This window comes from Bacteroides sp. 3_2_5, from assembly GCF_000159855.2.
Classification (GTDB): Bacteria; Bacteroidota; Bacteroidia; order Bacteroidales; family Bacteroidaceae; genus Bacteroides; species Bacteroides fragilis.
Window position 1 is genome coordinate 1797769 of sequence record NZ_JH636044.1, and the last position, 115343, is coordinate 1913111.

A 115343-nucleotide genomic window follows, 5' to 3' on the forward strand; every position below is an offset into this window, starting at 1 on the left:
CAGACAGAAGAATTGACACTGGAACGCACGAAGGGAAAGTTGTTACTGCTCTGTTCAAATTTCCCGTCTGAGATAACACGCATTGAACAGAATGTAAGTCATGTTTATCAGTCGACGGATGCCGGCCTCAACTATTCCGGAAGCACTCAAGTTGACAAAAATGTGCCGTTCACCAGTGTCCTGGAGACATTGCTTGCTCCTACTTCGGCAGAGGGACATTCCAAATTAACTTTGACTTTCTATACCGGTGGTACACGTGCATCAGAAACTCCATATCTGAAATTGCCGGTGATGGAGATGGATATGCGGCGTAATGAAATAACTGCTGTTTCTATAGACTACAATACATCAGAAGGAATCTGGGAAATCAAGATGTTCATCCGTGGAGAATGGATCACGATACATCGCCTGGATATTTTCTGATCACTTTTTCTCTTATCTATTTATTAAACTAAACTTTGCTATTATGAAAAAATTAATGTTTCTGGTGGCAGCAAGCTTGTTTGTGTTTGCTGCTTGTTCCAGCGAAGATGATTCTTCACCCGAAGTGAATCCTGAAAATGCTGCAATTACATTTGAGCTGTCTGCGGTTAATGGTCTGACAGACGGAATTGGAACCCGGATGCCGGTGTATAGCCAGGAGGCCACACAGCATGTCACTCGTGTCAGTGTTTATGCTTTTGTGCAGAACGGCTCGACCTATCTGCATCAAAAGACTTATGATATCACCGGCTGGACCGATGGTACTACCTTTAAACGTTTCGCTGTTCCCGATGCGGATAAACTTCCTGTCGGCGTATATAAGTTTCTGGCCGTAGGACGTGATGCAAGTGACCGCTTCTCTGTGACTACACCCACTTCCGGCAATACCAATTATACGGATATGCTTGCTTCTATTGTGAACTCGGGCGATGAATCGGAAATCTTTGCGGGTTCGGCCGATGCGGAAGTGATGGCCCAGGGAGGAACTCGTGTCAGCATTGAGATGACCCGTAAGGTGGCCGGTGTGCTGGGATACTTCAAGAATGTTCCTCAAGTGCTAAACGGAAGTACCGTGAAGTATCTGCGTCTGAAGGTCAGCAACTCCAACCAACAGGTGAACCTGACTAATGGTGTGGGGATCAATACAGCGCCTACTCCTTATAATATAATAGACATGGATCTTTCCGGGCAGGCTGTTTCCAACGGTGTGTATGTAGGTAACGATCTTTCCGGTCAGGGAGTGGTAAAAGTACCTAATTCGCAATTGGGAGGTTCTTTCTATATACCGGTTAGTGGCGTGAGCATGACTTTGGGACTTTATGACGCAAGTGGTGTAGCTATCAAGGAGTGGACTGTGAGTGATACTAACAGTTCGGGAGCAACACAGTTCAATCTGATGGCCAATCATTTTTATTCATTGGGTGTGAAAGGTGCTACGGGCAGTGTAGATGGTGGAACACCGGGGAATCCGGGTGACGATGACGCTCCGGTAGATTTATTGACCGACCAGAACATTGTAATCACTATCAGTCCGGCATGGGAACTGATTCATAACCTGGTGATCCAGTAAAAGTAACTCAAAAACAGAATCATGGTATGGCTATGAGAAAGACAGGCTATATAACTATCCTTCTGACGGGATTTCTGGCAACGCTCTTGTTGGGTAGCTGCTCAACAGATGATGTTGCCGAACTCCCCTTGGAAGAAGGGGTTCCGGTTCGTTTTGAAATAAAGCGGGATGGGATCATGAGTCGTGCGCCGGGAGATGCAGCTCTTTCTGTCAACAGGATATTGATTCTGCCTTTTCGGAAAACGGATGAGGCATCGTCCAACGATGCAGCTAATTTCATTCCGGAATATAGTGCAGCCCGACAATTGGACGTCAACTCGTTTCCGGCAGTAGTCACGATGCTTACTCTTTCGGCAGCCTCTACCTATCAGTTGTTGGTGATCGGATATAATCGGAGTGATTATGATTTTACCGGTGGCGGGGGTGCGACGAAACGGTTTAATATCGGTTCGACAGATAGTCCGGCTACATTGGCTAATTTGTATTTGCAACCGGTCAATCCGACGGTAGTTCCGGAGTTCTTCTCGTGTTTCGGAAACGGTTACCGGGGTGCAACGTTGGTTGGTCCCATTTTTAAACCTTCACAGATCAACTATGTGACGGGTACGCTGAAAAGGCTGGTTAGCGGTTTTACACTTGAAGTGACCAATGTTCCTGCGTATGTCAACTCTATGACATTGATAGCCGAGCAACTTGTGACGGCTACCCGTGCAACGGATGGGACGGCACTGACATGGCAAACAGCCGGTGACGGCGGTACGAAGACGTTGGCTACTCAGGCACCGGTTTCGGGAAAAGTCAGCTTCAACCAGTTTCTACTGGCTATTCCGGATAGTAGAAAGACTCTGTTCTATCTGGATGTGTCCTATGGAATCTTCACCGAACGTTATACGGTGAAACTGCCGGATACTCCGGGTGTGGTTTCGGGAAACCGGATTATCTTTACTCCTAATCATTGGGTGAAAGTGACCGGAAATTATGCGAATATCAATATAGGTTTCACTTTGGCAGGAAACATCAATCTGGATGACAATGCCTGGGATGGCCTTCAATAGAAACTGAAAGCAAAAAAAACCGGAGATGAAAACGAAAGTGATAATAATGATGAGCCTTTTTATTTCTCTCTTCCTGACGGGATGTGAGAAAGAACTGGTCGAAGTGCCCGGTGAAGTTCCCGGGCAACTTCCTCCGGAAGGTAAGCCTTCGGACTTGCCCGACGGATATTTTGAAGTAACCTTCTCAGCCGGATACGGAGGAGGCGATACCCGTACACCCGTCACAGGGACTGATTCACGGGTTCGCCACCTGCGTTACGTCATTTATAAGTCGACAGGTGAGTTTGTGAAAGAAAAGGTGGTGCTGAATACTACGGATGCCGCTCCTTCCTGGCCGATGGCGGCCTTGAAAGATACGCTTCCGAAAGGACAATATACAGCTGTATTTCTGGCCAATGTAGAGAAAACACAGTTTCCGATTCCCGTTTCGGGCGGAGGAACCAACTATGCGGATGTGCTGACGAACTACCAGACAACGCGTGCGAATGCCCGGATCGTGTTACCCGGTGCCGAGTTTACCGACACTTCGGAATTTTATCTGGCCAATGTATCTTTCTCGGATACCTCTGCTCAACCTTATGTATTGTTGCAGCGTATTATCAGTATGCTGAATTTGCGAAGAGTGTTTGTGGATGCACAAACCGCTTTGAATTCTCTGACCAATAATATTGTGACGCAAGTAGGGTATAAGAATATAATCCGGACGACGGTACAAGGCATTTTGCCCGGGTTACTGAAAACGGCAATGAACTTGGGGCCGGTTGGTAATCTTGTCTATGACGTTGTTGGCGGACTCGATGCCGCAGTCAATCTGGTGGTGGCAGCATTGGTAGAACCGGTCGTGGATGCACTGTATGCACAACTTTTGCAAGGGCTGGTCAATCAGATAGGGCTGACTCTTTCCGGTAATGCCACGCAGAACGGTGCATTGGGAGCGTTGGGCGATTTACTGAATCCCTGGCGGGGCAGTGATGCTGCTTATGCTTTAGTGACTATAAACAACTTCCCGAAGACTATGGACTTAGACCTGAATGTAAAGGATTTCTATACGGGCAATCATCGTTTCCGGTATGGATTCACACCTACACCCGGTACGACAAATAGTGAGAAAGATATTCTGATCAGAGGTTTTCATGGCCTATATGATGTGCGGGAGATTCATGTTGCCAAACCCGGACTGATCTCCGGACTATTGGTGGATGACGTGATTGACGGTCCGTTGTTACTGAACGGAGTGTTTGTGAATATCACAGATCCAATACAAGCAACAGTCAATACGAATTACCGATATCGTTCGAACTATTCGTTTGTCAGCCTGGGGCTGAAATCGTATGCACAGCAGAGCGACGGAAACCATTCGCTGACACTCTCTGTACAGTTGAAGAATATTGCTAACCTGGATGGTATCTTGGGAGGAATTCCTGTGCTCGGTCCTGTGTTGAATGGAACCGTTAGATTATTGATTGGCAATATAACGGTTACCGTTCCGGTGAATCTTCCTTTGCTTGGAACCGATAACCTGACGCTGTCCGGTAGCTGGAGTACACCACCGGTGCAGTATTAAAAAATAAAAGGGGTACGGCCACTTATATAGTACGGCTGCCCCCTTTTTAGTTCAGAGATTATAGCATTAATTCCTCCGTTTTTATGAATATTCAGTTTTTATTTATAATTAATATAATTGAATATCATTGGAGAAAAAAATATTGGTATTGGCTAGAAGTCATTACCATATACATTAGAATAGCCGATATGCCAACAAAAGTTTGGCTCTTTTTCGACTTGTGGCTTTTCGTAAAATTTTAAATCATAAGATGAAAGATACAAGCCTGTACCTATGTTTTTTAGCATAAAGTCGGATGCGTTATTTTCAGGAACGCATACTTGCCATAATTGGCTATTATCGTTTTTGAATACTGAGTAGTTTCCAGATGAGTCTAAATAATATTCATTATTTCTATCTACCATAGATTGGATTCTATAATAACCTTTACTTTTGATGAATTTTATAAGTCCTCTACTAATAGAACCACCCTGTATGGGATATAGTTCGGGGCGTTTCACTTCTTTATTACTCACATCCATAACAGTTAATATTGCTGTGGAGTTAATTACATTATTTTTTCTTGAACTTAGGACAATCTCCTGGGCAGGTAATGATAATAGAGCTGCTTCAATATCAATTCTTGCAATTGGATCCTCAATGAAATCACTTAATAAGTACATTTGTGAATCTGGATTTCCAATTCCAATTAAAGACTCTGAATTTTGGCTTACACTATTTATCCATCCTGTGTAATCTATAGATACGTTATCTAAGACACCATCTGGACTTTGACTAATAATGGCGCTTGAATTAACAGTACCACCTTGTGTCTTTATATATACATTGACTTGTTTGAAACTTTTAAATAGAGTCCTATCATACTTCGTACCAGCTTTAACTGATGAAAGCAAAAAGTTCGATTTTGCTTTAAATTCCTGTTCATTGAATTGGTCAGTACTTTCATATTTGCCTGTGTAGAAAGCTGAGAAATTACCACCTAATAATATATCCGTCATAACATGTGTACCATATTTTTGGATAATTTCTTGTCCCGATAGTTCTTTTAAATCTGCAAGGAACTCATCTGACAGAAAATATTTTAGTCTTGATGGCGAGGTATATGGAAGGGTCAGTCTTCTGGTTGTTTTTAAGGCATCAACTTTATAGAAGGAGTTTAAATTATTGCTAGTACTATTTTGATTAATTGTTGCCTCTAAATCAAGAGAAAAAACTTTTAGTATTTTAGTTCCTATTTTAGTTTTTACATTAACATTGAGCTTCTTTGTTAATTTATCAATTGATGTGCCATATGCAATTCTAGACTGCGCGCGTCCATGTAATATCGCTTCATTTATTTTTGCCGGTGTAAAAGATAGTTCATCTTTAGTTATTTGATCTCGCCCTCTGCCTTCTTCCAGTCTTTCTATATCTATTACTTTACCTTGCACGTATAAAGGGTCACTAAAATCTGCATAAAAACAGTTATAACCATAACCTAATGCATCGTATTTACCATCTCCAACGGCTCTGGTGCTTGGTTGAATGTTTTCTAATTGTTCAGTGTCAATAAGCCCATTGTCAGTACAAGATACAATGAGCAGAGTTGACAAAAGATAAGTGATTTTTTTCATAATGAATATTGTTTAGGTTGAATAATCGAGTGTTTTTAAATAAACACTCGATTATATTTGTATTAATTATTTGAAAACTATGCTTGAAGGGAACCAATATTTACCTGTATAGTCAATTATTTGCTTTTGTGTTCCGGATTGACCATCAGCCACATAAATATTAGTATTTAAATAATGCGCACCATAGCCATCCTCAGTGTAAATAAGATAGACATCTCCATTTTGAGGATTCACTTGTATGCCTGCACCATATATTGATTGTATTTTGGAAGGGGCTTTGAAAAATTCTTGAGCAATCTTGCTTTCCGTGTTGTATTTGTAGATGTTTTTTCCGTAGTAACTATCGCCATAAGCACCTGGCACGACAGTAGTATTAACTATATACAATGCATTTTCAGTTGTAGATGCACATAATCCTGTAGGAGTATATGCCCATTGATTATAAAACACATTTATATTATCAGGTAGCTCAACAGTGGTTTCGTCCAACGTTTTAGGATCGATTTTTATTAACGATTGGCCGTTGGCGGCCCAGATATTTCCATCTTTTGTCTGCGCGAATCCCGTTTTCATTAAAGCGGTTAGTTTTTTTACGAAAGAGAGGTCGGAAGATTTGTAGATCTTTATTGTATCCATATTATTTACGAATACATAATCGCCTGACTTCAAGATGTCTTTACAGCCGTTCCCGTTGGCTGACTCGCTATTGAGTTGTGGGAGCATATTGCCGATAGATAATGGATTTAAATTAATTTTATAGGCACCTCTGCTTGCGGTCAATATACCTGTAGTTTCATTAATTGTACAGAAACTGTTTGCTTGTCCGTAGTCTAATTGTTCTTCTATTTCTGTACTTAATTGTTTGGTGATGTTGAAGTTAGCCAACTCGATTTGGGTTAGATATGGAGCATCTTTAGCTACGATATACATGTATGAATCTTGAATGACTCCAACAGTTCCTGTTTGGCCAAGTGATTCAACAATGTTAAAGTTCCATTTTCCATCTTTATAATAATTGACAGAAGCTGAATGCCCCATAGATCCTTCGTTAATCACATAGAAACCACCGTAATAAGCGAAAACATCTACTGTTATTTGGGCTTTATCCGTGTTCCCTTTAGAGTCTTGTGCTTCGAAAATGATCTCGTGTTTTCCTCCAACCGAAGTGCTGAAAGTGTAGTTAACCTCATTGGATACCTCTTTGCCATCTATTTTCCAAGAATAGATTTTAGGGTTAATTAGGTTTAGGGTAGGCTTTAAAGTTAAATCTTCACCTTTAGCAATGATAGTGTCATTGGGAAGACTCAGATTTTCGAAATTCGTAGGATAATAATATTTATCATCATCGTCATTACATGAAGAGATGATTATTGGTAAAGCACAAAGTGCAATAAAGCACATTTTAGTAATTAAAGCATTTATTTTTTTCATGTTACAAAAATTAAATATATAAATAAGTGAGATAATTATTTCTTGTAGTGTAAATCTTCCACCGCCTGTATCTCCGTAGAGGCTTCACCCAGCCAACCGCAGTTCTGGTTGACCGCTGTATAAATCTTCACGAAGTCGATGCCGTCCAGATGAACCGGCTTTCCGTCTTTATCTACCGCCCAGTCTATCTTGAATTGAGAATATTCCGTATTGTTCGGATGGTTGTCGGCATATCCCCAGGCATAACAGTAGCCTACCCAATGCTCGGGCATGCCCGGACGCGGCTCGTTGATGGAGTTGTCCGCCAGGCGGCTTCCGCGGAATGTGATTTCAGCCGGCATCCATGCCGGATAATAAGAACCCTGGGTGTGATACGTGTTCCGGTAGATGTATCCCTCTTTGCCTTGATTGTCTTTCCACTTCACATCCCCGTCTGCCGGAGTGGGACGGTAGTAAGTGATTTCGTAGTTGCGGATGGTGGCAGGCGAGTTATATTCGCTTCCTGCCAATTCGTACCACTCATCATCCGGCAATCCGTTGCCATTCGTGTCTTTGGATACAAGCACGATTCCCGGTTCGGAGTTTCCTCCGGGTTTATCCAGCAGCGTGCCATACATATCATAATAGGCGTTGCCGTATATCTTGAAGTCATATTCACCGGGGACGTTAAGGATGGTATGGTCGAATCCCACGGTAATGTTGCCCCCGAATCCTCCGAGAGTGAAGAGGCAGGTGGTGCGGTCCTGCAGCAGTTCGGTGGCGCGTGCCAACACTTGAATACCGGTGAATCCCTCTTCGTAAGCAGTATAAGAGGTATTCATATATTGTGATGGCGCCGGATTGTACTCCAATACTTTATTAGCGAAGGCACCTGCTTCCGGGTCTGCGGGATTTTCGTCGGGATTGCCTTGCGAGGCTTTGTTCCGGAACAGGACGGTATTGGAGTTGATTCCCACATTGGGCAACTTAAATATAAGTTGTCCCTGCGGGCTGAAGCAGAGCACATCGCCTTTCACCTTGTAGTCGTAAGCGTCGGTGATGTAGATGTTTCCGCTGTAAGGGTTGACACTGATGCTGTAAGGAGTACGTATCGCGGTGCCGTCCGTGATGAAGTTTTCCCGTTCCGTCTTTCCGGTTTTCAGGTTGAACACTTTGATTTGCGAGTCCTGAGTCCGGTAATCATAATTGTATAAATAGGCCATGTTGTCGTGGATGGTGAAACTCAACACCTTTTCGTCGAAGGTCCGTACCACTTGATCGGTATGACCGTCTATTTGCACGAAGTGATAGTCCCCCGCTTCGATATTCTCGCCGTGCGTGGCTACATAGATGTTTCCGTCCGGTCCGGCCTGTATCTTTCCCGGATTAGGACCTACTTCTATCTTCTTGATTTCGGTAAAAGAAGGGATGTCGATCACAGAGACCGTACGGTCTACCCCGATGCCTTCCCAGTCCAGGCCTCCGGAGTTGGAGACATACAACTTCCCGTTCTGCACACAAATGCCGTCGGGATTCCTGCCTGCCCGGGTCAGTGCATCGATAGAGAGGGAAGCGGTATCTATCCGCGCAACGGTTCCGTCAAAGGAGCATACGTATGCTTTTCCTCCCTCGAAGGCGATGTTACGGGGTTGCCGGGAACTGCCGTTCTCCGATAACATCGGTATCTGTTTGACAGACTTTCCGCTTTGCAGGTCGACTACTTCTATCTGGCTCGATACATTGACTACGATATAGAGTTTGCTGCCATAGATGGCCATATCGTTGGCTGTATCTCCCAGTCCGCGCCGGTTGATGCTGCGGAAGTAGTCGGTATTCAGCTGATTGTTCTTGAAGGAATACAAAGCGAGCGAACTGTTGTTCAGGTTGAAGAGCCCTTCGCTGAGAATGTAGAGTTCGGCTGTTCCGGTTTCGACAGGCATACCGTCGCCACCGCCCGAAGGAGTATCCGTGTCTTCCAGGTCGTCACACGAGGCGAAGAGAAGCAGGAAGAGGAGGAAAAGGAAGCTCCCCCCTCCAACTCCTCTCCGGAAACGAGGAGAAGAATTGCTTCTGCTGTTATTAAATGGGTTCATTTTCATATTGCTGTTTCTTTTGATAATTACTGATTCAATGTCTGGAGTATCTTTAGTATCTTACTTTCATCGTCACTCTCACCGAGCGTCCCGGCATGGGGAAGTTCTTCACTATCTCGTAATTCTTGTCCAGTAAGTTCAGCACTTCCACTGTCAGAGATGTGTTTACGTTACGGATGCGCAGATCGCGGCTGACGGATACACTGTGGTCGCTGTAACTGTCCAGCCGGTTTTCGCGAAGGTTCTGTCCCAGCATATAGCGCTTGCCCGAAAAGAGGAACGAGTAGGAGAGGTTCACCCACGGAGTCTCGATGCCGGCTTGTCCCGATCCGGATACACGGGGAGTATAGGCGATTTGTTGCTTGTAGGTTTTCCCTCCCGGTTCGGTCATATCCAGTGCACGCTGATAAGTGTAGTTCCCCGAAAGGTTCACCCGTAGTTTCTCCCAGGGTTGCAGGCTGATGTTTCCGGCAATGTCTATTCCCTTGATGTCCACCTTGCCGAGGTTCACCATGCTCCATATAAAGAGGTTCTTGGTGGGGATGGCGATGATTTTGTCTTTCACCTTATTATAATAAGCATCTGCCGTGACGGATACGTAGGGGATCAGTTCATTGATCGACCGGCTGTACGTCAGTCCCAGGTTGTATTGTGTGGTGCTTTCCGGTTTCAGGTTCGTGTTGCCCACCTGCCCGTAGTACAGGTCGTTGAAGCTGGGCAACCGGAAGATGTCTTTATAGAACAGGCGGATGCGGAACTCTTCGCCGGCAAAGGGCTTGAACGACGCGCTGACGTACGGAGAGAGTTTCCGCCGGTTGGCTGCGGCGCTGCCTTGGCGCACCTCTTCGTTGATGACCGTTGCCAGTACCGAGGCGGATGCCGTCAATCAGTCGTTAACGTATTTTCCGGCAAAAGCCGTCAGCCACGAATAACGGGTAGGATATGCGAAATCTTTCAGGTTCGCGTTCAGCCGGTTGATGCTCGCGTCTGTCGAAAGCGAAAAAGAGAGGTTGCTGAGCACCCGGTAGAGCGCCGAAGCCGAGAGGTAATACTCTTGCTGGTAATAACTGTTCTCCGTTTTGCCTTCCGAACCTTTATAGTCGGGGTCGAGATAACGTTGGTAGCTCCAGTTCCATTTGGCCGAAGTCTGGAAGACCCATTGGCGGCTGAATTCTTTTTTGTATTGGCTTTGCACGAAGACATTCTTATCCCAGAGGTGCTGTGAAGAGTAGTCGTAATAATAAGTCGTGGCATTGGGCAGTCCGCGGGACGACTGATAGTAATAGGCCTTTAGCCGCCATTGTTCCGTATCCGAGAAGTTGCCGAACAATCCCGCTTCGGCACGGAGGTTTTTCACTTCCGTGTTTTTCCGTTTCTCACGGGAGGTCAGGTCATTGTCCTCGCCATAATGCAATGTGAAAGGATAATGACCATCGGCCGACATCCATTCGCCGTTGGCGGAGAGCACCCATTTACGGCTCAGTTTCTGTTCGAGCAGGAGAGACGGATTGACCAGTCCCCACGAACCCGTTTTGAACGAGGCACTCAGGTTGGTACGCCGGTTGTCTTTGAATTGCGGTGTCAGTGTCTGTATGTTCAGTATCCCGGCGGAAGCGAAAAACCTTGCGGGCTGAAAGATGTTGTCGCTCTGTCCGTTGCTGAGTGACAGGCGGTCTACATTGTCCAGTGAGAAACGTCCGATGTCTATTTGCCCCGTCTGGCAGTCGCTGATCGTTATTCCGTCATATCCCACGGCGGTATGCTCGGCTCCGAGACTCCGCAATGAAACGGTTTTCAGTCCGCCGATGCCGCCGTAGTCTTTCACCGTAACTCCGGCAAAGTGTTTCACGGCATCCGACACTTGCAATACGTTGAGGCTTTTGAGTTCTTCTTTAGAGAACACCTGAGTGGGAGCCATGGCTCTCACTTCGCGGGTGTGGTATGCTTCGGCAACGGTTACTTCGGGGATTGAATAAGTACGGGCGGTATCTGCTTTCTGCTGCTGGGCGGAAAGCGAAACGGTAAGAGCCTGGCAGCAACAGAAAGCAACACAGGAGTATAATAGCTTAGGTAATCTGAGTATATTCATCTTTGTTTTTTGTTGTTAAAATGTCCGGACGAACTCACTTCGGCCGGACACACTAAATAAACTTGGCAGAGTTTATTATCATAACTTACTTTCTCTGAATCAGAGTGATGAATAAAATGACGGATGGAATAGTTCCGGCTCATTAGACTCAACGCTTTTTCCTCGAAAGCAATGAAAAAGATGCACAGGCAGGTCTTCTGACTCGTTTCTGTTGATAAGCGCCTTCCCAGGAAACGTTTCCCAGTGGCAAGTGGTGGTTGCTTACAACAATCTGATGTGAAACTTACAGCAGCGGGACTGTTCAGGATTTGCACCTGATTCCCTTTTAATTGCATCCCCGGAACACGGAGAATACAAACCAATGCACTGCAAAGATAAAAAGAATATTAGAAATAGCATACTAATTTGTGATTATTCTTTGTGCATCGCAGAGCGGACGGAACAGCATCGGGCAGGTGATCGGAATAACGTAAACAGTCGGTGTCATTTGTCTTGCCCCCGGGCGATAATGATGTCAGAATGACGGATAATCGCTCTTTGGGCTGACACACTCTTTCTCTAAAACCGGTGAACCGGAAGAAAAAACGGAGGAAAGCCCGGCTTTTCTGCCCCGAAAGCCGGGTTTTGAGTGGTGAAGAGCCGGGCTTTTGCAGAAAAGAAGCAGGCATTCACTCCAAAAGACGGGTACATTTGCTCCGAAAGAAGTAAGCATTTTCCAAAAAGGTTTACTTCTTTTTCAAATATCTCTATATGTTATGCTCCATTACATATATTGTCATGAAAACCGGGACTTATAGCTCCGGGTTTTGTTCCGGTTGCTTACCGGATATGATCGTTCGGGGAGTGTCGGAAAGAGCGGGTTTGTTTCTAAAAACCTGCTTTATGGACGGAACATTTCCAGACAGCTTTCTTCCGGTGGATAAAAGGAGGTAATTACTGTCGAATGGATGAACGGGCAATCGAATAGGGAGCGTTTTTCAGAACCTTGCCGTGTATCGGTCCGAAAGAACGGAAAATAGAGAGGTCGGATTATCATTCTGTCAAAATGATAACCCGACCTTCCGTATGTCTCCGGAGTGAAATGCCCCGCTTCGGTATGCTTGTTCAGCCGCGTTCTGCCAGATACTGCTCTACCTTTTGCAGGGTGGCGTCTTTCAGCAATACGGTTTTGTTCTTATCCAGTAAATAAAGAGTGGGAATGGCTCTCAGGTCATACAGGTTTTTGTTTTTGATGACCAGTTCTTTATCATATCCGTTGGTCCATTCTTTCGCAAAGTCGTTGCGGTGCTTTTTCCATTCATCCAATTCTTCATCCGGATAGATGGACAGGACTTTCAGTTTCTTGGCGGCTGTGAATCCGTTGATGACCGGAGAAGCCTTTAACCCCTCTATCATCTCCGCGCACGCATGGCAACCCGGATTGTTGATAAACAGCAGTGTGTATTCCGCAGGGAACTGATAAAGCGTACCCTTGACGCCCGAATCCAATGTGTAGGTGAAGTTGAGTGCCTTAGTGCCTAACCGGTTCTTCTGTGCCAGCTCCAACCGTGCCTGCGGACGTATCTTCGCCGTTTCGTCCAGTGCGGGAGAGGCAATCAGGGCTTCCAGTACCGGGATATAGAATTCTTCGTTGCGCATAGGCGAGTTGGGATCGTATAGATATTTATCGGCCAGTTCCTCAAAGAAATGAAGCATCTTCCGGTTCTTCTCCGCCCGGTTGAAAGTTTCTTTCATGGCAGTTTGTGCCACAGGCAAGGGCACATGTTCCAGCAGGTCACAATAGTCTACCCAAGCCTGTTCGGGCACTTCGGCCTGACTGATGTAGGTGGTGTCCGAGAAGTCGAAACGATCCCAATAGTGTTTTACCATATAGTCCGTACGTTGTTCTACGGTATTCAGTACTACAGGTATCTGGGGTAAATTGAAAATTTTAACCGTATCTTGCTTTTCGGAAGGCTCCTGACTAGAGGCGGAACCGCTTTTACAGGCACTGAATGCCAGTATCAAGGCAAATGAAAGGTATTTTACATTGTTCATCATAATCTTTTGTTTTGATATGGGACAAAGATAGTATTTTTATTCTATATTTGTACTTAGTCATGAAAACGTCAGACACACAACAAGCAAATTGAACATGGAGAATAAAAAAGGACAACCTACTACAGAGGCAATCTTTAGGGGAATACAGTCAGGAAAAGTATTAGAGCTTTTTGACAAACTACAATATCAGATCGCCATTCATGGTGATCTGACTTATAGTGATCCTTGGGGGGAAGTACACCGGTTCAGGGATCAATTTGAAAGTGCGAAACACGACTCGGATTCACCAACGGCGATAGGGCGCTATCCGTTTGCCGATGTATGGATACAATTTTACGAGACGGAAGTGAAGGATTATTCGCTTCTACTGGAAATGTGCCTGATGGCATCCCATTCACGGACTAGTGTCTGGCGTAAAGGTTTCGGGACGTTACTCGATAAATTATACGGAAAAATACCTTTGGTGGAGTACGAACAGGCATTGGAACATCTGGAACATCCCTATGCCTTGAGTGAAATTCTCTGGGCTTTGGAATGGGACTATCGGGACCAGGAGGTGTATCTGAAGTTTTCACATTACATCCTGCTCCATCTTTTGCCCTTGCTTACTCCCCGGAATATCACCTTCCTGTATAGCGTGCGCGAGTGGTTTGGTTCCACCAGTGATCATCGTGTCGTGCTTGTTCATTGTTATTGGATAGACTGCTGGCTGAAGCACCCGAAACGTTTACTGACCGATGATGAATTTACGGCCGATTTCAAGATACGTTACGAACTCTATCGTTTGTGTAATTTCTTATCCTATAAGGAAGAGCCCTATCCGCTTGAGTTCCCTATTCGTGCTGTCGACTTCGGGAGAGCCTGTCAGATGGGGCTTCTGTCCGAAGATACACTGATGGTCGAACTGATGGATCGTCCCCTGTCGCCTGTGTTGATAGAAGAGGCTGTGGACTTTTTCTATAAGAAAGACCAAAAGGAGAAACGGCTGTATACCGATTGCCGGGATTATGATTTCAGCCGTTTCAAGAAAGTATTGGAAAAAGTAACGGAACGTATCCTCGACATCGAGCTGGAAAGGGGAGAAGCCTGTACCGATGTCACTTCGTTGGCTCGGAAACTGGACGGGGTGACCGGAGCCGAACTGATGATCCGCTTGTTGAGTCTGATGGGTAAGGAGAAATTCATACGGCTCGATAAATGGTACTACGATACCGGCGAAAGCCGTACAGGTATGTTCTGTCATCTGATGTTACATTGCGCTCCCTCGCCGACAGATACGCCGGACTGGTTGAAGATGCTCGTCGAACGGGCGGGTATCACTCCGAAGCGCCTGGTGGAGATGGCCGTGTATTCTCCCCGTTGGCTGGAGATGGTAGAAGAGGCTATCGGATGGAAAGGCCTGACTTGTGCGGCAAATTTGTTTTATGCTTACACAAGGGAGTGTTATGATGATGTGGATGAGGCAAGAATCACGCCTTATACACTCTTGTCACCTTTGGAGATCTCGGTAGGAGTGGTGGATACGGCATGGTTTTGGAAAGCCTACAATGCACTGGGACGCGAACGTTACGAAAAAGTTTTCGCGGCTTCCAAGGCTGTTACGGAATCTTCCGGTGTATATAGCCGTTTCCGGAAGTATACGGATGCTCTTGTGGGAAAGTATACGATAGCACAGTTGGAAAGCCTGGTGATGGACAACCGGAATAAAGATTGGGTGCGTGCCTATCCGCTTGCCCCGTTTGCCGGAAAAGCCCGGAAGAAAGAGGTAGATGCGCGGCTTCGCTTCCTCAAAGCTTTCTGGCTAAGCAGTGACACCCTGTCCGGACGTCATACTGCTGAAAAGGAGGCCGTACAGGTGGCTCTTGACAACCTTACCGGAAATTCCGGACTGGGGAATCTGGATACCAGGTGGTTTAAAAAGAAGGTCTGGTGATGGCTCTACCTCTCCTTAGCCAGGGTGAATACAAACTCCAGACCGCCTCCCTGGCTGTTTTTGGCCGATATGTTTCCGCCGTGGAGGATAACGGCATTCTTGACAATGGCCAGTCCTAACCCCGTGCCTCCCAGTTTGCGAGAGCGCCCTTTGTCCACTCGGTAAAAGCGCTCGAAAAGACGGTTCAGGTGTTCGGGCGACACTCCGACGCCTGTGTCGGCAAAGCTGAAGTAGTAGAACTTCTCGTCTTCGCGGAAACAGTTGATGTGGATTTGGATATTGTTTCCGGCGTAAGCGATGGCATTGTCCATCAGGTTGCGGAAGATGGAGTAGAGCAGCGAGTAGTTGCCCCGTATCTGAATCTCTTTCTTCAGTGAATTGACCACCGTGATGTGTTTCTCTTCCAGTTCCAGGGATACCTCGTTCACGATGTTGGTCACCAGGACACTGATGTCCATCTTTTCCATGTCGATCATGTTGGCGGCCTCGTCCATACGCGTCAGTACGGAGATGTCACGCAATAATCGGCTCAGGCGGTTACTCTGTGCATAACAGCGTTCAAGGAACACATTCATCTTTTCCTTCGGGAGGTTTTCGTTGTTGACAATGGTCTCCAGGTAACCTTGGATACTGCTGACCGGAGTTTTCAATTCATGCGCGATGTTTTGTGTCAGTTGCCGTTTCAGGCGGATCTGCTCTTCTTCCTGAGTGACGTCATTGATGCTGATCTCAAAGCTCATATCCTGGAAGATGATGCACTCTACGATAAAAGTTTTCCCGTTTTTATTGATAGTGATGGACATTCGTTTCTCCTCCTTGCCGACGGGACGTTTGGGAGCTTTGTTGATGAAGTCCGTTATCTCTTTGAGCTCGCTGATATTGAATACCTCTTCTGCCGTTTCCAGGTTTGAGTCCGATATCAGATTGCTGTATTGGGTAAACAAGTTGTTGACCAGGATCTCTTTTTTGTCTTTATTGAATACTCCCAGCCCTTCATGCGAAATCTGCAGGTGTGTGATCAGCTTCTCCCTCTCGATGTAGAGTGCTTCTTTCGTTTCGTGGAGACGTTTGTATATCTGAATGATGTGTTGCGAAATCTCACCCAGTTCATTGTGGGGGAAGGCCGACTGCATCGCCATTTCGATAGGTTCATTGCGGTCGGCACGCATAGCGAATTCGCGGAGCTGGCTGATGGAAGTGCCCAGCTTGTTGGTAAACTTATAGAAGATGATCATCAGCAACAGAGTGACGATAACGGTGAACCAGATGTAATGCGGGTCCGCTTTCAGGTTATTGATCAGGCTGACACTGTAGGGCAGAGCCGAGCGGATGATGTAGTCCTTATATAAGGTGGCGGAGTAGAAGTAGGGGACTCCGGTTGTTTCGGAGGTGCGGCGTACATCGAAGCCGACCCCATTGTACAAGGCCTTTTGTACCTCTTCCCGGTCGAGATGATTGCCCAACTGCTCCACATTCTGTTCCTGACTGTCGAAAAGCACTTTCCCATCGAGGTTTACTACAGTGATGCGCAAATCTTTCAATACGTTATGTTGCAGGTAATCGGAGATCACCTCAGTCATATCCTGTGGGTGATCGTACAACTTCTCGTACAGCAGATTATTGCAATCCTGTAACTGTATATTCAGTAACTCTACTTTATACTCTTTCTCCCTCTGATACTGATAGGCCATGAAGCAGGCGGCAAACACCAGGAACAGGGAAATGACCGAAAGGAATAACTTCCGGCTGAAAGAGAGAAAGTGCTTTTGGGTGACAGGTAGGTTCATATATGTAATGTTTTTGAGTTTTGATTCACCACAGAGTAACAGGAGTCTCACAGGGTTTTAATCTCTTGTTTATAGGATATTAAGAGAAAATAATCTTTGTGGAACTCTGTGCTACTCTGTGGTGAGGTCCGATTTGCCTCTATTCCGTTTCGAAGCAATAACCGTATCCCAGGCGGGTGACGATACGTTTACCGTAGGTACCGATCTTTTTCCGTAACCGGGTGATGTTGACGTCTATAGTGCGGTCCAGTACATAGACTTCGTCGCTCCAGATCCGGCTCAGAATATCTTCGCGCGAGAAGACACGTCCCTTGTTTTGTAACAGCAGGAAGAGGATTTCGAACTCTTTCTTGGTCAGGGGTACTTCTTCGCCGTCGATGCTTACTTTCTTTTTGGTAATATCGATCACCAGAGACTGGTAGCAAAGTTGTTCGGGTGCTTTTTCCGTATCGGAGGTAGCAGTACGCCGGAGCACGGCCTTTACACGGGCAATGACCTCACGCAAGGAGAAGGGCTTTGAAATATAGTCGTCCGCTCCCAGGTTGAATCCGGTGACGGTGTCATTTTCCGTATCTTTGGCAGTGATGAATATAATGGGAACCTGCGCTGTCTTTTTATCCTTTTTCAGCAGATTGGCCATTTTGAATCCGGAAATTTCCCCCATCATGACATCCAATAACAGCAGGTGATAGCTGCTGATATTCATTTTCAGGGCCTCTTCCGCAGAGTTGGCAGTATCTACTTCATACCCTTCGTTCTCAAGATTGAACTTCAGAATCTCACAGAGGTCTTCTTCATCGTCGACCACTAAAATACGGTAATCGTTCATTGTATTCTTTGTTAATGTAATACTACAAAGTTAAACTTTATTTCTTTTCTTTTGCAAAGATGGAGGCTTTTTGTTACGAGGGGATGAAACACGTATTACGATTCGATTACATTTCCATCCCGTCTGCAACCCTCTGTAGGCATGATTCCGTTGGTTCTAAACCGACCGGACCTACCTTTTAAACCAATGCCCTTTGGGTTTAGAACCAACGGGGCTTTGCTTTCAAACCAACAATCCCGAGGTTCGGGAGACACTTTATCAACAAAAATGTTGTATCTTTGTTATGTCAATAAATTGAAATATCAAAATGATTAAGATAGATTTCAAGCAACGCAAACGTGAGGTGCTTTGGACGGTTGTCGCTTTGTTCTTTATAGCTATAGGAGTGTCTGTGTTCAAGTTCTCTTCCGCAACTTCCGGCTTTGAGATAACTGACGAGCTGGGAGGAAATATTTTTCCTTCTGCCATTCTCTCGGTGGCTACGACCGATGCCCAGGTCATTCAACCGGCCGACTCCATATATCTGGGTAACCCCAAGTCGTGCATTGCCATAAAAGTAAAATCACGTTCGGCTTATAGCCGTGTGCGGATCGATGTTGCGGAAACACCATTCTTTTCACGTTCGGTGTCGGAGTTCGTGCTCAATAAGCCTCGTACGGAATATACCATTTATCCCGATATCATTTGGAACTACGAAGCGTTGAAAAACAATAACCAGGCGGAACCCATCAGTGTGGCCGTTACGGTAGAGATGAATGGGGAAGATCTGGGACAGCGTGTACGCACTTTTTCTGTACGGAGTGTCAACGAGTGTCTGTTGGGGTATGTGACTCATGGCACAAAATTTCACGATACGGGGATTTTCTTTGCCGCATATGTCAACGAAGAGAATCCGATGATCGACCAGTTGCTTCGCGAAGCATTGAACACACGGATAGTCAATCGTTTCCTGGGCTATCAGAATCCGGCTCCCGGAGCTGTGGATAAACAGGTATATGCATTATGGAATGTTTTGCAGAAACGTAAATTCCGTTACAGTTCGGTGTCCAACACCAGTCTGTCCAGCAATGTGGTTTATTCTCAGCGTGTACGTACGTTTGATGACGCATTGGAGTCATCACAGATCAACTGTGTGGATGGCAGTGTCCTGTTTGCTTCCTTGCTCCGTGCCATCAATATCGAACCGATTCTGGTACGTACTCCCGGTCACATGTTTGTGGGGTACTATACCGACAATTCACATAAGGATATGAATTTTCTGGAAACAACGATGATAGGTGATGTCGATCTGGACGACTTCTTCCCTGATGAACAACTGGACTCCACTATGGTAGGCAAGTCACAGAATCAAATGTCCCTGCTCACCTTTGAGAAGTCGAAACAATATGCCAATAAGAAGTATAAGGAAAACGAGAAAGGCATTCATTCCGGCAAGCTGAACTATATGTTCCTGGAGATTTCGAAAGATGTACGCCGGAAGATACAGCCGATAGGAAAGTGATCTGGAGACGCCAAAGTAAAACGAAGGCGGGGACTTACTTAAAAACCGATTTGTACGGCTCGTAGCTAAATAATCCTAATAAAACTCTAATATATAGATTAGTTTCATGTCTTTGTTGTACTTTTGCCGTTCAATATTTGGATGTATTCCAAACACACGTTAGAATGAAACGAAGAAACTATTTCATATTCAGCTGTTTGATGCTGATGGCTCCTGCGGCTGTGCAGGCGCAATTTGACAAAGGCCTAAACTATAAGATTGAAACCAGTGCAACCGTAAGTGGTGGGCACAACACGCCTTTTTGGCTCGTGGCAAATAAGCACGGGCTTTCGTCTATTCGAAAAAACAATGCTTATTTGGATGCGGGTATCTTTCGGGATTTGGAGAAGGATAAAAAGTTCTCTTATGCCTTTGGGTTGGAAATGGTGGGTGCAAGTCGCTTCACTTCTAAATTCTTCATCCAACAGGCTTATGTGGATTTGCGTTATCGGGGGATGGAAATAAGTGTCGGCAGTAAGGAGCGTGGCAACGAAATGAAAAATGATCAGTTGAGCTCCGGTAGTATGACTTTTTCTACCAATGCCCGTCCTATTCCGCAAGTTCGGGTTTCTATACCCGAGTATATTCCTTTTCCGTGGACTAAAAACTGGTTGCATATCAAGGGACACGTGGCTTATGGGATGTTTACGGATGAAAAGTTCCAGGAGCGTTTCACTGCCGGGCGTTCTAAATATACGAAAGAGACTCTGTTTCATTCGAAAGCAGCTTTCCTGAAGGTGGAGAATCTGCAGAAGTCACCTGTTTCGGTGGAATTGGGTATCGAGATGGCAGCTCAGTTTGGAGGCGATTGCTATTATCCGGACGGGACGGTATTGCGTACACCGGACAGTTGGAAAGACTTTTTCCGTATTTTCTTTCCAAGCAACGGAGACAGTGGAGCTTCGGAGAGCGACCAGATCAATATTCTGGGAAATCACGTCGGAAGTTACAGTGCCGCTGTGGGATATCATTTTCCGACCTGGAAAATAAAGGCTTACTGGGAGCACTTTTTTGAGGACCGCTCGGGAATGACACTGACTTATGGTATGTGGAGAGATTGTCTGGCCGGATTGGAGGTGACGTTGCCGGAGAATCCTTTTGTGAAAACGATTGTCGGAGAGTTTTTGTATACGAAGCACCAATCGGGAGCTTTCCATTACTTTGCTACTCCGGCCATTGATCATTCGTTTACCGGAGCTGATAATTATTATAATAATTCGCAGTATGCCGGTTGGGAACATTGGGGACAGGGTATTGGTAATCCGTTGGTTACCTCACCTATATATAATAAGGATGGAAACCTGGCTTTTGAGAGTAACCGTGTGAAAGGATTCCATATCGGTTTGAATGGCAGTCCTACCTCAGAGATAGATTACCGCATTCTGGTAAGTGTTGCTAAGCATTGGGGAACTTACGGTAGTCCGTACCGGAATATCAGAAGAAACCAGAACGGGTTGTTAGAAGTGACTTATAAACCCGAACAGATTCGGGGATGGAGTTTCACGCTGGCCGGTGCGGTAGACGGTGGCAATATGTTAGGAGAAAGTTGGGGAGGTATGCTCACCATTCGTAAAACAGGTTTAATTGGTAAGAAGAAATGAAAAAAGGAATCCTATTGTTGTTTGTCGTCCTGATGGGTTTCACGTCGTGTGGAAAGAAATTCGGGCATCGCTATCTGGATGGAATGTGGCAGATGCAACGTATAGAATATAAAGATGGTAATATCGATACTCCACTGGACACTTATTTCAGTTTTCAGATGGATATCATCCACTTGAGGAAGTTGGGTAATAGTGAGTTCTATGGAAAATATGTCTACGAGAACGACTCCATGCACATACAAGTACTCGACGCTACGGCGGAACAGATGAAAGTTTTCGGCATGGATGGCCGGGTACAGGACTTTGCCGTAGAGAAGCTGAACAGTAACAAATTGGTTCTTCAGTCGGACTATGCCCGGTTGGAATTCAGAAAATATTGAGGACGCTAAAAAGCTGTCTTCATTCATAGATGATGATTGGAACAGCCGGTTCGTGAGAATCGGCTGTTTTTTTATGCTATTTTTTGCATATCAGCGATGGGATTGTTACTTTTGTAAGGTTATCAACATTCAGAAAGCAATATGATACAAGGCAAGAAATTTATCTCCCCGGGGACATGGTTCTCAATGATATATCCGTCAGACTGGAGCGAATTTGAAGACGGCGAAGGCTCCTTCCTTTTTTATAATCCCGAACATTGGACGGGTAATTTCCGTATATCAGCCTATAAAGAAGATGCTGCCGCACCTGGCGGTATGAATTATGGAAAGGATTCCGTCCGTCAGGAACTGAAAGAAAACCCTTCGGCCTCCCTGGTGAAGGTGGGACATCTGGAATGTGCCTACAGCAAGGAGATGTTTGAGGAAGAAGGTACCTATTACACCAGCCATCTCTGGGTGACAGGCATTGACAATGTTGCTTTCGAATGTTCGTTTACCGTACCGAAAGGAGAACATGTGGATGAGGCGGAAAAGATTATATCCAGCCTTGAGATCCGTAAAGACGGGCAAAAGTATCCTGCGGAAATCATTCCTATTCGCCTTTCTGAGATTTATCAGGTGAACGAAGCCTACGAGTGGGTGACAGATACGGTGAAAACGCAATTGAAAAAAGACTTTCAGGGACTGGAAGAAGACCTGCAAAAGATACAGGATGTGATTGACAGTGGCGTTCTCTCTCCTAAGAAAAAAGAACCCTGGCTGGCGTTCGGTATCGCCATCTGTACGATTCTGGCTAATGAAGTGGAGGGTATGGAATGGATGACGCTGGTTGACGGTAACCGTGAAGTGCCGGTGTTGCGGTATGAAGGTTCGGAACAGTTGATTGATCCGATGAAATTGCTGTGGAGCCGGGTGAAAGCCGGAGAAGCTTGCGAAGTGGCAGAGGCATATAAGCAGGCACTGATACACTAACCACCTATTATCACATTCGATTATTATGATCCCTTATTTACAAGTAGATAATCTTACCAAATCTTTTGGCGATTTGGTTCTTTTCGAAAATATTTCCTTCGGTATTGCCGAAGGCCAGCGTATCGGCTTGATCGCTAAAAACGGTACGGGTAAAACCACCTTATTAAATATACTCTCCGGAAAGGAGGGATATGATAGCGGCAATATTGTGTTCCGCCGTGACCTCCGGGTTGATTATTTGGAACAAGATCCGCAATATCCTGAAGAATTGACCGTGTTGGAAGCCTGCTTTCACCATGGTAACAGTACCGTGGAGTTGATAAAGGAGTACGAACGGTGCATGGAAACCGAAGGACATCCGGGACTGGATGACCTGCTGGTACGTATGGACCATGAAAAGGCCTGGGAGTATGAACAGAAGGCTAAACAGATACTTTCGCAACTCAAGATACGGAACTTTGACCAACAGGTGAAGCATCTCTCCGGAGGACAGCTTAAGAGGGTAGCTTTGGCCAATGCTTTGATTACCGAACCGGATTTGCTGATTTTGGACGAGCCTACCAACCATCTGGATCTCGACATGACCGAATGGCTGGAAGAGTATCTTCGCCGTACGAACCTCAGTCTGCTGATGGTGACGCATGACCGTTACTTTCTCGACCGTGTCTGTTCCGAAATCATCGAGATAGACAACCGTCAGGTTTATCAATACAAAGGAAATTACAGTTATTATCTGGAGAAACGCCAGGAACGCATCGAAGCGAAATCGGTCGAGATAGAGCGTGCGAACAATTTATATCGTACCGAGTTGGACTGGATGCGTCGTATGCCTCAGGCACGCGGACACAAAGCCCGGTATCGCGAAGATGCTTTTTATGAACTGGAGAAAGTTGCCAAACAACGATTTAACAATGACAATGTGAAGCTGGAAGTGAAAGCTTCTTATATTGGCAGCAAGATATTCGAGGCTGATCATCTCTATAAGAGCTTTGGTGACCTGAAGATATTGGAAGATTTCTCTTACATCTTCGCCCGTTATGAAAAGATGGGAATTGTGGGGAATAACGGTACGGGGAAGTCTACTTTTATAAAAATATTGATGGGACAGGTGCAGCCTGACAGTGGTACACTGGATATTGGAGAGACCGTACGTTTCGGATACTATTCGCAGGACGGATTACAGTTTGACGAGCAGATGAAAGTCATTGACGTTGTGCAGGATATCGCCGAGGTCATTGAGTTGGGTAACGGCAAGAAGCTAACGGCTTCCCAGTTTCTGCAACACTTCTTATTTACTCCCGAAACTCAACATAGTTATGTATACAAATTGAGTGGGGGAGAACGCCGTCGACTTTATCTCTGTACCGTGCTGATGCGTAACCCGAACTTCCTGGTACTTGACGAGCCGACGAATGATCTCGATATTATTACCTTGAATGTGTTGGAGGAATATTTGCAGAACTTCAAGGGATGTGTCATTGTCGTTTCGCACGACCGCTACTTTATGGATAAAGTGGTCGACCACCTGTTGGTATTCAACGGACAGGGAGATATTCGTGACTTTCCCGGTAATTACAGCGATTATCGTGACTGGAAAGAAGCCAAATCCCAAAAGGAGAAGGAGGCGGAGAAACCACAGGAAGAAAAAACAGCCCGTGTCCGCCTGAACGAGAAGCGCAAGATGAGTTTCAAAGAGAAACGGGAATTCGAACAACTGGAAAAGGAAATAGCCGAGCTGGAAACAGAGAAACTACAGATAGAAGAACTGCTCTGCAGTGGTACGCTTTCGGTGGACGAACTGACGGAGAAATCGAAGCGATTGCCCGAGGTAAACGATCTGATAGACGAGAAAACCATGCGTTGGCTTGAACTTAGCGAAATAGAATCATGAACCTGACCAATTATCATAGTCATACCCTCTATTGTGACGGCCGTGCCGGCATGGAGGATTTTATCCGTTTTGCCATCAGCCGGGGATTTACGTCCTATGGTATTTCTTCGCATGCCCCTCTGCCGTTTCCGACTCATTGGACGATGGAATGGGATCGTATGGACGACTATCTGGATGAATTTACCCGGATGAAAGAGAAATATGCTTCGGAAATCGAACTGGCTGTCGGGCTGGAAATAGATTACCTGAACGAAGACAGTAATCCTTCCGTCCGGCGTTTCCAAGAGTTGCCGCTCGACTACCGTATCGGTTCGGTACATCTGCTTTACAATGACCGGGATGAAGTAGTGGATATCGATGTATGTGCAGAGGTGTTCCGGGATATCGTCGATCAGCATTTCGGCGGTGACCTCGACCGTGTGATTCATCTGTATTATGATCGTCTGCTACGAATGGTCGAACTGGGAGGCTTTGATATTCTGGGACACGCCGATAAGATGCATCACAATGCAGCCTGTTACCGCCCCGGTCTGTTGGACGAGTCTTGGTACGATGCATTGATACACGACTATTTCTCCGCTGTTGCAGCCAAAGGATATATTGTAGAGATCAATACAAAAGCTTTGCATCATTTGAATACTTTCTTCCCGAACGAACGGTATTTCCCGTTGCTGAAGGAGTTGGGAGTTCGTGTACAGGTGAACAGTGATTCGCATTATCCCGAACGGATCAATAGCGGACGTCCCGAGGCATTGGCCGCGTTGCAGAAAGCAGGCTTTGAAACAGTGACCGAATGGCACGGGGGGAAATGGATAGAGATGCCACTTTAAACCAATATATCATGAAACACAAAAACTTATTGTTAGCTTTGCCGTTTGCTTTCTTTGTATTTGCCGGCATATCATTGTCCTCTTGTAAAGACACTCCTGTCCGTAAACTTTATAAAAGTGATATAGACTGGAAACTTACCTGGCAGGACGAGTTCGATAAAGACGGTGTACCCGATCCCGAAAAATGGGTATTCTCTCCCTGGCACCCTTTCTGTCGGGATAATAACTTTGTCACCTTTGTAAAAGACGGCAAGCTCGTCTTGCGTGCTTTGCCCAATAACGATCCGAATGACACGATCCGCTATATGGCCGGCTGTGTGGAGACTTTGGGCAAAAAAGATTTTTTGTACGGGCGCTTTGAAGTATGTGCCAAATTGGGCAGTGCTAAAGGTTCCTGGCCTGCCATCTGGTTAAAACCAACCGATTCGACCACATACGGGGCATGGCCTAAATGTGGAGAGATCGATATTATGGAGCAGCTGAATAAGGATACATTTGTCTACCACACCATGCATACGGAATATATTAAGGTATTAGGGCATAAAACAGATCCGGATTATTACACCACTGCGTCCTATAATCCGCATGAATTTAATGTGTTCGGCATGGAATGGACACCGGATAAAATAGATATGTTTATCAACGATTCCCTGACCTTCAGTTATCCCCGTATTCAAGAAGAAGGTTCTGTGCAATGGCCTTTTGACGTTCCGTTCTTCCTCTTGCTCAACCAGATACTCGGAGGATGGGCAGGCGAGATAGACGACACAGAACTTCCCGTACAGATGGAGGTAGACTGGGTGCGTTATTACGAATTACCTGAAAATAAAAAATAGACTGTAAGAAGGCTTTATTGTATGCCTTTTTTCGGGAAAACAGCTTGGGACACCGGGACTCCGTCTGCACGATACAGATAGGTTCCCGGTGTTTTTATACATATCTCTTTATTGCCGGACAGTCTGATGGTTGCAGTCTGCCAGGCGGCAATGTAATACATTCCACCGGTAAAAGCCACCTGTGCCTCTTCATCATTTCGCAAGATCTGTATCCTCGAAGTATCGAATGTGGCTGTCTTCTCCTGAGTAGAGCCCGGAAGAAGTAGGTACCGATAGCTGGCAGGGGCTCCGGGCGAATGTTTTATGTAAATAGAGAAGATATTACTTTCCAGCATTTTGGGAGCATACATTCCCATAAAGTCATGCCATTGTCCTTTCTTCTTTTCTGTTTGTACCGGACAAAGTTCGTCTTGCAGGAGGATATATCCGGTGTTATCATGAAAATACCGGCGGTTTCCTTCCGACCATACTTCTCCTTTCTTAAAACGCTGGTCGATGGAGGTGATCAGTGTGGCTGTGCTGTCTGTGTGGATATTGCTGCCCAGACACAGGATAAATTCATCGGTAAATATCCATACTTTGTTTGCAGACAGTCCGTTACGGTTCAGGTGCATGGCTGTGATTCCATGTTTCCCATCCGTTGTTCCGCCTACGAGATTGGTTTGATTGCGTGAATCCGCTCCGCTTTCTGTTGGAATAGGAGCGTCACTTTCATAGGTTGTAATACCGGGTATCCGCCGCCAGTCCCAGAAAGGAAAAATATTGTGGTATTCATCACCACGAATGTATGTATAGATAGCTCCGTCTGCCATATAATAGCCTTTCAGGTTATCTTCATTTACCAGCTCCGTCCCGATCACCCTGTCGGATGCCATGCGTACGGATGCCATCCAATGGGGGGTGCGGTGGATGGTGAGGTCCGAATCTCCGAAGAACTTGTTTCCGGTAAACTCATTGTTCGTATCCGGATGGAGGAAGTTGCGTGCAATCAACTCTTTTATCTCCCGCGTTTGTTGATCATTGCTTCCTTTCATCAAAGAATAGGCTGCGAAAAGTAAATTGAATGATTTATGAATGTCAGCACTATGGAAGAGTTGTCGGTTCAGTCCGTTCACATCCCAGTAACCCCTCCATACAATCCATTGGTACCCTTTCAGGAGCAGAGATACGAGAATATCCTGCTGCCGACGGTCGAATGCCAGCGGCGTACCGGCAAATAGTTCGGAGTAAAAACTCATATTACAGAGAAAAGAGAGTCCGTAATTGCCGAACTGTTGCTGGGGACCGTGCTGATGAAAACTCCAGTCCGGTTGAATCCCCTCTTTCTGTCCCAGTACGATTTCCGAGCATATATTTTCCCGTGCTTCCTTTATCAGTTCGGCATCGTTCAGAAGTAATCCCCGGATCAGTACGTTGCCTGCCAGCCATACCTTATTTTGTCCGGTCATGCCAAACTGTGATTGTTCCATCACCCGGATGGCCTCTTGTTTTTCTTTCTCCGTCATTTCGGTTTCGAAAAGGAGGAAGGCCGGACCCAAGGTGCGGGGAATACCTATCTGATTGTACCACCAGTTTTTGCAGACCGGCTTTTGGACAAACCAGTACTTCATAGCCTGATGGATGATGCTGACTACTGCGGAAATCTCCTGTGCAGATACGTTCTCTTGTTCACGGGCATAGTATTTGGTCAGTTTCAGTATTCGTTCGGTATGTTGTTTCGGTTCCCATCCCGAGCGTTTTGTGTCAGCGTAATTAATATCCGGCCATGAACCGTCTCCCCGGATCGTGCTGATCAAGCGATGTATTTCCTCCTGTCGGATGGGATAAAGTTGTTGTAGTTCGATAACGTTCTGGTCGGAAACCTCTTTTTCGGGAGGAATCTTCGACAATAATTGTAAATAGGGTTGTTTCTCTTCATCCATCCCGATTATAGACCGGATGTAGTTCTGCTTGATACGTTCATTCTCTTTGTCGGTTTGTGCAGAAAGGCAGGAAAAGATCGTGCAGATAAATAGCACGAACAGGGAGATTCTTTTCATATATCGAGTGTGTTTTTCATTGTATATATTAATAGGGCCGAACGAATCAGAAAAAGTTTCTGACCCGTTCAGTCTCTGTGTGGCTATTCTGTACGTTTACAAGAGTTTGCCATTAGGAATTCATTCAGGGAGTTTTCATAATTGCCTTGTAACAGGATATGGTGATTACCCAGTGGGTTTTTCAGGAAATAGTCGGCCGGTGTATTCATCTTTACACGTACTTGTGTACGGCACATATTGATGTAATTGGTGTTTTCGGTCAGAGTTCCGGTAGACAGGTAATATTCGTCCAGGCATTCGCCACCACATTTCACAATGGTGACATCTCCTTCCGGTAGCAGTCCTTGAATACCGATGCCGCTTTCTGTTTCAAAGTGATTACGAATGATGTAACGTTCGGTCTGTTTCATTCCGATTGTGCAATGGGCCAATATAATTTCGTTGTTACGGGCGTTTATCATCGAAGGATTTGCCATGAAACCCACTTTCCCGGTCAGTGCTTTAGCCACTAATAATGTAAATACGGATTGTAAGTCGCCTTCACATCCGGCAATGATCCCTTCGTCGTTCAACATGGCAAGGGCAAGACAGCCTGTAGTGCCTGTACGCTCTATCAGTTTGAAGCAGCTCACTGTCACTGCACTTAGTTTTTCTTCTTTACAGATTCGCTTAATGGCCCGATAGAGACGCATGGCTTTAATCATATCTTCGGGAGTGCCTTCGCGGCAAGCCAGTGCCTGTGAAGCCACAGCGGCACACGAAGCGCCGACTTCGTTATCCTTAATCCGGTCATATACATCATAAATCCGTTCCAACGGGATGTCCAGATACTCGATCCCCCAACGTCGTTTTGCGAGCAGGTAGTCCACATTGCTTGCAATCAACCAGGAAGAGGGAGTGCCGATCACCCCGATGCGGAGTCCTACCAACGAACGCTGCGCCTTGAAATTGGTATATAGTACCTGTATTCTCTGGACGATACTCATAAAGTCCCCGTGGAGGATCTCACTCTTCATGCCCCGGCCGCGCAACCAGGAAGAGATTTCAAGCGCCGCCGCCAAGGAGTTTTGCATTCCGTCGGCCAGAATAATGGCAGGGCGGGGGAGCGATTCAAAGCATTGCATGACCAATCTTTCTACCCCTCCGGTAGCTATGAAGATGATGCTGAAATCATCTTTTGTCAACTGGTGGATGTCCCGGTAATCGACAAACTTCACGGTGAAATATTTTTCCAGTTCACTAAGTACGGCTTCGTGCGAACTACGTATAGTTACCTGCTTATGCAGAATCGATGCAAATGTGATTAGGTTTATGGTCATTATGTTATCGTTTTAGGTTTGTAGTTATACAAATGTATCGTTTTCCGTTGAGATTATCATAACGTTTTTAACCTTGATAAGGTTTTTAAAGTTTTTATGTCTTTGTGTCCGATTTATTATGTACATTTGCCGCTCATATTTATTAATTGACCATTATATAATTAAAGATTATGCCAACCATATCGATTCGCGGAACAGAGATGCCTGCATCTCCTATCAGAAAGCTGGCTCCCCTGGCAGATGCTGCCAAACAGCGGGGAATCCATGTATTTCACCTGAATATCGGACAGCCAGACCTGCCCACTCCTCAGGCCGCGATTGACGCGATACGCAACATCGACCGCAAGGTGCTCGAGTACAGCCCCAGTGCCGGTTATCGTAGCTATCGCGAGAAATTAGTAGGATATTACGAGAAGTTCAATATCAACCTGACGGCAGATGATATTATCATTACTACCGGTGGCTCCGAAGCGGTGCTTTTCTCATTCATGTCGTGCCTCAATCCGGGAGATGAAATCATAGTTCCCGAGCCGGCATACGCCAACTATATGGCTTTTGCCATTTCGGCGGGAGCTAAGATACGTACCATTGCCACGACAATCGAAGAAGGGTTTTCACTTCCGAAAGTAGAGAAGTTCGAAGAACTGATTAACGAGCGTACTAAGGGGATCTTGATTTGTAATCCGAACAATCCGACCGGTTACCTGTATACCCGCCGTGAGATGAACCAGATTCGTGATCTGGTGAAGAAATACGATCTTTTCCTTTTCTCCGACGAAGTCTACCGTGAGTTTATCTATACCGGTTCACCTTATATTTCGGCCTGCCATCTGGAAGGAATTGAAAATAATGTAGTGCTGATAGACTCCGTATCCAAGCGTTATTCCGAATGTGGTATCCGTATCGGTGCCCTGATCACGAAGAACAAAGAGGTGCGTGATGCTGTAATGAAGTTCTGTCAGGCACGTCTGAGTCCCCCTTTGATCGGGCAGATTGCTGCTGAGGCTTCGTTAGATGCTCCCGAAGAATACTCGCGTGAAACCTATGATGAATACGTAGAGCGCCGTAAATGCCTGATTGACGGACTGAACCGTATACCGGGTGTGTATTCTCCTATTCCTATGGGTGCTTTCTATACAGTAGCCAAACTACCGGTCGATGATTCGGATAAGTTTTGTGCATGGTGTCTGTCTGAGTTCGAGTACGAAGGGCAGACTGTGTTTATGGCTCCTGCTTCCGGTTTTTATACTACTCCGGGTTCCGGAAAAAATGAAGTCCGCATTGCCTATGTGCTCAAGAAAGAGGACTTGACCCGTGCACTCTTTGTTTTGCAAAAGGCATTGGAGGCTTATCTGGGAAGAACAGAATAATACCTGTACATGTCGTTCACTCATCCACATAATCAAAGCAATTCAGTTTCCTCTTCCGGAGCGAAGGGGAAATTGAGGCTTTCTTATTTTCTTGCCCGTCGGATTTATCGTGATACGGATGGTGGAAAACAAGTTTCCCGTCCTGCCGTTGTGATTGCCATGATTGGTATTGCCATCGGTCTGGCGGTGATGATCATTGCCGTATCCGTTGTGATTGGATTCAAGAGTGAAGTACGCAATAAAGTAATCGGATTCGGTTCGCATATCCAGATCAGTAATTTCGATGCGGTAGGTTCTTACGAGACCCACCCGGTTGTGGTGAATGACAGTATGATGGTCGCACTTTCTGCCCTTCCCGAGGTAAAGCATGTGCAGCGGTACTCCACGAAGCCGGGAATGATTAAGACAGACGATGCTTTTCAGGGGATGGTGCTCAAGGGAGTCGGCCCGGAGTTTGATCCCACCTTTTTCCGTGATCATCTGATAGAAGGAGAGATCCCGGCTTTCAGTGATACGGCCTCTACCAACCAGGTAGTGATATCGAAAGCAATAGCCGACAGGCTGAAATTGAAGTTGGGAGATAAAATCTATACCTACTTCATTCAGAAAGACGTGCGTGCCCGCCGGCTGACGGTGAAAGGCATCTATCAGACAAACTTTTCCGAATATGATAATCTCTTTCTGCTGACCGATCTGTATCTGGTGAACCGTTTGAATAACTGGGCTCCCGGTCAGGTGAGCGGGGCGGAATTGCAGGTGCGTGATTATGATAAGCTGGAAGATATCACCTATCGGATTGCTACCGATACGGATAATAAGCAAGATATCTACGGAGGTACTTATTATGTTCAAAGCATAGAGCAGATGAATCCCCAGATATTTGCCTGGCTCGATCTGCTCGACCTGAATGTATGGGTGATTCTGATTCTGATGGTCGGCGTAGCCGGTTTCACCATGATTTCCGGGTTACTGATCATCATCCTTGAACGTACACAGATGATCGGCATATTGAAGGCATTGGGAGCAAATGATTTCATTATCCGTAAAGTATTCCTGTGGTTTTCTGTCTTCCTGATTGGCAAGGGGATGTTGTGGGGCAATGCAATCGGTATCGTTTTCTGTATTTTGCAGTCACAGTTCGGACTGTTCAAGCTCGACCCCGAAACCTACTATGTAAGTATGGTGCCGGTCTCTATGAATATCTGGCTTTTCCTCCTGATCAATGCCGGCACCTTATTGACTTCTGTACTGATGTTGGTCGGACCTTCTTACCTGATAACCAAAATTAATCCGGCCGACTCCATGCGATACGAGTAATGGGGTTATCTGCGCATGAAATCACCCTTTCCGCGATAGAGGCGGTAAAGCTTCAACTTCAAGGTCTGTAACGGACGGATTATGTCAAAAACCGGCAGCGTAAAGTAGTAAGAACGGTTGTCACCCATCTCACCGGCTGTTTTGTTGATGACGTAGGCTTGTACCGAATAGCGGACGAACCACAGTAACAGGGATAACCCGACAACCAACCAGTGGAAGCTGAGGATACCGAATACAATCCCCGCCAGGCAAGCGGCATAAAACAGCAGTCGCGTACCGGTTTCCAATCCCAGGAGCCAGCGTTGCGAGCCTTTATAGAACCGGGAAGTTGCCATGTAGCTCACCTTTTCTTCTTTCCAGTCCTTATAGCGTTCCACGGGTTGCATCCGTATCACGGCATCCGGTGAGGTCTCTACCCGGGTGTTGTTTTCATTAGCAACCTGGTTGATGAACAGATCGTCTTCTCCGCGCTGCATATTCAGATGGGTAGAGAATCCCTTGACTTTGAAGAACAACTCTTTCCGGTAGGCCAGATTGCGTCCGATGCCCATATACGGTTTACCTGCCAGGGCAAATCCCAGATAGCGGAGCGAGGTGAAAAGCGAGTCGAAAGATGCCCGCTTGTGCAGCCAGCCTTTTCCTCGTTCGTAGCCGCTATATCCCAGTACGATATCTGTACTCGATGTAAAATTACGCGCCATTCGCCGGAGCCATTGGTTGCTGACCGGAGCACAATCGGCTTCTGTGAATACCAGCCAGTCGTGTTTGCTGGCTTTGATTCCCAGTGTCAATGCCAGTTTTTTCCGGCTGATGTACCGGGCACTGTCCGGAGTAAAACTGTGATACAGGTTGGGATATTCTTCCTCCAATGCCGATAGCAAGTCTTCGCTTTCGTCTGTGGAGCCATCATTAATGACGATTACTTCAAAGTCCGGATAATCCTGTTTCAAGATCGTGGGCAGGTTGCGGCGTAGGTTTTCCGATTCGTTTCGTGCACAGATCACCACAGATAGGGGAGGCAGTTCCCGTCCGAAGTGTACTTCGTCTTTTCCGACAGAGAGGTTGTGGGTGTGTATACGGTTGTACAGTCCGAGATAGTAGATAAGTTGAATGATTAAAAGAACACCTGTAGCCGACAGTAGTATCAGTTCAGTTGTATTGAATGTGAATGCTTCCATTTACTCTTACAAGATTTTTATGTCACAAAAGTACATAATTTTTTCAGAGATTCGTCGATTTGTATCCCTCTTATTTCTTATTGTCCAGATATTCTTTTTTAAACATATCGACAAACAACAAGAACAGCGACAGCACAAGCGGTCCGAAGATGACTCCCATGAATCCGAACAAGGATAATCCGATGACTACGCCGAAGATGGTTATTAGCGGATGGGTGTCTGCCATTTTCTTCTGGAGGATAAACCGTATCAGGTTATCACATTGCGAGACGACAATTCCACCGTAAGCCGCCAGTCCGATGGCGTTTGCCCACTCGCCGGTCAGTGCAAGATAGGCGGCTACCGGAAACCATACCAAGGCTGTCCCCACCATCGGGATGATTGTGGCGAAGCAGGTCAGAACTCCTATCAGCCAGGCATTCGGTGCTCCGAAGATGAAATAACCGATCAGGGCTACCCCTCCCTGAATGACTGCAAGCAAGGGAATGCCAATGGCATTGGAACGGACAATCATATTGATTTCATGGGTTACCTCCCGGGTATTCTTTTCGTTGAAAGGCAGGATGTCGTCGATGTAGGCTTCCATTTTAGTTCCTCCTATCAACATGAAGTACAGTACGAAGACCAATACAAACAGGTTGACGGCAAAACTGCTGATGCCTCCCATCACTGCCTGCCCTATCTTGGGAAGCAGGGAGACGATGAATGAAAGTGTGTCGCTGCCCAGCACATCATATCCTGTTTTTGCTTTAATGATTCCCGCTAACTCTTCGACAGGGGTAATGATGGCCTGGGGATCCAGGTTGATATCCTGCAATTTATTGACCAGCATCCATACAATCAGCGAGATGGGAACCAGGAAGCACAGAATGGCTTCTCCTGTGATCAGCAGTGCTGCGAAGCTTCGTTTCATTCGTGCACCGAGATAGATCATCTGTTTGCGTACAAGGATGTAGATAGTGAGTGCCCCCAGTAATCCGCCGAGGAAGGGAGTGATTTGCCGGAACAAGATAATGCCCAGTCCGATAATGATAATAATCAGAGAATATTTCCAATATTTTTCTTTCATAATAAATAAAAAGGAGAATAGAGATTCCTCTCTATTTATAACATTACACCAATTAAAATGTTTCGCTCCTAAGGCAGATCGAGACTGAAAATAGTTTGTCCCGGACGGCTTTCCCGGATGGATAAGTGTCCGTCATGTTGCCGGATGATCTGTTTGCAAAGACTGAGCCCGATTCCGCTTCCTTCCGTTTTCGTTGTGAAGAACGGAATGAAGATCTGTTCCCGTATCTCTTCCGGTATGCCGGGGCCATTATCTTCTATCTCGACCTGCAGACGGTCTGCCCGCCGTACGCGGAGAATGATTCTTCCGTCCGCCTGTCCCTCGAGTGCCTGCATCGCATTTTTCAGCAGATTAAGAAAGACTTGTGACAGTTGATTGGGATCACCATCTGTTTCTATCGGGTCCGGCACGCATTGCAGCATGAACCGGATGCCGCGTTCCCGAAAGTCGCTTTGCAGCAATTCTTCAAGATTGCGGAGCATCTCGGTCAATGCGAAGCGCCTTTTTTCCGGATGGGGGAGATAGGACAGATGCCGGAATGACTCCGTAAACTCCATCAGCCGTTCGCTCTGAGCCTGTATAATCCGTAGTCCGCGGGCCGATTTTTCGTTGATATCCGGACGCTCGGACAAGGTTTGTGAGAGTGAGAGGATCGGTGCGATGGTATTCATGATTTCATGCGTCAGCACATGTGTCAGTTTGCTCCATGATTCGTTCTCCTTATCGCTCAATTCGTCGCCGATGTCTTTGATGGACAAGATGGTGATGGTTTCGCCGTCCAGAATCATCTTTTTCTCCGATATGCTGAGACTCTTGCGGATGCCGGTTACATTCAGCAGTTGTGCCAATTGGGTTTCGGTATAGAGACGGTTGCATTTCAGCAGCGAGAAAGCGGCACTGTTGGCAATAATGATTCTACCCGAGTCGTCCCAGGCAAGCACACCGCTGGGCACCTCCTCGAGCAGTGATTGATAGAAATGTTCTTGTTTGTGACTTTCGCCTTTGGTGCGGGCAAGGAGGTCGTTAAGCCGGTTGAGGGAGCGGTTCAACTGTGCCTGCTCTTTGCCGACATTTGCCTCCGGAAAGTAGAGCATATTATCCTTATCCTGCACGGCGTCGAAGAACAGTCTGATTTTCCGGTTAAACGTATTCAACTGCCGGGTCAATGCACCGATCTGGAACAGCGAACAGAGCAGCAGTATACCGCCGATGATGTATCCCGTATGCGACACGACCAACCATAGTCCGGTGCCTGCTGTGACCAGTATCAGCAATACGTGAAACAGTATGATGAAATAGATGCGTTGACTGAATATCATTGGGGTCAGAGTTTGAATCGTTTGAGTTTATTGTATAATGTTTGCCGGCTCACTCCCAATTGTTCGGCTGCGGCAGTCAGGTTACCGTTGTTTTGCAGGATGGCAGTTTCGATGGCCCTCCGCTCCACCTCTTCCAGATTGGGGACAGTGGCGGTTGCCTGCGGTTGCCAGGTCTGTTTCACCAGGATATCTTTGGGGCGGATTACGCTGCCTTCACACAAGATGACCGCTTTTTCGATGGTGTGCTGCAACTCCCTTATATTGCCCGGCCAATGATAACTGCGTAATTTTTCGACAGTCTGTTCGTGTATCCGTATTTCCTGCCGTTGATATTTAGAGGTGAATTTACGTAAGAAGCAGTCGATAAAGAGTAGGATATCATCTCCCCGTTCACGTAGGGGAGGCAGTTCCAGATGAATGGTGTTGATGCGGTAGAACAGGTCTTCGCGAAACATGCCCTGCTTCACCATTTCCGGTATATCTTTGTTCGTTGCCGAAATCAGGCGGATATCGACCGGAATCACTTTGTTACTGCCCAGACGAGTCACATTCCGGCTTTGCAATACGGTGAGGAGCTTGGTTTGGAGTGGGAGAGGGAGGTTGCCCAGTTCGTCCATGAACAGTGAACTGCCGTTGGCCGCTTCAAACTTTCCGGGACGGCTTTCGTGGGCATCGGTGAAAGCTCCCCGTTCGTGTCCGAACAGTTCACTTTCGAACAGCGACTCGCTGATGGCCCCCATATCTACGTTCAGCATCGGACGTGCGCCACGAGGTGAGAGGCGGTGTATCTCCCGTGCCAGTATTTCTTTGCCTGTTCCGTTTTCTCCCGTTATCAGGATGTTGGCGTCCGTGCGTGCCACTTTCGATACCACTTTCATCAGTTGCAACATGGCAGGCGAACGCCCCACCAGCATTTCGAATCCCTCACCCCTGTCAACTTTTGCAGTACGTTCCGGAGCTTTGTGGCTACGGTAGGCTTCCGTCACCTTGTCGATCAGGGTCTGGTTGTTCCATGGTTTCAGCAGGAAGTCGGCTGCACCGTTTTTAAGTGCTTTAACGGCAAGTTCCACATCTCCGTAAGCGGTCAGCATCACTACGGGTAGGGTGGGAGCCATCTGCCGGATGTGCCCCAACCAGTAAAGTCCCTCGTTGCCATTGTTGATACCCGCCGAGAAGTTCATGTCCAGGATGACTACATCGATGCGGCGCGTTGTCAGCAGGGCGGTGATCTGATTTGGATTCGAAGCTGTCAGTATCTTGCTGAAGTAGTTTTCGAGCAGAAGTTCGAGTGAGGCCAATACTCCTTTGTTATCGTCTACAATCAGAATGGTTCCTGTGTTCATAGCATCTCCTTTTGATTCGCTTCCTTTTTTAAGTTCGTGGTAAAGATATTTGTTTTTGTAACTCCCTGCAAGAGAGTGTCCAATATTTAGACGTTTTCGGATTGAGAATTTATGCCGGAGAAGTATCAGAAAGTATTCCAGTGGGAAACAATCGTCAAGTGTCCAATATCTGTACACGGTGGCGTCCAGATATTGGACACTATTGTATATGGTTGAATTGTATCTATCTGATTATAAGTTGATTGTTACTTTTGGCACAGCGTTTGCATATTAGATTGACATGAAACATTTTATATCATTTTGTACCTTTCTTCTTTTTTCAACTCTCTTGTTTGCACAAGCAGAGAGGTCGCTCGACGAATGTATCCGTATTGCATGGAAACAGAATCCGTCTTTACGGAATAGCGGGATAGATATCAAAGAAGCCCGGATGGATTACATCTCTTCTGTGGCGAGTTTCCTGCCCCGTGTCAGTGTATCGGCCGAAGCCGGACGTAACTTCGGGCGTTCCATCGACCCGAATACCAACGGATATACCAACGATACCTTTGATGAAGGAACCGTCGGGCTGGACATGACCCTTTCGCTCTTTGAGGGTTTCACCCGTATCAACCGGGTACGTTTTGAGAAGATGAACCGCAACCGGAGTGAGTGGGCTTTGAAAGAACGCCGTAACGAACTGGCCTGTCAGGTGACGGATGCCTATTATAAACTTCTGCTTGAAGAGCGGATGCTCGATCTGGCTTTAGAGCAGAGCCGCCTTAGCGAGCGTTATCTCAAACAGACCGAGGCTTTCGTCGAGTTGGGATTGAAGTCGGTTTCTGATTTGCAGGAAGTCAAAGCCCGTCGCGAAGGTGATATTTACCGCTATCAGGCCCGTCAGAATGGTTGTCGTCTGGCATTGCTCCGCTTGAAGCAGCTATTGAATCTTCATGACGAGGATACGCTGGCCGTACAAGATACTATCAACTACGAACTTCTTTCGGCCTATCCGCTGCCACAAACGGAAGAACTCTATACGCAGTCTCTGGTGGCGATGCCTTCGATGCGGATGATGGAACTCAGGCAACGTGCAGCCCGTAAGGAATATGCCATGGCAGGAGGTAAATTTTCGCCAACCGTCTTTGCCCGCTTTTCAATGGCTTCCCGTTACCTCGATGGTTTTTCTACCAAACAGTTGAACGACAATTTAGGCAAGTATATCGGTATCGGTATTTCCATCCCTCTGCTGAGCGGGCTGGAACGACTGACTACCCTGCGCAAACACAAGTTGAATATATTCCGCCTCCGGAACGAGGAAGAACTGCAAAAGCAACAACTCTATACGGAGGTGGAGCAAACGGTTCTTTCTCTCCGTTCCGGTTATGATGAATTCCGGCAAGTGTTGCAGCAGTTCAGAGCCGAAGAGCTGGTACTGAAAGAATCCGAACGGAAATGGGAAGAGGGGCTTATCTCCGTCTTTCAGTTGATGGAGGCCCGCAATCGCTTCATCTCCTCCAAAGCCGAGTTGGCGCGGGTACGCTTGCAGGTAGATATGACTTTGAAGATGGAAACCTATTATCGCACGGGGAGCTTCTGTACGTTGCCCGGTGAAGAGTGATGGACGAGTTGTACAACTCGTCGTATACCAGTTGCTCAACTCGTCATGTACCAGTTGTACAACTCGTACACCGTTTCTCTACGGCCCGATGATATGACCTTATAAACAAACGTGAATTATATATAAAGCAATAATTATCTATGGATACAATGATCGAACGCAAGCCCGGAATGAAGCGGAAGCATTATTATGCCGTCGCCGGAGCCGTGGTATTGGTGGGACTTGTTTTTTACTTTATTTTCAGGGACACTTCCTCTTCTATGAATGTGGAAAAAGACCGGCTGACCATTGCTACAGTTACCCGGGGAGAGTTCAGTGATTACATCCGGGTTATCGGACAAGTGATGCCCAACCGCATCATTTATATGGATGCGATAGAAGGAGGCCGTGTGGAAGAGCGCCTGAAAGAGGAAGGAGCCATCGTCAAGGCAGGCGATGTGATTCTTCGTCTCAGCAATCCGCTCCTGAACATCGGCATCATGCAGAGCGAAGCCGATCTGGCCTATCAGGAGAACGAGTTGCGCAATACCCGCATCAGCATGGAGCAGGAACATCTGCGGCTGAAACAGGAACGCATCGGCCTGAATAAGGAACTGGCAGTGAAACAACGGCGTTACGAGCAATACAGCCGCCTTATCAAAGAGCAGCTGATAGCGGAAGAGGAGTTTCGGCTGGCTGCCGAAGAGTACGAAGCGGCAAGGGCACAACTGGAAGTCATTGACGAACGCATCCGGCAGGACAATTTTTTCAGGGAGAGTCAGGTTCATAGTCTCGATGAAAACATCCGTAATATGAAGCGCAGCCTCGCCCTGGTACGCGAGCGGGTGGAAAACCTGAAGGTAAAAGCTCCCATCGATGGACAGGTGGGCAATCTCGATGCCCAGATCGGCCAGTCCATTGCTGCCGGCGAACATATCGGGCAGATCATCACCCCCGATCTGAAAGTGCAGGCACAGATCGATGAGCATTATGTGGAACGGGTGGTTCCCGGACTTCCGGCTGATTTTACCCGTGACGGAGGCAACTATAAACTTGAAGTGACCAAACCCTATCCGGAAGTAAAAGAGGGACAATTCCGTACCGACCTTCAGTTTACTGCCGGACGTCCCGAAAACATCCGTGCCGGGCAGACGTATCACATCAATCTTCAGTTGGGAGATCCTGCCCAGGCCATTCTTGTACCTCGTGGAGGATTCTTTCAAATAACCGGGGGCCGCTGGATGTATGTTGTCGACGAAAGTGGTAAATTTGCCACGCGCCGTCCCATCCGGATCGGACGGCAGAATCCGCAATATTATGAAGTGACTGAGGGATTGAAACCGGGCGACCGGGTGATTGTATCCGGATATGAATTGTTTGGGGATAACGAGAAACTTATATTGAAATAAGAACCGAATACTATGAACTACATTTCGCAAGTGATACGAAGCCAGCGGGTTAAAAAGTCTCTGACGCTGATAAACATAACAGGGTTGTCGGTCTGCATTGCAGCGGCACTTCTTATTATGCTTTATGTCTGGTCGGAGTTAAGTTATGATTCATTTCATGATACCGACCGTGTGTATCGTGTTGAAAGCAGACTGTATGAGGGCGAGATGCTGACGGATAATTGGGCGACTACGGCTTATGGGCATGCTCCTGCCATGAACAGGGAAATAGCGGGAATTGAGAAGTACGTCCGTGTTACGGCTCAGGATCGCGAGCAGGTGGTGAATTACTTCGACAGGAGATTTGCCGAGGAACATTACTGCTATACCGAGCCTGCCTTTTTCGAAATATTCAACTTCCCTATAGTTAAAGGAGAAAAGACCGGGCAACTGGTACGCCCTAATACGGTGGTACTGACTGAAAGCGCTGCAAGCCGCTATTTTGGTGAAGAAGACCCGATAGGCAAGATACTGACCTTCAGTACCTCTTCATCACAGCAAAACTTTGAAGTAACGGGCATTATTGCCGATATGCCTGTCCGTTCGCACCTGCATTACGATTTCCTGCTTTCCTACAATACGATTCCCAAGGAACGGCAGGACATCTGGTACATTCACGGTGTATATACTTACGTCCGCCTGATGCCCGGAAAGACTCCGGGAGAAATTGAACAGGCTTTCCGTGACATATCCGACAAGTACAAGACTGATGCACTGAAACATAAAACCTGGGCTGTAGAACTGATCTCGTTGAAAGACATTCACCTTACTCCGCAAAAAGCATACGAGAAAGAGGTGAAAGGAAGCCGGACGGCGGTTCTTATTTTGTTCGTAATGTCCGCCATTCTGCTGCTGATAGGTTGGGCAAATGCCTTGAACCTGACCGTAGCCCGCTTTTTGGAGCGTGGACGGGAGTTCGGACTCCGTAAAGCTTTTGGTGCTTCGCGCCGTCAGATTATTATTCAGGGACTTCTTGAGTCCGGTTTCATGAACTTGCTGGCTACGTTGATAGCTTTCGGCTGGCTGGAACTCCTCTTACCCCTTGTCTATCGCTGGGCAGGGCAAAACTTCGGGACAGACATACTTATGCAACCCGCTTTTTGGGGGATTGTAGCCGGAGTGGTTATCATCGGTACGTTGGTTGTAGGGCTTTATCCTTCCTGGCTGATGGTCACTATCCGTCCGTCGGAGATTATGCGCGGTAAACTGTTGCACGGAAAGAGAGGCAACCGGATCAGAAAGGCGTTGATTGTTGTTCAGTTCCTGGCTTCTTTTGTTCTGATTGCAGGTACGTTTACTGTGTTTCAACAGGTCCGTTACATGCAGCGTGAGGCCGAATCGGATCTGAATACCCGCATTCTGGTCATTAAATATCCTTCGTTCACCGAGGGACTGTCGCTGCGCATGGAGAGTTTCACCAAACGTTTGAAGCAACGGGCGGATGTAAGTCACGTGACAGTTTCGGGAGCTGTTCCCGGTGTGGAAGTTGCCAACTATTTTACCAATCGGCCGTATGGAAGCGATCCCTCACAAGTAAAATTGATACAGATGTTTTCTGTAGACTACGACTATTTGTCTGCCTATATGCCTCGTATGATTTGCGGACGAAGTTTTTCCGAAGATTATGGTGGCGATCTTAACCGGGTGGTGCTTAACGAAGAAGCTGTCAGGCTGTTGGGCTACGAATCGGCAGAAGCGGCGTTGGGGCAACAACTTAAAATGGAAGTGGTTAGTGACCCGCTTGAGATAATAGGAGTGGTGGAGAACTACCACCAGCAATCGCTTGCCGTGGCTTACAAGCCTATCATTTTCTTTTTGAAAGAGCGTGTTCCTTTTATTGCAACGCCTTATATTTCTGTCTGTCTGAAAGGAAAGGGGGATGCCGGCGTCTTGACGGAAATTGAACAGATGTATCGTGAATACTTCCCGACTTCTTTATTTTCTTATTTCTTTTTGAATGATTTTAATGAATTCCTATACAAATCCGATCGTAATTTTGGCTGGATATTTGCCAGCGCCTCATTGCTTGCCGTATTTGTTGCTTGCCTTGGATTGTGGATTGTAACCCTGTTTTCCACCTTGTCACGTTTGAAGGAGGTGGGTATCCGCAAAGTGCTCGGCGCAAATAAAACCAGCCTGTTCTTTGTCCTGACCAAAGAACTGTTGTTGCTTACCGTATTGGCATCTGCAATCGGTATTCCTGTATCGGCAGTGCTGATGAATGCTTGGCTGGAAACGTACGCTTTCCACATTTCGCTGTCCTGGTGGATATATGCAGCCACTTTTGTACTGCTGATGCTGATAGCCTTTCTCACTGTGCTCCAACAGGTATGGCGTACCATCCGCCAGAAACCTATGCGCATTTTAAAATATGAATAACTAATATAATATATAACGATTATGATTAAAACAGAAAAACTGTCTATGCTCTTCACCACCGAGGAGGTGCAGACCAAAGCGTTGAATGAAGTGACTATGCAAGTGGAGCGGGGAGAATTTGTAGCTATCATGGGCCCTTCCGGGTGTGGCAAGTCTACTCTGCTGAATATCCTGGGTACACTCGATTCACCCACTTCCGGCTCTTACTTCTTCGAAGGCAAACAGGTGGATAAGATGAACGAGAACCAACTGACGGCTCTGCGTAAGGGAAATCTGGGATTTATTTTCCAGAGTTTCAACCTGATTGACGAACTGACCGTATACGAGAATGTGGAGCTTCCTCTGGTATATCTGGGCATGAAACCTGCCATACGGAAAGAAAAGGTGAAACAGGTACTTGAGAAAGTAAATTTGTTGCACCGTGCCAATCATTTTCCGCAACAGCTTTCCGGTGGACAGCAGCAACGTGTTGCCATAGCTCGCGCCGTGGTGACGGACTGCAAGTTGTTGCTTGCCGATGAACCGACCGGAAACCTCGACTCGGTAAACGGTGTGGAAGTGATGGAGCTACTACGGGAACTGAACCGTCAGGGGACTACCATCATCATCGTTACTCACTCGCAGCGTGATGCGACTTATGCCCACCGGATTATCCGCCTGCTCGATGGGAAGATCGTAGCCGAGAATATCAACCGTCCGCTGGACGAAACTTCCGGGACTAATACAGAGAGCGTATGATAGGGAATTATTGGAATAGTGCCTATCGTAACCTGATGAAACGGAAAGGATTCAGTTTCATCAATGTTTTCGGATTGGCAGTCGGCATGGCATCTGCCTTGCTGATATTGACTTATGTCACTTTTGAGTTCAGTTTCGACAAGATGCACGAGAAGTACGAACGCATTTTCCGTGTGGAAAGCACTTTCTATGAAGGCGAAGTACAGACCGACTATTGGGCCAGCAGTTCGTTTGGTTATGGTTCGGCCATGAAAGAGAATCTGGCCGGAATTGAAGACTATACGCGGGTGGTTTCCTTGTATCAGCCGGAACAGATTGTGAAGTATGGTGAACTTACTTTACGTGAAAACCAGATTGCTTATGCCGATCCCGGCTTCTTCCGTTTGTTCGACTTTGAGCTGGTGAAAGGAGATAAGGCCACTTGCCTTTCCATGCCCCGCCAGGTGGTCATCACCGAACGTATTGCCCGGAAGTATTTTCAGGACGAAGACCCCATCGGAAAGATACTTATCTTTACGGGACCGTATGACAAGGTGGTTTGCGAAGTGACAGGGGTGATGAAAGAGATGCCTTCCAATTCGCATATCCATTATAATTTCCTGATTTCCTATAAGTCACTCGGGCAATATCTGCATGACTATTGGTACAAGCACGAGGTTTATACTTATGTGCTGCTCGATTCGCCCGAAAGGAAGGAAGAGATAGAAAAGGCGTTTCCGGCAATGTCGGAGAAGTATAAGACGGACGAGGCGCTGAAAAATAAAATATGGGGTGTGTCACTGACACCGCTTGCCGATATTCATCTTAAACCGCAAGTTGGTTACGAGGCCGAAATCAAGGGAAACCGTACGGCCATGATCGCCCTGATCTTTGCTGCAATTGCTATTTTGGCTATTGCCTGGATCAATTATATCAACCTGACTGTGGCCCGCTCGATGGAACGTGCCAAGGAGGTAGGAGTGCGCCGGGTAATAGGAGCTTTCCGCAAGCAGCTTGTATCTCAATTCTTGTTTGAGGCCTTGGTCATGAACCTGGTTGCATTGGTACTGGCAGTGGGACTGATCGAGTTGATCTTGCCATACTTCAATCAGTTGGTAAGCCGTACGGTAACTTTCTCCGTTTGGCTGACGGGATACTGGTGGCTTTTGCTTTTAATCGTATTTGTAGGGGGAATTTTCCTCTCCGGTTACTATCCTGCATTGGCGCTTCTCAACCGGAAACCGATTACGTTGCTGAAGGGAAAGTTCCTGAACAGCAAGTCGGGCGAAGGCACTCGCAAAGTATTGGTAGTCGTTCAGTACACGGCATCTATGATTCTGCTCTGCGGCACATTGATTGTGTTTGCGCAGTTGAACTTCATGCGCAATCAGTCGCTGGGAGTGAAGACGGACCAGACTCTGGTTGTCAAATTTCCCGGACGGACCGAAGGCATGAACACGAAACTCGAAGCCATGAAGAAGGCCATTGCCCGCCTGCCTTTGGTAGATAAAGTTACCTTCTCGGGTGCCGTGCCGGGCGAAGAGGTGGCTACCTTCTTGTCTAACAGGCGAAAGAGTGATGCTTTGAAGCAGAATCGCCTTTATGAAATGTTGGTATGCGACCCGGATTATATTGATGCTTATGGACTGCAACTGGTGGCAGGGCGCGGATTCTCCGAAGATTATGGAGACGATGTGAATAAGTTGGTGGTCAACGAGTCTGCTGTCCGTAACCTGGGAATTGCCTCTAACGAAGAGGCTCTCGGCGAAGAGATAGAGGTGGAATGTACCGATGCCCCGATGCAGATTATCGGAGTGGTGAAGGATTACCATCAGCAGGCACTCAACAAGAATTATACCCCGATTATGCTGATCCACAAAGATAAGATCGGTTGGCTGCCGCAACGCTACATCTCCATTGTGATGAAGTCCGGCGACCCGAAGGAATTGGTTTCGCAGGTGGAGGAGATCTGGCATCGCTATTTCGAGGATTCCAGCTATGACTTCTTCTTTCTCGATCAATTCTTCGATCATCAGTATCGTCAGGACGAGGTGTTTGGTGTCATGATCGGTTGTTTCACCGGACTGGCCATCTTCATCTCATGTCTGGGATTGTGGGTATTGGTGATGTTCTCCTGCACTACCCGTACCAAGGAGATGGGTATCCGGAAAGTATTGGGAGCTACCCGTTGGAATCTGTTCTATCAGCTGGGTAAAGGCTTTTTCCAATTGATCCTGATAGCGGTAATCATTGCGTTGCCCGTTGCCTGGTTCAGTATGAATGCCTGGTTGAGTCATTATGCTTTCCGTACCGATCTGAAGATATGGTTCTTTGCAGTTCCGGTGGTGTTGATGCTGTTGATTTCGTTTGTGACGGTAGCCTGCCAGACGGTGAAGATTATCGTAGGCAAACCGGCACGGTCATTGCGGTATGAGTAAGATTCCGGAATAAAATAAGTCGCATTCGGCAAAGAGTGCATGAGGGTGTCATAGTTCACCACAGATTACACGGATTTACAAGATAGATTTTTAATCTACTGATAACCAATAATATTTATCTGTATAATCTGTGGTGAACAATGACACCCTCAGTGCCTTTTGTGGTGAACTTTAGCCTTTGGGTTGTTGCGTCTGGATTTCTTCTCCCCAATGCGTTTTGGCTTCCAGTTCTTCCCGGTCACGCACCTCTTTCGCCTTCTTTGCATAGACAATCATGCGCAGAGACTGGTCGTAAGTAAAGTAATTCCATACCCAGTTCAGTAGGACGTTTGCTTTGTTGCGTACTCCCAGGATCGAACGTAAATGGACGACCAGCCACATCACCCAAGCCAGCCATCCGGCGGTTTTGAAACTACTGAACTCTGCCACGGCACGATTGCGCCCTACGGTTGCCATCGATCCCAGGTTCCGGTAATGGAACGGCTGCATCGGCTTTCCTTTCTGTAGTCTTTGCAGGTTCTTGGCAAGCAGTTCGCCTTGTTGAATGGCCACTTGTGCCAGTTGCGGGTGTCCGTTAGGATAGTTCTTGTCCGTAGTCTGAATACATTGGTCCCCGATGGCAAAAATAGTGTCTGTTCCCTGTACACGGTTGAATTCGTCTACTTTGATTCTTCTTCCGCGTCCCAGTAATTCTCCGTCTATATTGCCGAAAGTGATGGCTGCCACGCCGCTCACCCAGATAAACGTACGTGTCGCTATCTCTGTACCGTCTTCCAACATCACTTTATGATCTTTGTAATCTGTCACCCGCTTGTTCAGCAGGATGTTGACTCCCATTTCACGCAGAAACTGTTCGGCATGGCGGGATGAATCTTCGGACATTCCCGCCAGGAGACGGTCGCCCGCTTCAATCAGGTAGATGTGCATCAGGCTGCTGGGCATATCCGGATAATCGTTGGGCAGTACGAACTTCTTCATTTCCGAAAGCACTCCGGCTATTTCCACTCCGGTGGCCCCTCCGCCTACAACAACGACATTGAGCAACTCCTGCCGTTCACGTTCCGTACTGCAAGTGATCGACCGTTCAAAGTTTGCCAGTAGGGCATTTCTCAGTCCCATGGCTTCCGAAACGGTTTTCATAGGCATGGCCTCTTCTTCAATGTGCTCGTTGCCGAAGAAGTTGGAGGTGGTGCCGGCTGCCAGTACCAGGTAGTCGTATTCTGCTTTACCGATGGAAGTCTGAATCATCTTTTTCTCGGGGAAGATGGCCCGTACTTCTGCCATACGGAAGTAAAAGTCCTTTCGTTTCTGAAAAATCTTCCGGAACGGGAAAGAGATGGAACTGGGTTCAAGTCCGGCTGAAGCGACTTGATAAATAAGGGGAGGAAACTGGTGATAATTGTTCTTATCGACTAAAACAACCTGGAAACCAGACTTTTTTAGCTTGTTGGCCAATTTAAGACCGCCGAAGCCACCACCTACGATGATGACACGCTTCTTGTCGTTTTTTACAATGTTGAAACTCATACTGAAAACTTCTATTTAACCTGATGTGTCTAAAACCTAATGTCATGGTTATAAACGCTTGTCATAGGTAAAAAGTTCAGCTAAAAGAACGGTTTCAGAAGATGTTTCAAGAGGCTTTTTCACCATAGATTATACAGATTACCGCAGGTAGTTTGTGCTGACAATCGGTCGTTCACTCTTTTAGAGCCTGTTTTAATTTTGCTTGAGATTTGTTTTCAGGGATGTTTTCCGGTTTTTGCAAGGAGCATAGCGGGCTATGTGACGGGTAAAAACGGGGAAATAGACCGAGAAAAAACTCAAAACAGGTCAATAAAATTCCTGTAAATTTATTCAAGGAAAATTTAAACAGGGCACTTAATCTGCGCTAATCTGTATCATCTATAGTGGTTTCTGATGTTCCCTGTAGACTTTTTATAATTCCGGTACCATGCAGAATTTAGTCTCCGGAAAATCTTTCTTCAGATACCGTTGGATGAAGAGTTGTGTATCCTCCTGTATCGTCCGGTCCTCTACCGTCGGGTAGAGGTTGTAGAGAACGGTATCCAGTTTGATCCCCCGGTTTTTAATGGCTTCCAGGCTGAGCAATGTGTGGTTGATACTGCCCAGTTTGCCGGAAGTGACAAACAACAGCGGGTATTCCTTCTGCGCAATATAGTCAATCGTGAGCAATTCGTCGGTAAGCGGCACCATCAGGCCTCCGGCTCCCTCGAGCAGGACAACGTCGTAACGGCGGCTCAACTCTTCTGTAGCACGTTCTATTTTGTCAAAGTCGATGGGACGTCCGTCTATGCGTGAAGCGAGGTGTGGAGAACAGGGGTAAGAGAAGATTTCTGGCATGGTCAGTCCTTCCCGGTCGTCATCAGTGGGGGCGATGCCCATGATGCGGCGGTGCAGGTCGATGTCTTCCGAGTGGCCTGTATTGCCTGTCTGGATAAATTTCTGAGTAATGGTGCGTTGCCCTTTCCGGTTCAGTTCGCGTGCCAGGAATCCTGTGGCATAACTCTTGCCTGCATCTGTATCGATGCCGCTGATAAAATACACATTCTTTTTCATACTTCTTTTGTTTGAGACCCGCAGGTCGTTTTTCTTATCTCTTTTTTGCTATTATATAGATGGGGTGGTAGGTCAGTGAAACAGAACCTTTGCCGGGACTGAACAGACGCTCGTATTCCTGACAGAAGAGGTTCAGTTTGCTCCGGGTCCAGCTTTGGTTACAAGTACCTGTCACTCCGGTCTGCTTCAGATGATAAAGCACCTCCATCGGATTGTTGAAATTCAGTGAGATGACTTCTTCCTCCGTGTGCACAATGTCGTATAGTGCCGAGAGCGAGGCAGTCAGCTCTTCTCTCGAACGGTAGGCGAGTCCCTGTCCGGTCAGTTGGCGAATCTCCTTCATGTTTTCTTTTCCGAAAGTACTGAAGGCAATGTATCCCTGCGCATTCAGGATGTTTTCACATTTCCGGAAAAAAGCATCGGGATGTTCGAACCATTGCAGGACGGAACAGGAAGTGATCAGTTCCGTTCCGTGCGGGAAGTCAAGTGCTTCGGCATCTCCGGGCAAGAAGGAGACCCGCTCGTTCAGGATATCTCTGCAGCTATGGCGCATCTCTTCGCAAAGGTCGTTCAGCAGCAAGTGTTCCGGGCGGAACGAACGGAGTAGCAGACGCGAATAAGTACCCGTCCCGCAGCCGAACTCTACAACACGGCGGAGGGAGTGCGCAGGGAGGTGTTGCTGCAACAAACTGCACATTTTCCGGGCGATTTGTTGTTGCACCCGGGCTTCGTGCGGATAGGTGCCGATTGCTTTCGTGAAGCGTTGGGCGATCAGTAGTTTGGAGGAAGCAGCAGCAGGAGCGAGATTTTCTTTCAATATCTTTTCGTCATAATGTGCTCCGTCATATCGCTGAATTTCATTGCAATATTTTTGCCAGGCCTGTTCCTGGTTCTTCGGTGGGAAGATATGATCGGATTCTCCGATGATTGCCTTATTCCAGACAAAGGTGGATGGGGGCAGTTCGCTGTATTGTCTGCCGATGGCCACCAGTTCTTCTTTCAATTCTTCTACCGGTCGTTGGGGAGCTATTTCCAGGAAAGCTTGAAAGGCACTTCCCGATCCGCACATTCGCCGGCGGAACTTCTGTAGGGTCGCTTCATTGAGATTATTGAGTGTACCTTCAAATATGGCGGGAGGAATTCCCCGCATATCATCGATAGGGAAAAGTGTCCCGTTGATGGCAATGCTTTGCTTGAGGGGGAGGTTGCTGTCCGGCAACACTTGGGAAGCTGCCCATACCCCCATGGACCAGGCAACAACATAGATCCCCTCATACGTGGAGAGCAATGTGCTGTCAAAATCGAGAGAACGGTAATCATAGCAGATTATCAGATCTTTATTTGGGGGGAGATTGTGCATGAAGGGAGTTTCATCCATTCCCCATCCGGTAAAGAAGAGGAGAGCCTCTTTTTGGAGGGGAGGGTATCCGGCGGCTTCACATCCGGTTCCTGTCTCAGAGTGAAGGGAGTTTACAGATTTTTGGGGTGGATATAGTCTTTTCAGTTTCATAAGTTTATGACTTTGATGATACAGGCCGTATTGTTGCTATCACTCTTTTCACTTCTTCTTCCGTTACGTCTGCCGTTAATGAAAAACGGATACGGGAAGTTCCTTCCGGTACCGTAGGCGGACGGACAGGCAACGCATAAAACCCTTTGCGTTGCAGCTCTTCTGCCATACGGACGGCGGAAGAACTTTCACCCGCGATCATGGGTACGATTTGGCTGGCCGAGGCAGAAAAGTATCCTTTCTCTTGGAGGCCGGTCCGCAAGTTGCTGCTGATGGCTGCCAGGTGTTCCCTCTTCTCCTGATATTCCGCCAGATGGCGCAGTACAAATGAGGTCCATTGCAGGGTGACAGGCGGGAGTGCAGTGGTGAAGATAAAGGGACGCATTTTATTTATCAGATAGTCCCGTATCACCTGCCTGCACACGATATATGCCCCAGAGGAAGCCAGTGCCTTTCCGAAAGTGCCCACCAAAAAGTCGATATCCGATATGCATCCGTATGCTTCGGCACATCCCAGTCCGCCGGTTCCCCGGACACCGACAGCATGGGCTTCGTCTAAATAAAGCAATACGTTCGGATACTTGCGTTTCAGCTTGACCAAACGGGGTAAGTCTGCTTCGTCACCATCCATACTGAAAATACTTTCGGTAACGATAATAACCTGTTCATATTCTTTGTGGTAAGTCTCTACTAGTCTTTCCAACTGGCTGTATTCGTTGTGCCGGTAGCGGATACATTTGGCATCTGATAGCCGAATGCCGTCTATTAGGCTGGCATGTATCAACTTGTCGGCCAGAATCAGTGTTTTTGTGTCGCATACGGCAGGTAGGATTCCGGTATTGGCATGATATCCGCAATTGAATACCAGTGCCGCTTCTGTTCCAAATAAGGAAGACAAGGTAGCTTCCAGTTCATCGTATGCGGCAAAATTGCCGGTAAGCAGGCGGGAAGAAGAGGAAGAGAACTTAATTTCTTCCGGCTTCACTGTCTGCCAGAAAGCTTTTAACAGTCCACTGTCGTTAGCCAACCCCAGATAATCATTTGACGAAAGGTTTAGCATCCGTTGTCCTCCGATGATTACCTCTTTGCCCTGATGCACCAGGGTAGGAAGGGTACGGAAGTTATCTTTCTTTTTAAGGAGTTGCAGCTCGTCAAGGAAACGGGTGAGTTCACCTCTTTCCGTTTCTTGGTTTTTATTCATATTTGTAATGTTTTTGAGTTTGATTCACCACAGAGTAGCACAGAGTTTCACAGAGATTATTTTCTCTTAATATCTTATAAACAAGAGATTGAAACTCTGTGAGACTCTTGTTACTCTGTGGTGAAGTTTGATTCGCCTCTATTTCGTTTGGGAACCGGGAAGGCCGTTACTTATGATCCTTATCATCCCTTCCGTGAGTTTGGTCAACTGTTCGGGCGTAATGATAAACGGAGGCATTACATAGATCAGTTTGCCAAACGGACGGAGCCAGATGCCTTCCTCCACAAAACGGCGTTGCAGGTATGCCATATTCACCGGTTCTTTCATCTCGATCACTCCGATGGCACCCAGTACACGGACGTCCGCTACTTGAGGGAGCTCACGTGCCGGAGCTAATTCACGGTTCAGTTGAGCTTCTATTCGTTTTACGTTTTCTTGCCAGCCGGAAGTTAGAAGTAACCGTACCGATGCGCAGGCTACGGCACATGCCAACGGGTTTCCCATAAACGTAGGCCCGTGCATGAATGCTCCCGGTGTATGGTTGGAGATGCAGTCTGCCACTTCATTGGTGGTCAGTACTGCCGATAAGGTCATGTATCCACCTGTCAATGCTTTGCCGATGCACATGATGTCCGGCTCTACTCCGGCATGTTCCCAGGCGAAGAGTTTTCCGGTACGTCCGAATCCGGTTGCTATTTCATCGAAGATCAACAGTACCCCATACCGGTGGCAGAGGCGCGCAGCTTCTCTTAAATATTCCGGATGGTAGAAACGCATGCCTCCCGCACCTTGTACAATAGGTTCGAGGATGAAAGCTGCCAGTTCATCGGCATGTTTCTCCAGCAGATGCTCCAACGGACGGATGTCTTCCGGGTTCCATTCATCTCCGAACCGGGAGGAGGGAGCAGGGAGGAAGTGGCGGATGGGAAGTGCCGAACCAAAGATACTGTGCATCCCCGTTACAGGATCGCATACCGACATGGCATTCCAGGTATCTCCGTGATAACCGTTACGGATGGTGACGAAATTATTTTTCTCCGGTTTTCCGGCTGCATACCAGTATTGTACGGCCATCTTCAGTGCAACTTCGACAGCTACGGAGCCGGAATCAGCATAGAATATCTTTTGCATAGAGGGCGGGACCAGAGGAAGCAACAGTTTGCCCAGTTCGATAGCCGGATCGTGCGTCAGTCCGCCGAACATGACATGCGACATCCGGCTGAGTTGATCTTGTACAGCTTGGTTTAATATCGGGTGATTGTATCCGTGCACCGCACACCACCACGATGACATTCCTTCGATCAGTGTCTGTCCGCTTTCCAGGGTGATGGTGGCACCGTCAGCCCGTTTCACCTTATATACCGGGAGCGGATTCGAAGTTGAAGTATACGGATGCCACAAATGTTCGCGGTCAAATTGTGAGTCGGCAAAGTGATATCCTTCCGAGAGAATCATCTCTTTATCATCCGATACCTTGGAGCCGAGTGTTGTCAGCAGATCGCCTACGATGGCGGAGTTGATGCCGATATAGAGGGATTTCCGGACGGCCTCTGGTGTCAGTTGCGAGCGTCCTCCGGCAAAGCGCAGGTAAGCCGCAGGGTTAATGAACCGGAAAAGAGCCACAGTGGTCAGTATCTCTTCTTCACTGAGAGGAGACTGATGCTCGAGCGGAGTGCCGGGTATGGGTTGCAGCAAGTTGATCGGGATGGATTGGATGTTGAGATCGCGGAGTGTGAAGGCAAATTCGATCCGTTGTTCCACAGTTTCACCCATGCCGATGATGCCTCCGCAGCAGAGGTCCATCCCTACTCGTCGTGCGGCATGCAAGGTTTTCAGCTTTTGTTCCTGTGTATGCGTGGTACAGAGCGAGTCGAAGTGGGAAGGAGCCGTTTCGAGGTTACAGTGGTACCGGGTCACTCCGGCATCATACAATGCCTGCAACTCTTCTTCGTCCAACAGTCCGAGCGAAGCGCACAACCGGATAGACGAATGGCGACGCATCCGCCGGGCCGCTACACAGAGCTCTTTCATGTTTTTGGGAGAAGGTTTGCGTCCACTGGTCACCAATGAAAAGCGGTTGACCCCTTGTGCTTCGTTGTATTTTGCTTGTCGCAGGCACTCTTCTGCGCTCACCAGATCGTATACATCGGCCTTGGTCTTGTAGTGAGACGACTGGGCGCACCATTTACAATTTTCCGGACACCGTCCCGAGCGGGCATTGATGATGGAACACATGTCGAACTCCTGCGAAGCGCAGGCGGTGGTGATGTCGTGCGCGGCATCATACAACTCTTCTTTACGGGGATAGAGCGCCAGCCATTCGGCCTGCTCTCGGCTGATAGCCGTTCCTTGTAATACTTGGTTTTTTATTTCTTCGATAGTCATAGGGTGGGGATATTAAAAAAGAGGTTGCCGGTCCCATCGGGATGGGAGGCAACCTCTTTAGGTGTAATGTATGAGGCGGATGTCACAACAGTTGACTGTGCGGCACCGGCATAAGAATATTTGGATGATTGGAGTTGAGTAAGAAGCAAGAGCAATGGTTCGGGAGATAGCGTGAGGTTCTCCCAATCTTCTTCCGGAACGGAATCTTCTGTTTCCCGTTGCGGATCAAGTCCGGTTGTATGTGGAGTTTGCTGCTTGCACAACGCACATTCGGTGATGTTCTTTCTCAACTGTCCGATGGTGACACACAAACCCAGAGTGGCAAATATGGCATAAGCCTTCCGGCTCCACTGGCGGAAGCGGATAAACGAATGTGATATGTACCTTTCTTTTTTCATAAGCCGTATGGTGATATCGGGTCATCGGACGGCGGCAAAGCTACAAAGAATCTACGGAATGACCAAGGGATAGCATCGGTTTGTAAGCAGGGACCTCTCCTCTACCACAAAGACGGTATAAGAATCCCTTATAAAGGGGATTTCAAGAACAATCCCCATACTCTACTTTTGCAGCAGGAAATGATCCGTGAAAATTAATTAAAAAATGTAGGTGGCTTTTGACACACCTTCAAGAATAAGATAACAATTTCAAGGCTTTTAACAACAATCTGCCGGATTGTGTGTTAAACAAAAGATTCTAATTTAAACATAACTAAACTTAAGGTATGAAGACCAATTTACGTCTATTATTTACGTTGCTCTTTGTCGTTTCGGTTGTTGCATTACGTGCCGGAACAATGAATGACATACGTGTTTCGGGCACTGTTGTGTCCGAAGGAGACCCGTTGCCCGGTGTGTCGGTATTAGTGAAAGGAACCGGCGTCGGTACTATTACCGGTATTGACGGCAAGTATTCCATCAATGTTCCGTCCGATGGTACGCTGGTATTCAGTTTTATCGGACTGAAATCTGTGGAACATAAAGTGGGAGGACGCTCAGTGATCAATGTCGAGCTGGTGCCCGACAGTAAGCAATTGGAAGAAGTAATGGTAGTAGCCTATGCCACTGCCAAGAAATATAGTTTCACCGGTGCCGCCTCTACCGTTAAAGGTGACGAGATAGCGAAGTTACAAACCTCGAGCGTATCACGTGCCCTTGAAGGAACCGTAGCCGGTCTGCAGGCAAGTGCCGCAAGCGGTCAGCCGGGTACCGATGCCACAATCCGTATTCGCGGTATCGGATCCATCAATGCATCCAGTGCACCTCTCTATGTAGTGGACGGTGTGCCCTATGACGGTAGTGTGAACTCTATCAACCCCGAAGATATCGCATCGATGACCGTTCTGAAAGATGCGGCCTCAGCTGCTTTGTACGGTTCGCGTGGAGCCAACGGTGTGATTATTATCACCACCAAGCAGGGACAAAGCGATTCGAAGACTACAGTGAACGTGAAAGCCAGCTTCGGTGGTTCCAATCGTGCGGTACGTGATTACGACCGGATCGGCACCGATCAGTATTTCGAACTTTATTGGGAGGCTTTGCGTAACCAATATGCACTGGATACAAAGAACTATACTCCTCAGACAGCAGCTATCAAAGCTTCTAAAGACTTGGTAGGAAAGCTGATGGGGGCCGGCCCCAATCCTTATGGCTCTAAATATCCTCAGCCGGTAGGTACGGATGGAAAATTGGCGGATGGAGCCGTTCCGCTCTGGGACTTCGACTGGCAGGATGCCATGGAGCAGCAGGCACTTCGTACGGAACTGGGACTGAATGTTTCAGGAGGCGGCAAAACCAATCAATACTACTTCTCTGCCGGATACCTGAATGATAAAGGTATTGCGTTGGAGTCCGGTTATGAACGCTTTAATCTCCGATCGAACGTGACAAGCCAGATGACCAAGTGGCTTCGGGGAGGAGTGAACATGAGTTTTGCCCACTCTTTGCAGAATTATCCCGTATCATCGGATACGAAAACAAGTAATGTCATCAATGCCGGCCGTTTGATGAACGGATTCTATCCCATCTATCAGATGAACGAAGATGGAACCTATAAACTGGATTCCGAGGGACAGTGGATATATGATTTCGGTTCTTACCGTCCTTCCGGTTCGATGGCTAACTGGAACCTTCCGGCCACATTGCCCAATGATAAGTCGGAACGTATGAAAGATGAATTTTCAGGACGTACTTTCCTTGAAGTTACCTTTATCGAAGGGCTGAAGTTTAAGACCAGCTTCAACTTTGACCTGATCAACTATAATTCACTCGACTATACCAATCCTAAAATAGGGCCGGCTGTTAACACCGGAGGTTCATCGAGCCGTGAAAACGACCGTACTTTCTCGTGGACCTGGAATAATATCCTGACTTATGACAAAACCCTCGGAGAGCATCATTTCAATCTGCTGGCCGGACAAGAAGCCTATTCCTACCGTTACGATGTGCTGCGAGCATCCCGTTCGAACATGGCATTGCCTGATTTTCCCGAACTGGCTGTCGGTTCGTTGGTAACCGGAGGGACAGGATACCGCGTAGATTACTCGTTGGTGGGATATTTCCTAAATGCCCAATATGACTATCAAAGCAAATATTTCTTCTCGGGTTCGTATCGGCGGGACGGGTCTTCCCGTTTTGCTCCCGAAACCCGTTGGGGTAATTTCTGGTCCGTCGGTGCTTCCTGGCGTATCGACCGTGAAGATTTCATGGTGGCTACGAGCGACTGGCTTTCTGCCCTGACTTTGAAGGTCAGTTATGGTGCGCAGGGTAATGATAACCTGGGAACGTATTATGCCAGCAGCGGACTTTATTCGGTGGTAAGCAATAATGGAGAGAATGCGTTGGTATCCGATCGTCTGGCTACACCAAAACTGAAATGGGAAACCAACCTGAACTTCAATGCCGGCATAGACTTCTCGTTGTTCAACAACCGATTCTCCGGTTCGTTCGATTTCTTCCAGCGGCGTTCGAAAGATTTGCTCTATTCCCGTCCGCTGGCTCCCTCGCTCGGTTATAATTCAGTAGACGAGAATGTAGGCGAACTGAAGAATACCGGTGTGGAAATCGATCTGAAAGGTACCTTAATCCATACCCGGGACTTTATGTGGCGATTGGGGCTTAACCTGACACATTATAAGAATGTCGTGACCGACCTTCCATTGAAAGATATGCCTGTAAGCGGAGTTCATAAACTGGCTGTGGGACGTTCTGTCTATGATTTTTACATGAAGCAATGGGCGGGTGTTGATCCGGAGAACGGCGATCCGTTGTGGTACAAAAATGTGAAAGATGCCAATGACAAGATCACCGGACGTACGACTACCAATGACTATGCCCAAGCGGATTATTACTATACCGGCAAATCATCCTTACCCAAAGTGTACGGAGGATTTAATACCGCTTTCTCGTATAAAGGCTTTGAACTGTCCACCATTTTTGCCTATAGTATCGGTAATTATATTGTGGACCGTGACGTAACTATGCTGTGGCATAACGGAAGTTCTACCGGACGTGCCTGGTCGACAGAGATTCTGAACCGTTGGACACCGGAGAATCGATATACTGATGTGCCGGCTCTGAAAACCGTATCGAACAGTTGGAATGCAAATTCCACCCGTAACCTGTTCAATAACTCGTTCCTGCGGATGAAGAATATCACATTATCGTATAACTTCCCGCAACCGATGATAAAGAAAATCAGCCTGAACAGTCTGCAATTGTTTGTGCAGGCCGATAATCTGCTTACCGTTTCGAAGAATCAGGGACTCGACCCCGAACAGGATATCAGTGGACTGACGTATTACCGTTATCCGGCCATGCGTTCCATTTCCGGAGGAATCAATGTTTCGTTCTAAGGCTTTAATCCCCAGAAAAGGGCTGTTGCAATCATATGCTCCGCCCCGGTTTAATCATGCATAAATCACATATAACAGATATAGTAAAGTATAAAATAACAGATGATATGAGAACAATACGATTTAACAATAACAGACATATCTCTTCTTCTCCTCTTCTTCGGACAGAGGGTGGGAGAGAGGCTTCCGTGAGTGATACCTCCGGAGATAAGATCCCTAAAGGTAAGTTTTCCTTTCTCCTTCTCTTCTTCCTTTTGTTCCTGGGGAGTTGCAGCAGCGACTTCCTCGACAATAAGCCGACAGATGCCGTAGATTCCGGCCTCGTACCTGTACCTTCGAATGCCGAACGCATCTTTAACGGTGCGTGGTACAATCTATTCGAATATGGTACCACTTATGCCAACATCGGCTATCGTGCTTTGATGTGCCTGGACGACATGATGGCTGACGACGTGGTTTCGCGCCCTATGTATGGGTTTAATTCTTCTTATCAGTTCAATGACGTGGTGATGCCTTCCGACGGACGTACCACTTTCGCCTGGTATCTGATGTATAAGACCATTGACAACTGTAATACGGCCATTTCTATTCAAGCTACCGGAGACGATGATACACCTGAGTTCCGGCATGCCCAGGGACAGGCACTTGCCGTACGTGCTTTCTGTTATCTTCATTTGGCACAGCATTATCAGTTCACCTATCTGAAAGATAAGAATGCTCTTTGTGTACCGTTGTATACCGAACCGACCAATCCGAATACCAAACCTAAAGGAAAGGCAACGCTCGAAGAGATCTATACACAGATCATCAATGACCTCAACCGTGCCAAAGGACTTCTTGACGGTTATGTACGTCCGAATGACAAGTCGAAATACAAACCTAACACCGATGTGGTAAACGGACTTCTGGCCCGTACTTATCTGCTCACCGGACAGTGGGACGAAGCCGCCAAAGCCGCATTGGAAGCTGCCAAAGGTTACACTCTGATGACGGATGCCAAAAACTATATGGGCTTCAACGATATATCGAATACCGAGTGGATCTGGGGACATCCGCAATCTGTCAGCCAGTCCGATGCCAGCTATAACTTCTATTATCTGGATGTGGTAGAACCCGATTCATACAATAGTTTTATGGCCGATCCGCATTTCAAGGACGCCTTTACCGAAGGTGATATCCGTCTGGAATTGTTCCAGTGGATGCGTGAAGGTTATCTGGGATACCGCAAGTTCCGCATCCGTTCCGACCAGACGGGCGATATTGTCATCATGCGTTCTGCCGAAATGTATTTGATAGCTGCCGAAGCCTTGGCGCGTAAAGGTCAATTGGGCGAAGCCGTAAAACCGCTCAATACTTTGAGAAACGCCCGCGGACTGGCCGATTATGATCTTACCGGAAAAAATCAGGAGCAGGTGATTGATGAAATTCTGATGGAACGTCGCCGTGAACTTTGGGGTGAAGGATTTGGCATTACTGATGTTCTCCGTACACAACGTCCTGTGGTACGTGTCGCTTTGACCGAAGATGAAGCTGCCAAAGAATATGATTGCTGGCAACAGAACGGTACTTATAAAAAATATCATCCGGAAGGTCATTGGTTTACCAGCTTCCCCGATGGAACGAAGTTTGTGCCCAATAGCATATATTATTTGTATTCTATTCCTGAAAAAGAAACGAATGCGAATCCGAATCTGAAATAAGAAATCATAGTCAACTGATTTTATATGAACTGTTTCTGAAAAATCAGATAGATTAATATAATAGACGAAAGGTGTGTCATAACTCTACGGTGAATAAGAGTTGCGACACACCTTTTTTATCAATATCGTTAATGGTTAACTGAATATATACACAATGATTCCCGTTATGACTACATAAGCCAGTGCATAAGGAATGGCTGCTTTCAGGATCTCTCCCTCCTTACCTTGCTGGTTGCCTGCTGATGTGGCGATAGCAATACTTTGAGGAGAGATGATTTTACCTCCTGTCGCACCTACCGTATTGGCGGCCGATAGCCAGTCGGGACTGACATTGATATGCCCTGCTACGCTGGCTTGCAGCTTTCCGAAGAGGATGTTCGAGGAGGTATCACTTCCGGTGATGAAGGTACCCAAACAACCGATAACCGGAGCAAAGAGAGGGTAGAGGCTTCCGGTAGCTGTGGCGAGTGCAGTGGCAATCACGGAAATCATGCCTGCCGTATCCATAATGGTAGATAAACCCACCAGGCAGATAACGGTAACGAATGTTTTTTTCAACTGCTTTACAGTGTTCCATAATACAATGAACAGTTCTTTCACTTTAGCTCCCTGTATCAGACCGCCTACAAACGTGCCTACAAAAAGCAGAACTCCGGCATGTGTCAGCCAGGCGATGGTATAATTCACGGTGGAGTCATTGATGGGGAGGCTGATGCGTGTCACCCAATTGTTTTCGAGCGTACTTCGGAGGCCCGGAAAAAGCGGACTGGTCAGTATGATCAGTAACAAAATCAGCAGATAGATGCTCCAGGCATTCAGGATATCTTTCCTTTTCAGTGCGTTCTGCTGCGCTTTCTCTTTTTTGGGGGCAGTCAGTTTGCCATAAATGACGATAACGACGATAGACAAGATGCTGCCGATGATAGCCGGTGATTCGGCCCCCATATATCGGGCCGCAACGTACTGGCTACCTAAAGATACAGCGCCTACCAGCAGTGCCAGAAATAGGTTTTTGGGTAATGATTTTATTTTCGGGTCGGTCAGGAAGAGTAGTACCAACGGTATCAGGAACATTAGTACGGAAAGTTGCAGTACGACGTTCGTACTCAGCACCTGTACATCCAGATTGGTTTCTTTGGCAAGTACCAGTACCGGTGTACCTATGGCACCGAAAGCCGTAGCCACACTATTGGCTATCAAGCTGACGGTGGCTGAAAAGATGGGCTTGAATCCCAGGCTGATCAGGATAGCGGCGGGGATGGCAACAGCTGTACCAAAACCTGCCATGGCTTCAAGTAACCCTCCGAAACCCCAGGTAAGGAGCAGTACCTGGATACTTTTATCGGTAGAGATGGAAGAGAATTGTTGTTTGATAATCTCCATCTTCTCTGTTTTCAGCAATACATTGTAGCTGAAGATAGCCATCAGGATGATAATCAGGATGGGAGAAACCGCTTTCAGTGCACCGTATACGAATGAAAATACCAAGTTGTCTACCGCATAATGGAATCCGAAAAGAGCTATCAGTATAGTTACTATCAGGGAGATGACGCTACTTTTGTCACCCGGCATTTTAAAAAATGCCATTAATACAATCAAGAGCAATACCGGAACGATGGCAAGGATCAGTGTCATAATTGTCTGTTTTTAATAGTTGATGTTTAAGTTAAGATATTGATATAACAAAACCGGAACCTGTTTTGACGGATGAAATAATTATTTTTTTGCTGTATAGCGTTAAATAAAAAAAGGTGTAGCCCTCCGCATGGAAAGGCTACACCCTTTGGTCCGGATAGCTACACCCTTTTTATCGGATGGCTACACCCCAATGCCGGGGATTTATTTTTTCTTCATATTCAAGATCTGTTGCAGTTGCTGTAGGTTGGCTTTAGCGGCCTCGTTACCCATCTGGGCAGCTTGGTTGAAGGCAGCGATGGCGCGTTGTACATCTCCATTGAGGAAGTTGTATACACCTACGTTGTTGATGAATTCTGCTGTTTGATGGTTGGCTTTATCCATATATTTGATTGCGTTTTCCAGATCTTTTTTGGTCAGTGATACGGCTGCGGCATTCAGGTTGGCTACTTCATCGTTCGGATACATGCGTACGGCAATGTCGAATACATTCACAAAATCGTTGCTTCCTTTCGGATAACTGTTGGCTACCTGATACATCTCGTTCAGACTCAGATATTTCGGGTTGACTTTTATCACCACCCGTCCTTGTTCTACATCGAAGTTGGCTACGGTGTAGTCTATCTTGCAGTTCACTTTGCGGAGTCCCGGATAAATCTCTTTCAGCATTGTACGATAAGGAGCACCGCCGTCCACGCGCATGATTTCCTGTTTGCGGCGCGCATCGTCAGTCGTATTCTTGATGATACCGATAAATTTATCTTTATCCTTCATGGACGATTTTTCCAATGCTTGTACCAATCCGTCCCAATTTTCACCACCAAAAGTTACTTTGTAAAGTTTGCCGGGAACTTTTTCGTTGGTAGTCAGATAATTCTTCAGAGCTTCGGCACGTTTCTGCGACAGTTGTTCGTTGAATTTCAACGGACCCTCCGGTGAAGCGAATCCTTCGATACTGATTCCTGTTACTGTCAGGTTCTTGTCATTCTGAATCTTGTCGAACATAGCATGAATGTTCATCAGCTCTTTGTGGTTATTCATGAATTCCGGCTGGATCACAGCTTTGCTGACAGGAAAGTCGAGGTGAGCTTCATACTGTTCGCTACGGTTTTTCACCACCTCCACAGTCGGCTGAATATAAGCAACCACCGGTATCATGGTACTCAGGCGTTTCGCTTCGGTAGAAACGTCGTTTGTTATCAGCTCCTGAGCAAGCATCTCTTCGTTGTTGCCGCAGCCGCATAGATTTTCTACCAGATTCAATGAAGCATTTGCCATCCAAGGTTCGTAAGGGATCACCTGGGCATAGTTGAGCACTTCTCTTTTATTATAAGGAATTACGATTCCTGCAGGTAGTTCGCGGCTGATGGCTAATCCGCGCAAATAAGCCTTCTGACGGCGTTTGCCGTTGATGATGATCTCTTCCAGCGCTACGTTGTGCTGTCCGTCTGTCAGGAGCGGAGTAAGTGTGAGCATACGTTCGGGACTGACTGTCAGATTTTTCATATCGATCTTCATGTCTACATAAAGCGAATTGCCCTGTTGCCATAATGAAACATCGGATAGACTGATGGCATCTTTAAAAAATTTCTGGGCACTGGCCGGCATTACTACTGCGAGGGCCAAGAGGAAGTATATGATTTTTCTTTTCATTGTTACTGTTGGTTTAGTTTTTTATAATTGGTTCCGGTGAATGCGGGACGTTTACTTGATGGTATAAATGATGCTGAGTCCGACTTTGGTCGGTCCGAAATAATTCTTGTTGTTGTGCCCCAGCTTTTCACCACACTTGCCACATGCGTATTTGTCATAGTCCAGGCGGGCATATCCTGCACCGATAGTGGCTTCCATACTCCAGCGGTTTTTCAGTATCCAATGGTAGCCGTAAGAGATACCTGCACCATAGATCTTGCCGTCATAGCGGTAGTTGCCCAACCCGAAGATGTCGAGATTGCTCATGTTAATATCGGCATAATGGCCATGGAGACCGAAAAAACTACCGTTGAAACGTTCGCAAAGCCAGTAGCGGAGTTCAGGTTGTACCAGCCAGTGCTTGATCTGTCTGTCTTTGGAAAATTTCCAGGGATTGTAGTTGCCCGATACATCAAGAGTGAGTTTTTTCGCCAAGGCTACTTCGAATCCCAGGTTCGGAGTACTGGTGGCCCAGTAGAGGGCATTGGTTTTGATGGCGAACTTGGGAAGATAAGTTTTTGTTCCCTGCTCTTGTGCATGTATGCTTGTGGCAAATACAAGCAGGAAGCATGCTGCTAAAAAATGTTTGATTGTTCTCATTTTCATTTTGGTCTAGGTTTTTACATAAACTATTTGCGAGATTAAACGTCTGAGAGGGGGACTTTGTTGACTCATACTCAAAATAATGTTATAGGACATGCACGCTAACATTTTTAAGCAAATAATTGTTATCTTAATAAAGTCAGGATTCCAAACTTTTCATTTTCTCCGGTAAAGAGGGTGAAAATAAACAAGCAATTGTAACTTGGATTACATCTATTCTCTTTTTTACATGCTAATTTTACATATACTTTAAAATAATAGCCTATGAAAGAGCTTATCAATCGCCTGGAAGAGTTGAACAGGCAAGCCGAAAAAGGTGGTGGAGACGCCCGTATCGAGAAACAACATTCTGTCGGAAAATTGACGGCACGTGAACGTATCGACCTGCTTCTGGAGAAAGGATCGTTTATTGAACTCGATAAACTGGTGACCCATCGTTGTACGGATTTCGGTATGGAGAAACAGAAAATATCCGGTGATGGAGTTGTAACCGGATATGGTATGATCGGCAAACGGCTTGTGTATGTTTTTGCTCAGGACTTCACCGTTTTTGGCGGTGCATTGTCCGAAACGTATGCCAGGAAGATTTGTAAAGTGATGGATATGGCTATGCAGATGGGAGCACCCATCATCGGGCTGAACGATTCGGGAGGAGCCCGTATTCAGGAGGGAGTCCGTTCGCTGGCCGGTTATGCGGAGATATTCCTGCGTAATTCTTTGGCTTCCGGTGTCATCCCTCAGATCAGTGCCATCATGGGTCCGTGTGCGGGTGGGGCGGTCTATTCGCCTGCATTGACCGATTTTATCCTGATGGTGAAAAATTCCGGTTATATGTTTATCACCGGTCCCGATGTGGTGAAGAGCGTGACACAAGAAGAAGTCAGCAAAGAAGATCTGGGAGGGGCGGATGTCCATACCATGAAGTCGGGGGTGGCACACCTCTCTGCCGAAAATGATATTGAATGCATCAATTACATTCGTGAACTGATTTCTTATCTGCCCGGAAATAATATGGAAGAGCCTCCGTTTGTTGCTACTACCGATTCTCCGACGAGGCTTACGCCCGAACTGTCGGATCTGGTGCCTACCAATCCTAATCAGCCGTATGATATGAAAGAGATGATCCGTGCAGTGGCGGACGATAACAGTTTCTTTGAATTGCAGGAAGAGTTTGCCCGTAACATCGTTATCGGTTATATTCGCCTGAACGGGAAGACGATAGGGGTGGTGGCCAATCAGCCGTTGGCATTGGCCGGAACGCTTGATATCAATGCCTCTGTTAAGGCAGCCCGTTTTGTCCGTTTCTGCGATGCGTTCAATATTCCATTGCTCACACTTGTAGATGTACCGGGATTCCTTCCGGGGGTAGATCAGGAGTATGGCGGCATCATCCGCAACGGTGCCAAGTTGCTTTATGCCTATTGTGAAGCTACGGTGCCGAAGGTTACGGTGATTGCCCGTAAAGCTTATGGCGGAGCTTATGATGTAATGAGTTCCAAGCACATCAGGGGAGATGTGAATCTGGCTTATCCCACTGCCGAAATAGCCGTGATGGGCCCCGATGGAGCGGTGAACATTCTTTTCCGCAAAGAGATTGACAAAGCTGCCGACACTGAAGCCAGGCGTAAAGAGTTGCAGGATGACTATCGCAGCAAGTTTGCCAACCCCTACCGGGCTGCCGAGTTGGGCTACGTGGACGAGGTGATCGATCCGGCCATAACCCGTATGCGCCTGATACGCAGTTTTGAGATGCTTGCCAACAAGCGGCAGTCTAATCCGCCTAAGAAACATTCAAATCTTCCACTTTAAAGCAGAGGAGAACATCGTATGATAAAAAAGATATTAGTTGCGAATCGTGGCGAAATAGCCATGCGTATTTTCCGTACCTGCCGGGTAATGAATATTGCCACAGTGGCTATCTACACCCGGGTAGATCGGGGTGCCTTGCATGTGCGTTATGCCGAAGAGGCTTATTGTATTTCCGATTCTCCGGAAGATACGTCTTATCTGAAACCGGAAAAGATTCTGCAAATAGCCAAAAAGACAGGAGCTGCCATCCATCCGGGATATGGCTTTCTGTCTGAGAATGCGGACTTCGCCCGTCGTTGTGAGGAAGAAGGGGTAATCTTTATTGGTCCGAGTGCCGATATTATTGCCCGAATGGGTATTAAGACTGAGGCCCGCCGGATTATGCGTGAAGCCGGTTTACCGATCGTACCGGGCACGGAAGATCCGGTGAAAGGCATTGCCGAAGCCAAAAAGGTGGCTGCCGAAGTAGGCTATCCCATCATGCTGAAAGCACTGGCCGGGGGTGGTGGAAAAGGTATGCGTCTGGTACGCAGTGAAGAAGAAATGGAGACGGCATTGCGCCTTTCACAGTCTGAAGCCGGAACGTCGTTTGGCAACGATGCTGTTTATATTGAAAAATATATCGAGAATCCCCATCACATTGAAGTGCAGATACTGGGAGATAAATATGGAAATGTAATTCATCTTTATGAACGGGAATGTTCCATTCAGCGACGCAATCAGAAAGTAATTGAAGAATCGCCTTCTCCTTTTGTGAAGCCCGAAACACGTGCCAAGATGCTGAAGGTTGCAGTGGAGGCCTGTAAGCGGATTAATTATTACAGTGCCGGAACGCTGGAGTTCATGATGGATAAAGACCAGAATTTTTATTTTCTGGAAATGAATACCCGCCTGCAGGTGGAACATCCGGTGACGGAAGAGTGTACCGGGGTCGATCTGGTACGCGACATGATACTGGTAGCTGCCGGCAACCGTCTGCCTTACAGGCAAGAAGATGTCGAGTTCCGGGGAGCTGCCATTGAATGTCGCATTTATGCCGAAGATCCCGAGAATAACTTCATGCCTTCGCCCGGGGTGATAACCGTTCGTGAAGCTCCCGAAGGACGTAATGTCCGTTTGGACAGTGCGGCTTATGCGGGATTTGAGGTTTCGCTGCATTATGATCCGATGATTGCAAAGCTCTGTTGTTGGGGACGTAATCGTGATTCGGCTATTTCGAACATGGCCCGTGCGTTGCGCGAATATAAGATTCTGGGTATCAAGACTACGATTCCTTTCCATCAGCGTGTGTTGAAGAATGCGGCTTTCCTGAAAGGAGAGTACGATACTACCTTTATCGATACGCGCTTCGATAAGGAAGACCTGAAACGCAGGCAGAATACCGATCCGACAGTAGCGGTGATTGCTGCTGCGCTGAAACATTACGAAGAAGAGAAAGAGGCTGCTTCACGCGCCACTACGCTTCCGGTAGTAGGAGATTCGCTTTGGAAATATTACGGCAAGTTGCAAATGACTGCCAATAACTATTAAACTCAGAATGCTTATGACAACAATATTAGCAACTTATTATGCCAAAATACAGGATGTGCCCGACAGCGAGTATAAAGTGGAGATTCTGGAAGACGGGCCGGTGAAGAAAGTGGCTGTTAACGGGAAAGTGTATGATGTGGACTACAACGTAGGGGGTGACTCTATCTATTCCATTATCATCAATCATCATTCGCACGGAGTACAGATATCTCCGACCTCCCATTCCTCTTATACCATTATGAATAAGGGGGAACTTTATCAGATCGAGCTGAAAGGAGAACTCGAGAAGATACATAATGCCCGTAGCGGAGCAGATGCCGTAGGGCGTCAGGTAGTTGTAGCTCCCATGCCGGGCGTTATCCTGAAAACTTACGTCAGGAAGGGAGATGAAGTGAAGAAGGGTGATCCGCTGTGCGTACTGGTTGCCATGAAGATGGAAAACGAAATTCGTTCGGTGGCCGATGGGGTGGTGAAAGAGATTTTTGTGGAGGAGAATACGAAAGTGGGGCTGAACGAACGTATCATGGTGGTTGAGTAGTAAGAATAGAAACCGCAAGGGCTCTGGAAGTATGATCTTTCAGGGCCCTTATCGTATGATGTATCAACTGTCTCTATAAAGTGACATTTGCGAAGAGCAGGGTTGTCAGACTCTATTCTTGTATATTTCTCCTCCTTTCATGATCATTATGAAATTCTTTTCCGGATCTCCCAATAGGGTAATGTCTTTCAGTACGTCTCCATCTACCAGAATTAAGTCTGCCCAGGCATCTTCTTCTATAACACCCAATTTCCCGGGATAGGGATTTCGTGCACCGGACAGAGCCAGCAATTCCGCATTATCATGTGTTACCATCTTGAGAATTTCAAAGTTACTGAACCATTGTCTTAATTTAAGGATTCCCTGATTCTGATTCTTCGTGTTGGCAGGATTGAACAGTAAATCTGTTCCCCATGCCAGCTTGACGTTGTATTTCTTTGCCAGTTGATAGGTTTGGTCCGTACCTTGAACTACCAAGGCATGCTTCTCCTGTTGTTCTTTTGTCGGGAATTGATTATCTCCTAAAGTGAAGGGTTGCATACTGAGCCATATCTCTTTTTCTGCGATCAGCTGCATGGTGGGTTCGTCAATCAGATGGCCGTGCTCGATGCTTTTTACACCTGCATGGATAGCTCGTTGAATAGCTCTGGGCACATAGACATGCACCATTACGTATGTTCCTGCATCTTCCGCCGCTTTAACGGCAGCATGAATCTCTTCCTCGAAGAACTGTGTATCTTCCAACCGATCATACAAGGAAGCTACCCCGCCGCCTGTCATCAATTTAATCTGGCTGGCTCCCAGGCGGAGATTATTGCGTGCGGCGACGGTCACGGCGTCTATTCCGTCGGCGATAATGGCAGCTCCCATCTTTTCGGTATGCGTCAGTCCGCAACAGTCAAAGGGACGGGGTTCGTCATATACCGCCCGGAAATCTCCATGCCCTCCTGTCTGGGAGATAAGAGAGCCACTGGGATAAATGCGTGGTCCGGAAAGGATTCCTTCGTCGATGGCCCGTTTAAGCCCGAAGACCGGACCACCTGCATCCCGGATGGTTGTGAAGCCGCGTAGTAGGGTAGCTCGAGCTTCTTGTCCGGCTTTGAACTGCGTATAAGCGGTGTCTGCAGTAAGCAGATCCATCATCGTATTGCATGACATATAAGCATGCCAGTGTGCGTCGATCAGTCCGGGCATCAGGAATTTTCCCTTTCCGTCAAGAATGGTAACATTGGGAATTCCGTCCGTAGGGATCGGACTTTCTGAAACGGTTTTAATCCGGCTGTTTACCACCAGCACATTTCCCCGGCCGGTCTGTTCGCTGCTTCCATCGAAAATTTGAACGTTATTGATTAAAATACTATTGTCCATGATACATTATTAATAGGTGAATACTGTTGGTATAACCCGTCTGAGGATTATTAGTTTAGCTGCAGGACTGATAAACTTCGTTAAGTGAGAGATTTATTCCGGTCTCTTCCTAAAAAACTTTACTCAATATGGGATGACTTTCTGTCTGATGATTTCTATCAATGTATTGGGCGTTTTATTTCGTGTCGTTAATCAACAGAAATCTTCCGTCCGGTCAGGATTATTAAAATGAAATAATTAGAAAGTTCTAATAACTTTCTACATTGCAGTGTTTATAGGGGTTCCGGGCATAGATTGCTTCCATTTGATAGACTGTATTTTAAGCTCGAATGATATCGGGTTGAACCTATTCTTTTTGCTATACGTTCTCTTTTTATAGACGAAGTAACTAAACCCGTCACATTTCAGCCGGTAAATGTGGCATATTGTCTCACTTTTAAACATATATGAATATGAAAACTTTATTCATTTTTCTATTTGTTTTGCTTGCATTTTACTCCTGCGATACGGATGAACCGATCAGCGCAGAAGACTTATCGGCTGCAACCGGTACTAATACGGATGAGGTCGATGTAGCTTCCAGGTCGGGCAGCTATCTGATCTGGCTTAATGGAATGAGTGCGGAAACAAAGAAAGTTGCAGATCAACTGCAAACCGTGAACCACTATGACAAGATGGTGGCTTTTAATGATTTACCGGGGACAGACAAGGTGGAAACCTTGGAAACCATGGCAAAAGATTCTTTGAACGATCTGACAATTGTAGGCAGTGTTGCCGATTTCATAGCAGGTACTTACAGTCCTGAGATGATACAGGACATCCGTCACAATCGTCAGGGAGTCATCTTAATTGCCAAAGACGGTAAGGGAGAAGATTTGAAGGCGCAAATGCTTAAACTTTTCGGGCTTTATGTAGATAAGGGATATTATAAAGTCAGCTTTCCGCGTGAACAGCGCTATGCCTATTATGACGCAAACGATCCGGATGCTTTGAAGAAGCTTTGCGGAACGGGTGGTCTCAATCCTCACACCCGTAGCATGTTGGGCTCTCCCGGACCGACGGATGATCCTTCGGCTCCGGAAGTTACCGAACGGGCTTTGCATGCTATGAAGAAGATCTATATCAGCAATCGGTATTATGTATATACCAGTGATTATAAATATCACATGACCGGATATGAGACGCTATTACCCTATACGGCTGATATCAAAGAGTATCTCCCGAGGGATGATAAAAAGTATGATGGGATGGTCGATCGCGAATGGACCATTGATGCTTATAATCTGCGTATTTACGCACCGACCAATGGAGATAATATGCTTGCTGTTTATAGTTCGGGCGGAAATGGTTTTTCCAACAGGCTCGACCATTCATTGGTATCTTTGAATAATGCACCGATGTATGAACTTTGGGCGTTGATATGGGGATTGCGAAACAATGCTTATACGAAGATTAATATCCGTGACGACCAAAGTTCACAGTTGAATCTCAAACTGATTGACTTTGCGCCGGGTTTGCCGGAGACAGAGAGTACCATTGAGCATGCATACGAAAAGAGCGTGGGATTTGATTTGGGAGCGACTCCGGTTTTAAAGGGTGAGTATCGTTGGGGCAAGTCCATTACATATCAGTTGGCGGAAATGACCCGTGAGGTGACTCGTACCATTACCGATGCCGAGATGAGTTATTGCTGGAAGTGGTATCCTGAAACGCTTTTCCGGGGTAGTAAGGCTATGAATGCAGAGGGGATGATCGATGCTGTTACTATGATTTCGCCTGCATGGTATGATATTCTCTATGATCATGTGGCGGGAACTCCGGGTACGGATAATCCTTTCTGTGACTATGACAACGACTTGCAGTTTAACCAGAATCTGCTCAATTACGAGCAGCAATGCGCCATTACTGCCCGGACAACCGGTGCGTCGGCCGGTGTTGTAGCCATCGAGATAACCGATGGAATGGTCTTACAGCGTGGAGGAGCTTGGTTTACGAGTTGGGGAGCGGCGGTGATTCATTCTTTGCCGAGCAGTGCCGGAACAGCTTACAATACCACTGTGGATGTACACAAAACCACTACAGTGTGGATAGACTATAATAACTGGTAAAACGAACCATTAAAAAAAGATTATGATGAAAACAAAAATGATATATATGATACTTCTGTTCTCAAGTATTCTTTTCGGGGGATGCGTTAGGGATGTCATTGATGATGTTCCGGGGACGGATGAGGACTATGCGGCAGATAAGAAGGACGTGGTCCTGATACGTATGGGAACTAACGATGCGGAAGTGAAAGATATTACATCCCGCTTGTTCAACAACATTCCTTCTTCCTGGGAAATAGGGAAGAAGACCATTGTGGACTATGACAAGATGAAAGATCCTGAGACGGAACTTAATGCCGACATCAAGAATCCGAAGATTTATATGACGGTCATTTTGAATATCGATGATGTTATCTCCGGTAAATATCCGATATCTCTGTTCCGTATGTTGAAGTTCTATAAAAGGGATTTTTATGTGATTGCCACTCAGTCCACTCCGGAACAGAAGGAGGAGATGCTTTCACTGATAGGAGTCTATATGGAAGCAGGTTATTATGCGATCAACTATGATAACGTACAGCATTACCGTATTTTTCCTTCTGCCGATCCGTATGCCAAAGATAATATGATTGGTAAGGGAGTGGCTTCCTTCAATCAAAAACTGTTGACCCGCTCTGCCGATACCTTGCCCGAAGGTAACGATCCGGATCCCGGATATAATGCACAAATGGCGGATAAGGAGGCTTTGAAGAGGATTGAGATTTACAACCGTATCTATGGCTATGCTCAGGGAGACATGAACTACTCCATGCAGGCGGTCCCTTATAAGATGAAACCGGGTGCCGCACCCGATGTGATTATAGATAACTCCTGGGCGATAGATGCCTATAACTTCCAGATATACAGTAAGAACAACAACTGTATATTGAGTATCACGAATAATGCCGGAAATGGCTTCACTGCCAATATCAAAGACTATACCACTCCCAAAGGTGCCAATGTCTATGCTTACATCTGGAATTTGATGCGGGAGGCTTCCAGTGAGATAACCGTTCATTCGGACGGAGGAATTTTCAGGGAGATCAGTTATCAGCCGCAGACGGTGAATCACGGTGCCAGCTATACCGAGAACTCTTTCTGGAAAGTGTCTGTTTCCGTATCGCCCACCAAACTGGAAGACAAACCTTGGGAGGCGTTCAAAGTGTCGTTTGGTAAAGAATCGTCTACCGAAGTGTCTTACAAGACTAAATCGATGGACTATTCCTGCAAGGGGCAGTTTGGTAACGGGCTGTACAGCAAACTTTGGCAGTTTATTCCCGGAGAGTTCTACGACAGGGCGGAAGCCTTTGTTTACGAAACGAGTCAGGGATTGCGTTGGATAGACGCTGCACAAGCGATGACACCCAATTATGTGACATGGGGAGGCTGGACCCTTCGCCAGAATTATTTAAATCACATCAACAACAGTATGAAGTTGCATCAACAGCAGTGCATTTACTCTCTAGAGTCGGACGCACAGCCCGGAGTCGTTTCTGTGGCTATCACAGACGCCATCGATTTACAAAAGACGTATGTACACTATAACTGCGGCATTCGCTATGGGCACGATTCGGCTAGGACGGATCTCAAAATGTCGAAGATGGTGTGGATTGATTTCAGGCAGTGGGACAATTGACCTGCACCCTTAACTCTACGGCTATATGAGGTTTTTATCCATGCCTAAAGCCTGCTTCATTACAGATTGAGAGATTACACAACTATATAGCAAGAGATAAGTGATAATAGTGTTTCTCTGTGTAATCTGTTAATCTGTGGTGAAGTTTTGGCTTATTAGCACAGGATGGTGGCGTATCGCTTAGAATCTTGTCAGTTGTTTGGGCGATCCATGCCAGGAACAGCCCAGACAATATACTTCCGTAAAATCGAATCCTTCGATTGGGATTTCCGGATATTTGGGTACGACTGTTCCATCTTGGGCAATATATACTAACAGACGTTCACCCTGATCGTTTTTTACATACATACCGGCTATTTTACACTGGGGACAAAGCAATTTCTTCATATTACTAAAATAGATTCTTTATACTGTTTTATTTTTATAGTTAGCTCTATCTTGATATTATCCGTTCATATCAGACGGATGATATCCTGAAAGCTTTTTGTATCCCGACTTTCCGTAAATACAGATAGTAGGTTTCAAAAGTGCGCAAATATGCAGGCTTGTCGCTTAATAGACAAATAATTTATCAGAAAAATATCTTCCCTTATCTAAAATTGATTAATAAGCCCTGTTTCCTATACGGGTAAAGGGGGACAGAGTAAAAGGAAACGATCATATTGATAAAGATGAATGAGGTGTGACTGCTTATTCATTCTATAATAGAATTTGCCTGTAGATAATCTTTTTGTTTGGAATGTCATCGATCTTCGTAACCGGCTCTTTGCTCTTTCCCTGTAGCGGTAGGTATTTCTTTATTAGTGAACAGTTTTATTATGATTTATACTTTGTGTAGCAAAAGTAACTGTTTTACCTTATGAGGGCCATTGTAAAAAAACGGTCTTTTAAAACTAAGCTCTATCTTTTTTTGTTGTTAATCATATGAATAACTAAAAAAAATATACGATTATGAGATATGATATAGCTATTATCGGTGGTGGACCTGCCGGGTATACTGCTGCCGAGAGAGCAGGAGCTAACGGTTTGCGTGCTGTTTTGTTTGAGAAAAAAGCAATGGGCGGTGTGTGTCTTAATGAAGGATGTATTCCTACCAAAGCCCTGCTTTATTCCGCTAAGGTGCTGGACGGTATTAAGAGTGCGCCGAAATACGGTGTCTCGGTAGAGGGGGCTCCTGCATTTGATATGGAAAAAATCATCGGCCGGAAAAACAAAACGGTGCAGAAGTTGACGGGCGGAGTGAGAATGACGGTAAACTCTTACGGAGTGACTATTGTAGATAAGGAAGCGGTGATAGAGGGCGAAGGTGAAGAAGGATTCCATATCCGCTGTGATGGAGAGGTATACGAGGCAACCTATCTGTTGGTTTGTACCGGATCGGATACCGTGATCCCTCCGATAAAGGGGCTTTCGGACGTGGATTACTGGACCTCACGAGAGGCGCTGGATAGCACTGTTCTTCCATCATCGCTCGCCATTATTGGAGGCGGAGTGATCGGAATGGAGTTTGCTTCATTCTTTAACAGCATGGGCGTTAGGGTGAAAGTGATCGAGATGATGCCGGAGATTCTTGGAGCAATGGATAAAGAAACCAGTGCGATGTTGCGTGCTGACTATACAAAGAAAGGGGTTAATTTCTATCTGAACACGAAAGTAACCGAGGTGAGTGATAAAGGAGTAACAGTGGAAAAGGATGGAAAGAGTTCGTTTATCGATGCCGACCGGATTTTAGTGAGCGTAGGCCGTAAAGCGAATATCACCCAAGTAGGATTGGATAAACTGAATATTGAGTTGCACCGGAATGGGGTCGTTGTAGATGAACACATGTTGACCTCTCATCCACGTGTATATGCTTGCGGTGATATTACCGGCTTTTCTTTATTGGCACATACGGCTATTCGTGAAGCAGAAGTTGCCATTAATCATATTTTGGGAATAGATGACCGGATGGATTATGATTGTGTTCCGGGCGTAGTCTATACCAATCCCGAACTGGCCGGTGTGGGTAAAACGGAGGAGGAGCTGATAGCTAAGGGTATTTATTATCGGATACAAAAACTACCGATGGTTTATTCGGGGCGTTTTGTTGCCGAAAACGAGTTGGGGAACGGACTGTGTAAACTGATTATCGATCATAATGATCGGATTGTCGGCTGCCACATGTTGGGCAATCCGGCTTCGGAAATTATTGTTGTGGCAGGCATTGCTATCCAGAGAGGATATACGGTCGATGAATTCAGAAAGAGTGTTTTCCCGCACCCGACAGTCGGTGAAATTTATCACGAGACACTGTTTGCCTGATGCGGTTTATAAATAGCTCTTTTACGGATGCCGGTTTCAATCTGGCGGCTGAAGAGTATTTGTTGAAGCAGGGTACAGAAGATGTATTCATGCTTTGGCAAAGTGCTCCGTCCGTAATTATAGGCAAGCATCAGCGGGTGGAAACGGAAGTGAACCGGACGATGGCGGAACAAAACAAGATTCCTGTATTCCGGCGGTTTTCCGGTGGCGGTGCCGTATATCACGATTTGGGTAACATCAATCTTACGTTCATTGAAACTACCTGTCTGGCGCGTTTCGAAACTTATCTGGAGCGAACGGTTGAAATGTTGACTGCCGCCGGAGTTGCAGTGAGAGGCGACGAACGATTGGGTATTTATGTCGACGGGCGAAAAGTCTCGGGCAGTGCGCAATGCGTACATCGCAATCGTGCAATGTATCATTGCACACTGCTGTATGATACAAATCTGGCGTTGTTGAACAAGTTGCTTGAAGTAGAAGGACTTGAGGAAAAGGTTGCCGTACATCCTGCTGTCCGTTCGGTACGTAGCGAAGTGACGAATCTGAAAGAGTATATGCATCCGGCTCTATCTACAGATAAATTCCGGGAGTGGGTTTTTCGTTATTTTGCAGGTCCTTCGGTTGCCGAAGCGTTCAGTAAGGAGGAACTGGCTATTATCGAGGGGTTACGGGAAAATAAATACAACACTATCTGTAACTGACGTGAATATCACCAAGCAGTCTGATTATTCAGTATCCGGTGGAGGAGAACTATTTTCCTTTCAAAATTCAGCCTTCTCATACGAAAAGTGTACTTCCATCTTCCACCCTCGATTGGGCAAGCTCGATTCATCGTTTGTATTTGATATACAGATAGGATGTATCTGTTATCCTATCTGTTTATACCATTTAAAGCAGTTTGTTTTTCTTAGTATCTTTAGTGAAAATGGTTAGGTTCTTATCTCGTCTCGCATACCCGGGTTGAGATAAAGGTACTTTAGAAAGAAGTAAAGTAATTATTGATAATGCGTTATGCTTGCTATGGAATCTGCTTGCTTTCTTGCTAATGCGTGAGAACGGATATTTAAAGGATGCGCGAGATTGATTTATGTTTTTAGCCACTAAACGGCTTTCTTATCCAGGCGATTACTTAAAAAAACATTAACTTAAAACTTTCTTTTTCACAATCTTGTTCTACTTGTACAAGTGAAAGAATAAATAATTGTGTATATGGCAAGATTCGAAATAAAAATGCCCAAGTTGGGCGAAAGTATTACCGAAGGAACCATTTTATCATGGTCGGTGCAGGTAGGTGACGTGGTCAATGAGGACGACGTACTTTTCGAGGTGAATACTGCTAAGGTCAGTGCGGAGATCCCTTCTCCCGTTGCCGGAAAAGTGGTGGAAATATTGTTTAAAGAAGGCGATACGGTACCGGTAGGTACGGTAGTTGCCATTGTAGATATGGATGGAGAAGGTTCCGGAGAAGCATCGGAAACCGCAGGCTCTGTAGAAACGGCGTCTGCTCCAAAGGCTGCCGAGGTGTCGGGCATTGCGTCTGTTCCGAAAGTTCAGGCGGAAGTAACCGCTCCCAAAGTGGAACGTTGGTATTCGCCGGCAGTACTTCAATTGGCACGGGAGGCGAAGATTTCTCAGGAAGAACTGGATTCGATTCCCGGGACAGGTTATGAAGGTCGGCTGAGCAAAAAAGATATCCGTACTTACATCGAGATGAAGAAAGGTGCTCCGGCAGCCGACGTCTCTACTACGGTGGTTTCGACGGTTTCGGCAAATAATTCGGGCTTTTCTCCTGTTCCTTCTGCAGAAGTACAAAAGAAGGCTGCCGCTGCGGCTCCTCAGGCTCAGTATGGACAATCTGCTTCTGCCGTTTCTTCAGATGCATCGGTAGAAGTCAAAGAGATGGATCGAGTACGTCGCATTATCGCCGACCATATGGTGATGTCGAAAAAGGTTTCTCCGCATGTGACTAATGTGGTCGAAGTAGATGTCACCCGGCTGGTGCGTTGGCGCGAAAAGACCAAAGACGCTTTCTTCCGTCGTGAAGGTGTGAAGCTGACTTATATGCCTGCCATTGCTGAGGCCACTGCCCAGGCGTTGGCTGCCTATCCTCAGGTAAATGTCTCGGTGGACGGATACAACATCCTGTATAAGAAACATATCAATGTGGGCATTGCTGTTTCGCAAGATGATGGAAACTTGATTGTTCCCGTAGTGCATGATGCCGATCGTTTGAATCTTAACGGACTTGCCGTAGCTATCGATTCGTTGGCGAAAAAGGCACGGGTTAATAAGCTGATGCCTGATGATATCGACGGAGGAACATTCACAATCACCAATTTCGGTACGTTTAAGATGTTGTTCGGCACTCCGATCATCAATCAGCCACAGGTGGCTATTCTCGGAGTGGGTGTCATTGAGAAAAAGCCGGCTGTGGTGGAGACTCCCGAAGGAGATGTGATAGCCATTCGCCATAAGATGTACTTGTCACTCTCTTATGATCACCGTGTGGTGGATGGTTCGCTGGGAGGTAACTTCCTGCACTTCATTGCCGACTATCTGGAGAACTGGAAAGAATAGTTGCCATATCGGAGATTTACAGAATAATAAATCAGTCTCACCACAGATCTCCCGGATCGTTGCGGAACTTGTTTGGGGATCTTTATCCTTAAACTGTGATCATCTGTGTGATTTGTGGTGAAAATCCTAAACCCACTTTAAATATGAAGAAATACGATATAAAAACCACTGACGAACAGACTCTCCGCAAGTGGTATCATTTAATGACTTTGGGGCGTGCGCTCGACGAGAAGGCACCCGCCTATTTGCTGCAATCTCTTGGCTGGTCCTATCATGCTCCTTATGCCGGGCATGACGGCATCCAGCTTGCTATCGGGCAGGTTTTTACTCTTGGTGAGGACTATCTTTTTCCTTATTACCGGGATATGCTCACTGTGCTTTCTGCCGGAATGACTCCGGAGGAACTGATTCTGAACGGTATCTCAAAAGCTACGGACCCGGGTAGTGCCGGACGTCATATGTCCAATCACTTTGCCAAACCGGAATGGCACATCGAGAATATCTCTTCTGCTACCGGTACGCACGATCTTCATGCGGCAGGCGTAGGGCGTGCCATGGTTTATTATGGGCATAAGGGGGTTGCCATTACTTCACATGGTGAGTCTGCCACATCCGAGGGATTTGTCTATGAAGCTATCAACGGGGCCAGCAACGAACGTCTTCCGGTTATTTTTGTATTCCAGGACAACGGTTATGGCATTTCCGTCCCTAAAAAGGATCAGACTGCCAATCGTAAAGTGGCCGATAACTTCTCCGGTTTTAAGAACCTCCGCATCATTCATTGCAATGGAAAGGATGTATTTGACTCGATGAATGCCATGACCGAAGCCCGTGAATTTGCTATAGCCAACCGTACTCCGGTTATAGTACATGCCAATTGCGTACGTATCGGTTCGCACTCCAACTCTGATAAGCATACTCTCTATCGCGACGAGAATGAGTTGGCATACGTGAAGGAAGCCGATCCGCTAATGAAGTTCCGTCGGATGCTGTTGCGCTACAAGCGCCTGACCGAAGAGGACCTCCAACAGATAGAAGCTGCCGCCAAGAAAGAACTGGCTGCCGCCAATCGTAAAGCGTTGGCTGCACCCGATCCGATTCCGGAGAGCATTTATGACTTTGTCCTTCCCGAACCGTATATTCCTCAAAAGTATAAAGACGGACTTCCGGGGCCTGTCGAAGGTGAGAAGAGTTTCATGGTGAACGCCATTAATGAAACGCTCAAAGAGGAGTTTCGCCGCAATCCTGATACCTTTATCTGGGGACAAGACGTGGCCAATAAAGATAAAGGAGGCGTATTCAATGTCACCAAGGGGATGCAACAGGAGTTTGGTGATGCCCGTGTGTTCAGTGCTCCGATAGCCGAAGATTATATTGTGGGAACGGCCAACGGAATGTGCCGTTTCGATCCTAAAATACATGTGGTTATTGAAGGCGCTGAGTTTGCCGATTACTTCTGGCCTGCTGTCGAACAGTACGTTGAGTGTACACACGAGTATTGGCGTAGCAACGGTAAGTTTACTCCCAATATTACACTTCGCCTTGCTTCGGGTGGATACATTGGCGGTGGATTGTATCATTCGCAGAACCTTGAAGGGGCTCTTACGACTTTACCCGGTGCCCGTATTGTTTGTCCGTCGTTTGCCGACGATGCTGCCGGGCTGCTCCGCACCAGTATGCGTTCCAAGGGATTCACTCTTTATCTGGAGCCCAAAGCGCTTTACAACTCAGTAGAGGCTGCTGCCGTTGTGCCCGAAGAGTTTGAAGTTCCCTTTGGTAAGGCCCGCATCCGCCGCGAAGGAACCGATCTGACTATAATTACTTATGGCAATACTACCCATTTTTGTCTGGATGTTGCCGAACGCCTTGCCCGGGAAGGGGTGGGGAGTGTCGAAGTTATTGATCTCCGTTCGCTGATTCCGTTGGATAAAGAAGCGATTTTTGCTTCCGTACGGAAAACCGGTAAAGTGATGGTGGTGCATGAAGACAAAGTCTTCTCCGGATTCGGTGCCGAAATTGCAGCGCAGATTGCCGGGGAAATGTTCCGTTACCTGGATGCCCCGGTACAACGTGTGGGCTCCACCTTTACTCCGGTAGGTTTCAATCCGATATTGGAACGGGCTATCCTGCCGAATGATGAAAAGATATATAAAGCAGCCAAAGAGTTGCTGGAGTTCTAATTAAAAAAACGATCAATCATGAAAAAGATAGGAATATTCTATGCTGCCAAAGCCGATAAAACCTCTTGGGTGGCTGAAAAGATTCAAAAAGAATTTGGTACTTCTGCCGAGTCTGTAGCTATCGAAAATGCCTGGCAGAATGATTTTGAAGCCTATGATAATTTCATAGTCGGTGCTTCCACCTGGTTCGATGGCGAACTGCCTACTTATTGGGACGAGCTTCTGCCCGAACTCCGCACCTTGCAGTTGAAAGGGAAGAAAGTGGCTATCTTCGGGCTTGGCGATCAGGTGAAGTATCCCGAAAACTTTGCCGATGGTGTCGGACTGCTTGCCGAAGTCTTTGAGAATGATGGAGCTACGCTTGTCGGTTTTACTTCTATAGACGGATATAGTTTCGAGCGTTCCCGGGCTCTGAAAGGTGATAAATGGTGTGGATTGGTCATTGACATCGAAAATCAGTCGGAAATGACTGATAAGCGAATAAAAGACTGGTGTAGGCAGGTGAAAAAGGAATTTGAAGTTTGATCCGGTCATACCGCAGAGTAGCACAGGACTGACTGTTATGTCGTTCGTGTGTTACTCTATGGCAGGCCCGTGTGTGTTAAAGTACGAACTTTACTGCTGCCCATCGGTTTTTCTCTTGATGGTGTACGAAGGTGAGTCCGTGCTTTTCTGCTTCCCGGCGGATAGCCGGAATATCATCGATATAGAATCCGCTCATAAATAACTCCGATCCCGGATGCATGCATGCTACATACTGCTTCATATCGTTCAGTAAGATATTGCGGTTGATATTGGCTATTACTACATCGAATGGCCCTTTCCCTTGCAATGCCGAAGCATCCCCCTGCGAGACGGCAATATCTGTCACTCCGTTCAGTTCGATGTTCTCTATCGAGTTGCGTACACACCATTCGTCGATATCGATGGCTGTGCAAGGCTTAGCTCCCCGCATCCGTGCGAGAATAGCCAGTATTGAAGTTCCGCAGCCCATATCCAGCAGCGACTTGCCGGTCAGTTCGCTATCCAACAATTCTCCGATAATCAGGCTTGTCGTTTCATGGTGTCCTGTTCCGAATGCCATCTGCGGATTGATCAGGATATCATATTCTGCCTTAGGCACGTCCTGATGAAATGTGCTATGAATCACACAACGGTCTCCGATCACAATCGGTTGGAAGAAATTTTTTTCCCATTCTTCGTTCCAGTCCTTGTCTTCGGCCTCGGCAAACGTATAAGAAATTTCCGTATCCGGCACAGGAAAATTTGCCAGCTCTGTTTTCAATGTCTCTTCGTTGTAAAGTGATTGCTGAATATAAGCGGTCAGTCCGCCTTCCCGTTCGACAAAACTCTCGAATCCGGCTTCGCCCAACACGGCAGCAAGCACATCATTCACCGTTTCGGTGCAAGGATGTGTATCAAAAGTGAACTCAAAGTACTTCATAGGTGTTTTTATTTGCAAAAGTACGATTTAAAGGGATAGAAACAAAGTAAACATTGTTTTTATCGGGTTGAGATTTGTTAAGTTAAAGAACGGCAAAATAGGGAAATCCCTATTATTGTTTGGGGAAAATCTATCCGGCAGCGTGAATACCTTGCTTATCTTTGTAACGTGAATAAAAAGATTAAGAAACCAATAAACCACGGAAATATGAAAAAGATTGTGTTATTATCGCTGTTTGCCCTGTGCCTCCCACTGCTTGTGATGGCGCAAAGCAATAATGACGACCTTTATTTCGTACCTTCTAAGGAAAAAAAGCAGGAAGCCAAAAAGACTCCTGTGAAGAAGGAACCGGAAAAAAAAGTTGTCACCACGAACATTTATACGTCTCCGGGTACTACGGTAGTAGTTCAGGACCGTAAAGGAAACAAACGCGATATGCGTGATGTGGATGAGTATAACCGCCGTTACGATGCCAAAGATAACGAGTTCGCAATGGAGGACGATACATTATACGTAAAAGAAAAAGCTGTCTCCGATCCGGATGGTGAATGGGTGAACGGGTTCAATGGCTCACAGGATGACTACGAGTACGCTGAACGCATCATTCGTTTCCGTAATCCCCGTTTTGCGGTAAGCATTAGCAGCCCGCTTTACTGGGACATTGTTTATGGAACCAATTCCTGGGATTGGAATGTTTATACAGACGGTTTCTATGCTTATGCATTCCCGACATTTACCAACCGCTTATGGTGGGATTGGCGTTACAACTCTTATGGTTCCGGATGGGGCTGGGGATGGGGCTGGTCTTCACCTTATTATGCTTGGGGTGGCTATTATCCCGGTTATTGGGGTGGCTATTGGGGTGGTTACTGGGGCGGCTGGTATGGCGGCGGCTACTGGGGACACCATCATCACTATCATCCCGGATGGGGTGGCGGTGGCAGCTGGGCAGGAAGATATAATACCTATACCCGTCGTGGTTCGTCTGCTGTGAGAAGCAGTTATGGCAACTCTTCGACCGTTCGCCGTTACAGTTCAGGTGCGGTACGCTCCAATAGCGGTTCTTCCGTTCGTTCGTCAGCGACATCTTCTTACAATAGAGGAGAGAGCTCTGCCAGACGTGTGATAGGAACGCGTGTAGTCGGTGAACGTCCGGGATCTACTACGCGTACAGATGCTTCTTCTTCACGTCGAAGTACCTATACCCGTCCAAGTAGTACACGCAGTAGTTCTTCTTATGAAGGAACTCGCGGCGGAAGCACTACTACAGGTTCTCCGTCTTACTCGGAAGGAGGCAGAAGGGCAAGTACAAGAAGCAGTTCTACTTATACTCGTGGCAGTTCTACGGCTCCTTCGCGTAGTTACAATGAGAGTACCACTCGTCGTTCATACAACAGTACTCCTTCTCGTAGCAGCAGTTCGTCTACGCGCAGTTATTCTTCACCTTCAGGTAGCAGTTCACGTAGTTATTCTACCGGTGGCGGTGGTGGTTCTTCCCGTTCTTCCGGTGGCGGTGGCGGCTCTTCAAGGGGCAGAAGATGATAATGGAGGTATTAACTTAAAAAAGCATTTGACGATGAAAAAAATAATTACTTTAGCAACTTTGGGGCTGTTGGTAGCAGCAGCCCCGATAAGTGCACAGACTGTGTACGATGCTGCCAAGATAACAGGAAAGGACTTGAACGGAACCGCCCGTTTTGTCGGCATGGGTGGCGCCATGGGAGCTTTAGGAGGTGATATCTCTACAATCGGAACGAATCCTGCCGGTATCGGTATCTATCGCAGCAATGATTTTATGACTTCTTTCGGCTTTTCTTCATACGGGACGGAAAGCAAATATTTGGGAGATAAATTTAAGTCGGATAAAATACAAGGTTCTTTTGATAATCTGGGGTTTGTATTTGCATCTAAGATTGGCAATGAAACTTCTTTGCGTTATGTGAATTTTGGATTTAACTACCATAAAGCCAAGTCTTTCTATAAGAATATGAATATGAAGGGAGGACTCGGTAACAGTTCGCAAACCTATCAGATGGCCCAACAAGCCAGTGGCATAACCAAATGGGGAGATTATCCTTATGACGATCCGGAGATAGGATGGCTTTCCATATTGGGATATGACGGTTGGTTGATTAGTGATATCACAACTGATAAAATGAATGCAGCCGGCAAGCCGAATTCTCCATATGTGGATAAGGATGGAAATCAAAGATACGATGCCAATGGTAAACCTCTGTATACGACACCGGGTAATTACTATGGTATGTATGATGACGGTGTCGCCAATTTCCACTCGCAAGAGCGTGGCGGAATCGACCAGTACGACTTTAATGTTGCTTTCAATTTCAACGACCGGTTCTATCTTGGACTGACTCTCGGGGCATATGCGGTTGATTATAGCAAGTACACTTATTATTCCGAAGCGTATACAGGAGCAAATGCACCGCAGAATTACAATCTGAGGAGTTGGAATAAGGTAAGAGGTTCGGGTTTCGATCTTAAGTTGGGTACGATTATCCGTCCGTTTGAAAATTCGCCCTTCCGTATCGGTCTGGCCATTCACACCCCTACGTTCTATAATCTGGATTATAAGACCAGTGCCCGTGTAGAATCGGATGTGTTGAACGTTGAGACAGGAAAGATAGATCAGTGGTCGGTGGATACGCGTGATAAGTTACCCGGAAATGGAGATATGGTGCGTGAATTCCGGTTACAGACTCCGTGGACTTATAACGTAAGTTTAGGTTATACCATTGGTACAAGTCTGGCATTAGGTGCCGAATACGAATATCAGGATTATTCAACGATGAAATTCCGAGGACCGACCGGTTCAAGCTCTGAGTTTACGTTTGAAAATAGCACGAGACCTATGATGAAAGGTGTGAATACCCTCCGTCTTGGTCTTGAATATAAAGTGATCCCGCAGTTTGCGCTGCGTGCCGGATATAATTATACTTCGGCTATTTTCCATGGAGATGCTTTCAAAGATCTGCCTTATTATTCTATCCAGACAGATACTGACTGGGCAAATACGAAGGCTCTGAGCAACTATACTTTGGGTATCGGGTATCGCGGTTCTGTATTTTATGCAGATCTGGCTTATAAGTTCTCTACTTATAATGAAGATTTTTATCCGTTCGTAAATAAGTATGAGGAAAACAATGCAACTACGGTGCTGACACCGGAAACAACCAAAGTGACTAATACCCGTAGCCAAGTGCTGTTTACTTTAGGTCTCCGTTTCTAATTAGATTCCCAAGCAATTAAATTATAACTTTTGTGTGTATAGAAATCCCCGAAGGACGATGCAGTGTTCTACGGGGATTCTTGTTTATCAGTATTCTATCTTATCTTCTTTTTCCATCCACTCCTCAAAAGCTTTGATTGCTTCGTCGTGGAGTAATACTTCGGATGGCAGCTTGCGGTTCTCCGGTTTCAGTTCCAATTCATCGTAGATAAACGAGTCGTCGAATCCGATGTTTTTGGCATCTGTCTTGTTATTGCCATAGTACATCTTGTCTAATCGGGCCCAATAGATGGCACCCAGGCACATGGGACAGGGTTCGCAAGAGGTGTAAATCTCGTAACCGCTCAGGTTAAAAGTTCCCAGTTTTGAGGCAGCCGCGCGGATAGCGCTTACTTCTGCATGGGCAGTGGGGTCGCATGAGGCTGTTACGCGATTGACGCCTGTGGCCACTATTTCTCCATCTTTTGCAATGACAGCTCCGAAGGGGCCTCCTCCGTTTGCTACATTTTCTCTGGAAAGTTCGATGGCTTTCCTCATTAGTTCTTCTTTGGTCATGTGATATAAAAAATCTATCGTTAATATTGTTATACGTTTTTTGCAAATATAAACAATATGAACGATAGATTGTTTCTTCCGGCAGAGAAATCAGCTTATTCTTTTTGAATAGTCGGACTGTTGATGCCGTCGGGCGGGTATATGGTTGCCATCCGTCGGACTTCCTGTTACCAATACCAGCACAGACCGAAAGAGTAGGGATAAAGTTCGGGACCTTTTTTGTGTTCGAAGAGGCTGTAGGTAGAGTAGCGCAAATACACTCCGATGTCACCGTAACCTGCTTGTGCCAGGAGGTTAATGCCTACCGGGTGGACATTCAGGCCGCTGTCCAGATTCTTTTTATGTCCGTTGACCTTTGCTTTCGACTTGGCTCCATGACGGATTTCCGCTTCAAGTCCGGCTGAAAAGAATAGAGGACCGTGAGCATTGCTGTGGCTGAATCTTTTTTGCCATTCCAGGGCTACCGGAATGCGGAAGTAGAAATAGCGTAACCGGCTTTTGGTATACACTTCCTCGTCGGGAACACCCGGAACAATGCCGGTGACTCCATCTATTTGTCTGAAGGCATAGTTGTTGCCCAGGCGGAAAGAGCGGTATCCCCAGCCTAAACCGGTCGTTATGCCCCATTGGCGATCACGTGAGAGTGTCAGGGAGCCTTGAAACAGATTGAAACCGATTTCCCAGGACTTGTTGGCGTTTATATTCAGTCCGTCTGGAGTATTGAAGTTGATGCCGTCAGAGAGCCGTGTGTATCCCATATAGAATCCGGCAATATGCGGGTCGAACCGATAATGGTTCTTTCTTTTGACGAAGGGGACGGTGAATGCCGTGCGGCGTTCGGTAGTTTGTCCGTCCGTATAGATTCCCTCAAAAATCTGATCGTTCTCTATCGTATCGCCGTGCGAAGACTGTTCGTAAAGTTTTACCTTTATTTTCCCTTCGTTTTCTTTAATCAGGATTTTGCGTCCGTTGACGTAAAGAGTCGTGTCTTGCGAAATGCCTTCTTGAGCCATTCCCGCCATCGGGATCAGCATAAACAGTAATAAATAAATGTGTTTCATATTCTTATAATGTTTAGTTTTTTTTCATAAATAACATGGTTACCAGATCGTCTGCATCCAACTCGCCCTCGATGTAAATCAGGGTAGCCGAGCCTTTTTTACCGGTTTTGAACAGGATGAACCGGTTGACATCTTCTTTTAGCTGGGGCAATTGATAATAGCCGGACTGGATTTGTCCGCCTGCCACCACTTCCTTCACTTTCTTTGCCTTCTTTTTGTCAGCATCCAGACAGTTGAGAATGGTGGGCAGTGCTTCTTCAACGTCTTTAAAGACAAGGCTTTTATAGAGAGTCATCTGGTAGGTTTCCAGCATTTCGTTGGACAGCTCTACCATAGTCACTCCTTTTTGTTTACCGTATTTCTGGAATACGGAAGCTATTTGTAGTCCCTGTTGTGCTCTTGCCATGCCGGAGGCGACAGTAAGTAGCAGGATAATCCATGTGGTGCGAATGACTTTATTCATACTTCGTTTCTTTTATTATTTTCTTTTTTTATTCGGAGAACAGCGTAGCGAATACTTCCTCCTCGCTGATACTGACATCACGAAACGCGATCATGGCTTGTTCGCGTACCAGCTTGGCATCGGTATAGCATTTCCCGTCAATGATTACATAATTAGCGGTTGAGGTGTTGAAATGTCGGTTGAGACCGGCAATACCCAATATAAGCAATATTCCGGCAGCCATTCCGCTGAATATGTAAAGTAGACGGCGGCGCAGAGGGACAGAAGTTTTCGGAACTTCGGAGACGGCAGTCTTGCTCTGCCGGTTCTCTTCGTTGAGGAAAGCAAACATCGGGCGGTACATCTGCAGATGTTCCGGTATGATGCCCCGGGTGAAAAAACGGCGGAGCTCACGTTCTTCTTCGCAGGTGGTTTCCCCTTCAAAATACTTGTTCAATAATTCTTCTATATTCATGCTTCGTTTCTCCTTTTTCTTTGTTGTATGGTTTGCAGGTAAATGTCTCTTACTTTTTTCCGTGCCCTGGATAAATTGCTGCGGATGGCTTCGGAGCTGCATCCTGTTATCTCGGCGATTTCTTCGGTTTCGTACTCTTCTACATCTTTCATCCGGAGGATGGTCTGTTGCAGAGGTGGCAGTGTACTGATGATATGTCGCATCAGGCTGAATTCGTCTTTCTCTTCAAGCAAGCGTTCGGGGGTGGCGACCGGACTGGCAGCCTGTACGCTGTCGAGCGATAGGTTGTCGGGATGTTTCCCTCTGAGGATATCCATGCAGGTATGATGGGTCATAGTCATGGCAAGGGCCTCAATGCTATGGTATTCGTCCAGTTTCGGACGAAGGTTCCATAACTTCAGCATCACTTCCTGCACGGCATCTTCGGCATCCGAGTGGTCATCTGTCAACTTCCGCGCATAACTAAGCAGTTTGTCGCGGAGTGGAAGAACGGCTATTTTGAATTGTTTTAGTTCCATTTACATAAGCAAGACGGAGAAGGAAGGAAAACGTGACATGGAAAAGATAAAAAAATGATGAACGATCAACAATAAGTAGTGTCCTGATAGGTGGAATGTAGTGTGAGGTAAGACGATCTCTATCGTTTATGGTTGATCGTTCATCGTTCATTATCAGATCTTTCCCAATATTTTATCCATCACCCAGTTGGTCGTTGTGGCACTTTCGCCATCACACGAACAGGTGGATTTTCCAAGAAGATGGTCTACTACGGCTTGAATCAAGGGCTGCTGTACGTGTTCAGGGTTTTCTACCACTATTTCTTCACGTCCTCTTTCAGTATGGAGGGCAATCGGGTCATAGGTAAATACGGAGAAGCAGATCATGCCTTTATCGCCGATAATTTCGATACGGTCTTCGCGGGCCGAATCATGGGCTACGAAGCACCACGAACCGCTCCCTACCAATCCGTTGTCGAACTGGAAACATGCGCTCAGTGTATCTTCTGCCGGATAGAGTCCGCCACGGTTGCTTTTATAGCCACTGGCTTCGAGTATGCAGCCGAACATCTCCTGCAGAAGGTCGATCTGGTGTGGTGCGAGGTCATAGAAGTATCCTCCTCCGGCAATATCGGCCTGTACACGCCAGGGCAGATTCTCTCTGTTATAGTCCAGATCGCGAGGGGGCTGTGCAAAACGGATCTGTACGTTGATTACATTGCCGATCGTACCTTTGTCCACCAGTTCCTTCACTTTCATAAAGTAAGGCAGGTAACGCCGGTAGTAGGCTACAAAACAAGGGACTCCCGTCTCTTGTGAGATGCGGTTGATGCGGGCACACTCTTCGTAAGTCTGTGCCATTGGCTTTTCGATATAAACCGGTTTTCCGGCTTTCATGGACATGATGGCATAAGTGGCGTGTGAAGAGGGCGGAGTGGCTATGTATACGGCATTTACTTCCGGATCGTCTATTAACTCTTGTGCGTCGTCATACCACTTCGGTATGTTCCGCTCTTTAGCATAGGCTTTGGCTTTTTTACCGTCACGGCTCATGACTGCCACTACTTTGGAGCCTTCTACTTTCTGAAAAGCAGGTCCGCTTTTGTATTTGGTCACCTCTCCGCAACCAATGAATCCCCATTTTATAATCTTATTGCTCATATCTTTTTATTTATCGTTCCGCAAATATACTCAATTCTGCCGAAAGCAAAGAATGATTTACAGTTATCCTGATAGAGATCGTTCGCGTTCGTTCCTTAGTACGATGGTATCGGTTGCACAACTCGTACACGACCAGTTGCTCAACTCGTACTGTACCAGTTGTACAACTGGTAACTGTTATCTTTAAAAGAGACGGGAGGAGGGAAGAAAGCCGGTTATTGTTTCCCGTAATATTTGCGATAAACGGACTGGTATTCTCCTTTTTTTCGGAAGTCGGATAGCCATGTATTCAGGCTGTCGAGTAGGGCGGGAGATTGCTTGCTGACTCCCCATGAATAGAATTGTGTGAAACTGATGGCGGTATTGATATCGAGCTGGGGTAGCGAGTCCACAGCCATCCGGGCGATGCCCTCGTCACATACGGCATAATCGATGTCTCCGTGAGCAACCATTGCGATCAGTTGCTCGGAACCATATTTCTCTATTTCGTTAACATAGATCGTATCGCCTATTTCATTGCTCAGGTTGCGGATACGCAGGATGGAGGGAGATCCTTTGACGACATTCAATGTTTTGCCTGCCAGGTCGAGTTGGCTTCTGATGGCAAGTGAATCGTTTTCTCCGACTTTGCGTTGCACCAGGACTTGTTTGCTTAAAATGATAGGGGAGGTGAGGAGCAGCGAGTCTTTCAGTTCACTCGTAGCCGGTATGCCATAAGCCACTACATCATACGTTCCGTTGGCCAGCCCTTCCAGCCGTTGATTGAAGCTCATCACCGGAGAGACCTGTACCTGTAAACCTTTGTCGCGCGCAAACGCCTCTATCAGTTCGTAATGGAATCCCGAAACCGTATCTCCATCCACATAGAAGCTGATGGAGTTGTATTCTGTTGCAGCATGAAGAATGCCGCTTTCTTTGATCTCGGCATAATCCCGCGGATGTCCTTTGGGCTTCTCTTTGCGGGGCCAACAGGTGACAACGAGGGCTGATATCAGTCCCAATACGACGTATTTCAGATACTTAGGTCTCAGTAGATTCATGGCGGCAGTTAGTCATAGAAGTTCCAGGAAACACCAATCTTAAACAGGCGCGGGTTGATGGGGTAATGGGGTGACAAGAAATAATTCGAGTTACCCATTCCCTGATTGACGTGGTACATCATCGCGAAAAGGCGCGTACGTTTCAATTGCAGGTTGGCATATACATTGATGATCGGATAACCACCAATCTTTACCTGGTCGTCTTCCGGTTGCAAGTGGAACTGCTGGATGGCGGGAGTATATGCCGGAGCATAATATTTGGTGAAATAGCGTACGTCGGCTCCCAATTGTACGTGAAGCACTTTCTTAGCCAGTGTTGTCTGGATATAGAGGTTATGGTATAGTGAAAGTTCGGGCAGGGGTAACACGGTGTTGTTGCTCGACTTTTGCCAGGTCACTTCATTGTCCAGATGAAGAATGCCCAGGCGGAAGTTTTGTGACAGAGTGGCGGAAAGCACTTGGATATTACCTCCATTCTGTTGGGGCAATGCTTTTTGATTGAAATACGTATAGTTCTTGATGTTTTCCACTCCGGCTTTCAGGTTGGTTTGCCAATGTTCTATGTTCAGCTCACCTTCCAGTCGGGTACGGAATTCTTTTTCCATATTGTCATTGTCCCAATAGAAGTACTTGGAGTGATAATGACGCATATAGAATGCGGGAAGAGTGTTACTGATGGATCCGCGGGCAATAAAGCTGACCGTGTCTTTCCATAGGCGGAAGTTCAGGTCGAGGTCGGCGTTGACACGGAATTGCCCGATCGCTTTATCCAGGATTCCCACTTCACCCATGGCGCGGTAGTGGAGCGTTTTTCCCTGGCGTTTGGCCAGTTCACCTCCGACAAAGACTTCATGTTCGCTGTATTTATCCACGCTTACAGAGTCCCGGTCCATAAGCCGGTAATTGCTTAACTTATGCGAGATGAAAGCTGTCAGCCCGGCTTTGGCATATTTATTGAAACCCTCGAGCAGTGCGATTCCCAATGTGTTTTTGACTCCGATATAACTGGTAGAGTCATTCACCAATTTGTTTCCGGGTTGGATATAAGCCTCCGGATAAATTTTGTACAGTTCGTCCTCCGAAGTAAACTGGTGGCGGCTGCGTTCCACTTTCATCGTGTGGATGAAACTGGTGACCGGAACGAACTCTGTCTTTTGAGTGTTGGTTGTGTCATCTTTGGCTTTCTCCACTTCACGCGTGAATCCCAGTTTATAGCGTTGGGTGAGGAATATGTAAAAGTCTTTGTTACGATTGGCGCTTTTGCTCAACAGGGTAGGGATATTCTGCGATTCGTATTCCTTTTTTCCCTCCGCCATCTCTTCCGGACGGGTGATGTAACGGTCGTCGGTGATACCGCCATTCTCGTTCATCTTCAGATAATTGTTGCTGTACAGTAAAGTGGCTTCATAGCGGTCGCCTATGTAACTTCCGAAAAGTGCGGCATTAAAGTAAGAGGTATTCTGGTTGTTATAATATCCCCGTCCGTACAGGTAATCGAAGTTGAAACCAAATGCCAGCCGTTTATTCACATTAACAGAAAAGTAAGACTTAAACCGTTCTTCTCCATTGATCTTATTACCGGCTTTATAGTAGGTAAGATTGGTGAAGGGCACGTTACTGTTGGTGAAGTTGAATTCGTCGGGACGTATGAAGAAGCTTGAAAAAGGTTCCATAAAGATGGTCGGTTCCGCGTCCCGACGTTCAAAGAAGAGGCGGGACAGACGGGGAGAACCTAAATTGCCCAGATAATTATAATGTCCTGTCAGACCTTCTACCAAGTTGGTGTTCTGAAACATGTGGGTTGCGGTATCAGCCGGGATTCTTTGAATCGTCCCCAGGTTTTCGCTGACGTGCCACATATAAAGTGTCGGAGGAAGTCCCTGTATCTCAACGTCTGTACTATCTTCCTGAACCCGCATGGCCGGGTCTATCTGGTTGCCGTTGGCATCTCTGCCGGTACGGGGATCAACTTGTTGTGTAGGGTTGAACTGTGCCTGTGCGGTCAGCAAACCTACAACAAGGAGTATATATGTAAGTAGGATTCGTCTCATAATTAGCCGCAAAGATACTTATTAAAATGAGAATTGAGAATTGAAATTTAAAAATTATCCGCTATCTCTGCCTGTGGCATAGCTAATAATTTTTAAATTCCGATTCTCAATTCTCAGTCAGTTTAAGCTTCTCTGATCAGTTCCATCCCTTTTTTGATGGCCTCTTCGTTCATCGGGATCAGGTGATGGTGGCGTTCGGGCAAAGTTTTCTTCAAACCTTTCACTACATTTTCTAAAGTGACAATGGGGCGAAGTTTCAGCAATCCTCCCAGCACGATCATGTTGAATGCTTTAGCATTGTTCATTTCATTGGCCGCATCCATTGCATCGATGCGGTACACCTTGATATCCTTGCGGGTAGGCGGGTTGATAATGCCGTATCCGTCGTAGATCAGGATACCTCCGGGTTTCACACGGCTTTCGAACTTTTCCAGTGAAGGCTGATTCAGAATGATAGCTGTATCATATTTGCTCAAGATCGGTGAAGAGATCTTGTCGTCACTTACAATGACTGTAACGTTGGCTGTTCCGCCACGTTGCTCAGGACCATAAGCCGGCATCCAGGTCACTTCTTTGCCCTCCATCAGTCCGGAATAGGCTAAAATCTTTCCCATAGACAGTACACCCTGTCCACCGAATCCTGCTATAATTATTTCTTCTTTCATCTTAATGATATTAACTTATTATTTATCTTTCAAGTCGCCAAGAGGATAGAAGGGGAACATGTGTTCTTCCATCCATTTGTTGGCTTTCTCCGGAGTCATTTTCCAGCCGGAACTACAGGTCGAAACGATTTCTACCAGGTTGGAGCCTTTTCCGTTCATTGAATTTTCAAAAGCTTTACGGATTGCTTTTTTAGCTTTCCGGATAGCCGGAACGGATTGTACCGACTGACGGGTTACGTAAGCTGTACCTTCCAGTTGGGCAGCAATCTCAGTTATCTTCAACGGATATCCGTGGAGTTCCGGATCACGTCCATAAGGACAAGTGGCGGTTTTCATTCCCATCAGGGTAGTAGGAGCCATCTGGCCTCCGGTCATACCGTAAATGGCATTGTTGATAAAGATAATCGTAATATTTTCACCACGATTCAATGCGTGGATAGTCTCTGCCGTACCAATGCAGGCAAGGTCGCCATCTCCCTGATAGGTGAACACCAGGCGATCCGGCCAAAGACGTTTGATGGCAGTGGCAAGTGCCGGCGCACGTCCGTGTGCAGCTTCCTGCCAGTCAATGTCAAGGTAATTGTAGATAAATACAGCGCAACCTACGGGTGAGATACCGACTGCTTTGTCTTCCAGTTCCATCTCCTCGATTACTTCGGCAATCAGTTTATGTACAACGCCGTGGCTGCAACCCGGACAATAGTGCATGCCATTGTCGTTCATCAGAGTCGGTTTCTTATAAACCAGATTCTCGGGCTTGATTATTTCTTCTTTCGTCATAACTTCTTTTTTTTATCTTTAAGTGGCCGGGTTTGCTTGTTCTAAGTTCGGGTGTCTTAAACTACGCAGACTTAAAATGCTTCAAGGCCCGGATACTTATCTGTTGGTGAACCGTATAAAAAACTCCATCAGCTTGACAAAAATTGCCGCGCCGCATACGTAGATAAACACCTTAAAGTCGTCCTTCGCAACGAAGTAGGTGATAATAGCTGCCAGAGCCAATATCATAAACAGTATGTTCAATACGTTTCTTATTTTATCGGGATTCATCGTACTGTAGTTATTTGATTAATTGTTCTTTCAATGCAGTTACTATTTCGTCCGGATCGGGAACAATTCCTCCCAGGCGGCCGAAATGTTCAACTTTCACTCTTCCGTTCACTGCTAAACGAACGTCTTCTACCATCTGTCCGGCATTCAGCTCGGTTACCAGCATACCTTTTACCTTATTGGCATACTCGGCAATCGCTTTCGTCGGGAACGGCCATAGAGTGATGGGGCGAAGCATACCGACTTTAATCCCCTCTTCACGGGCCAGTTCCATTGCTTTCTGGCCGATACGTGCCATTGAACCGAAAGCTACAATCAGATATTCTGCATCTTCGCAGTCAATTTCTTCAAAACGTACTTCGTTTTCTTCAATTACTCTGTACTTTGCCTGGAAGCGGAGGTTGTTTTTCTCCATCTCTTCCGGACGCAGTTCCAACGAAGTGATGATGTTGGGCTTACGGTCTTTTGTCTTTCCGGTAGAAGCCCATGGACATTGTGCTATGACTTCCGCATCCGTACGGCGGGCTTTTGCGGGAGGAAGAACCACTTTCTCCATCATTTGTCCGATAACACCGTCTGCAAGGATGATGGCCGGATTACGGTATTTGAACGCAAGTTCGAAAGCGAGTCCGACAAAGTCTGCCATTTCCTGAACAGAAGCCGGAGCCAATGCGATGAGTTTATAGTCACCGTGTCCTCCACCTTTTACAGTCTGGAAATAGTCGGCCTGGCTTGGTTGGATAGTACCCAAACCGGGGCCGCCGCGCATCACGTTTACGATCAGACATGGAAGCTCGGCACCTGCCAGATAAGAAATACCTTCCTGTTTCAGGCTGACACCGGGACTTGATGATGAGGTCATCACCATTTTGCCGCTTCCGGCACCACCATAAACCATATTGATAGCTGCCACTTCACTTTCCGCCTGGAGGACTACCATGCCGGTAGTTTCCCAAGGTCTCAGTTCGGCAAGAGTTTCCAACACCTCCGATTGCGGAGTAATAGGATATCCGAAGTATCCATCGGCACCACAGCGGATGGCCGCATGGGCGATGGCTTCGTTTCCTTTCATTAATACAACTTCTTCTGCCATATTCTTTTCTTTTATTCTACTTTTACTTTATAAACAGAGATACATCCGTCCGGACATACGGTTGCGCATGAACTGCATCCGTTACAGGTATCTTCAAGAATCTGCTGGGCATAATTATACCCTTTCACATTCACCTCTTTGGCGAGGGATATTACGTTGAGCGGACAAGCTACCACACACAGGTTGCACCCTTTGCAACGCTCTGTGTCGACTACGATTGCTCCTTTGATTTTTGCCATAATCTATTTTTATTACGTTTATTGATTATACATATCTTTATTGTAGAAGTTCAATATATCCATCACCATTTTGCGTGCCTGGAGAGCCGGGCTGTCGGGATTGAGTTCAATGGCGGATTGATAATTATTGAGGGCTTTTTGCCAGTCTCCTAACTTGCGGTAAGCATTTCCCATCAGATAGTAAGCTTCGTCTTTACCGACGGGTTCAGTCTGGAGAAATTCTTCAAGTGCTTGAAGCGCATTTTCTATATCTCCTTGATTGATAAGCTCTTTGATGGTTTTCAGTTGATCCATATCTTTTGATTTTCCGGATTATTGAGTCACAAAGATAGCTTTTTATCTTTTAACCTGTTCATCTCTACTGTGAAAAATAGGAAAACAGAAAAAAATAGAGGGGGGAAATAAAATAGGTATTTGTCAATCTGGTACTGTTCTGAGGATGAATAGAGGCTATTGTATCCTTCCCGAGCATTTGCGAGGGGGCTATAAAAAGGGGAGTGTATCAAAAGTTCGCTAATTTGCAGTGAACCCTTGATACACTCCCATGTTGTTATTAAAGTCAGTCTTCTATCGATGTGATATGGAGGTCGATAGGGGAGACTCTCACTTTACAGGAATTTTATCAATGCGTTTCTGGTGGCGTCCGCCTTCAAACTCTGTCGAGAAAAATTCCGTCATAATCATATCCGCCTCTTCCGTGCTGATATAACGGCCGGGCATAACCAATACGTTGGCATCGTTGTGCAGGCGTGCCATGTGTGCGATTTCTGCTGTCCAGCAGAGTGCGGCACGAATACCCTGATGTTTGTTTAATGTCATGCTGATACCATTACCGCTACCACAGATGGCAATTCCCGGATAGCATTCGCCGGCTTCAACAGCCAGTGCCAATGGATGGGCAAAATCGGGATAGTCACAGCTGTCTGTCGAGTAAGTTCCGAAGTCTTTGTATTCCCAACCTTTTGCTTCCAGCCAGCCCCTTACGTATTCTTTCAATTCGAAACCGGCGTGGTCGCAACAAATTCCAATTTTCTTCATGTCCTTTTTAATGTGCTAATATAATGAATGTGCTAATGCACTGATCCTGCCGGATTAGCGCATTAGCACATTTAATGATTGATCAGAGCATTGCTTTTACCTGATTGTATACGTTTTCTGCGGTGAATCCCAGTTTCTCATCCAGCACTTTGTAGGGTGCCGAGAAACCAAATGATTCAAGACCGAACACTTTACCGTTGGAACCTACCAAACCTTCAAGATTCACCGGAAGTCCGGCTGTCAGACCAAAGATTCTGGCTCCTGCAGGAAGTATGGATTCTTGATACTCTTTGCTTTGATTACGGAATAACCCTTCGGACGGAGCGGAAACAATACGTACTTTCACACCTTCTTTGCGCAGAAGTTCGGCACCGGCCACCAGCGTTGAAACTTCCGAACCCGAAGCTACCAGGATCACATCCGGGTTTTCATCGGCGTCGGCAATGATATAAGCACCTTTTGCAGCTTGTGAATAATCGGTTCCTGCGGGCAGGTTAACGATATTCTGACGTGAAAGGATCAGTGCTGTAGGAGTCGACATGTTTTCCATTGCAAGTTTCCACGCAATGGTTGTCTCTTCCACATCCGCCGGGCGAAGTACCAACATAGAGTTGTGTCCTTTGTGGTTCTTCAGTTTTTCAAGCAGGCGTACTTGTGCTTCTTGTTCTACCGGTTCGTGAGTAGGTCCGTCTTCTCCTACACGGAACGCATCATGAGTCCAGATGAATTTTACCGGTTGCTCCATCAGGGCAGCCATACGCAGGGCCGGTTTCATGTAGTCTGAGAACACAAAGAATGTGCCGCATGCAGCAATGATACCTCCGTGCAGAGACATACCGATACAAATACAAGCCATACTTAACTCTGAAACTCCTGCTTGAAGGAAAGCGCCGCTGAAATCTCCTTTTTTGAATGCGTGCGTCTTTTTCAGGAATCCGTCTGTCTTGTCTGAGTTAGACAGGTCGGCTGATGAAACGATCATATTTTCTACCTGAGTGGCCAATGCTCCTAATACGGTTGCAGATCCGGCACGGGTTGCGCCGCCGGCTTTCTGTTCAATGGCATCCCAGTTTACTTTCGGGGCTTTTCCAGAGAAGAATTCGGCCAGTTTAGCTGCCTTTTCAGGGTTTGCTTTTGCCCATTCTGCTTTTGCTGCATATTTGTCAGCAACAATCTTCTTCAGTTCTTCCGCACGTTTGGCATACAGTTCGGCTACTTCGGGGAAAATGGTGAATGGATTCTCCGGATTTCCACCCAGGTTCTTGATTGTATTCACATATGCGTCTCCGCCCAATGGTGCGCCGTGTGTCGCGCAGTCGGCTTCATAGCTGCTTCCATCGGCCCGGCGTGCTCCTTTACCCATGGTCGTTTTACCGATGATCAGGGTCGGACGGTTCTTTTCAGCTTTGGCTTCAGTCAGAGCTTTGCGTATCTCGTCAGGATCGTTACCGTTGATTGTGATTACTTTCCAGTCCCATGCTTCATATTTCATGGCTACGTTTTCCGTTGTTACATCTTCTGTGTTGGTAGAAAGCTGTACGTCGTTTGAATCGTAGAACATGATCAGGTTGTCCAGTCCGAGTGTACCGGCAATGCGGCCGGCACCCTGAGAGATTTCTTCCTGGATACCTCCATCGGATATATATGCGTAAATAGTCTGGTTCATTACTTCGCCAAAGCGGGCTTTCAGGAATTTGGCTGCAATGGCTGCGCCTACTGCATAAGTGTGTCCCTGTCCCAGCGGGCCGGAAGTATTTTCAACGCCACGGTCTACATTCACTTCAGGGTGTCCCGGAGTAGGGCTGCCCCACTGACGGAATTGCTTTAATTCGTCCAATGTATATTTTCCGGTGAAAGCCAATACGGAATAAAGCATCGGTGACATGTGTCCCGGGTCGAGGAAAAAGCGGTCGCGACCTTCCCAGCGTGGGTTTTGCGGATCGTATACCAAAAACTCAGAGAAGAGTACGTTCACAAAATCAGCACCGCCCATGGCGCCTCCGGGGTGTCCCGAATTGGCTTTTTCCACCATCGACGCAGCTAATATGCGGATATTATCAGCCGCACGATTCATAAGTTTACTATCGTTCATATCTATTGATTAATTTAGTTTTTTCAGATTTTTCGCAAAGATAACCTTTTAGTGGGACTTATCTACCATAAAAAGATAGCTTTTTTACATAACAAAAAGAAAGGCACATCTGTTTAGGATGTGCCTTGTCTTCTGAATATTAGTTTTTGAATCTTTATACCAGTCTTCTTGAACCGTCACTGATAACTACATCATATACTTTCGGGCTTCTGCCGAATTTAGCTTTGAATGATTCTTTAGCTTTCTCGATGAAGTTGTCATACAATTCGTCTTTCACCAGGTTGATAGTACAACCGCCGAAGCCGCCGCCCATAACGCGTGAACCGGTTACGCCACACTCTTTAGCGCAGTCGTTCAGGAAGTCGAGTTCTTCGCAGCTTACTTCGTAAAGTTTGCTCATGCCATGATGAGTTTCGTACATTTTCTGACCTACCGTTTCGTAATCTCCTCTTTCCAGGGCATCACATACATCGAGTACACGCTGAATTTCTTCGATTACGTATTCGGCACGCATGTAATCTTCTTCACTGATATCAGCTTTTGCCTCTGCCAGCATATCCATTGTACAGTCACGCAGGAATTCTACATGTGGATGTTTTTTCTGGATGGCAGCCACAGCAGCCTCGCAGCTCTGACGACGTTTGTTGTATGCCGATGAAGCCAATTCGTGTTTAACGACCGAATCCAGCAATACCAGACGATAACCTTCCGGTTTGAACGGGAAGTACTGGTATTCCAAAGAGCGGCAATCCAAACGAATCAGGCTACCTTCTTTACCGAATACAGAAGCGAACTGGTCCATAATACCACAGTTCACACCGCAATAGTTGTGTTCTGTAGCCTGACCGATTTTAGCTAATTCGAATTTGTCTATTTTGTTTTCACCAAACAGGTCATTCAGCGCAAAGGCATAAGTACTTTCCAAAGCAGCCGATGAAGACATTCCGGCACCCAATGGCACATCTCCGGAGAAAGCGGTATTGAATCCTTTCACGTCAACGCCACGTTTGATCATTTCGCGGCACACACCGAATATATATCTTGCCCAGCTGGCGCGTGGAGCATCTTCTTCGTTCAATCCGAAAGTTACATAATCTTTCAGGTCGATAGAGTAAGCGTTTACTTTATCTGTGCCGTTAGGCTTGATTTCGGCGATCATACCTTTATCGATAGCTCCCGGGAAAACAAATCCCCCATTGTAGTCGGTGTGCTCACCAATTAGGTTGATACGGCCCGGAGAGGCATATACAAATCCTGTAGTTCCATCAAAATGTTTGATGAAGCGACTTCTTACGTGTTCTATATCCATGATCGTTTTGGTATTAAAAAGTTATTATTTAAGTTTTATTCAACAGGAATATCCTTATTTACATTCTTGCAACCTACAAGTGCATAGTACAGCATGTATGCTACGGCAGCGAAGATTACCCAGTAACTTGCAATGTAGCTGCTGGTCACGTCGGCTACTGCACCCTGAATCAACGGCAGGATACCACCACCGCAAACCATTACCATGAAGATACCGGAAGCCATTGCCGTATATTTACCCAGTCCTTCTACTGCAAGGTTGAAGATACCACCCCACATGATAGATGTACAGAGTCCGCAAAGTGCGAAGAACATGATTCCTACAGGTACTGTTTCCATACCGAAACCGATGCTGGCACCTCCTTTAAATACAGGCATAGCTACTGTTGTTGCGCTGGGGGCAAACATACCGATCAGCAAGAAGATCAAAGCCAGTGAAGAAACGACTGTCAACTGAGTTTTACTTGAGAATTTAGCTCCCAAAGCACCACCGCACAGACGACCGATCATCATCAGGAACCAGTAAGTACCTACGATTGAACCTGCCATAGCTGTATCCATACCGAAACCTTTGGCACCGGCTGCATCAGGTGAAGTAGTCAGGAACAGGTTGATAAAGTTAGGAATACCTACTTCCACACCTACGTATACGAAAATGGCAACTGTTCCCAAAACGAAGTGACGGAATGAAAGCGGACTGTGAGTGTCTTTTACTTTATGATCACTGGCGCTTTCTTTGTGAGGTTCGGGGATGTCCATGATAGCCAACACGATGAATACGACAGCAAAGATACCCATAGCAATGAACAATGCCGGATTAGCGTCACTGATACGTGTGTCCTGGCTGATAGTACCGATCAGGTAACCACCCAATACCGGAACGATTGTAGCTGAAATAGAGTTCAGAGAACCACCGAACTGAATTAATTGATTACCTTTCTTACCGCCACCTGCAAGTGTATTCAGCAATGGGTTTACTACTGCATTCAACATACACATAGAGAAACCTGAAACAAAAGCACCTGTCAGATAGATCCAAAATACAGTCAGTTCACCGGGCTGGTAGTCCATCTGTCCCGAAAGCACCTGAATGCCGACTCCGATAAATCCTACTGCTACGGCAGTAAGGGCTGTCTTTTTGTAACCGATTCTTTTGAGCATCATACCTGCCGGGAGTCCCATAAAGGCATAAGCTATGAAGTTGGCTGCATTACCCAGCTGCGTCATCCAGTTGGCAGCCTGGAATTGCTCTTTTACAATAAGTCCGAGCGGGTTAGTAAGTCCTGTTACGAATGAAATCATTGCAAAAAGCGCAAACATCATTGCAATAGGCAACACATAATTCTTTTTTTGTTGTGTCATGGTTTTTAAAAAGTTGTTAGTTATAAAAATGAGGTTAGTTATTTCCTTATTTATTTTTCAACTCCGAATTTATAGATGGTTACCTGCTGGTATTCATCGCCCGGCAGTAATGTAGCCGACGGGAAGTGTGCTTTATTCGGTGTGTCGGGGAAGCATTGAGCTTCGAAGCAGATAGCGCTTCGTGCGGGGAAAGTAGCTCCGTTTGTTCCTTCGAAGCCGCCCAGCCAGTTGCCTGTGTATAATTGTACGCCGGCTTCTGTGGTATATACCTCCATGGTGCGTCCGCTGTTGGGCTCTTTACAGGTAGCTGCCAGGTCGAGAGAACCTGTTTCTGCCTTGTTCAATACATAGCAATGGTCATAGCCGGCACCGTATATAAGTTGCTGGAATTTGTCATTGATTCGTTCGCCAACAGTATGTGGGGTACGGAAATCCATCGGAGTTCCTTCCACTTTGGCTATTTCTCCTGTCGGGATGGATACTTCATCGATCGGAGTATAAAAATCTGCGTTGATTGTGACGATGTTATTTTCTACAGTCGGAGTAGGATTGGCTGTTCCTGCCAGGTTGAAGAAACCGTGATTGGTCAGGTTTACGACTGTTGCTTTGTCTGTAGTGGCACGGTATTCGATGACAATCGCATTCTCTTCTTCTTCAAGGCGATAAGTCATTTCAACTTCCAGATTACCGGGGAAGCCCTCTTCTCCGTCAGCGGAAGTATAGTTGAATCGGATCACCCCTTCTTCAAGTTGCTCGGCATCCCATACTCTGGCGTGAAATCCGGTGGGGCCACCATGAAGTGAGTTGGGACCGTTGTTGATCGTGAGACTATGTTCTTCGCCATACAGGGTGAATTTACCTTTGGCGATGCGATTGCCATAACGTCCGATAGTGGTACTTAAGAAAGGTTCCGGTCCGTGCATCAGTGCATCCAGTGTACCATAGCTGAGTACGACATTGGCATATTTTCCGTCTTTATCCGGAACCATGATAGATAGAATGGCGCATCCGTAGTTTGTTACGGCAACTTCCATTCCTTTCTTGTTTTTGAGGATAAACAAATCGGTTTTCTTATCGTTTATATCCTTTTGAAAATCTTTCCGGCTGAGCCCTGACAGATTTCCTTCAGTTGGGAATGTGTTAATCATGTCTGGTATTATTAAAATTTCTTGCAAATAAAGGGAAATTCTTTCGTTCTCCCAAATTATTCTTTGTAAATCTGTTCGGCGATTTAGGAAAGTTTAGCGTTTTCCGTGAAAGCATCCTAAGTTGTAATGCGAAGATAAAAAATTCATGTTAGTTTTAATTAAAAGCCCGGATTTTGTGTATTATTTGATATTTTTCGTATGTTTGTCCCTTGATTGTTAAAATCATGAGTTTTTAATCTAAGTTTATAACAAGAAAAACAAAAATGTATCCGTTAAAATTCGAACCCATTCTGAAGCAGACGCTTTGGGGGGGCGACAAAATTATCCCGTTCAAGCATTTGAATGATGATTTGAAGGGAGTTGGGGAAAGCTGGGAAATATCCGGCGTAGAGAACAACGAATCTGTCGTAGCTAACGGCCCGGATAAAGGCCTTACACTGACCGATATGGTGAAAAAATACCGTGAGGAACTGGTAGGCGAAGCAAACTATGCCCGTTTTGGCAATGAGTTTCCTTTGCTGATAAAGTTCATTGATGCGAAGCAAGACTTGTCTATACAGGTGCATCCCACTGATGAACTGGCTAAAAAACGCCACAACTCAAAAGGTAAAACTGAAATGTGGTATGTAGTGGGTGCTGACGAAGGAGCCAAACTGCGTTCGGGATTTTCTGAACAGATTACACCGAAAGAATATAAAGACCGCGTGCATAATAATACAATTACAGATGTTCTTCAGGAATATGAAATTCATCCGGGAGATGTTTTCTTCCTGCCTGCAGGGCGTATTCACAGTATTGGTGCCGGGGCATTTATTGCCGAAATTCAGCAGACGTCGGATATCACTTACCGTATTTATGATTTTAATCGTAAAGACGCTAATGGAAAAACACGTGAATTGCATACCAGCCAGGCACTTGATGCGATCAATTATGAAGTGCTCGATGACTATCGTACCAAATATGAACCTTTGAAAGATGAACCGGTTGAGTTGGTGGCATGTCCTTATTTCACGACTTCGGTTTATGATATGAGTGAACAGATCAGCTGTGATTATTCGGAGCTGGATTCATTCGTAATCTTTATTTGTATAGAAGGCTCTTGCCTGATGACAGATAATGAAGGCAACGAAGTGCGACTGGGTGCAGGAGAAACTGTTTTGCTTCCTGCCACTACTCAGGAATTGACCATTGTGCCTCAAGAAGGGAATGTGAAGTTATTGGAAACATACGTGTAAGGACATTCTTCAACGTATTTATATTAGACGCCCGGATATGCAATGATGTATGTCCGGGTGTTTTTTTAATATCTTTTTCGGAAGAGTCCGCGAACTTTACGGATCATTTTCATACCCAGCATGACACCGTCAAAAATGGCCATACCGGTACTGAAAGAGCGCATTAACGCATTACCACCGGAGGCGGCAGGTGCAAGGGGGGCGAAAATTCGGCGGGTGGTATCCGCCATGGCTTGTTTCTGGTCACAGATTTCCTGCAACACTTCTTTTTTACGCTGAGCAATGTCTTCCAGCGTAATTTTCTTTGGAGTAGGTGTGCTGTTGTTCATTGCTTCATTTTTTATTGGAGTCGTTGAGAAATAGGTTTGCAAGGAAATTTACCATCGGCGAAATGATAAGTTGCCTGCGGAAAAAATAAATGATGGCAATCAATAAAACATTGATGCCTGCTATGATGCCGAAACTTACCATCAAACCGCCTACTAACGGTTCAAGAATATAAGCCAGGGCAAAAAGCAGATAAAACAGGGCTACCATACCTAAGATAGTGAGCACTAAAATCATTATTAACGTGGATAAGAGTATAGTTAACTTTTCCGTTAATTCCAGTTTGGTATATTCTTTCTGGAGTACAAGGAACTTCTTGAACTCAGCAAACAGCTGCTGGATATTTTCAATGCTTTTATCGTCTGTAAACATGATAGCTCTGTTTTGATCTTGTTCATTTAGTCAATTACTTCGCCTTTGATTTCAGCTGCAATTTCATCAACGAGGTTTTCCATTTCGTTACGATTCAGCTTGATACCTTTTTTGCGAAGAATCTCTGCGATTTTGTGACGAGTATCTTCTCCTTTTTCAGGAGCGAATAAAATACCCAAGGCTGCACCAACGGCTGCACCACCCAGAAAAGCTGCTAATACATTAAGTCCTTTCATAATCTTTTGTTTTTAAATGATCATATTACAAAGCTAACATTTTTATTGAAAACTTGTTCTGTTTGCCTTAATTTTTTTAGAAAAAAAATAACTCAGCTTAAAATCAGAAGTAATCTTAATGTAAATGCCGGGCGGCGTTTGGGAGGATGTGCTGAAACTCTCATTCACCACAGATTATACAGGCCTATGCAGATAAATATTATTAGTTATCAATAGATTAAGCTTGATCTGTACTACTCTGTGGTGAATGATGGCATACCCTTCGGGCAGGATTGTTTTTGTCTGAATCCGAGAGTATCTATTTCCTTTTTTCCTGTTTGGTGGAAGACGGTTGATTTGTTTTTTGCTTTTTCCGTCTCCAGAAGTCGCCATTGGCCCGGCTCCCGCGGTATGTTTTGTTGGCTTTGGCTTTAACCTTGATTTCTTCCTGCTTTTCTTCCTGGGCCTTGATACCTTCGGTCGTGACAAACGGGTGGTCTTTTACCACCGGGATGTTTTTCCCTATCAACTTTTGGATATCTTTTAAGTAGGGCAGTTCTTCTGATTCGCAGAAAGAGATGGCCACTCCTTCATGTCCGGCACGTCCGGTACGACCGATGCGGTGCACGTAAGTTTCCGGAACATTGGGCAACTCGTAATTGATTACGTGTGATAATTGGTCTACATCGATGCCGCGTGCAGCAATGTCGGTTGCTATCAAGGCGCGAAGGGTATGGTTCTTAAAATTGGTCAAAGCACGCTGGCGTGCATTTTGAGTTTTGTTACCATGTATCGCTTCAGCTCCGATACCGGCTTTAGTCAGTACACGTGCCAATTTGTCGGCTCCGTATTTTGTACGCGTAAAGATAAGTACCGACTCGATTGATGTATCTTTCAACAGATGGATCAGCAAGTCCTTTTTTTCTTTTTTCTCGACGAAATAGACCTGCTGTGAGATGATGTCCACAGTCGAAGAGGCCGGGGTCACTTCCACTTTCTCCGGTTTAGTCAACATCGAATTTGCCAACGTTTCTATTTCCGGTGGCATGGTCGCCGAAAAAAACAAAGTTTGTCTTCGGGCCGGTAGCAGTTTCAGGATGCGTTTGATGTCATGGATAAATCCCATGTCCAGCATACGGTCTGCTTCGTCCAATACAAAAAAATCAAGTGAACTCAGGGAGATAAATCCCTGTGATATCAAATCCAATAATCTGCCGGGAGTGGCAACCAGTATCTGAATACCGCTCCGTAGAGCGTCAGTCTGTGGTTTCTGTCCTACTCCTCCAAAGATTACGGCATGTTTCAGACCGGTATACCGTCCGTATGCTTCGAAACTTTCACCTATCTGAATTGCAAGTTCCCGGGTTGGCGTCAGCACAAGTGCCTTGATACCTTTACGATGGTCGGTTTTATACAATTTTTGCAAGATAGGGATAGAAAAAGCAGCTGTTTTACCGGTACCTGTTTGAGCACAACCTAATAAATCTTTTCCTTGAAGTAAAATGGGGATTGACTGTTCTTGTATTGGGGTGGGAGAGGTGTAACCCTCTTGTCTTAAAGCCTTTAAGATAGGCTCTATCAAATTCAAATTTTCAAATGTCATGTACAATAATTGAATGAGCCTCTCGGCTCTGTTATGTTATATAGCACAAAGATAGGGTAATCGTAAGACGTAAATCCTTTTTTCTGTAATGCTTTAATCTTATTTAACTAAGGTGAAGGGCATATCATCGGAGGTTTAAGCGTACTTTTGCCTTTCATTATATAAGTAATCTAAATTTGTATAAGAAGAAATGAAAGGTAAAATCGTTTTTATAACGGGAGCAAGCAGTGGCATTGGTGAAGGATGTGCGCGTAAGTTTGCTTCGCAAGGTTCGGATTTGATTCTGAATGCCCGTAACGTGGCAAAACTTGAAGAGTTGAAAGTAGAACTGGAAGCTAAATACGGAGTACGTATCTGCCTGTTGCCGTTTGATGTACGTGATCGGAATGCAGCGACCATGGCACTGGCTTCTTTACCGGAAGAGTGGAAACGTATTGATGTATTGGTGAACAATGCCGGTCTTGTGATTGGTGTGGATAAAGAATTTGAGGGAAACCTGGACGAATGGGATATTGTGATTGATACTAATATAAAAGCCTTGTTGGCTATGACGCGTATAGTGGTTCCCGGAATGGTGGAACGCGGACACGGGCATATCATCAATATCGGTTCGATAGCTGGTGATGCGGCTTATCCCGGCGGAAGCGTATATTGCGCCACTAAAGCCGCTGTCAAAGCACTTTCGGACGGTTTGCGTATTGATTTGGTAGATACTCCGCTTCGTGTGACAAACATAAAACCGGGAATGGTGGAAACTAATTTTACGGTTGTCCGTTATCGTGGAGATAAGGATGCTGCCGATGCTTTTTATAAGGGTATTCGTCCGTTGACTGGAGACGACATAGCTGAAACAGTTTATTATGCTGCCTCTGCTCCCGAACATATACAGATAGCAGAAGTGCTGGTGATGCCCACTTATCAGGCAACCGGTACGATTTCTTATAAGAAAAAAGACTGCTGAGGTATCTAAAAAAGTGTTTTTTAGGAAGATTGTTTTGTGGGGTGATAAAAATTCTATTATTTTGTCCCCTTCAAAAGAATGGATACAAGATTATTAACTAAATGTGTATAGATTATGAAAAAATTAGTAGTATTAGGGATGGGCGTATGCGTTGCCTTGGCATTTGCTTCATGTAAATCCAGCGAAAGCGCTTATAAAAAGGCATACGAGAAAGCTAAACAACAGGAATTGGCTGAGCCTCAGGTAGAAGCTCCCGTAGAAGTTACTCCGGTAGTTGCTGCTCCGGTAGAAACTAAAAAGGCTGTTGATAATGCTGCAGGCGTTCGTCAGGAAAAGGTAACAGTTGTTTCAGGTGCTGATGGATTGAAAGATTATAGCGTAGTATGCGGTAGCTTCGGTTTGAAAGCAAATGCAGAAGGTCTGAAAGATTTTCTGGACAAAGAAGGTTATAATGCAACCATTGCTTTTAATGCTGAGACAGCTATGTATCGTGTGATTGTAAATACATTTGCCGATAGGGCTTCTGCTGCGCAGGCACGTGATGCTTTCAAGGCTAAATATCCTAGTAGAAAAGACTTCCAGGGCGCCTGGTTGTTATATAGAATCTATTAATAAAAAAATCTTTTTGGTAATTTCGGGAGTGACGGATGTTGTCTCCCGGTAAAGAAGGTATCCTGTGAAGGATGCCTTCTTTTTTGTTTCACCACTTGGGTAGATACACTTTTTATTGATAACATTAAAACAGGTTTTCAAAATATTATGTATCTTTGCGGCATGACAAATACTCTTAGATCGGATTTGGTTTTGTAAACAATCTGTTTTTTGCAACAGATTGTCCTTTCGTCTTCTCTCGGAAAACTCTTTTCGGGAGCAATTCTTTATTATTATAATTCAAGTTTAATCTGCATGCAATGCTGAAAGTATTACTATGCTTTTCGTGTATGCGAAATATATTAAGATAATGAGTAACGAAAATAAAACAATTCACGATTTCGAACTTAATTTAATCTGCGATTTTTTTTCCAATATGGAACGACAGGGTCCCGGAAGTCCTGAGGTAACATTGAAAGCATTGAGTTTTATAGATAATCTCACTGAAAAATCCCTTATCGCCGATATCGGCTGTGGAACCGGAGGTCAGACCATGGTATTGGCCGGTCATGTGACGGGGCAGGTTACAGGACTCGATTTTCTTTCCGGCTTTATTGATATTTTCAATCGTAATGCAAGACAGTCGGGCTTGCAAAACAGGGTGACAGGCATTGTCGGTTCCATGGATGATCTTCCTTTCCGAAATGAAGAGTTAGACCTGATTTGGTCGGAAGGGGCTATCTATAATATTGGTTTTGAACGGGGATTGAATGAATGGCGTAAGTATTTGAAGAAAGGAGGGTATCTTGCAGTTTCTGAATGTTCATGGTTTACGGACGAACGTCCGGCGGAAATCAATGACTTCTGGATGGATGCATATCCCGAAATCGATACGATTCCTAATCAAGTAGCCAAAATTCACAAGGCAGGCTATCTTCCTGTCGCTACATTTATTCTGCCTGAAAATTGTTGGACAGATCATTACTTTACCCCCAAAGTTGCAGCTCAGAAGATTTTTTTAACTAAATATGCCGGAAATAAAATTGCTGAGGAATTTAGTATGCTTCAATCCATTGAAGAAGAACTGTACCATAAGTATAAAGAGTATTATGGCTATACATTTTTTATTGCAAAAAAGATAAGGCTGTAATTCTTTTCATGCCTATATAAACAGTTGTTTTAAGTAGGGTAGGGGAATCTGATCTAAAGGATATCGCCCTATAAGGCATCAAGCATATCTGTCGGTGCAAAGGTAAAGTCATAACTCTTTTCACCACGGAGTAACACAGAGTATCACAGAGTCTTTTTATTAATAATCAATAACTTAAAATCGGCTCTGTGTTACTCTGTGTCTCCTGTGGTGAGTTTTGACACATTTCTCCTTTAGTAAATAGGAATATGATTACTTTTTCTCACCGAACTCTTCCTGCTGTTGCTCTACTTCTTTTAGCTTGGCAGCATTTTCAGCTTTCTGTAGTCTTTCTTTTTCCAATGCCGCCTCTGATTTTGGGGCCAGGGCGTTTACTGCCTCTTGTCCGGTGAAGTTCGGAATAAGTGCTGACTCTTCCCGGTCGTATATCTGGGGGAAGTCTCCCGGTTTACTTTCCAATTCCAGCACGGCACTGCTTGGCATCTGCGAGCCTTCGAACAAGACACTGGCTGTGATTTTTATTTTTCCGGGTTTCAAAGTAGACTGAACTAATATCGGGGCTGTTCCCCAACGGACAGGGGCCGGGTTAGCCAAATTGCCTGCTCCGCCTAAAATACGTCCTTCACCTTCTATTTGAAATTTGATGGTATAGTTGTTTAAGCGTTTGATATTTCCATCTTTGTCGGCAACGGCAGCTATGACTGTGACGAAGTCAGAACCGTCGGCTTTCAGGTCTGTTCCTTCATTGTCTACCCAAAGGAGCAGCTTTTCGGGACGTCGTGCCGGAGCCACTTTGTGGGTAGCGACTACTTTACCGTCAATCAATCCTTCTGCCAATAAGTAAACGTCAGCTTGTTTACCTTGGCGTGAAAGTGCTTTATCTTTCATGAAGTCGTATACATTCTCGAATGTGATGACGGGGTGGGGCATTCCTTCTTTTTCCTGTTTATGTACATAGGTTTGCGTTTGTCCGCCTTTGAGATAAGTGAGTCTTACTTCGTCACAGTTCGAATAGACGGTGACATCTTTGCCGGAGAACGGTGTCATTTCATGGGCGATATAAACCATTGGACCGGTTTGGAAAAGGCGCTCTTCTTTTATGGGCGACCGTTGTGCCATAAACATGTAATAAGAATACTTCGGTTGGCGGAATACGTCCATGACACCTCCGTAGAAGGGATCGGGATGATAGCCGCGCTGATGATCGAACGAGTGCCAGAGGCAGCCTCCTACATGTTGCCGCGGAGTGCGGTAAAGAGCATCATAGCTGGTGTATTTGTAGGATGGACGGGCATAGTGCTGTGCTTGTATAAGCATGGCCTGCTCTCCCCAGTTGCGTGCTACGCGACTGGGAGAATTGTGCGAGTTCCAGTCATCCACATTGTCACCCCATTCACGTGTGAAGTAAGTCAGCTGTTTCTTGATATCGTTAGTCGAATAGGCTCCTCCGTCTCCATTGAGCGGATGGGTAAAAAGTATCTGGAAATGTTCTTTCCCTTTGGCTTCGCTATCGCATCCGCTATAACAATAGGGATATGGATATTCTGCCTCTACAATGTCATGTGCGTTCCGGGCGAAATCTGCCGGATACCATGTCTCGTTCAAGATCGGTTCCCACATCCATACGCAAGGATGATTGCGGTCTCGACGAACCAGGTTACGGATATCGCTGTATACCCGCTGTGCAAAGACCGGGGCATCATTCCAGAATTGCCAGCCCGGGGTATTGACGATTACAAATAATCCCAATTCATCACAAGCATCCATGAAGGCCGGGTCTTGCGGGCAGTGAGCATTACGAATTACTTTCATTCCGGCATCTCTCAGTTTTTTGGCATCCCGCCAGTGAATGCTGTTAGGTACCGCATTGCCCACAATTGCGAAATCCTGGTGCCGATTGGCTCCGATTAACGGAGCTTCATAAGGTTTACCGTTCAGCCAGAATCCATCTTCTCCTTTGAATTCGATACTGCGTATTCCGATCCGGCGCCGGTAACCATCTATCGGATTGCCCTTTTCGTCACGGATACGAACGATCAGGTTATATAATGCCGGATTTTCCGGACTCCATAGCATCGGACTTTTTACGGTCAGCTTATCTGATGAATAGGTTGATTTTCCGGGCTTGATCCGGATGACAGAGTTTAGAGAAGCCACTTGTTGTCCGTCCGGTTGCTGAAGTTCGTATTCGACTACACCTTTGAAAGCTTTTCTCCCGGAGTTGCGAATCTGTATTTTCAGTAATACTTCGGCAGAGTGGTCCGATACATTGTTATAAGCGACAAATAGTCCTCCGCCTGCTTCTTCGTTCTCATAATTCGGATCGGTGATGAATACCTGATTGTGTGCTATCAACCAGCAATCCCGATATATTCCTCCGAAATAAGTGAAGTCCAGCACTTCCTGTTGTTTTCCGGGAGGATAGTTGGGGTCATTGCTATTGTCAGCCCATACGGCGATCAGGTTTTCCTTTCCAAATTCCAATGCATCAGTTACATCGACGACCACCGGCAGATAACCACCGAAATGTTCGGCTAGCAATTTACCGTTTACGTATATTTTGCTTTTGCCCATAATTGCCTCAAAATGTAAAAAAAGTTTTTTACCTTTCAATGCCGCATCCGGTGTAAAGTGTTTGCGATACCAGACTTCGCCTTGGTAATTGATACAGCCGCTTGCTTCTGTAGGCAGGTATTCGATACCATGAGGCAGAGAAACTACTGTCCATGACCGGTCGTCGAAATTTCCGGTTTCAGCTCCGGGGCAATTTCCTTTATAAAAACGCCATGCAGGATTCATGGAATAGACGTCTCGTCCGGAGTCTGCCAGCCGGAAAAATCCGGCAGTGGAGAATTCGGGTTGATGTGCCTTTATGCATAGCGGGGATAAAAGTAAACTGATGAATAACAGAATAATACTTTTCTTCATTGTGGTAGGGATTATGATTAGTTATTATTGATGTTTTTGAATTTTATAGTCCTTTTTGATAGAATGATGTAAAGTTATGAAAAAAAATATATTCGCAAGGATATGTGAATGCTTTGTATGCATAATCTGAAAGATTAATATAAAAACGGCATGACTTGAGATAATTTTATACTATTGGAAAAATATTGAAAGAGTATATGGTTACTTAAATAACAACTGTCTCTTTGGGAACCTGAGGAAGAAAAAACTCGAACGGAGAATGATTTGATATTCTATTTGTCTTGGAACCAGATATTTAAAATTGTTTGTTTGAAGCTTTGGAAAGCTTAGGTTTAACATTGTGTTAAATCTGCTTCTTTACATTCAAAAGACTTGTTGTTTGAATGTAAAAGAGGTGTTGTTTGTGTATGGAGAACCAATAATAGGGAGCAAAGACTTAACAATGTTAATTAGTGATGTACTCAATCGCCATCAGCGATGAAAGGTTTTTTAGAGTTTTGCCCTTTTCTACTAAAAGAAGTTATAATTAGCTGTTTAAAAACTTTTTAAAGAGATAAAGTTTTTACTTTTGTACCTCTATTAAATGGGGGATATTATGCCTTGTAGGAAACAAGGTCGTTAAAGCGTAATAAAATGGAACATAAATACTTATTTGTCGCTGTTGATGCAGCCCTGAAGGCGGGGGAGGAGATATTGTCTATTTATACCGATCCGGCTTCGGACTTCGAAATAGAGCGGAAAGCGGATCACTCTCCTTTGACTATTGCTGACCGGAAAGCACACGTAACAATTGCCACCATTCTGAACGAAACTCCTTTTCCCGTACTGAGCGAAGAGGGGAAACATTTAGAGTATAATACCCGTCGCAATTGGGATGTGATGTGGATTGTCGATCCATTGGATGGTACGAAAGAGTTTATCAAGAGAAACGGTGAGTTTACGGTAAATATTGCGTTAGTGAAAGCCGGAGTTCCCATTATCGGAGTGATTTATTTACCGGTCAAAAAAGAACTTTACTTTGCCGGTCAGGAAATCGGTGCCTACAAGCTGTCGGGCATTACGACTTTAGAAGACGATGCAACACTCGATAAGCTGGTAGCTGCTTCCGTACGGTTGCCACAAGACCTGCAGCGGGACCGATTTGTAGTAGTGGCTTCCCGTTCACACCTGACTCCGGAGACCGAAGCGTACATTGATGCGGTGAAGCAAAAACACAAACATGTCGAGTTGATTTCCAGCGGCAGTTCTATTAAAATATGTTTGGTTGCCGAAGGTAAAGCGGATGTTTATCCCCGTTTTGCTCCTACGATGGAGTGGGATACTGCTGCCGGGCATGCCATTGCGCGCGCTACGGGAATGGAAATTTATCAGGCGGATAAAAAAGATGTTCCTTTGCAGTATAATAAAGAAGATTTGCTGAATCCCTGGTTTATTGTTGAGAAGAGAAGGTAAACCACTAATTGTTTGCGTTTATGACATTTGAAATTGCATTTGTGCTGTTATCCTTATTAGGGATGGTAATTGCTTTGATCTTGGACAAAATGCGTCCCGGCATGATACTTTTCTCTGTAGTGGTGTTGTTTCTCTGTGCGGGTATTTTGACTCCGAAGGAAATGCTCGAAGGATTCAGTAATAAAGGGATGATAACCGTGGCCCTGCTTTTTTTGGTCAGTGAAGGTATCAGGCAGTCGGGAGCGTTGGGGCAGGTTGTCAAGAAGTTGCTTCCTCAGAAACGGACGACGGTCTTCCGGGCACAATTACGCTTATTGCCTGCGGTCGCTTTTATTTCCGCTTTTCTGAACAATACTCCGGTAGTTGTCATTTTTGCCCCGATTATTAAACGATGGGCACGGACAGTCCGTTTACCTGCCACTAAATTTCTAATTCCTCTTTCGTACGTAACTATATTGGGAGGTATCTGCACTTTGATCGGTACATCTACCAACCTGGTTGTGCATGGAATGATATTGGAATCCGGTCATGAAGGATTTACCATGTTCGAATTGGGCAAAGTGGGTATCTTTATTGCAATAGCCGGTATTATTTATCTGTTTGCTTTTTCTAAGAAACTGCTTCCGGATGCACGCCCCGATACAGCTGTGCCCGATGAAGAAGTAGAAGAAGGCGATAAGCTTCACCGCGTGGAGGCAGTACTTGGTGCCCGTTTCCCGGGTATCAACAAAACTTTGGGAGAGTTTAATTTTAAACGTCACTATGGTGCCGAAGTTAAAGAAATAAAGAAACGTAACGGACAGCGGTTCATCAACAACCTTGAAGAAGTGATCTTGCGTGAAGGAGATACGTTGGTGGTAATGGCGGATGACACGTTCATACCCACTTGGGGAGAATCTTCCGTGTTTGTGCTGTTGGCTAACGGAAATGATAATGAACCGATACCGGGAAAAGGAAAACGTTGGTTTGCATTGATTCTGCTGATCCTGATGATTGCCGGTGCTACTATCGGTGAGCTTCCGGTAGTGAAAGAAATGTTTCCGGACATGAAGTTGGATATGTTCTTTTTTGTTTCTGTCACTACCATTATCATGGCTTGGACTAAAATTTTTCCGGCACGTAAATACACTAAATATATTTCCTGGGATATCTTGATTACGATCGCTTGTGCTTTTGCTATCAGTAAAGCAATGGTAAATTCGGGTGTGGCCGATAAGGTTGCAGGATTTATAATCGGCATGAGCCATGACTATGGCCCGCATGTATTACTGGCAGTTTTATTTATTATCACCAATTTGTTTACGGAGCTGATAACAAACAATGCCGCTGCTGCATTGGCTTTTCCGTTGGCTCTGTCGCTTTCGGTCCAGTTGGGTGTCGACCCTACACCGTTCTTTGTGGTCATTTGTATGGCTGCATCTGCCAGTTTTTCTACACCGATCGGTTATCAGACAAATTTAATAGTACAGGGTATCGGCAACTATAAGTTTATGGATTTTGTCAGGATCGGATTGCCATTAAATCTTATAACATTCCTGATTTCCATATTTCTGATCCCTTTAATCTGGCCGTTTTAGTAATTGAAACAACATCTAACATATTATAATGGAAGAAAATAATAATATATATCCGATATTCGACCGGATGCTGACCCGGCAGGATAAAGAAGAACTCTTGAAACAGCGTGGTGTGATGATCTGGTTTACCGGGTTGAGCGGATCGGGTAAGAGTACCATTGCCATCGCTTTGGAACGCGAACTGCATAAACGCGGATTGTTGTGTCGTATCTTGGATGGAGATAACATCCGTACAGGCATCAACAATAATCTGGGCTTTTCCGAAACTGACCGGGTAGAAAACATACGCCGTATAGCCGAGGTTTCGAAACTTTTTATTGATACAGGCATTATTACAATTGCTGCTTTCATCAGCCCTAACAACGATATCCGTGAGATGGCTGCCCGCATTGTCGGACCGGATGACTTTCTGGAAATATTTGTCAGCACTCCGCTCGCCGAATGTGAAAAGCGGGACGTAAAGGGATTGTATGCCAAAGCTCGTCGGGGAGAAATAAAAAACTTTACTGGAATATCCGCCCCTTTCGAAGCTCCCGAACATCCGGCTTTGTCACTTGACACTTCCGTATTGTCACTTGAGGAGTCTGTCAATCGATTACTGGAAATTGTGTTGCCTCGGGTAAGCAGACATGAATAAAATATAGATGAAGAAATAATCATAAAAATGAAAGAAGAATATAAGTTAAGCCACTTGAAAGAACTCGAAGCCGAGTCCATCCATATTATCCGCGAAGTGGCGGCGGAGTTTGAGAATCCGGTCATGCTGTATAGCATCGGGAAGGATTCTTCGGTTATGGTACGCCTTGCCGAAAAAGCTTTTTATCCGGGCAAAGTACCGTTTCCTTTGATGCATATCGATTCAAAGTGGAAATTTAAGGAAATGATTCAGTTCCGTGACGAATATGCCAAAAAGTATGGCTGGAATCTGATTGTGGAAAGCAATATGGAAGCTTTTCATGCAGGGGTAGGGCCTTTTACGCATGGCAGTAAGGTGCATACAGACTTGATGAAAACACAGGCTTTGCTGCGTGCGTTGGATAAATATAAATTTGATGCTGCCTTCGGAGGTGCTCGCCGCGATGAAGAGAAATCGCGTGCTAAAGAGCGTATATTCTCTTTCCGTGATAAGTTCCATCAATGGGATCCCAAAAACCAGCGTCCCGAATTGTGGGATATCTACAATGCCCGTGTACATAAGGGTGAAAGTATACGTGTATTCCCGTTGAGTAACTGGACCGAACTGGATATCTGGCAGTACATTCGTTTGGAGAATATTCCGATTGTACCGTTGTATTATGCCAAAGAGCGTCCTGTGGTGCAGATGGACGGTAACTTGATTATGGCTGATGATGAACGTCTGCCGGAAAAATATCGTGATCAGATCGAAATGAAAATGGTACGTTTCCGTACATTGGGATGTTGGCCGTTGACCGGTGCTGTCGAAAGCGAGGCCGACACCATTGAGAAGATTGTTGAAGAGATGATGACTACCACTAAGAGCGAACGTACGACCCGTGTTATCGACTTCGACCAGGAAGGTAGCATGGAACAGAAGAAACGCGAAGGATATTTTTAAACATTACAACTATGGCAGATAAATTAGATATAAAAGCATTTCTGGATAAGGACGAACAGAAGGATTTGCTTCGTCTGTTGACAGCAGGTTCGGTAGATGACGGAAAGTCTACATTGATCGGACGTTTGCTGTTCGATAGCAAAAAATTGTATGAGGATCAGCTTGATGCATTGGAGCGTGATAGCAAGCGGTTGGGCAATGCCGGCGAACACATTGATTATGCCTTGTTGCTGGATGGCTTGAAAGCAGAGCGTGAACAGGGCATTACGATTGATGTGGCTTATCGCTACTTTTCTACCAATAACCGTAAATTTATCATTGCTGATACTCCGGGGCACGAACAGTATACCCGTAATATGATAACCGGCGGTTCGACCGCCAATCTGGCTATTATTCTGGTAGATGCCCGTATGGGAGTAATTACTCAGACAAGACGTCATACATTTCTGGTATCTCTGTTGGGAATCAAGCATGTAGTGTTGGCTGTCAACAAGATGGACCTGGTAGATTTTTCGGAAGAGCGTTTCAATGAGATTGTAGCAGAGTATAAGAAGTTTGTAGCTCCCTTGGGGATTCCCGATGTGACTTGTATTCCACTGTCCGCACTCGATGGAGACAATGTGGTGGATAAGTCGGAAAGAACTCCGTGGTATGAAGGACTTTCCTTGCTCGA

At 46.0% G+C, this 115343-nt stretch carries 89 protein-coding genes, 3 pseudogenes and 1 riboswitch (2 of these 93 only partly in view); of the genes and pseudogenes, 43 read left to right on the forward strand and 49 right to left on the reverse strand.

Translation table 11 applies throughout. From position 1 onward, the window contains the following. The 4 genes in view from BSHG_RS10635 to BSHG_RS10620 are tightly spaced (at most 43 nt apart) and all read left to right on the forward strand, a layout consistent with a single transcriptional unit that may run on beyond the window. Nucleotides 1–423 carry the 3' portion of a FimB/Mfa2 family fimbrial subunit gene (locus BSHG_RS10635; protein ID WP_008659291.1) on the forward strand. It extends 441 nt beyond the left edge of the window, so the window shows 423 of its 864 coding nt (coding positions 442–864); the start codon falls outside the window, past its left edge; the stop codon is at nucleotides 421–423. A 43-nt stretch (nucleotides 424–466) separates the two neighbouring features. Further along, nucleotides 467–1552, forward strand: coding sequence for a FimB/Mfa2 family fimbrial subunit (locus BSHG_RS10630; RefSeq protein ID WP_005786372.1), 1086 nt, complete (start codon nucleotides 467–469; stop codon nucleotides 1550–1552). Nucleotides 1553–1578: 26 nt separating this feature from the next. After that, nucleotides 1579–2607, forward strand: coding sequence for a hypothetical protein (locus tag BSHG_RS10625; RefSeq protein WP_008659292.1), 1029 nt, complete (start codon nucleotides 1579–1581; stop codon nucleotides 2605–2607). A gap of 25 nt (nucleotides 2608–2632) precedes the next feature. Then, nucleotides 2633–4171, forward strand: a complete 1539-nt coding sequence (locus BSHG_RS10620) for a FimB/Mfa2 family fimbrial subunit (RefSeq protein ID WP_008659293.1) — start codon at nucleotides 2633–2635, stop codon at nucleotides 4169–4171. Nucleotides 4172–4323: 152 nt separating this feature from the next. Here the strand turns inward: BSHG_RS10620 and BSHG_RS10615 are convergent, their stop codons facing one another. The 5 genes and pseudogenes from BSHG_RS10615 to BSHG_RS10600 all read right to left on the reverse strand — a co-directional run bounded on the left by BSHG_RS10615 (nucleotide 4324) and on the right by BSHG_RS10600 (nucleotide 13416). Next, complete coding sequence (locus tag BSHG_RS10615) at nucleotides 4324–5784, reverse strand: MAC/perforin domain-containing protein (protein ID WP_005816746.1); 1461 nt, start codon at nucleotides 5782–5784, stop codon at nucleotides 4324–4326. Between the two features lie 66 nt (nucleotides 5785–5850). Next, on the reverse strand, nucleotides 5851–7215 hold the full coding sequence (locus BSHG_RS10610) for a DUF5074 domain-containing protein (RefSeq protein WP_005786378.1): 1365 nt from the start codon (nucleotides 7213–7215) through the stop codon (nucleotides 5851–5853). A 35-nt stretch (nucleotides 7216–7250) separates the two neighbouring features. Then, on the reverse strand, nucleotides 7251–9293 hold the full coding sequence (locus BSHG_RS10605; RefSeq protein ID WP_008659296.1) for a DUF5074 domain-containing protein: 2043 nt from the start codon (nucleotides 9291–9293) through the stop codon (nucleotides 7251–7253). Nucleotides 9294–9339: 46 nt separating this feature from the next. Then, nucleotides 9340–11376 (reverse strand): annotated as a pseudogene (locus BSHG_RS0220315) (TonB-dependent receptor plug domain-containing protein). A 169-nt stretch (nucleotides 11377–11545) separates the two neighbouring features. Further along, a riboswitch (cobalamin riboswitch) is annotated at nucleotides 11546–11754 on the reverse strand. 726 nt (nucleotides 11755–12480) lie between these two features. Beyond that, nucleotides 12481–13416, reverse strand: coding sequence for a DUF5106 domain-containing protein (locus BSHG_RS10600; RefSeq protein WP_032497382.1), 936 nt, complete (start codon nucleotides 13414–13416; stop codon nucleotides 12481–12483). A gap of 94 nt (nucleotides 13417–13510) precedes the next feature. Here BSHG_RS10600 and BSHG_RS10595 point away from each other — a divergent pair, with 94 nt between their 5' ends. Next, nucleotides 13511–15349, forward strand: a complete 1839-nt coding sequence (locus tag BSHG_RS10595; RefSeq protein ID WP_008659301.1) for a DUF5724 domain-containing protein — start codon at nucleotides 13511–13513, stop codon at nucleotides 15347–15349. 5 nt (nucleotides 15350–15354) lie between these two features. Here BSHG_RS10595 and BSHG_RS10590 read toward each other — a convergent pair whose 3' ends face one another. Together BSHG_RS10590 and BSHG_RS10585 are read right to left on the reverse strand one after the other, a co-directional pair. Next, nucleotides 15355–17136, reverse strand: a complete 1782-nt coding sequence (locus tag BSHG_RS10590) for a sensor histidine kinase (protein ID WP_005786392.1) — start codon at nucleotides 17134–17136, stop codon at nucleotides 15355–15357. Nucleotides 17137–17275: 139 nt separating this feature from the next. Continuing rightward, nucleotides 17276–17965 carry a response regulator transcription factor gene (locus BSHG_RS10585; protein ID WP_005786394.1) on the reverse strand — a complete coding sequence of 230 codons (690 nt, stop codon included), beginning with the start codon at nucleotides 17963–17965 and terminating at the stop codon, nucleotides 17276–17278. Nucleotides 17966–18272: 307 nt separating this feature from the next. Between BSHG_RS10585 and BSHG_RS10580 the strand changes: the two genes are divergently transcribed. The 7 genes from BSHG_RS10580 to BSHG_RS10550 all read left to right on the forward strand — a co-directional run bounded on the left by BSHG_RS10580 (nucleotide 18273) and on the right by BSHG_RS10550 (nucleotide 26015). Beyond that, nucleotides 18273–19466 carry a hypothetical protein gene (locus BSHG_RS10580; protein WP_008659302.1) on the forward strand — a complete coding sequence of 398 codons (1194 nt, stop codon included), beginning with the start codon at nucleotides 18273–18275 and terminating at the stop codon, nucleotides 19464–19466. A gap of 164 nt (nucleotides 19467–19630) precedes the next feature. Beyond that, nucleotides 19631–21106 carry a capsule assembly Wzi family protein gene (locus BSHG_RS10575; RefSeq protein ID WP_005786397.1) on the forward strand — a complete coding sequence of 492 codons (1476 nt, stop codon included), beginning with the start codon at nucleotides 19631–19633 and terminating at the stop codon, nucleotides 21104–21106. Further along, nucleotides 21103–21486, forward strand: coding sequence for a lipocalin-like domain-containing protein (locus BSHG_RS10570; protein WP_005786398.1), 384 nt, complete (start codon nucleotides 21103–21105; stop codon nucleotides 21484–21486). Before BSHG_RS10575 ends, BSHG_RS10570 begins: the two co-directional genes overlap by 4 nt. Nucleotides 21487–21627: 141 nt before the next feature. Continuing rightward, the gene (locus BSHG_RS10565; RefSeq protein WP_005786399.1) at nucleotides 21628–22458 is read left to right on the forward strand and encodes a DUF3805 domain-containing protein; all 831 of its coding nucleotides are present in this window, start codon (nucleotides 21628–21630) and stop codon (nucleotides 22456–22458) included. A 25-nt stretch (nucleotides 22459–22483) separates the two neighbouring features. Then, a complete protein-coding gene (locus BSHG_RS10560) occupies nucleotides 22484–24349 on the forward strand; it encodes an ABC-F family ATP-binding cassette domain-containing protein (protein ID WP_005795166.1) in 1866 nt (621 codons plus the stop codon). Further along, complete coding sequence (locus BSHG_RS10555; RefSeq protein ID WP_005786401.1) at nucleotides 24346–25179, forward strand: histidinol-phosphatase; 834 nt, start codon at nucleotides 24346–24348, stop codon at nucleotides 25177–25179. Before BSHG_RS10560 ends, BSHG_RS10555 begins: the two co-directional genes overlap by 4 nt. 11 nt (nucleotides 25180–25190) lie before the next feature. Next, a complete protein-coding gene (locus tag BSHG_RS10550) occupies nucleotides 25191–26015 on the forward strand; it encodes a glycoside hydrolase family 16 protein (protein ID WP_008659306.1) in 825 nt (274 codons plus the stop codon). Between the two features lie 14 nt (nucleotides 26016–26029). On the opposite strand, the gene BSHG_RS10545 is transcribed toward BSHG_RS10550, so the two are convergent. After that, a complete protein-coding gene (locus BSHG_RS10545) occupies nucleotides 26030–28054 on the reverse strand; it encodes a polysaccharide lyase 8 family protein (RefSeq protein WP_008659307.1) in 2025 nt (674 codons plus the stop codon). An 83-nt stretch (nucleotides 28055–28137) separates the two neighbouring features. After that, on the reverse strand, nucleotides 28138–29373 hold the full coding sequence (locus BSHG_RS10540; protein ID WP_005795164.1) for a fucose isomerase: 1236 nt from the start codon (nucleotides 29371–29373) through the stop codon (nucleotides 28138–28140). Between the two features lie 170 nt (nucleotides 29374–29543). Between BSHG_RS10540 and BSHG_RS10535 the strand changes: the two genes are divergently transcribed. Together BSHG_RS10535 and BSHG_RS10530 are read left to right on the forward strand one after the other, a co-directional pair. Then, the gene (locus BSHG_RS10535; protein ID WP_008659308.1) at nucleotides 29544–30743 is read left to right on the forward strand and encodes a pyridoxal phosphate-dependent aminotransferase; all 1200 of its coding nucleotides are present in this window, start codon (nucleotides 29544–29546) and stop codon (nucleotides 30741–30743) included. 72 nt (nucleotides 30744–30815) lie between these two features. Next, entirely contained in the window at nucleotides 30816–32060 is a 1245-nt protein-coding gene (locus tag BSHG_RS10530) for an ABC transporter permease (RefSeq protein WP_032497460.1), read from the forward strand. 5 nt (nucleotides 32061–32065) lie between these two features. On the opposite strand, the gene BSHG_RS10525 is transcribed toward BSHG_RS10530, so the two are convergent. The 4 genes from BSHG_RS10525 to BSHG_RS10510 form a co-directional block, all read right to left on the reverse strand. Continuing rightward, nucleotides 32066–33238: a glycosyltransferase family 2 protein gene (locus BSHG_RS10525; protein WP_005786406.1), complete on the reverse strand. Its 1173-nt coding sequence runs from the start codon at nucleotides 33236–33238 to the stop codon at nucleotides 32066–32068. 70 nt (nucleotides 33239–33308) lie between these two features. Beyond that, nucleotides 33309–34307: an AI-2E family transporter gene (locus BSHG_RS10520; protein WP_005786407.1), complete on the reverse strand. Its 999-nt coding sequence runs from the start codon at nucleotides 34305–34307 to the stop codon at nucleotides 33309–33311. A gap of 68 nt (nucleotides 34308–34375) precedes the next feature. After that, nucleotides 34376–35626, reverse strand: a complete 1251-nt coding sequence (locus BSHG_RS10515; RefSeq protein ID WP_005786408.1) for a sensor histidine kinase — start codon at nucleotides 35624–35626, stop codon at nucleotides 34376–34378. A gap of 5 nt (nucleotides 35627–35631) precedes the next feature. Next, on the reverse strand, nucleotides 35632–36969 hold the full coding sequence (locus tag BSHG_RS10510; RefSeq protein ID WP_008659310.1) for a sigma-54-dependent transcriptional regulator: 1338 nt from the start codon (nucleotides 36967–36969) through the stop codon (nucleotides 35632–35634). Nucleotides 36970–37249: 280 nt separating this feature from the next. Between BSHG_RS10510 and BSHG_RS10505 the strand changes: the two genes are divergently transcribed. From BSHG_RS10505 to BSHG_RS10485, 5 genes are all read left to right on the forward strand, one after another. Beyond that, nucleotides 37250–38569, forward strand: coding sequence for a TolC family protein (locus BSHG_RS10505; protein WP_008659311.1), 1320 nt, complete (start codon nucleotides 37250–37252; stop codon nucleotides 38567–38569). 140 nt (nucleotides 38570–38709) lie between these two features. Beyond that, nucleotides 38710–39957, forward strand: a complete 1248-nt coding sequence (locus tag BSHG_RS10500; RefSeq protein ID WP_008659313.1) for an efflux RND transporter periplasmic adaptor subunit — start codon at nucleotides 38710–38712, stop codon at nucleotides 39955–39957. A 12-nt stretch (nucleotides 39958–39969) separates the two neighbouring features. Next, nucleotides 39970–42375 carry an ABC transporter permease gene (locus BSHG_RS10495; protein WP_005800665.1) on the forward strand — a complete coding sequence of 802 codons (2406 nt, stop codon included), beginning with the start codon at nucleotides 39970–39972 and terminating at the stop codon, nucleotides 42373–42375. 21 nt (nucleotides 42376–42396) lie between these two features. Continuing rightward, nucleotides 42397–43113, forward strand: a complete 717-nt coding sequence (locus BSHG_RS10490; RefSeq protein ID WP_005795152.1) for an ABC transporter ATP-binding protein — start codon at nucleotides 42397–42399, stop codon at nucleotides 43111–43113. Next, nucleotides 43110–45530, forward strand: coding sequence for an ABC transporter permease (locus tag BSHG_RS10485; protein ID WP_008659317.1), 2421 nt, complete (start codon nucleotides 43110–43112; stop codon nucleotides 45528–45530). The genes BSHG_RS10490 and BSHG_RS10485 overlap by 4 nt, the downstream gene beginning before the upstream one ends. Nucleotides 45531–45701: 171 nt before the next feature. Here BSHG_RS10485 and BSHG_RS10480 read toward each other — a convergent pair whose 3' ends face one another. From BSHG_RS10480 to BSHG_RS10455, 6 genes are all read right to left on the reverse strand, one after another. After that, nucleotides 45702–47057, reverse strand: coding sequence for an NAD(P)/FAD-dependent oxidoreductase (locus BSHG_RS10480; protein WP_008659319.1), 1356 nt, complete (start codon nucleotides 47055–47057; stop codon nucleotides 45702–45704). 411 nt (nucleotides 47058–47468) lie between these two features. Continuing rightward, complete coding sequence (bioD, locus tag BSHG_RS10475) at nucleotides 47469–48110, reverse strand: dethiobiotin synthase (protein WP_005786421.1); 642 nt, start codon at nucleotides 48108–48110, stop codon at nucleotides 47469–47471. Between the two features lie 34 nt (nucleotides 48111–48144). Next, the gene (bioC, locus tag BSHG_RS10470; protein WP_008659322.1) at nucleotides 48145–49620 is read right to left on the reverse strand and encodes a malonyl-ACP O-methyltransferase BioC; all 1476 of its coding nucleotides are present in this window, start codon (nucleotides 49618–49620) and stop codon (nucleotides 48145–48147) included. 4 nt (nucleotides 49621–49624) lie between these two features. Continuing rightward, on the reverse strand, nucleotides 49625–50821 hold the full coding sequence (locus BSHG_RS10465; protein ID WP_008659324.1) for an 8-amino-7-oxononanoate synthase: 1197 nt from the start codon (nucleotides 50819–50821) through the stop codon (nucleotides 49625–49627). Nucleotides 50822–50959: 138 nt separating this feature from the next. After that, nucleotides 50960–53206, reverse strand: a complete 2247-nt coding sequence (gene bioA / locus BSHG_RS10460) for an adenosylmethionine--8-amino-7-oxononanoate transaminase (protein ID WP_008659325.1) — start codon at nucleotides 53204–53206, stop codon at nucleotides 50960–50962. Next, nucleotides 53203–53604 carry a hypothetical protein gene (locus BSHG_RS10455; RefSeq protein ID WP_005800659.1) on the reverse strand — a complete coding sequence of 134 codons (402 nt, stop codon included), beginning with the start codon at nucleotides 53602–53604 and terminating at the stop codon, nucleotides 53203–53205. The genes bioA and BSHG_RS10455 overlap by 4 nt, the downstream gene beginning before the upstream one ends. A gap of 326 nt (nucleotides 53605–53930) precedes the next feature. On the opposite strand from BSHG_RS10455, the gene BSHG_RS10450 reads away from it, so the two are divergent. Further along, on the forward strand, nucleotides 53931–57059 hold the full coding sequence (locus BSHG_RS10450) for a SusC/RagA family TonB-linked outer membrane protein (RefSeq protein WP_008659326.1): 3129 nt from the start codon (nucleotides 53931–53933) through the stop codon (nucleotides 57057–57059). A gap of 107 nt (nucleotides 57060–57166) precedes the next feature. Next, entirely contained in the window at nucleotides 57167–58759 is a 1593-nt protein-coding gene (locus BSHG_RS10445) for a RagB/SusD family nutrient uptake outer membrane protein (RefSeq protein ID WP_008659327.1), read from the forward strand. Nucleotides 58760–58894: 135 nt separating this feature from the next. Here the strand turns inward: BSHG_RS10445 and BSHG_RS10440 are convergent, their stop codons facing one another. From BSHG_RS10440 to BSHG_RS10430, 3 genes are all read right to left on the reverse strand, one after another. Then, on the reverse strand, nucleotides 58895–60394 hold the full coding sequence (locus tag BSHG_RS10440; RefSeq protein WP_008659328.1) for an L-lactate permease: 1500 nt from the start codon (nucleotides 60392–60394) through the stop codon (nucleotides 58895–58897). 204 nt (nucleotides 60395–60598) lie between these two features. Continuing rightward, entirely contained in the window at nucleotides 60599–62047 is a 1449-nt protein-coding gene (locus tag BSHG_RS10435) for a DUF3868 domain-containing protein (protein ID WP_008659329.1), read from the reverse strand. A gap of 51 nt (nucleotides 62048–62098) precedes the next feature. Next, on the reverse strand, nucleotides 62099–62686 hold the full coding sequence (locus BSHG_RS10430; protein ID WP_032497461.1) for a DUF3575 domain-containing protein: 588 nt from the start codon (nucleotides 62684–62686) through the stop codon (nucleotides 62099–62101). 267 nt (nucleotides 62687–62953) lie between these two features. Between BSHG_RS10430 and BSHG_RS10425 the strand changes: the two genes are divergently transcribed. Genes BSHG_RS10425 through BSHG_RS10415 form a run of 3 tightly spaced genes read left to right on the forward strand, consistent with a single transcriptional unit; the run spans nucleotide 62954 to nucleotide 66566 of the window. Further along, nucleotides 62954–64498, forward strand: a complete 1545-nt coding sequence (locus BSHG_RS10425) for an acyl-CoA carboxylase subunit beta (RefSeq protein ID WP_005786448.1) — start codon at nucleotides 62954–62956, stop codon at nucleotides 64496–64498. A gap of 18 nt (nucleotides 64499–64516) precedes the next feature. Further along, nucleotides 64517–66028, forward strand: coding sequence for an acetyl-CoA carboxylase biotin carboxylase subunit (accC, locus tag BSHG_RS10420; RefSeq protein ID WP_005786450.1), 1512 nt, complete (start codon nucleotides 64517–64519; stop codon nucleotides 66026–66028). 13 nt (nucleotides 66029–66041) lie between these two features. Next, nucleotides 66042–66566 carry a biotin/lipoyl-containing protein gene (locus BSHG_RS10415; RefSeq protein WP_005795130.1) on the forward strand — a complete coding sequence of 175 codons (525 nt, stop codon included), beginning with the start codon at nucleotides 66042–66044 and terminating at the stop codon, nucleotides 66564–66566. Between the two features lie 105 nt (nucleotides 66567–66671). Here the strand turns inward: BSHG_RS10415 and BSHG_RS10410 are convergent, their stop codons facing one another. Further along, on the reverse strand, nucleotides 66672–67934 hold the full coding sequence (locus BSHG_RS10410) for a metal-dependent hydrolase family protein (RefSeq protein WP_005786453.1): 1263 nt from the start codon (nucleotides 67932–67934) through the stop codon (nucleotides 66672–66674). 452 nt (nucleotides 67935–68386) lie between these two features. On the opposite strand from BSHG_RS10410, the gene BSHG_RS10405 reads away from it, so the two are divergent. After that, complete coding sequence (locus BSHG_RS10405; protein ID WP_005795127.1) at nucleotides 68387–70042, forward strand: hypothetical protein; 1656 nt, start codon at nucleotides 68387–68389, stop codon at nucleotides 70040–70042. A 22-nt stretch (nucleotides 70043–70064) separates the two neighbouring features. Then, the gene (locus BSHG_RS10400; RefSeq protein WP_005786457.1) at nucleotides 70065–71657 is read left to right on the forward strand and encodes a hypothetical protein; all 1593 of its coding nucleotides are present in this window, start codon (nucleotides 70065–70067) and stop codon (nucleotides 71655–71657) included. 180 nt (nucleotides 71658–71837) lie between these two features. On the opposite strand, the gene BSHG_RS10395 is transcribed toward BSHG_RS10400, so the two are convergent. After that, nucleotides 71838–72044, reverse strand: coding sequence for a hypothetical protein (locus BSHG_RS10395; RefSeq protein ID WP_005786459.1), 207 nt, complete (start codon nucleotides 72042–72044; stop codon nucleotides 71838–71840). 564 nt (nucleotides 72045–72608) lie between these two features. Here BSHG_RS10395 and lpdA point away from each other — a divergent pair. The 6 genes and pseudogenes from lpdA (at nucleotide 72609) to BSHG_RS10370 (ending at nucleotide 79240) form a co-directional block, all read left to right on the forward strand. Next, complete coding sequence (lpdA, locus tag BSHG_RS10390; RefSeq protein WP_005786461.1) at nucleotides 72609–73958, forward strand: dihydrolipoyl dehydrogenase; 1350 nt, start codon at nucleotides 72609–72611, stop codon at nucleotides 73956–73958. Beyond that, the gene (locus BSHG_RS10385; protein ID WP_008659344.1) at nucleotides 73958–74659 is read left to right on the forward strand and encodes a biotin/lipoate A/B protein ligase family protein; all 702 of its coding nucleotides are present in this window, start codon (nucleotides 73958–73960) and stop codon (nucleotides 74657–74659) included. The genes lpdA and BSHG_RS10385 overlap by 1 nt, the downstream gene beginning before the upstream one ends. A 529-nt stretch (nucleotides 74660–75188) precedes the next feature. After that, nucleotides 75189–75335 (forward strand): annotated as a pseudogene (locus BSHG_RS23770) (biotin/lipoyl-containing protein); the annotation flags it as partial. Between the two features lie 201 nt (nucleotides 75336–75536). Continuing rightward, a pseudogene (locus BSHG_RS10380) lies at nucleotides 75537–76535 on the forward strand (dihydrolipoamide acetyltransferase family protein); the annotation flags it as partial. Nucleotides 76536–76678: 143 nt separating this feature from the next. After that, entirely contained in the window at nucleotides 76679–78715 is a 2037-nt protein-coding gene (locus BSHG_RS10375) for a thiamine pyrophosphate-dependent enzyme (RefSeq protein WP_005786467.1), read from the forward strand. Between the two features lie 18 nt (nucleotides 78716–78733). After that, nucleotides 78734–79240 (forward strand): flavodoxin, encoded by a 507-nt coding sequence (locus BSHG_RS10370; RefSeq protein WP_005800645.1) that lies wholly within the window; start codon nucleotides 78734–78736, stop codon nucleotides 79238–79240. Between the two features lie 76 nt (nucleotides 79241–79316). Here the strand turns inward: BSHG_RS10370 and prmA are convergent, their stop codons facing one another. Then, nucleotides 79317–80159, reverse strand: coding sequence for a 50S ribosomal protein L11 methyltransferase (gene prmA, locus BSHG_RS10365; RefSeq protein ID WP_005795115.1), 843 nt, complete (start codon nucleotides 80157–80159; stop codon nucleotides 79317–79319). Between the two features lie 207 nt (nucleotides 80160–80366). On the opposite strand from prmA, the gene BSHG_RS10360 reads away from it, so the two are divergent. Together BSHG_RS10360 and BSHG_RS10355 are read left to right on the forward strand one after the other, a co-directional pair. Further along, on the forward strand, nucleotides 80367–81701 hold the full coding sequence (locus BSHG_RS10360) for a hypothetical protein (protein ID WP_005786474.1): 1335 nt from the start codon (nucleotides 80367–80369) through the stop codon (nucleotides 81699–81701). A gap of 34 nt (nucleotides 81702–81735) precedes the next feature. Beyond that, the gene (locus tag BSHG_RS10355; protein ID WP_005786476.1) at nucleotides 81736–83406 is read left to right on the forward strand and encodes an OmpP1/FadL family transporter; all 1671 of its coding nucleotides are present in this window, start codon (nucleotides 81736–81738) and stop codon (nucleotides 83404–83406) included. 87 nt (nucleotides 83407–83493) lie between these two features. On the opposite strand, the gene BSHG_RS10350 is transcribed toward BSHG_RS10355, so the two are convergent. The 19 genes from BSHG_RS10350 to BSHG_RS10265 all read right to left on the reverse strand — a co-directional run bounded on the left by BSHG_RS10350 (nucleotide 83494) and on the right by BSHG_RS10265 (nucleotide 100683). After that, the gene (locus BSHG_RS10350; protein ID WP_008768302.1) at nucleotides 83494–83961 is read right to left on the reverse strand and encodes a nucleoside deaminase; all 468 of its coding nucleotides are present in this window, start codon (nucleotides 83959–83961) and stop codon (nucleotides 83494–83496) included. A 167-nt stretch (nucleotides 83962–84128) separates the two neighbouring features. Beyond that, nucleotides 84129–85022 carry a hypothetical protein gene (locus tag BSHG_RS10345; protein ID WP_005800641.1) on the reverse strand — a complete coding sequence of 298 codons (894 nt, stop codon included), beginning with the start codon at nucleotides 85020–85022 and terminating at the stop codon, nucleotides 84129–84131. Nucleotides 85023–85035: 13 nt separating this feature from the next. After that, complete coding sequence (locus BSHG_RS10340) at nucleotides 85036–85485, reverse strand: DUF6108 family protein (RefSeq protein ID WP_005786482.1); 450 nt, start codon at nucleotides 85483–85485, stop codon at nucleotides 85036–85038. A gap of 28 nt (nucleotides 85486–85513) precedes the next feature. Next, nucleotides 85514–85939 (reverse strand): hypothetical protein, encoded by a 426-nt coding sequence (locus tag BSHG_RS10335; protein WP_008659356.1) that lies wholly within the window; start codon nucleotides 85937–85939, stop codon nucleotides 85514–85516. Then, nucleotides 85936–86457 (reverse strand): RNA polymerase sigma factor, encoded by a 522-nt coding sequence (locus BSHG_RS10330; RefSeq protein ID WP_005786485.1) that lies wholly within the window; start codon nucleotides 86455–86457, stop codon nucleotides 85936–85938. The genes BSHG_RS10335 and BSHG_RS10330 overlap by 4 nt, the downstream gene beginning before the upstream one ends. A 153-nt stretch (nucleotides 86458–86610) precedes the next feature. Continuing rightward, a complete protein-coding gene (locus BSHG_RS10325) occupies nucleotides 86611–87597 on the reverse strand; it encodes a Gfo/Idh/MocA family protein (RefSeq protein ID WP_005786487.1) in 987 nt (328 codons plus the stop codon). Nucleotides 87598–87812: 215 nt separating this feature from the next. Then, a complete protein-coding gene (locus BSHG_RS10320) occupies nucleotides 87813–88637 on the reverse strand; it encodes a transporter substrate-binding domain-containing protein (protein ID WP_008659359.1) in 825 nt (274 codons plus the stop codon). Nucleotides 88638–88645: 8 nt separating this feature from the next. Next, entirely contained in the window at nucleotides 88646–90688 is a 2043-nt protein-coding gene (locus tag BSHG_RS10315; RefSeq protein WP_005795080.1) for a putative porin, read from the reverse strand. A 122-nt stretch (nucleotides 90689–90810) separates the two neighbouring features. Then, entirely contained in the window at nucleotides 90811–91353 is a 543-nt protein-coding gene (locus BSHG_RS10310; RefSeq protein WP_005786493.1) for a 2-oxoacid:acceptor oxidoreductase family protein, read from the reverse strand. Nucleotides 91354–91371: 18 nt separating this feature from the next. Next, nucleotides 91372–92133, reverse strand: coding sequence for a thiamine pyrophosphate-dependent enzyme (locus tag BSHG_RS10305; protein WP_008659363.1), 762 nt, complete (start codon nucleotides 92131–92133; stop codon nucleotides 91372–91374). A 96-nt stretch (nucleotides 92134–92229) separates the two neighbouring features. Beyond that, on the reverse strand, nucleotides 92230–92403 hold the full coding sequence (locus tag BSHG_RS21875; RefSeq protein WP_005776430.1) for a hypothetical protein: 174 nt from the start codon (nucleotides 92401–92403) through the stop codon (nucleotides 92230–92232). 10 nt (nucleotides 92404–92413) lie between these two features. Next, on the reverse strand, nucleotides 92414–93496 hold the full coding sequence (locus tag BSHG_RS10300; protein WP_005786497.1) for a 3-methyl-2-oxobutanoate dehydrogenase subunit VorB: 1083 nt from the start codon (nucleotides 93494–93496) through the stop codon (nucleotides 92414–92416). A gap of 11 nt (nucleotides 93497–93507) precedes the next feature. Then, the gene (locus tag BSHG_RS10295; RefSeq protein WP_005776432.1) at nucleotides 93508–93735 is read right to left on the reverse strand and encodes a ferredoxin family protein; all 228 of its coding nucleotides are present in this window, start codon (nucleotides 93733–93735) and stop codon (nucleotides 93508–93510) included. Between the two features lie 18 nt (nucleotides 93736–93753). After that, complete coding sequence (locus BSHG_RS10290; RefSeq protein ID WP_005786499.1) at nucleotides 93754–94029, reverse strand: tetratricopeptide repeat protein; 276 nt, start codon at nucleotides 94027–94029, stop codon at nucleotides 93754–93756. A gap of 309 nt (nucleotides 94030–94338) precedes the next feature. After that, on the reverse strand, nucleotides 94339–94773 hold the full coding sequence (rpiB, locus tag BSHG_RS10285; RefSeq protein ID WP_005786501.1) for a ribose 5-phosphate isomerase B: 435 nt from the start codon (nucleotides 94771–94773) through the stop codon (nucleotides 94339–94341). A gap of 82 nt (nucleotides 94774–94855) precedes the next feature. Beyond that, the gene (locus BSHG_RS10280; protein WP_008659370.1) at nucleotides 94856–96865 is read right to left on the reverse strand and encodes a transketolase family protein; all 2010 of its coding nucleotides are present in this window, start codon (nucleotides 96863–96865) and stop codon (nucleotides 94856–94858) included. A 154-nt stretch (nucleotides 96866–97019) separates the two neighbouring features. After that, nucleotides 97020–98174, reverse strand: coding sequence for a galactokinase (gene galK / locus BSHG_RS10275; protein ID WP_005800633.1), 1155 nt, complete (start codon nucleotides 98172–98174; stop codon nucleotides 97020–97022). Nucleotides 98175–98209: 35 nt separating this feature from the next. Beyond that, nucleotides 98210–99535: an MFS transporter gene (locus BSHG_RS10270; RefSeq protein WP_005786507.1), complete on the reverse strand. Its 1326-nt coding sequence runs from the start codon at nucleotides 99533–99535 to the stop codon at nucleotides 98210–98212. 50 nt (nucleotides 99536–99585) lie between these two features. Next, nucleotides 99586–100683 carry an aldose epimerase family protein gene (locus BSHG_RS10265; RefSeq protein ID WP_008659375.1) on the reverse strand — a complete coding sequence of 366 codons (1098 nt, stop codon included), beginning with the start codon at nucleotides 100681–100683 and terminating at the stop codon, nucleotides 99586–99588. Nucleotides 100684–100946: 263 nt separating this feature from the next. On the opposite strand from BSHG_RS10265, the gene BSHG_RS10260 reads away from it, so the two are divergent. After that, a complete protein-coding gene (locus BSHG_RS10260; RefSeq protein ID WP_005786511.1) occupies nucleotides 100947–101918 on the forward strand; it encodes a type I phosphomannose isomerase catalytic subunit in 972 nt (323 codons plus the stop codon). A gap of 65 nt (nucleotides 101919–101983) precedes the next feature. Here BSHG_RS10260 and BSHG_RS10255 read toward each other — a convergent pair whose 3' ends face one another. From BSHG_RS10255 to BSHG_RS10240, 4 genes are all read right to left on the reverse strand, one after another. After that, nucleotides 101984–102247, reverse strand: coding sequence for a hypothetical protein (locus BSHG_RS10255; protein WP_005786513.1), 264 nt, complete (start codon nucleotides 102245–102247; stop codon nucleotides 101984–101986). 4 nt (nucleotides 102248–102251) lie between these two features. Then, nucleotides 102252–102617 (reverse strand): phage holin family protein, encoded by a 366-nt coding sequence (locus tag BSHG_RS10250; protein WP_005786515.1) that lies wholly within the window; start codon nucleotides 102615–102617, stop codon nucleotides 102252–102254. 26 nt (nucleotides 102618–102643) lie between these two features. After that, nucleotides 102644–102853, reverse strand: coding sequence for a YtxH domain-containing protein (locus BSHG_RS10245; protein ID WP_005776445.1), 210 nt, complete (start codon nucleotides 102851–102853; stop codon nucleotides 102644–102646). A gap of 298 nt (nucleotides 102854–103151) precedes the next feature. Continuing rightward, the gene (locus BSHG_RS10240) at nucleotides 103152–104435 is read right to left on the reverse strand and encodes a DEAD/DEAH box helicase (protein WP_005786517.1); all 1284 of its coding nucleotides are present in this window, start codon (nucleotides 104433–104435) and stop codon (nucleotides 103152–103154) included. 190 nt (nucleotides 104436–104625) lie between these two features. Here BSHG_RS10240 and BSHG_RS10235 point away from each other — a divergent pair, with 190 nt between their 5' ends. The 3 genes from BSHG_RS10235 (at nucleotide 104626) to BSHG_RS10225 (ending at nucleotide 107137) form a co-directional block, all read left to right on the forward strand. Then, the gene (locus tag BSHG_RS10235; protein ID WP_005786519.1) at nucleotides 104626–105396 is read left to right on the forward strand and encodes an SDR family NAD(P)-dependent oxidoreductase; all 771 of its coding nucleotides are present in this window, start codon (nucleotides 104626–104628) and stop codon (nucleotides 105394–105396) included. Nucleotides 105397–105510: 114 nt separating this feature from the next. Beyond that, nucleotides 105511–106008, forward strand: coding sequence for an SPOR domain-containing protein (locus BSHG_RS10230; protein ID WP_005786521.1), 498 nt, complete (start codon nucleotides 105511–105513; stop codon nucleotides 106006–106008). Nucleotides 106009–106324: 316 nt separating this feature from the next. Then, complete coding sequence (locus BSHG_RS10225) at nucleotides 106325–107137, forward strand: class I SAM-dependent methyltransferase (RefSeq protein ID WP_008659386.1); 813 nt, start codon at nucleotides 106325–106327, stop codon at nucleotides 107135–107137. 252 nt (nucleotides 107138–107389) lie between these two features. Here the strand turns inward: BSHG_RS10225 and BSHG_RS10220 are convergent, their stop codons facing one another. Beyond that, nucleotides 107390–110065: a glycoside hydrolase family 2 protein gene (locus BSHG_RS10220; protein ID WP_008659388.1), complete on the reverse strand. Its 2676-nt coding sequence runs from the start codon at nucleotides 110063–110065 to the stop codon at nucleotides 107390–107392. A 633-nt stretch (nucleotides 110066–110698) separates the two neighbouring features. Between BSHG_RS10220 and cysQ the strand changes: the two genes are divergently transcribed. The 5 genes in view from cysQ to cysN are tightly spaced (at most 28 nt apart) and all read left to right on the forward strand, a layout consistent with a single transcriptional unit that may run on beyond the window. After that, entirely contained in the window at nucleotides 110699–111517 is an 819-nt protein-coding gene (gene cysQ, locus BSHG_RS10215; RefSeq protein ID WP_008659389.1) for a 3'(2'),5'-bisphosphate nucleotidase CysQ, read from the forward strand. 20 nt (nucleotides 111518–111537) lie between these two features. Next, nucleotides 111538–113094, forward strand: coding sequence for an SLC13 family permease (locus BSHG_RS10210; protein ID WP_008659390.1), 1557 nt, complete (start codon nucleotides 111538–111540; stop codon nucleotides 113092–113094). Nucleotides 113095–113122: 28 nt separating this feature from the next. Next, on the forward strand, nucleotides 113123–113731 hold the full coding sequence (gene cysC, locus BSHG_RS10205; protein WP_008659391.1) for an adenylyl-sulfate kinase: 609 nt from the start codon (nucleotides 113123–113125) through the stop codon (nucleotides 113729–113731). 27 nt (nucleotides 113732–113758) lie between these two features. After that, nucleotides 113759–114670, forward strand: a complete 912-nt coding sequence (cysD, locus tag BSHG_RS10200) for a sulfate adenylyltransferase subunit CysD (RefSeq protein ID WP_005776455.1) — start codon at nucleotides 113759–113761, stop codon at nucleotides 114668–114670. An 11-nt stretch (nucleotides 114671–114681) separates the two neighbouring features. Continuing rightward, a protein-coding gene (cysN, locus tag BSHG_RS10195) for a sulfate adenylyltransferase subunit CysN (protein ID WP_005786535.1) crosses the window boundary here: on the forward strand, nucleotides 114682–115343 show its 5' portion. The gene runs 769 nt beyond the window's last position; only the first 662 of its 1431 coding nucleotides appear in the window; its start codon is at nucleotides 114682–114684; its stop codon lies off the right edge, out of view.

Bases quoted from the DNA above. Each gene is read 5' to 3' on its own strand.
- BSHG_RS10630 (WP_005786372.1), top strand. From the start codon at position 467: ATGAAAAAATTAATGTTTCTGGTGGCAGCAAGCTTGTTTGTGTTTGCT.
- BSHG_RS10625 (WP_008659292.1), top strand. From the start codon at position 1,579: ATGGCTATGAGAAAGACAGGCTATATAACTATCCTTCTGACGGGATTT.
- BSHG_RS10620 (WP_008659293.1), top strand. From the start codon at position 2,633: ATGAAAACGAAAGTGATAATAATGATGAGCCTTTTTATTTCTCTCTTC.
- BSHG_RS10615 (WP_005816746.1), bottom strand. From the start codon at position 5,784: ATGAAAAAAATCACTTATCTTTTGTCAACTCTGCTCATTGTATCTTGT.
- BSHG_RS10610 (WP_005786378.1), bottom strand. From the start codon at position 7,215: ATGAAAAAAATAAATGCTTTAATTACTAAAATGTGCTTTATTGCACTT.
- BSHG_RS10605 (WP_008659296.1), bottom strand. From the start codon at position 9,293: ATGAAAATGAACCCATTTAATAACAGCAGAAGCAATTCTTCTCCTCGT.
- BSHG_RS10600 (WP_032497382.1), bottom strand. From the start codon at position 13,416: ATGATGAACAATGTAAAATACCTTTCATTTGCCTTGATACTGGCATTC.
- BSHG_RS10595 (WP_008659301.1), top strand. From the start codon at position 13,511: ATGGAGAATAAAAAAGGACAACCTACTACAGAGGCAATCTTTAGGGGA.
- BSHG_RS10590 (WP_005786392.1), bottom strand. From the start codon at position 17,136: ATGAACCTACCTGTCACCCAAAAGCACTTTCTCTCTTTCAGCCGGAAG.
- BSHG_RS10585 (WP_005786394.1), bottom strand. From the start codon at position 17,965: ATGAACGATTACCGTATTTTAGTGGTCGACGATGAAGAAGACCTCTGT.
- BSHG_RS10580 (WP_008659302.1), top strand. From the start codon at position 18,273: ATGATTAAGATAGATTTCAAGCAACGCAAACGTGAGGTGCTTTGGACG.
- BSHG_RS10575 (WP_005786397.1), top strand. From the start codon at position 19,631: ATGAAACGAAGAAACTATTTCATATTCAGCTGTTTGATGCTGATGGCT.
- BSHG_RS10570 (WP_005786398.1), top strand. From the start codon at position 21,103: ATGAAAAAAGGAATCCTATTGTTGTTTGTCGTCCTGATGGGTTTCACG.
- BSHG_RS10565 (WP_005786399.1), top strand. From the start codon at position 21,628: ATGATACAAGGCAAGAAATTTATCTCCCCGGGGACATGGTTCTCAATG.
- BSHG_RS10560 (WP_005795166.1), top strand. From the start codon at position 22,484: ATGATCCCTTATTTACAAGTAGATAATCTTACCAAATCTTTTGGCGAT.
- BSHG_RS10555 (WP_005786401.1), top strand. From the start codon at position 24,346: ATGAACCTGACCAATTATCATAGTCATACCCTCTATTGTGACGGCCGT.
- BSHG_RS10550 (WP_008659306.1), top strand. From the start codon at position 25,191: ATGAAACACAAAAACTTATTGTTAGCTTTGCCGTTTGCTTTCTTTGTA.
- BSHG_RS10545 (WP_008659307.1), bottom strand. From the start codon at position 28,054: ATGAAAAGAATCTCCCTGTTCGTGCTATTTATCTGCACGATCTTTTCC.
- BSHG_RS10540 (WP_005795164.1), bottom strand. From the start codon at position 29,373: ATGACCATAAACCTAATCACATTTGCATCGATTCTGCATAAGCAGGTA.
- BSHG_RS10535 (WP_008659308.1), top strand. From the start codon at position 29,544: ATGCCAACCATATCGATTCGCGGAACAGAGATGCCTGCATCTCCTATC.
- BSHG_RS10525 (WP_005786406.1), bottom strand. From the start codon at position 33,238: ATGGAAGCATTCACATTCAATACAACTGAACTGATACTACTGTCGGCT.
- BSHG_RS10520 (WP_005786407.1), bottom strand. From the start codon at position 34,307: ATGAAAGAAAAATATTGGAAATATTCTCTGATTATTATCATTATCGGA.
- BSHG_RS10515 (WP_005786408.1), bottom strand. From the start codon at position 35,626: ATGATATTCAGTCAACGCATCTATTTCATCATACTGTTTCACGTATTG.
- BSHG_RS10510 (WP_008659310.1), bottom strand. From the start codon at position 36,969: ATGAACACAGGAACCATTCTGATTGTAGACGATAACAAAGGAGTATTG.
- BSHG_RS10505 (WP_008659311.1), top strand. From the start codon at position 37,250: ATGAAACATTTTATATCATTTTGTACCTTTCTTCTTTTTTCAACTCTC.
- BSHG_RS10500 (WP_008659313.1), top strand. From the start codon at position 38,710: ATGGATACAATGATCGAACGCAAGCCCGGAATGAAGCGGAAGCATTAT.
- BSHG_RS10495 (WP_005800665.1), top strand. From the start codon at position 39,970: ATGAACTACATTTCGCAAGTGATACGAAGCCAGCGGGTTAAAAAGTCT.
- BSHG_RS10490 (WP_005795152.1), top strand. From the start codon at position 42,397: ATGATTAAAACAGAAAAACTGTCTATGCTCTTCACCACCGAGGAGGTG.
- BSHG_RS10485 (WP_008659317.1), top strand. From the start codon at position 43,110: ATGATAGGGAATTATTGGAATAGTGCCTATCGTAACCTGATGAAACGG.
- BSHG_RS10480 (WP_008659319.1), bottom strand. From the start codon at position 47,057: ATGAGTTTCAACATTGTAAAAAACGACAAGAAGCGTGTCATCATCGTA.
- bioD (WP_005786421.1), bottom strand. From the start codon at position 48,110: ATGAAAAAGAATGTGTATTTTATCAGCGGCATCGATACAGATGCAGGC.
- bioC (WP_008659322.1), bottom strand. From the start codon at position 49,620: ATGAAACTGAAAAGACTATATCCACCCCAAAAATCTGTAAACTCCCTT.
- BSHG_RS10465 (WP_008659324.1), bottom strand. From the start codon at position 50,821: ATGAATAAAAACCAAGAAACGGAAAGAGGTGAACTCACCCGTTTCCTT.
- bioA (WP_008659325.1), bottom strand. From the start codon at position 53,206: ATGACTATCGAAGAAATAAAAAACCAAGTATTACAAGGAACGGCTATC.
- BSHG_RS10455 (WP_005800659.1), bottom strand. From the start codon at position 53,604: ATGAAAAAAGAAAGGTACATATCACATTCGTTTATCCGCTTCCGCCAG.
- BSHG_RS10450 (WP_008659326.1), top strand. From the start codon at position 53,931: ATGAAGACCAATTTACGTCTATTATTTACGTTGCTCTTTGTCGTTTCG.
- BSHG_RS10445 (WP_008659327.1), top strand. From the start codon at position 57,167: ATGAGAACAATACGATTTAACAATAACAGACATATCTCTTCTTCTCCT.
- BSHG_RS10440 (WP_008659328.1), bottom strand. From the start codon at position 60,394: ATGACACTGATCCTTGCCATCGTTCCGGTATTGCTCTTGATTGTATTA.
- BSHG_RS10435 (WP_008659329.1), bottom strand. From the start codon at position 62,047: ATGAAAAGAAAAATCATATACTTCCTCTTGGCCCTCGCAGTAGTAATG.
- BSHG_RS10430 (WP_032497461.1), bottom strand. From the start codon at position 62,686: ATGAGAACAATCAAACATTTTTTAGCAGCATGCTTCCTGCTTGTATTT.
- BSHG_RS10425 (WP_005786448.1), top strand. From the start codon at position 62,954: ATGAAAGAGCTTATCAATCGCCTGGAAGAGTTGAACAGGCAAGCCGAA.
- accC (WP_005786450.1), top strand. From the start codon at position 64,517: ATGATAAAAAAGATATTAGTTGCGAATCGTGGCGAAATAGCCATGCGT.
- BSHG_RS10415 (WP_005795130.1), top strand. From the start codon at position 66,042: ATGACAACAATATTAGCAACTTATTATGCCAAAATACAGGATGTGCCC.
- BSHG_RS10410 (WP_005786453.1), bottom strand. From the start codon at position 67,934: ATGGACAATAGTATTTTAATCAATAACGTTCAAATTTTCGATGGAAGC.
- BSHG_RS10405 (WP_005795127.1), top strand. From the start codon at position 68,387: ATGAAAACTTTATTCATTTTTCTATTTGTTTTGCTTGCATTTTACTCC.
- BSHG_RS10400 (WP_005786457.1), top strand. From the start codon at position 70,065: ATGATGAAAACAAAAATGATATATATGATACTTCTGTTCTCAAGTATT.
- BSHG_RS10395 (WP_005786459.1), bottom strand. From the start codon at position 72,044: ATGAAGAAATTGCTTTGTCCCCAGTGTAAAATAGCCGGTATGTATGTA.
- lpdA (WP_005786461.1), top strand. From the start codon at position 72,609: ATGAGATATGATATAGCTATTATCGGTGGTGGACCTGCCGGGTATACT.
- BSHG_RS10385 (WP_008659344.1), top strand. From the start codon at position 73,958: ATGCGGTTTATAAATAGCTCTTTTACGGATGCCGGTTTCAATCTGGCG.
- BSHG_RS10375 (WP_005786467.1), top strand. From the start codon at position 76,679: ATGAAGAAATACGATATAAAAACCACTGACGAACAGACTCTCCGCAAG.
- BSHG_RS10370 (WP_005800645.1), top strand. From the start codon at position 78,734: ATGAAAAAGATAGGAATATTCTATGCTGCCAAAGCCGATAAAACCTCT.
- prmA (WP_005795115.1), bottom strand. From the start codon at position 80,159: ATGAAGTACTTTGAGTTCACTTTTGATACACATCCTTGCACCGAAACG.
- BSHG_RS10360 (WP_005786474.1), top strand. From the start codon at position 80,367: ATGAAAAAGATTGTGTTATTATCGCTGTTTGCCCTGTGCCTCCCACTG.
- BSHG_RS10355 (WP_005786476.1), top strand. From the start codon at position 81,736: ATGAAAAAAATAATTACTTTAGCAACTTTGGGGCTGTTGGTAGCAGCA.
- BSHG_RS10350 (WP_008768302.1), bottom strand. From the start codon at position 83,961: ATGACCAAAGAAGAACTAATGAGGAAAGCCATCGAACTTTCCAGAGAA.
- BSHG_RS10345 (WP_005800641.1), bottom strand. From the start codon at position 85,022: ATGAAACACATTTATTTATTACTGTTTATGCTGATCCCGATGGCGGGA.
- BSHG_RS10340 (WP_005786482.1), bottom strand. From the start codon at position 85,485: ATGAATAAAGTCATTCGCACCACATGGATTATCCTGCTACTTACTGTC.
- BSHG_RS10335 (WP_008659356.1), bottom strand. From the start codon at position 85,939: ATGAATATAGAAGAATTATTGAACAAGTATTTTGAAGGGGAAACCACC.
- BSHG_RS10330 (WP_005786485.1), bottom strand. From the start codon at position 86,457: ATGGAACTAAAACAATTCAAAATAGCCGTTCTTCCACTCCGCGACAAA.
- BSHG_RS10325 (WP_005786487.1), bottom strand. From the start codon at position 87,597: ATGAGCAATAAGATTATAAAATGGGGATTCATTGGTTGCGGAGAGGTG.
- BSHG_RS10320 (WP_008659359.1), bottom strand. From the start codon at position 88,637: ATGAATCTACTGAGACCTAAGTATCTGAAATACGTCGTATTGGGACTG.
- BSHG_RS10315 (WP_005795080.1), bottom strand. From the start codon at position 90,688: ATGAGACGAATCCTACTTACATATATACTCCTTGTTGTAGGTTTGCTG.
- BSHG_RS10310 (WP_005786493.1), bottom strand. From the start codon at position 91,353: ATGAAAGAAGAAATAATTATAGCAGGATTCGGTGGACAGGGTGTACTG.
- BSHG_RS10305 (WP_008659363.1), bottom strand. From the start codon at position 92,133: ATGACGAAAGAAGAAATAATCAAGCCCGAGAATCTGGTTTATAAGAAA.
- BSHG_RS21875 (WP_005776430.1), bottom strand. From the start codon at position 92,403: ATGAATCCCGATAAAATAAGAAACGTATTGAACATACTGTTTATGATA.
- BSHG_RS10300 (WP_005786497.1), bottom strand. From the start codon at position 93,496: ATGGCAGAAGAAGTTGTATTAATGAAAGGAAACGAAGCCATCGCCCAT.
- BSHG_RS10295 (WP_005776432.1), bottom strand. From the start codon at position 93,735: ATGGCAAAAATCAAAGGAGCAATCGTAGTCGACACAGAGCGTTGCAAA.
- BSHG_RS10290 (WP_005786499.1), bottom strand. From the start codon at position 94,029: ATGGATCAACTGAAAACCATCAAAGAGCTTATCAATCAAGGAGATATA.
- rpiB (WP_005786501.1), bottom strand. From the start codon at position 94,773: ATGAAGAAAATTGGAATTTGTTGCGACCACGCCGGTTTCGAATTGAAA.
- BSHG_RS10280 (WP_008659370.1), bottom strand. From the start codon at position 96,865: ATGAACGATAGTAAACTTATGAATCGTGCGGCTGATAATATCCGCATA.
- galK (WP_005800633.1), bottom strand. From the start codon at position 98,174: ATGGATATAGAACACGTAAGAAGTCGCTTCATCAAACATTTTGATGGA.
- BSHG_RS10270 (WP_005786507.1), bottom strand. From the start codon at position 99,535: ATGACACAACAAAAAAAGAATTATGTGTTGCCTATTGCAATGATGTTT.
- BSHG_RS10265 (WP_008659375.1), bottom strand. From the start codon at position 100,683: ATGATTAACACATTCCCAACTGAAGGAAATCTGTCAGGGCTCAGCCGG.
- BSHG_RS10260 (WP_005786511.1), top strand. From the start codon at position 100,947: ATGTATCCGTTAAAATTCGAACCCATTCTGAAGCAGACGCTTTGGGGG.
- BSHG_RS10255 (WP_005786513.1), bottom strand. From the start codon at position 102,247: ATGAACAACAGCACACCTACTCCAAAGAAAATTACGCTGGAAGACATT.
- BSHG_RS10250 (WP_005786515.1), bottom strand. From the start codon at position 102,617: ATGTTTACAGACGATAAAAGCATTGAAAATATCCAGCAGCTGTTTGCT.
- BSHG_RS10245 (WP_005776445.1), bottom strand. From the start codon at position 102,853: ATGAAAGGACTTAATGTATTAGCAGCTTTTCTGGGTGGTGCAGCCGTT.
- BSHG_RS10240 (WP_005786517.1), bottom strand. From the start codon at position 104,435: ATGACATTTGAAAATTTGAATTTGATAGAGCCTATCTTAAAGGCTTTA.
- BSHG_RS10235 (WP_005786519.1), top strand. From the start codon at position 104,626: ATGAAAGGTAAAATCGTTTTTATAACGGGAGCAAGCAGTGGCATTGGT.
- BSHG_RS10230 (WP_005786521.1), top strand. From the start codon at position 105,511: ATGAAAAAATTAGTAGTATTAGGGATGGGCGTATGCGTTGCCTTGGCA.
- BSHG_RS10225 (WP_008659386.1), top strand. From the start codon at position 106,325: ATGCTTTTCGTGTATGCGAAATATATTAAGATAATGAGTAACGAAAAT.
- BSHG_RS10220 (WP_008659388.1), bottom strand. From the start codon at position 110,065: ATGAAGAAAAGTATTATTCTGTTATTCATCAGTTTACTTTTATCCCCG.
- cysQ (WP_008659389.1), top strand. From the start codon at position 110,699: ATGGAACATAAATACTTATTTGTCGCTGTTGATGCAGCCCTGAAGGCG.
- BSHG_RS10210 (WP_008659390.1), top strand. From the start codon at position 111,538: ATGACATTTGAAATTGCATTTGTGCTGTTATCCTTATTAGGGATGGTA.
- cysC (WP_008659391.1), top strand. From the start codon at position 113,123: ATGGAAGAAAATAATAATATATATCCGATATTCGACCGGATGCTGACC.
- cysD (WP_005776455.1), top strand. From the start codon at position 113,759: ATGAAAGAAGAATATAAGTTAAGCCACTTGAAAGAACTCGAAGCCGAG.